Origin of the sequence: Flavobacterium channae (genome assembly GCF_021172165.1) — a bacterium.
Taxonomy (GTDB): Bacteria; Bacteroidota; Bacteroidia; order Flavobacteriales; family Flavobacteriaceae; genus Flavobacterium; species Flavobacterium channae.
The window spans coordinates 115,343-230,685 of sequence record NZ_CP089096.1 but is presented as its reverse complement, the minus strand read 5'-3'; the positions used below and the strand labels follow the sequence as shown (position 1 = coordinate 230,685).

The 115,343-nt window shown below is 32.8% G+C and carries 90 protein-coding genes and 2 tRNA genes (2 of these 92 running past the window's edge); 34 read left to right on the top strand and 58 right to left on the bottom strand.

From position 1 onward, the window contains the following. From LOS89_RS00980 to LOS89_RS00950, 7 genes are all read left to right on the top strand, one after another. On the top strand, positions 1-171 hold the 3' end of the coding sequence (locus LOS89_RS00980; RefSeq protein WP_231835869.1) for a helix-turn-helix transcriptional regulator. It extends 372 nt beyond the left edge of the window; the window shows 171 of its 543 coding nt (coding positions 373-543); its start codon lies off the left edge, out of view; its stop codon occupies positions 169-171. Positions 172-331: 160 nt separating this feature from the next. After that, entirely contained in the window at positions 332-739 is a 408-nt protein-coding gene (locus LOS89_RS00975; RefSeq protein ID WP_026725252.1) for a hypothetical protein, read from the top strand. A gap of 225 nt (positions 740-964) precedes the next feature. Further along, positions 965-1,954: an aspartate-semialdehyde dehydrogenase gene (locus LOS89_RS00970; protein WP_231835868.1), complete on the top strand. Its 990-nt coding sequence runs from the start codon at positions 965-967 to the stop codon at positions 1,952-1,954. 236 nt (positions 1,955-2,190) lie between these two features. Then, positions 2,191-2,502: a hypothetical protein gene (locus LOS89_RS00965; RefSeq protein ID WP_231835867.1), complete on the top strand. Its 312-nt coding sequence runs from the start codon at positions 2,191-2,193 to the stop codon at positions 2,500-2,502. Positions 2,503-2,599: 97 nt separating this feature from the next. Then, a complete protein-coding gene (locus LOS89_RS00960) occupies positions 2,600-4,801 on the top strand; it encodes a TonB-dependent receptor (protein ID WP_231835866.1) in 2,202 nt (733 codons plus the stop codon). 55 nt (positions 4,802-4,856) lie between these two features. Further along, positions 4,857-6,959 (top strand): prolyl oligopeptidase family serine peptidase, encoded by a 2,103-nt coding sequence (locus tag LOS89_RS00955; protein ID WP_231835865.1) that lies wholly within the window; start codon positions 4,857-4,859, stop codon positions 6,957-6,959. 77 nt (positions 6,960-7,036) lie between these two features. Then, positions 7,037-7,492: a hypothetical protein gene (locus LOS89_RS00950; RefSeq protein WP_231835864.1), complete on the top strand. Its 456-nt coding sequence runs from the start codon at positions 7,037-7,039 to the stop codon at positions 7,490-7,492. Here the strand turns inward: LOS89_RS00950 and LOS89_RS00945 are convergent. From LOS89_RS00945 to LOS89_RS00920, 7 genes are all read right to left on the bottom strand, one after another. Continuing rightward, on the bottom strand, positions 7,489-7,932 hold the full coding sequence (locus tag LOS89_RS00945; protein WP_231835863.1) for a hypothetical protein: 444 nt from the start codon (positions 7,930-7,932) through the stop codon (positions 7,489-7,491). The two genes, LOS89_RS00950 and LOS89_RS00945, sit on opposite strands and share 4 nt — an antisense overlap. A 78-nt stretch (positions 7,933-8,010) precedes the next feature. Beyond that, positions 8,011-8,814: a TIGR00266 family protein gene (locus LOS89_RS00940; protein ID WP_231835862.1), complete on the bottom strand. Its 804-nt coding sequence runs from the start codon at positions 8,812-8,814 to the stop codon at positions 8,011-8,013. A gap of 110 nt (positions 8,815-8,924) precedes the next feature. Then, positions 8,925-9,239, bottom strand: a complete 315-nt coding sequence (locus LOS89_RS00935; protein ID WP_231835861.1) for a hypothetical protein — start codon at positions 9,237-9,239, stop codon at positions 8,925-8,927. Positions 9,240-9,250: 11 nt separating this feature from the next. After that, positions 9,251-9,361 (bottom strand): hypothetical protein, encoded by a 111-nt coding sequence (locus tag LOS89_RS13100; protein WP_508349395.1) that lies wholly within the window; start codon positions 9,359-9,361, stop codon positions 9,251-9,253. A gap of 27 nt (positions 9,362-9,388) precedes the next feature. Continuing rightward, on the bottom strand, positions 9,389-10,213 hold the full coding sequence (locus LOS89_RS00930; RefSeq protein WP_231835860.1) for an SDR family NAD(P)-dependent oxidoreductase: 825 nt from the start codon (positions 10,211-10,213) through the stop codon (positions 9,389-9,391). Positions 10,214-10,224: 11 nt separating this feature from the next. Next, positions 10,225-10,965, bottom strand: a complete 741-nt coding sequence (mtgA, locus tag LOS89_RS00925; RefSeq protein WP_231835859.1) for a monofunctional biosynthetic peptidoglycan transglycosylase — start codon at positions 10,963-10,965, stop codon at positions 10,225-10,227. A 1-nt stretch (position 10,966) separates the two neighbouring features. Beyond that, entirely contained in the window at positions 10,967-12,079 is a 1,113-nt protein-coding gene (locus LOS89_RS00920; RefSeq protein WP_231835858.1) for an NAD(P)/FAD-dependent oxidoreductase, read from the bottom strand. A gap of 90 nt (positions 12,080-12,169) precedes the next feature. Between LOS89_RS00920 and LOS89_RS00915 the strand changes: the two genes are divergently transcribed. Further along, positions 12,170-13,624: a TlpA family protein disulfide reductase gene (locus tag LOS89_RS00915; RefSeq protein ID WP_231835857.1), complete on the top strand. Its 1,455-nt coding sequence runs from the start codon at positions 12,170-12,172 to the stop codon at positions 13,622-13,624. Here the strand turns inward: LOS89_RS00915 and LOS89_RS00910 are convergent. After that, entirely contained in the window at positions 13,621-14,304 is a 684-nt protein-coding gene (locus LOS89_RS00910; RefSeq protein WP_231835856.1) for a DedA family protein, read from the bottom strand. The genes LOS89_RS00915 and LOS89_RS00910 overlap by 4 nt on opposite strands. A 1-nt stretch (position 14,305) precedes the next feature. Further along, the gene (locus LOS89_RS00905) at positions 14,306-15,568 is read right to left on the bottom strand and encodes a dicarboxylate/amino acid:cation symporter (RefSeq protein ID WP_231835855.1); all 1,263 of its coding nucleotides are present in this window, start codon (positions 15,566-15,568) and stop codon (positions 14,306-14,308) included. A 270-nt stretch (positions 15,569-15,838) separates the two neighbouring features. Between LOS89_RS00905 and LOS89_RS00900 the strand changes: the two genes are divergently transcribed. The 3 genes from LOS89_RS00900 to LOS89_RS00890 all read left to right on the top strand — a co-directional run bounded on the left by LOS89_RS00900 (position 15,839) and on the right by LOS89_RS00890 (position 22,081). After that, positions 15,839-19,498, top strand: coding sequence for a reprolysin-like metallopeptidase (locus LOS89_RS00900; RefSeq protein WP_231835854.1), 3,660 nt, complete (start codon positions 15,839-15,841; stop codon positions 19,496-19,498). A 93-nt stretch (positions 19,499-19,591) separates the two neighbouring features. Further along, entirely contained in the window at positions 19,592-21,496 is a 1,905-nt protein-coding gene (locus LOS89_RS00895; protein ID WP_231835853.1) for a S9 family peptidase, read from the top strand. 69 nt (positions 21,497-21,565) lie between these two features. After that, positions 21,566-22,081, top strand: a complete 516-nt coding sequence (locus LOS89_RS00890) for a hypothetical protein (RefSeq protein ID WP_231835852.1) — start codon at positions 21,566-21,568, stop codon at positions 22,079-22,081. Positions 22,082-22,117: 36 nt separating this feature from the next. Here LOS89_RS00890 and accC read toward each other — a convergent pair whose 3' ends face one another. From accC to pdxA, 6 genes are all read right to left on the bottom strand, one after another. After that, the gene (accC, locus tag LOS89_RS00885) at positions 22,118-23,467 is read right to left on the bottom strand and encodes an acetyl-CoA carboxylase biotin carboxylase subunit (RefSeq protein WP_231835851.1); all 1,350 of its coding nucleotides are present in this window, start codon (positions 23,465-23,467) and stop codon (positions 22,118-22,120) included. A 91-nt stretch (positions 23,468-23,558) separates the two neighbouring features. Beyond that, positions 23,559-24,047 carry an acetyl-CoA carboxylase biotin carboxyl carrier protein gene (gene accB, locus LOS89_RS00880; protein WP_231835850.1) on the bottom strand — a complete coding sequence of 163 codons (489 nt, stop codon included), beginning with the start codon at positions 24,045-24,047 and terminating at the stop codon, positions 23,559-23,561. A 26-nt stretch (positions 24,048-24,073) separates the two neighbouring features. Then, positions 24,074-25,069, bottom strand: coding sequence for a beta-ketoacyl-ACP synthase III (locus tag LOS89_RS00875; RefSeq protein WP_231835849.1), 996 nt, complete (start codon positions 25,067-25,069; stop codon positions 24,074-24,076). A gap of 165 nt (positions 25,070-25,234) precedes the next feature. After that, positions 25,235-25,429 (bottom strand): 50S ribosomal protein L32, encoded by a 195-nt coding sequence (gene rpmF / locus LOS89_RS00870; protein ID WP_231835848.1) that lies wholly within the window; start codon positions 25,427-25,429, stop codon positions 25,235-25,237. Between the two features lie 9 nt (positions 25,430-25,438). Beyond that, complete coding sequence (locus tag LOS89_RS00865) at positions 25,439-25,978, bottom strand: YceD family protein (RefSeq protein ID WP_231835847.1); 540 nt, start codon at positions 25,976-25,978, stop codon at positions 25,439-25,441. Between the two features lie 81 nt (positions 25,979-26,059). After that, positions 26,060-27,109 (bottom strand): 4-hydroxythreonine-4-phosphate dehydrogenase PdxA, encoded by a 1,050-nt coding sequence (pdxA, locus tag LOS89_RS00860; RefSeq protein ID WP_231835846.1) that lies wholly within the window; start codon positions 27,107-27,109, stop codon positions 26,060-26,062. Positions 27,110-27,167: 58 nt separating this feature from the next. On the opposite strand from pdxA, the gene LOS89_RS00855 reads away from it, so the two are divergent. Beyond that, entirely contained in the window at positions 27,168-27,758 is a 591-nt protein-coding gene (locus tag LOS89_RS00855; protein WP_231835845.1) for a riboflavin synthase, read from the top strand. Between the two features lie 10 nt (positions 27,759-27,768). On the opposite strand, the gene LOS89_RS00850 is transcribed toward LOS89_RS00855, so the two are convergent. The 3 genes from LOS89_RS00850 to mce all read right to left on the bottom strand — a co-directional run bounded on the left by LOS89_RS00850 (position 27,769) and on the right by mce (position 28,723). Further along, positions 27,769-27,984 (bottom strand): Fjoh_0651 family PID-CTERM protein, encoded by a 216-nt coding sequence (locus LOS89_RS00850; protein WP_231835844.1) that lies wholly within the window; start codon positions 27,982-27,984, stop codon positions 27,769-27,771. Positions 27,985-28,188: 204 nt separating this feature from the next. Beyond that, positions 28,189-28,262: transfer RNA gene (locus LOS89_RS00845), tRNA-Ile, on the bottom strand. A 59-nt stretch (positions 28,263-28,321) separates the two neighbouring features. Next, entirely contained in the window at positions 28,322-28,723 is a 402-nt protein-coding gene (gene mce, locus LOS89_RS00840) for a methylmalonyl-CoA epimerase (RefSeq protein WP_231835843.1), read from the bottom strand. Between the two features lie 115 nt (positions 28,724-28,838). On the opposite strand from mce, the gene rbfA reads away from it, so the two are divergent. Next, on the top strand, positions 28,839-29,231 hold the full coding sequence (gene rbfA / locus LOS89_RS00835; RefSeq protein WP_231835842.1) for a 30S ribosome-binding factor RbfA: 393 nt from the start codon (positions 28,839-28,841) through the stop codon (positions 29,229-29,231). A 1-nt stretch (position 29,232) separates the two neighbouring features. Continuing rightward, positions 29,233-30,438 (top strand): ABC transporter permease, encoded by a 1,206-nt coding sequence (locus LOS89_RS00830; RefSeq protein ID WP_231835841.1) that lies wholly within the window; start codon positions 29,233-29,235, stop codon positions 30,436-30,438. Here the strand turns inward: LOS89_RS00830 and LOS89_RS00825 are convergent. Next, a complete protein-coding gene (locus LOS89_RS00825; protein WP_231835840.1) occupies positions 30,428-30,916 on the bottom strand; it encodes a hypothetical protein in 489 nt (162 codons plus the stop codon). The genes LOS89_RS00830 and LOS89_RS00825 overlap by 11 nt on opposite strands. A 104-nt stretch (positions 30,917-31,020) precedes the next feature. Next, positions 31,021-31,100, bottom strand: a tRNA-Leu gene (locus tag LOS89_RS00820). Between the two features lie 166 nt (positions 31,101-31,266). Between LOS89_RS00820 and LOS89_RS00815 the strand changes: the two genes are divergently transcribed. The 3 genes from LOS89_RS00815 to pth all read left to right on the top strand — a co-directional run bounded on the left by LOS89_RS00815 (position 31,267) and on the right by pth (position 33,567). Beyond that, positions 31,267-32,208: a ribose-phosphate pyrophosphokinase gene (locus LOS89_RS00815; RefSeq protein WP_231835839.1), complete on the top strand. Its 942-nt coding sequence runs from the start codon at positions 31,267-31,269 to the stop codon at positions 32,206-32,208. 47 nt (positions 32,209-32,255) lie between these two features. Continuing rightward, positions 32,256-32,858 (top strand): 50S ribosomal protein L25/general stress protein Ctc, encoded by a 603-nt coding sequence (locus LOS89_RS00810; RefSeq protein WP_231835838.1) that lies wholly within the window; start codon positions 32,256-32,258, stop codon positions 32,856-32,858. 142 nt (positions 32,859-33,000) lie between these two features. Continuing rightward, positions 33,001-33,567, top strand: a complete 567-nt coding sequence (pth, locus tag LOS89_RS00805) for an aminoacyl-tRNA hydrolase (RefSeq protein ID WP_231835837.1) — start codon at positions 33,001-33,003, stop codon at positions 33,565-33,567. A 50-nt stretch (positions 33,568-33,617) separates the two neighbouring features. Here the strand turns inward: pth and LOS89_RS00800 are convergent, their stop codons facing one another. The 3 genes from LOS89_RS00800 to LOS89_RS00790 form a co-directional block, all read right to left on the bottom strand. Continuing rightward, entirely contained in the window at positions 33,618-36,338 is a 2,721-nt protein-coding gene (locus LOS89_RS00800) for a zinc-dependent metalloprotease (protein WP_231835836.1), read from the bottom strand. Positions 36,339-36,537: 199 nt separating this feature from the next. After that, on the bottom strand, positions 36,538-39,846 hold the full coding sequence (locus LOS89_RS00795; RefSeq protein ID WP_231835835.1) for a zinc-dependent metalloprotease: 3,309 nt from the start codon (positions 39,844-39,846) through the stop codon (positions 36,538-36,540). Positions 39,847-39,964: 118 nt separating this feature from the next. Beyond that, a complete protein-coding gene (locus tag LOS89_RS00790) occupies positions 39,965-42,682 on the bottom strand; it encodes a zinc-dependent metalloprotease (protein ID WP_231835834.1) in 2,718 nt (905 codons plus the stop codon). Positions 42,683-42,797: 115 nt separating this feature from the next. Here LOS89_RS00790 and LOS89_RS00785 point away from each other — a divergent pair, with 115 nt between their 5' ends. Genes LOS89_RS00785 through LOS89_RS00775 form a run of 3 tightly spaced genes read left to right on the top strand, consistent with a single transcriptional unit; the run spans position 42,798 to position 46,327 of the window. Next, positions 42,798-43,727: a bifunctional riboflavin kinase/FAD synthetase gene (locus tag LOS89_RS00785; RefSeq protein WP_231835833.1), complete on the top strand. Its 930-nt coding sequence runs from the start codon at positions 42,798-42,800 to the stop codon at positions 43,725-43,727. Beyond that, positions 43,724-45,025: an HTTM domain-containing protein gene (locus tag LOS89_RS00780; protein ID WP_231835832.1), complete on the top strand. Its 1,302-nt coding sequence runs from the start codon at positions 43,724-43,726 to the stop codon at positions 45,023-45,025. The genes LOS89_RS00785 and LOS89_RS00780 overlap by 4 nt, the downstream gene beginning before the upstream one ends. A 9-nt stretch (positions 45,026-45,034) precedes the next feature. Continuing rightward, positions 45,035-46,327 (top strand): HTTM domain-containing protein, encoded by a 1,293-nt coding sequence (locus LOS89_RS00775; RefSeq protein ID WP_231835831.1) that lies wholly within the window; start codon positions 45,035-45,037, stop codon positions 46,325-46,327. A 30-nt stretch (positions 46,328-46,357) separates the two neighbouring features. Here LOS89_RS00775 and LOS89_RS00770 read toward each other — a convergent pair whose 3' ends face one another. The 3 genes from LOS89_RS00770 to LOS89_RS00760 all read right to left on the bottom strand — a co-directional run bounded on the left by LOS89_RS00770 (position 46,358) and on the right by LOS89_RS00760 (position 57,826). Beyond that, positions 46,358-47,746, bottom strand: coding sequence for a dipeptidase (locus LOS89_RS00770; protein ID WP_231835830.1), 1,389 nt, complete (start codon positions 47,744-47,746; stop codon positions 46,358-46,360). Between the two features lie 101 nt (positions 47,747-47,847). Further along, entirely contained in the window at positions 47,848-51,981 is a 4,134-nt protein-coding gene (locus LOS89_RS00765) for a RemA C-terminal-like gliding motility protein (protein ID WP_231835829.1), read from the bottom strand. 103 nt (positions 51,982-52,084) lie between these two features. Next, positions 52,085-57,826 (bottom strand): RemA C-terminal-like gliding motility protein, encoded by a 5,742-nt coding sequence (locus tag LOS89_RS00760; protein ID WP_231835828.1) that lies wholly within the window; start codon positions 57,824-57,826, stop codon positions 52,085-52,087. A 171-nt stretch (positions 57,827-57,997) separates the two neighbouring features. Between LOS89_RS00760 and LOS89_RS00755 the strand changes: the two genes are divergently transcribed. Next, complete coding sequence (locus tag LOS89_RS00755) at positions 57,998-58,426, top strand: regulatory protein RecX (RefSeq protein WP_231835827.1); 429 nt, start codon at positions 57,998-58,000, stop codon at positions 58,424-58,426. A gap of 138 nt (positions 58,427-58,564) precedes the next feature. Further along, complete coding sequence (thiL, locus tag LOS89_RS00750; RefSeq protein WP_231835826.1) at positions 58,565-59,611, top strand: thiamine-phosphate kinase; 1,047 nt, start codon at positions 58,565-58,567, stop codon at positions 59,609-59,611. A 277-nt stretch (positions 59,612-59,888) separates the two neighbouring features. Here the strand turns inward: thiL and LOS89_RS00745 are convergent, their stop codons facing one another. Together LOS89_RS00745 and LOS89_RS00740 are read right to left on the bottom strand one after the other, a co-directional pair. Then, positions 59,889-61,430 carry a glycine--tRNA ligase gene (locus LOS89_RS00745; protein WP_231835825.1) on the bottom strand — a complete coding sequence of 514 codons (1,542 nt, stop codon included), beginning with the start codon at positions 61,428-61,430 and terminating at the stop codon, positions 59,889-59,891. 63 nt (positions 61,431-61,493) lie between these two features. Further along, on the bottom strand, positions 61,494-62,273 hold the full coding sequence (locus LOS89_RS00740) for a DUF8428 domain-containing protein (protein ID WP_231835824.1): 780 nt from the start codon (positions 62,271-62,273) through the stop codon (positions 61,494-61,496). 61 nt (positions 62,274-62,334) lie between these two features. Here LOS89_RS00740 and LOS89_RS00735 point away from each other — a divergent pair, with 61 nt between their 5' ends. Next, positions 62,335-63,018, top strand: coding sequence for a ComF family protein (locus tag LOS89_RS00735; protein ID WP_231835823.1), 684 nt, complete (start codon positions 62,335-62,337; stop codon positions 63,016-63,018). A 67-nt stretch (positions 63,019-63,085) separates the two neighbouring features. Then, complete coding sequence (locus tag LOS89_RS00730; RefSeq protein WP_231835822.1) at positions 63,086-64,687, top strand: Ig-like domain-containing domain; 1,602 nt, start codon at positions 63,086-63,088, stop codon at positions 64,685-64,687. Here LOS89_RS00730 and LOS89_RS00725 read toward each other — a convergent pair. The 6 genes from LOS89_RS00725 to LOS89_RS00700 all read right to left on the bottom strand — a co-directional run bounded on the left by LOS89_RS00725 (position 64,684) and on the right by LOS89_RS00700 (position 73,101). After that, the gene (locus LOS89_RS00725) at positions 64,684-65,448 is read right to left on the bottom strand and encodes a nitrilase family protein (protein WP_231835821.1); all 765 of its coding nucleotides are present in this window, start codon (positions 65,446-65,448) and stop codon (positions 64,684-64,686) included. The genes LOS89_RS00730 and LOS89_RS00725 overlap by 4 nt on opposite strands. A gap of 80 nt (positions 65,449-65,528) precedes the next feature. Further along, positions 65,529-66,290 (bottom strand): succinate dehydrogenase/fumarate reductase iron-sulfur subunit, encoded by a 762-nt coding sequence (locus LOS89_RS00720; RefSeq protein WP_231835820.1) that lies wholly within the window; start codon positions 66,288-66,290, stop codon positions 65,529-65,531. Positions 66,291-66,296: 6 nt separating this feature from the next. Beyond that, positions 66,297-68,306 carry a fumarate reductase/succinate dehydrogenase flavoprotein subunit gene (locus LOS89_RS00715; protein ID WP_231835819.1) on the bottom strand — a complete coding sequence of 670 codons (2,010 nt, stop codon included), beginning with the start codon at positions 68,304-68,306 and terminating at the stop codon, positions 66,297-66,299. Positions 68,307-68,324: 18 nt separating this feature from the next. Then, positions 68,325-69,209: a succinate dehydrogenase cytochrome b subunit gene (locus LOS89_RS00710; protein ID WP_231835818.1), complete on the bottom strand. Its 885-nt coding sequence runs from the start codon at positions 69,207-69,209 to the stop codon at positions 68,325-68,327. A 178-nt stretch (positions 69,210-69,387) separates the two neighbouring features. Beyond that, on the bottom strand, positions 69,388-70,260 hold the full coding sequence (locus tag LOS89_RS00705) for a hypothetical protein (RefSeq protein WP_231835817.1): 873 nt from the start codon (positions 70,258-70,260) through the stop codon (positions 69,388-69,390). A 63-nt stretch (positions 70,261-70,323) separates the two neighbouring features. After that, positions 70,324-73,101, bottom strand: a complete 2,778-nt coding sequence (locus LOS89_RS00700) for a VPS10 domain-containing protein (protein ID WP_231835816.1) — start codon at positions 73,099-73,101, stop codon at positions 70,324-70,326. A gap of 115 nt (positions 73,102-73,216) precedes the next feature. On the opposite strand from LOS89_RS00700, the gene LOS89_RS00695 reads away from it, so the two are divergent. Together LOS89_RS00695 and LOS89_RS00690 are read left to right on the top strand one after the other, a co-directional pair. After that, entirely contained in the window at positions 73,217-74,509 is a 1,293-nt protein-coding gene (locus tag LOS89_RS00695) for an aminopeptidase P family protein (protein ID WP_231835815.1), read from the top strand. Between the two features lie 502 nt (positions 74,510-75,011). Beyond that, the gene (locus LOS89_RS00690; protein WP_231835814.1) at positions 75,012-75,794 is read left to right on the top strand and encodes an alpha/beta fold hydrolase; all 783 of its coding nucleotides are present in this window, start codon (positions 75,012-75,014) and stop codon (positions 75,792-75,794) included. On the opposite strand, the gene LOS89_RS00685 is transcribed toward LOS89_RS00690, so the two are convergent. The 5 genes from LOS89_RS00685 to LOS89_RS00665 all read right to left on the bottom strand — a co-directional run bounded on the left by LOS89_RS00685 (position 75,791) and on the right by LOS89_RS00665 (position 86,822). Next, a complete protein-coding gene (locus LOS89_RS00685; RefSeq protein ID WP_231835813.1) occupies positions 75,791-77,971 on the bottom strand; it encodes a S41 family peptidase in 2,181 nt (726 codons plus the stop codon). The two genes, LOS89_RS00690 and LOS89_RS00685, sit on opposite strands and share 4 nt — an antisense overlap. Positions 77,972-78,056: 85 nt before the next feature. After that, a complete protein-coding gene (locus LOS89_RS00680; protein ID WP_231835812.1) occupies positions 78,057-80,834 on the bottom strand; it encodes a PD-(D/E)XK nuclease family protein in 2,778 nt (925 codons plus the stop codon). A gap of 63 nt (positions 80,835-80,897) precedes the next feature. Continuing rightward, entirely contained in the window at positions 80,898-82,301 is a 1,404-nt protein-coding gene (locus tag LOS89_RS00675) for an OmpA family protein (RefSeq protein ID WP_231835811.1), read from the bottom strand. A 103-nt stretch (positions 82,302-82,404) separates the two neighbouring features. Then, positions 82,405-83,601, bottom strand: a complete 1,197-nt coding sequence (gene kbl / locus LOS89_RS00670; protein WP_231835810.1) for a glycine C-acetyltransferase — start codon at positions 83,599-83,601, stop codon at positions 82,405-82,407. A gap of 32 nt (positions 83,602-83,633) precedes the next feature. Further along, on the bottom strand, positions 83,634-86,822 hold the full coding sequence (locus LOS89_RS00665) for a UvrD-helicase domain-containing protein (RefSeq protein WP_231835809.1): 3,189 nt from the start codon (positions 86,820-86,822) through the stop codon (positions 83,634-83,636). Positions 86,823-87,021: 199 nt separating this feature from the next. Between LOS89_RS00665 and LOS89_RS00660 the strand changes: the two genes are divergently transcribed. Beyond that, positions 87,022-87,627: a superoxide dismutase gene (locus LOS89_RS00660; protein ID WP_231835808.1), complete on the top strand. Its 606-nt coding sequence runs from the start codon at positions 87,022-87,024 to the stop codon at positions 87,625-87,627. Positions 87,628-88,252: 625 nt separating this feature from the next. Here LOS89_RS00660 and LOS89_RS00655 read toward each other — a convergent pair. From LOS89_RS00655 to purN, 4 genes are all read right to left on the bottom strand, one after another. Then, a complete protein-coding gene (locus LOS89_RS00655; RefSeq protein ID WP_231835807.1) occupies positions 88,253-90,151 on the bottom strand; it encodes an amidophosphoribosyltransferase in 1,899 nt (632 codons plus the stop codon). 79 nt (positions 90,152-90,230) lie between these two features. After that, positions 90,231-91,160, bottom strand: coding sequence for a PfkB family carbohydrate kinase (locus LOS89_RS00650; RefSeq protein WP_231835806.1), 930 nt, complete (start codon positions 91,158-91,160; stop codon positions 90,231-90,233). 81 nt (positions 91,161-91,241) lie between these two features. Further along, on the bottom strand, positions 91,242-91,721 hold the full coding sequence (gene rnhA / locus LOS89_RS00645; protein WP_231835805.1) for a ribonuclease HI: 480 nt from the start codon (positions 91,719-91,721) through the stop codon (positions 91,242-91,244). Between the two features lie 9 nt (positions 91,722-91,730). Then, on the bottom strand, positions 91,731-92,297 hold the full coding sequence (purN, locus tag LOS89_RS00640) for a phosphoribosylglycinamide formyltransferase (protein WP_231835804.1): 567 nt from the start codon (positions 92,295-92,297) through the stop codon (positions 91,731-91,733). A 173-nt stretch (positions 92,298-92,470) separates the two neighbouring features. Here purN and LOS89_RS00635 point away from each other — a divergent pair, with 173 nt between their 5' ends. From LOS89_RS00635 to pyk, 5 genes are all read left to right on the top strand, one after another. After that, entirely contained in the window at positions 92,471-92,707 is a 237-nt protein-coding gene (locus LOS89_RS00635) for an acyl carrier protein (RefSeq protein ID WP_007137004.1), read from the top strand. 176 nt (positions 92,708-92,883) lie between these two features. Then, positions 92,884-94,137, top strand: a complete 1,254-nt coding sequence (gene fabF / locus LOS89_RS00630; RefSeq protein WP_231835803.1) for a beta-ketoacyl-ACP synthase II — start codon at positions 92,884-92,886, stop codon at positions 94,135-94,137. Between the two features lie 2 nt (positions 94,138-94,139). Then, entirely contained in the window at positions 94,140-94,883 is a 744-nt protein-coding gene (rnc, locus tag LOS89_RS00625) for a ribonuclease III (RefSeq protein ID WP_231835802.1), read from the top strand. Positions 94,884-94,985: 102 nt separating this feature from the next. Beyond that, positions 94,986-95,459 (top strand): IPExxxVDY family protein, encoded by a 474-nt coding sequence (locus LOS89_RS00620; RefSeq protein ID WP_231835801.1) that lies wholly within the window; start codon positions 94,986-94,988, stop codon positions 95,457-95,459. 5 nt (positions 95,460-95,464) lie between these two features. After that, on the top strand, positions 95,465-96,895 hold the full coding sequence (pyk, locus tag LOS89_RS00615) for a pyruvate kinase (protein ID WP_231835800.1): 1,431 nt from the start codon (positions 95,465-95,467) through the stop codon (positions 96,893-96,895). Between the two features lie 93 nt (positions 96,896-96,988). Here the strand turns inward: pyk and LOS89_RS00610 are convergent, their stop codons facing one another. The 4 genes from LOS89_RS00610 to LOS89_RS00595 form a co-directional block, all read right to left on the bottom strand. Continuing rightward, a complete protein-coding gene (locus tag LOS89_RS00610; protein WP_231835799.1) occupies positions 96,989-98,038 on the bottom strand; it encodes a histidine kinase in 1,050 nt (349 codons plus the stop codon). After that, positions 98,035-98,670 (bottom strand): response regulator, encoded by a 636-nt coding sequence (locus LOS89_RS00605; protein WP_231835798.1) that lies wholly within the window; start codon positions 98,668-98,670, stop codon positions 98,035-98,037. Before LOS89_RS00605 ends, LOS89_RS00610 begins: the two co-directional genes overlap by 4 nt. A gap of 118 nt (positions 98,671-98,788) precedes the next feature. Then, positions 98,789-99,886, bottom strand: a complete 1,098-nt coding sequence (gene dinB, locus LOS89_RS00600; protein ID WP_231835797.1) for a DNA polymerase IV — start codon at positions 99,884-99,886, stop codon at positions 98,789-98,791. Positions 99,887-99,889: 3 nt separating this feature from the next. After that, the gene (locus LOS89_RS00595; RefSeq protein ID WP_231835796.1) at positions 99,890-101,920 is read right to left on the bottom strand and encodes a site-specific recombinase; all 2,031 of its coding nucleotides are present in this window, start codon (positions 101,918-101,920) and stop codon (positions 99,890-99,892) included. 78 nt (positions 101,921-101,998) lie between these two features. Here LOS89_RS00595 and LOS89_RS00590 point away from each other — a divergent pair, with 78 nt between their 5' ends. Then, on the top strand, positions 101,999-102,466 hold the full coding sequence (locus tag LOS89_RS00590; protein WP_231835795.1) for a CYTH domain-containing protein: 468 nt from the start codon (positions 101,999-102,001) through the stop codon (positions 102,464-102,466). Position 102,467: 1 nt separating this feature from the next. Further along, positions 102,468-102,899 (top strand): YciI family protein, encoded by a 432-nt coding sequence (locus LOS89_RS00585; RefSeq protein ID WP_231835794.1) that lies wholly within the window; start codon positions 102,468-102,470, stop codon positions 102,897-102,899. Here the strand turns inward: LOS89_RS00585 and LOS89_RS00580 are convergent, their stop codons facing one another. The 11 genes from LOS89_RS00580 to uvrC form a co-directional block, all read right to left on the bottom strand. Next, positions 102,900-103,400 (bottom strand): septal ring lytic transglycosylase RlpA family protein, encoded by a 501-nt coding sequence (locus tag LOS89_RS00580; protein WP_231835793.1) that lies wholly within the window; start codon positions 103,398-103,400, stop codon positions 102,900-102,902. It abuts the gene before it with no gap. 45 nt (positions 103,401-103,445) lie between these two features. Beyond that, on the bottom strand, positions 103,446-103,871 hold the full coding sequence (locus tag LOS89_RS00575; RefSeq protein ID WP_231835792.1) for a hypothetical protein: 426 nt from the start codon (positions 103,869-103,871) through the stop codon (positions 103,446-103,448). Positions 103,872-103,970: 99 nt separating this feature from the next. Continuing rightward, positions 103,971-105,608, bottom strand: coding sequence for a glucose-6-phosphate isomerase (pgi, locus tag LOS89_RS00570; RefSeq protein ID WP_231835791.1), 1,638 nt, complete (start codon positions 105,606-105,608; stop codon positions 103,971-103,973). Further along, positions 105,608-106,846, bottom strand: coding sequence for a M23 family metallopeptidase (locus tag LOS89_RS00565; RefSeq protein ID WP_231835790.1), 1,239 nt, complete (start codon positions 106,844-106,846; stop codon positions 105,608-105,610). Before LOS89_RS00565 ends, pgi begins: the two co-directional genes overlap by 1 nt. Positions 106,847-106,873: 27 nt before the next feature. After that, on the bottom strand, positions 106,874-107,800 hold the full coding sequence (locus LOS89_RS00560) for a tryptophan 2,3-dioxygenase family protein (RefSeq protein WP_231835789.1): 927 nt from the start codon (positions 107,798-107,800) through the stop codon (positions 106,874-106,876). Between the two features lie 4 nt (positions 107,801-107,804). Continuing rightward, a complete protein-coding gene (locus tag LOS89_RS00555; protein WP_231835788.1) occupies positions 107,805-108,581 on the bottom strand; it encodes a DUF3108 domain-containing protein in 777 nt (258 codons plus the stop codon). Positions 108,582-108,869: 288 nt separating this feature from the next. Then, positions 108,870-110,033 (bottom strand): 4-hydroxyphenylpyruvate dioxygenase, encoded by a 1,164-nt coding sequence (gene hppD / locus LOS89_RS00550; RefSeq protein ID WP_231835787.1) that lies wholly within the window; start codon positions 110,031-110,033, stop codon positions 108,870-108,872. Between the two features lie 20 nt (positions 110,034-110,053). Continuing rightward, the gene (locus LOS89_RS00545; RefSeq protein ID WP_231835786.1) at positions 110,054-110,497 is read right to left on the bottom strand and encodes a CCC motif membrane protein; all 444 of its coding nucleotides are present in this window, start codon (positions 110,495-110,497) and stop codon (positions 110,054-110,056) included. After that, on the bottom strand, positions 110,498-111,655 hold the full coding sequence (locus LOS89_RS00540) for a homogentisate 1,2-dioxygenase (protein WP_231835785.1): 1,158 nt from the start codon (positions 111,653-111,655) through the stop codon (positions 110,498-110,500). It lies immediately after the preceding gene. Between the two features lie 165 nt (positions 111,656-111,820). Continuing rightward, positions 111,821-114,019: a patatin-like phospholipase family protein gene (locus LOS89_RS00535; protein ID WP_231835784.1), complete on the bottom strand. Its 2,199-nt coding sequence runs from the start codon at positions 114,017-114,019 to the stop codon at positions 111,821-111,823. Then, on the bottom strand, positions 114,016-115,343 hold the 3' portion of the coding sequence (uvrC, locus tag LOS89_RS00530; RefSeq protein ID WP_231835783.1) for an excinuclease ABC subunit UvrC. 481 nt of this gene lie beyond the right edge of the window; only the last 1,328 of its 1,809 coding nucleotides appear in the window; the start codon falls outside the window, past its right edge — the gene reads right to left on this strand; its stop codon occupies positions 114,016-114,018. The genes LOS89_RS00535 and uvrC overlap by 4 nt, the downstream gene beginning before the upstream one ends.

Below are 115,343 nucleotides of genomic sequence, written 5' to 3'. Positions count from 1 at the left end.
CTAAGTCTTTTAAAATATAGCACTACAAAAAACCAAACACAACCTAATTGTAACACCCTATTAATTGCTCTTCAACTCAAAAAAAAGGTTTTAGAATATGAAGAGCAATTGATAAAAGAACAACTAAAAGAAACCAATTCTCCACTAACTAAAGATAAAAAAACAAAATAAAACTTTGAAAAGGAGTAAAAAAACGTAAGAAAATGTAGGTTATTATATTTTTAATTAAAGTTTAACTATTGTGGTTAAAGTTGTATTAAAATACTAAATAAAAAAATGATCTGGCATTGGAGTTGCTGATGTAAAAACAATAACTATAAATTTTTTTATTATGTACTCAGTAACAAATCTTACAACAATTGCCGACTGCGATGTGTTGTTAACCATGGCAAACAAAGAACAAGGAGATTTAACATTCAAAAAACTTTCCGAAGAACGTTTGGTAACCAACTACAGCACCACCTCGGTAGAGATTGATGCCGTGCTACAAGGAGTATTAGCAGAAATTAGTGCTGTTGATACTATTATAGCTGCTTTACCAGAAGGCCCTACAAAAGAAACGGAAGAAAAACGAAAAGTACGTTTAGAGTACAAAAAGTTTTTATTAGAAAACCGAAAAGAAAGCTATGGAGCTGTTGCGCTTTTAGAAAAGCAATTGGACTTAGAACGTGTTAACAAACAATTAGATGAAGTTAATGCTTTTATTGCCGCAATTACCGCCCACAAGGCCACTTTGTAAAACCAACTATAACCGTCATTAACTTGGCGGTTTTTTTATGATGAAATTTCAAACTTTTGTTATAATTTCATCAATATTTGCTAAGTCGTTTGAATATTCTATATTTTTGCATCAATAAATAGCACACACAATGAAATCGCTACAAAAAACTCGTTTGCGCAAGCAAACAACCATAAATAAAAAGGCGATTCTATATGTTTCCGCTAAAAAATAAAATCAAAACATATGAAAGTAGCCGTAGTAGGCGCTACCGGAATGGTAGGCGAAATAATGCTTCAAGTATTAGCAGAACGTAATTTTCCTGTAACGGAATTAATTCCAGTTGCTTCTGAAAAATCAGTAGGAAAAGAAATCGAATGGAAAGGTAAAACCTATAAAGTAGTAGGTTTACAAACCGCTGTAGATATGAAACCTGAGATTGCTTTATTTTCAGCAGGCGGACAAACATCATTAGATTGGGCACCAAAATTTGCTGAAGTTGGAACTACCGTAATCGACAATTCTTCTGCTTGGCGTATGGATGCTACAAAAAAATTAGTAGTTCCAGAAATCAATGCATCAGTTTTAACAAAAGAAGACAAAATTATTGCTAATCCAAACTGTTCTACGATTCAAATGGTAATGGCTTTAGCACCTTTACATGCTAAATATGACATCAAACGTATTGTAGTTTCAACTTACCAATCGATTACAGGAACTGGAGTAAAAGCAGTGCGTCAGTTAGAAAATGAATATGCAGGAATTGAAGGTGAAATGGCTTATAAATATCAAATTCATCGAAATGCCATTCCACAATGCGATAATTTTGAAGCAAACGGTTACACGAAAGAAGAAATGAAATTGGTACGAGAAACGCAAAAAATCTTAAACGACAATACAATTGCGGTTACTGCAACTGCGATTCGTATTCCAGTTGTTGGTGGACACAGTGAAACAGTTAACGTTCAGTTTGAAAATGACTTTGATGTAAATGAAGTACGTCAAATTTTACAAAATACGCCTGGAGTGACGGTTCAAGACAATTTAGAAACATTTACGTATCCAATGCCTTTATTCGCTCAAGGTAAAGATGATGTTTTTGTTGGAAGAATAAGAAGAGACGAAAGTCAACCGAACACTATTAATATGTGGATTGTTGCTGACAACTTAAGAAAAGGAGCGGCAACAAATACGATTCAAATTGCAGAATATTTAGTAGCGAATGACTTGGTTTAATTTTCTACTTTGTCATTTCGACCAACGGGAGAAATCTCATAAAGTGAGTAACTAATGTGATTTCTCCTACGTCGAAATGACAAAAAACAGAATTGTATAACATAACCACGAACTGGCAAAATAAAGGTTACAAAACCTAAAAATTCGTTAATTCGTGGTTTCTTTTTATCTCTTCTTTTAAAAAACCTATCTTTGTGTTTGTGAAAAAGAGGTTACTCCATATCAATCTAGTTTTGATGCTTGCAGTTTTATTTACTGTTTGCTATCAATCCATTCATACTTTTTCGCATGATCACCACTTAAAATCAGAATGTTGTGATGATTCACATCACTTAACTTTCAAAACTTCAGACAAAAAATTTTCTCAAGAAGATGACTGTCCTATTTGTGATTTCAAATTTGCAGCTTTTCTTTCTCCTGAAATTTTACATTTTGATTTTATACCTTCATTTCACGAAATTCCATATCAGTTTAACAGCAATGAAAACTGTATTACTTTTAAAGGAAATTCGTTTTATCTAAGAGGTCCACCTGCTTTTATTTCATAAATAATTTGACTTTGATGCTTTTCAAAGCAAATCGTTGTAGGTTGTATTTCCTACAATTTTATCTATTACATTATTTATCAAATAAAAAAACAATTAAATGAAATCAATTTTCCATTTAACACTTCTACTTATAACCATTTCTGGGTTTTCCCAAAACAAGATTAGCGGATTTGTGACCGATGTTAATCAACAAAAGTTGTCTGGTGTTATTGTACATGTTGAAGAAAACAACTTAGAAACCACAACTGATGAAAATGGGTATTACCAATTTTTAAATTTTCCGAAAGGAACCAATAAAATTATTTTCCATTTATCTGGATATGAAACCAAAACCGAAACCATTACCAATAATGGAACCGAAATAACTCTTAATATTATTCTAACAGAAAAAGAATTGCACTTAGAGGAAGTCATCATTTCTACTTTATACAACAAAATTCAATCGCAAAATGTAATGAAAGTGGAACATGCTTCTGTTAACAAATTAAAAGAAAACGGAGCTACTACGCTTATCGACGGAATTGCAACATTGCCTGGAGTTTCACAAATTTCTACAGGAAATTCCATCGGAAAACCAGTAATTAGAGGATTAAGCGGAAATCGTGTTTTGGTGTATTCGCAAGGTGTTCGTATGGAAAACCAACAATTTGGCGAAGAACACGGTTTAGGCTTAAATGCAGCTGGAATTGAAAGTGTAGAAGTTATTAAAGGTCCGGCTTCTTTATTATATGGTTCTGATGCATTGGGTGGAGTTGTTTATTTTAACCCTGAAAAATATGCACCTTTTCAAGAAAAATCAGCCGATTTTGAACAACGTTATTTTACCAATACACAAGGAACTAGCACTACATTTGGTTTTAAAGCCTCGCCTTCTAATTTTAAATTTTTAGTTCGTGGAAATTATACTTCGCATGGTGATTATAAAGTTCCGAATGGCGACAGAATTGTAAATACGCGTTTTATTGAGAAAGATTTCAAAACCGGAATTGGTTATTCTAACTCAAAAATGGCAACCGATTTTAGATACAATTACAACAATTTGAATTTGGGTTTACCAGAAGAAGATTTAGAAAACTCTGGATTTAGAAATCCACTATTCCCAAAACAAGAAGTAGCTAATCATGTGTTGAGTTTGAATCAAAAAATCTATTTTAAAAATTCAAAAATAGAAGGCGATTTTGGTTACTCTTTAAATAATAGAAAAGAGCTTGAAGCTGCAGATGAAATTGCATTATCGATGAAGTTGCAAACAACGAGTTATAATTTGAAATATTATTTTCCAAAAATGAATCGCTTTGAAACCATTATCGGAATTCAAGGAATTGACCAAACCAACACCAATTTTGGAGAAGAGTTATTAATTCCGGATGCAACCGTGAAAGATTTTGGTGCTTTTGCCACAACAAATTATAGTTGGAATTCGAGTATTTTACAAGCCGGAATTCGTTACGACAATAGAAAAATAAATACTTCAACTCATGGAACAGAAGGCGAAGAAGGTTATTTTGAAGCAATCGGAAAAGAATTCAATAGCTTTAATGCTTCATTAGGATTCAAGACCGATATTACAAATCATATCGCAACTCGAATAAATGTCGCTTCAGGATTTAGAGCTCCAAATTTATCCGAATTAACATCAAATGGCGTTCACGAAGGAAGTAATCGATATGAAATTGGTGATGGTAATTTAAAAAACGAACAAAATTTACAAGTTGATTTGAATATCGAATATAAAAGCGAACATTTTGAATGGTTTCTAAACGGTTTTTATAACTATGTAGACAATTATATTTACATCACTCCAACAGGAAATGTTATTGATGGAAATGACGTTTATAATTACGTTCAAAACAATGCTGCTTTATTTGGTGGTGAAGCAGGAATTCACTTTCATCCACATCCATATGATTGGTTACATTTTACAAGTAGTTTTGAAAGTGTAACTGGAAAACAAAGCGGAAACAATTTACCTTTAATTCCGGCAAATCAGTGGAAAAATAATGTTCGAGTGGAATTTGAATCATTTAAATATTTCAAAAACGGATATAGTTCGTTTTTCTTTAATTACACATTCATGCAAAATAACATCAGTGAATTTGAAACCAAAACACCAGATTATTTATTAATCAATTTTGCTGTTGGAGGAAAAGTAACATTAGGCAAAATAGCATTTAATTTGAGTTTGAATGCCAACAACCTTTTTGACAAGACTTATGTTAACCATTTATCGAGATTAAAAACTGATGGTATAAACAATATGGGAAGAAATGTAATTATGAGTTTGAATTTTGATTTATAATTAACAAATCTTTATAATTCATTTGAATATCTTTGTTTTAATCAACAAATACAATATGAAAAAAACAATAACAGTATCGGCTATTGTTTGTACACTAGTTATGAACGCGCAAACAAAAATTAATTATCCTGAAACAAAAAAAATCGACCATGTTGATACGTATTTTGGAGAAAAAATTCAAGATCCTTATCGTTGGTTAGAAGATGATAGAAGTTCAGAAACCGAAGCTTGGGTAAAAGATCAAAACGAAGTAACTTACGGTTATTTAGAGCAAATTCCGTATCGAAATCAGTTAAAAGCTCGAATGGAGAAATTATGGAATTACGAAAAAATAAGTGCTCCATTTAAAGAAGGAGATTACACGTATTACTACAAAAACGACGGACTTCAAAATCAATCAGTACTGTATCGAAAAGATAAAAGTGGAAAAGAAGAAGTTTTCTTAGATCCAAATACTTTTTCTAAAGACGGTACAACGTCATTAGGCGGATTGGACTTCAGTAAAGACGGAAGTTTAGTTGCTTATGCGATTTCTGAAGGCGGAAGCGATTGGAGAAAAGTAATTGTAATGGAAACCAAAACTAAAAAAATCATTGGCGATACACTTGTTGATGTGAAATTTAGTGGCATTTCTTGGTACAAAAACGATGGTTTCTATTATTCAAGTTATGATAAACCTGTTGGAAGTGAATTATCAGCAAAAACAGATCAACACAAATTGTATTACCATAAATTAAATACAAATCAAAAAGCCGACAAATTAATTTTTGGTGGTGATATTAAAAGAAGATACGTTGGCGGTGGTGTTTCTGAAGATGAAAAATACTTATTCATAACCGCTGCAAATTCAACTTCTGGAAATGAATTGTACTATTTAGACTTATCAAACCCAAATGCAAAAATTGTTACTTTAATCGATAATTATGAAAATGATAATTATGTTTTAGATAATAAAGGTTCTAAAATCTATTTGGTTACAAACTATAAAGCGCCGAATAAAAGAGTCGTAACATTTGACTTAGATAATTCTGCAAAAGAAGACTGGAAAGACTTTATTGGTGAAACAGAAAACGTATTGTCACCAAACACAGGTGGTGGCTATATTTTTGCAAGTTATATGAAAGATGCAGTTTCTTTTATTAAGCAATACGATTACAATGGTAAATTAGTTCGCGATGTACAATTACCAGGAGTTGGTACTGCTGGAGGATTTGGTGGAAAAGAAAAAGAAACAACTTTGTATTTTTCGTTCACCAATTATGTAACGCCTGGAACTATTTACACTTTTGATCCAAAAACTGGAAAATCGGCTATTTATCAAAAACCAAAAGTTGATTTTAATTCGGCTGATTACGAATCAAAACAAGTGTTTTACACTTCGAAAGATGGCACAAAAATCCCGATGATTATCACATACAAAAAAGGAACGCAATTAAACGGTAAAAACCCAACTATTTTATATGGATACGGTGGTTTTAATGTGAGTTTAACGCCTGCTTTTAGTATTTCAAATGCAGTATGGTTAGAAAATGGTGGTATTTATGCTGTAGCCAATTTAAGAGGTGGTGGTGAATATGGAAAAAAATGGCATGATGCTGGAACTCAAATGAAAAAACAAAACGTTTTTGATGATTTCATTGCAGCTGCAGAATATCTAATCAAAGAAAAATATACTTCATCAGATTACTTAGCAATTAAAGGTGGATCAAACGGAGGATTATTAGTTGGAGCAGTAATGACACAACGTCCTGACTTAGTAAAAGTAGCACTTCCAGCTGTTGGAGTTTTAGACATGTTGCGTTACCACAAATTTACAGCTGGTGCAGGTTGGGCTTATGATTATGGAACATCTGAACAAAGCAAAGAAATGTTTGAATACATCAAAGATTATTCACCAGTTCACAATGTGAAAGCTGGCACAAAATACCCTGCAACTATGGTAACTACTGGAGATCATGATGATCGTGTAGTTCCTGCGCATAGTTTTAAATTTGCTGCAGAATTACAAGCAAAACAATCTGGCAATAATCCAGTTTTAATCAGAATTGATGTTAACGCTGGCCACGGAGCTGGAAAATCTGTAGCTGCAACAATACAAGAAAACGTTGACATGCAAGTATTTACACTTTATAACATGGGTGTTAAAGAAATAAAATAAAAAGTTAAAGTTTTGAAAAAAGAGCCAATTGGCTCTTTTTTTATGCAATAATTTCAACTATTTCAGGTTAGAATAGTATGAAAAAAATTAGTTTACTTGTATTTTTAATAACACTAATGGGATTCATTTCTTGTAATCCTACTCAAAAAAGTGTGTATCGTGACGACTTTAGAAGTGCAAAAGATTCCGAGAGACAAAAAATATTAAATGAAGTTAATGCAAAAAACAGCAACAAAAGTGTTTTAATTTTAACCCAAACGTACAAAGGAGAAAAGATTATCATTTCACAAAATGGTAAAACTATTTTTTCTGAATATCCAATAACCAATTTAAAAAACAGAATTGCTTCTTATTTGAGTTTTAGTAACCAGCAAGATTTAATTGTTAAGGACATTAGTACTAAAGAAGAAATTATTATTCCTGTAAAAAAAGCAACAAAACATAAGTATGTTTACTTAATGAAAAAAGTAAACAAAGGTAAATTTCAATACGTTATAACGTATAGCAATACGCTTAGACCGATGAAAATTTAATACTTATGACTTAACGGAACTTCATTATGTAGTTGCATTAACACAAAGGTTCCTATCAAACTTGAAGCTACTCCTTCAAAGAACAGAACACCACAATATTGTATAATGCTTACTTTGCCTACAAAAAAGAAAGTATCAGATAATGTATTCAAGTAAACTTCTCCTCCTTTTAAATAAATAAAAAATATTAGTCCGATTATACCTAAGAAAACACCTAAAACTCCAGTGACAAATCCTGAAAAAAAGTTTTTAAAGTGATCTGTTTTTCCTTTTAAGTAGTTATCTTTTATAGTTTTATTTATTCCATACAAAACTATAAAGGCATTTAATAAGCGTAAGTAATTTTTACTTGCTAATCCTAATAAATCCATTGCTAGGAAAAACAAGGCAATTCCTAAGAAAATTAGAAATCCATTTTTTAAAACTGTTTTATTTTTCATGATTAACAAAGTTTAGACTAATAAAGTTACAAAAATTAGCCTAAACAATTGATAATCAATATGTAAAATTACGTTAAATTAAAAACGATTGTCGCCATCAAGCATTCTTCCTAAACCACCAAGCAAGCTTCCTTCTTCTCTACCACTACCTCCAGCCTTTGGTGCAGAAGCGATAATTCTATCGGCTAAACGAGAAAATGGTAATGATTGAATATAAACAACACCAGGCCCTCTTAAAGTAGCAAAGAAAACACCTTCACCACCAAAAATTGTATTTCTAATTCCTCCTACAAATTCAATATCGTAATCCACATCCTTAGTAAATCCTACTAAACATCCTGTATCTACTCGCAATAATTCTCCTGGTTGTAATTCTTTACGAGCTAAAGTTCCTCCTGAATGAACAAATGCCATTCCATCACCTTCAATTTTTTGCATGATAAACCCTTCACCACCAAATAAACCTGCTCCAATCTTTTTTGTAAATTCAATTCCAATTGCAACACCTTTTGCTGCACATAAAAAAGAATCTTTTTGGCAGATAAACTTACCTCCGTATTGTTGTAAATCGATAGGAACAATTTTACCTGGATAAGGAGCAGCAAAAGATACCTTACGTTTTCCTGAATCTTGATTCAAATAAGCAGTCATAAAAAGGCTTTCTCCCGTTAAAACACGCTTACCCGCAGAAAGTAATTTACCAAAGATTCCTTGTTGTTGCTCTTGGCTACCATCACCGAAAATGGTTTGCATTTGAATACCGTTTTCCATCATCATGAAACTTCCTGCTTCGGCAACTACAACTTCTTGTGGATCCAATTCAATTTCTACATATTGCATTTCTTCACCATAAATATGGTAATCTATTTCGTGTGCTCTCATAATTTTTAGTTTTGATAATTAGTCGAAAGATTTTGCAAAATGTTACCACTAAAAAAACAAAAACCGAGAATAATAACTACTCCCGGTTTTATCAATATATTTAAATTTTTCTATTTAGTTAACTCAGACAATTTAAAAGTTTTGCCACACATTTCAGAAGTGATTTTAAAAATAACATCACCTTTTTTACCATCATTTGCCCATCGAACTTCTTTACCCACATTACAACCAATACTTGTTTTTGATCCTTTATTTAAAGAAACAAAACCTGTTCCTGTATGTATAGAAATTTTCTCTTTTGAATCGTTAATTAATGAAAAACTTGATTCAATTGTTGTTTCTTTTACAACTTTATCCGATTCGTTGATATTCACAACATTTAATCCAACAACTACAAAGTAGATACTCAATAAAATAGCTTTCATAATTTAGTTTTTTATTTTTTTTTAAAAGAAATTCCTCCATTATTTGATTCCAAAGATAAAATATAAATTCCTGTAGGAAAGTTATCAATTTGCAAATTGCTGTTTTGAGTTTCTAAAAGCAACTTTCCGTCTTATAAAACTCAATAACTTTAAAACTTACCAAAAACTGTTTTTCTGATTACTAAATTAAATAATCGATAACCTAAAATTCTTCTGAACCATTTCATAAAATTAGCATCAAATCCTATTGTATAGCGTTTAAATGAACTTTTAGGACTGTTTGCTATTTGAAATAATTTTTCCACAATCTGATTTGGTAAATTTTGGTTCTTACCCGATTTTTTTTCTAAAACTTTAGAAATTTTATCCATCAATTGATTGTAAGATTCAATATAAGTAGCATCACATTTAGTGACGTTTTTTTGAAAATTTGTTGGAGCATTACCAAATTGAACAGTGGCAACACTAATATTAAAATCTTTTAATTCATATGCCATACATTCCGAAAAACTTTCAACTGCTTGTTTGGTTGAATGATAAAAATTCCCAAGAGGCAAATTTACCAAGCCTGCAACCGAAGTAATGTTTATAAATTGACCAAAATTTTGTTCTCTAAAAATTGGAATAAATGCTCTACAAATTTTAACAATTCCTAACCAGTTTACATCGACAATATTCTTAATCTTTTCATCATCTGAAAGCTCAACAAAACTTCTGTAACCTAATCCTGCATTGTTAATAACAACATCAATAGTTTTATGATTCTTTACAATTTCAGATTTGGCTTTATCTATACTTTCAGAGCAGGCTACGTTTAGCTCGTAACACTCAATATTATCATGATTGATAAGTTCTCCTGCTTCATTTAAATATAACATTGTAGCAATAACATTCCATCCATTTTTCGCAAAAAACAGTGCTGTTTGTTTTCCAATTCCACCAGCTGCGCCAGTTATTAGTACTGTTTTTTTCAAATTTATTCCATTTAATAGTCTAGCTTAACATAGCCAATTTCTTTGCTAATCTTTGCTTTTCTTCGGTTAATGTATGATGACGAATTAGATGCTTTATATTTTCTAGGGTTTGGAAGAATAGCGGCAATTCCAGCTGCTTCATATCGTGTTAATGATTCTGCATCTTTTCGATACCAATATTTTGCTGCCGCTTCAGCGCCATAAACACCATCACCCATTTCAATGCTATTCAAATACACTTCCATGATGCGCTTTTTACCCCAAACAAGTTCAATTAAAACGGTGTAATACGCTTCTAATCCTTTACGAACATAACTTCTACCTTGCCACAAAAAAACATTTTTTGCCGTTTGTTGCGAAATGGTACTTCCTCCTTTTAGTCGTTTCCCTTTGGCGTTGTTTTTATAGGCTTTTTCCATGGCTTTAAAATCAAAACCCCAATGCTCTAAAAATCGACCATCTTCACTAGCAATAACTGCTTTTTGAAGGTTTAAAGATATTTCGTCAATTGGCACCCATTCGTGACTGCAAACCATATCTTTACCTGCTGAATTATGTTCTAGTGCACGTATTCCCATTAATGGAGTAAATGGAACTGGAACGAATTTAAATAATAATACAATTGAAAAACTGATGATATTGAACCATAAAAAAAGCAACCAAAAGAAACGTAGTATCTTTTGACCTGTTGTTCTTTTTTTCGCTGGTTTCTTTGCTGTAGTTTTTTTACTTGAAGTAGTTTTTTTTGCCATTCTAAATTAAATCTGCTAATTCTTGTCCCACTAAACTACCAATTGCAACACCCATTCCTCCCATTCGTACTCCACAATACACATTATTAGAAAGTTGTTCAACTATCGGTTTTTTATGTGTTCCTACTCCCATGGTGCCACTCCATCGGTGTTCGATTTCGAATTCATGATTTGGCAAAATTACCTTTTTTAATAATTCTTCCAAACGATTCTGAATCAATTCCGTTGTATCGTGTGAAGTCGTGGTTTCACCTTCGAAATCTAAGTTTCTTCCACCGCCAAAAAGAATTCTATCGTTGATATTTCTAAAATAAAAATAACCTTTATCTAAATGAAATGTTCCTCGTATGTCTAAATTAGGAATTGGTTTTGTAATTAAAACCTGCGCTCTTGCTGGCTTTACCTGATTATTTGTTAATTCAGAGGCAAAACCATTTGTAGTGAATAACAATTTGTTTGTTTTAAAAACAATACCATTTGTTTCAACTTCAACACCATCATTTAAATCTTGAAATCTTGTAACTGTTTGACTATTTAAAATAAGTATATTGTTTTGATGTGCTTTTTTTAGTAAAGCTTGCATCATATTTCCGGTGTCGATTTGGGCTTCAAACGGATTAAATATTAAATTTTCAAAAATGCCACCAAAATTAAATCGATCTACTTCTTTTGAAAACACATCGGTTTTAAAAAGTGGTTTAATAATATCGTTTATAAATGAAATTCTTTGTAAACATTCCTGGTAAAACGATTCGTCTTCTTTTAAAAATAATTCATATCCGCCGTAAGGTTTCAAATCAATTACCGAGTCGCCAAGATTTTTTCGAAGCAACTGTAATCCGGCATATCTTTTTTGAATCAGTTGAATAACTTCTTCTTCAGTATGTGTTTTTAAATCGTCGATAATTTCAGAGATACTACCAAAGCAAGCAAAACCAGCATTTTTAGTACTCGCACCTTGAGGCAAAATACCTTTTTCAAGAACTAAAATTTTAGATGAAGGAAATCGCTTGCGTAAAGCTAAAGCTGTATGTAAACCTACTATTCCACTACCTACAATAGTAAAATCGACATTTGAAAACCAATTTTTAATTTCCCAATAACTGAGTTGCATTATTCTTACTTTAAAAAAGTAAATGTAATAATTTGTTTTTAGTTACACACTAAATCTCTTTATTTGCGTTATGATATAAAAATCAAAAAAATGAGAATTTATTTACTTTTTGCTTCATTACTTTTCACTTCAATATTTACTGCTCAAAATAACATTACCCTTATATTTAAAAAGAGTAATTATCACTTTGAAGAAACTTCAGGATTTAAAAGAATGAATTCGTTGATAAATTATTCAGAATATAATTCGTACCGAGAAACTTATCTTTCACCAAATAACAAAGAAAAAAACGACACAATACAATTAAACATAGAATCTGACAAGATTTTTTTAATCCATAATTGGAAAGAATTGAATAAAAGTTCAAGAGTAATTTTATTTAAAAACGATATAGTTGAAATAGATTACGAAAAAGGCTTTCCTTTTTTTAAAGTATTAAATCGTGAAGCAAAACCTTTAGACTTCAACTTAGAAAAAGAACTAAATCTTAGTTTTCCGATAGATAATTTTGTCTTTTTTCAAAACAATAAGAGAAGTAGAAATTCAAAAGAAGAAAAAGAATATAAAATTGAATTGAGCAACTTTATCCAGAATTCAAAAACAAAATTAGAAGACGCTTTAAATTCGGGTAAAATTTCAAAGGAAACTTTTGAAGTGCAATTGAATTACATCACTTTTTATACCTTAAACACAGATACAAAAACAAATTTTTCTGATTATAAGATTAATCTTAATAAAGAAGAATTAATTTGGTTAAAATCGTATCGCTATTTCTTAGAATTATATGTGAAAAACGAGTTTAAAATTAAAACCTATAAAAAAGAAATTAAGGATTTTGAACTAAAAACTGCTAATAACAAAACAAAAACCAAAGATATCAGCATGCAATATGATAATCATGAAGATGCTTTTATTCAAGTTGAAGAATCGGATTTGTTTTCTGCAAAAGCGAAAGAATATTTGCTTTATGTTTACTTGAATCGAATTGCAAAAACAGATTCACAAAAACTATCAACTTATATCTCAATTTTTAAAAAATATTCAAACGATAAAAAATTAATTGAAGGTTTTGAAAATGCTTTTTTAGTAAATATTGAAGCTTTAAAACAGAACACTTCTGAAGTAGTTTTATATGATGAAAACAAAAAAGCTACTACTTTATCCGCATTTTTAGAGACCAATAAAGGCAAATTAGTTTATATTGATTTTTGGGCAAGTTGGTGTGCTCCTTGTAGAGCAGCATTTCCAAGTTCAAGAAAACTGCATGAAAAATACAAAGACAAAGAAATCGTGTTTTTATACTTATCAACCGATTCAAATTTTGATGCTTGGAAAAAAGCAAATCAGTTTGAAAAATTATCAGAAAACAGTTATATGATAATTAATCCTAAAACTTCTGAATATTTGAAAAAACTGGCTATAGATTTTATTCCAAGATATGTATTAATTAATGCAAATGGTGAAATTTCAAATCCTAAAGCTCCTTCTCCAGATTCAGAAAAAATAGATTTAGAATTCAACAAATTATTAGAAAACAGTAATTAATTCATAGGTTTTCTTCTCGATTTAATCGCTTTCATTATCAATGGGAATGATGTTACCGCAATTAAAATTAAGATGATAGTTTCGATGTGTTTCTTTAAATCAATTCCGAATTCTTCATTAAAGAATCCATATAAATAGTGTCCAGAAAACACTAAAAGAAACGACCATAATAACGAACTTAAAACATTGTAAAGCATGAATTTGCTCTTTTCCATATGAACAATTCCGGCTATAATTGGCACAAAAGTTCTAACTATTGGAAGAAAACGCGCAAATATGATAGCTTTTCCACCGTGTTTTTCGAAAAAGGCTTGCGATTCGTATAAATATTTCTTTTTGAAAAAGAAACTATCTTGTTTGTTATATAAAAACTGACCACTAGTAGCTCCAAACCAATATCCAAAAATATTACCTAATGTCGCTGCTGAAGCAATTAATAATGATAAAATGGTAACATTAGACAAATCACTTGGAATCATAAAGAACGTTTCTACCAATTCTCTACTGTAAATTCCAGAAAGGAATAACAAGCTATCACCTGGCAAAAAGAAACCAGCAAACAATCCTGTTTCAGCAAAAACAATAAATAGCACCATGTAAATCCCGATAGGAATTCCACCTACTTCCATTGTTATGTAAAACTCCGGATTAAAAAGTTTAGTCCAATGAAAATTATCCATTTTATGCTAATTTATTAACTGACTTTGCTACTATCATAGAAACCGCTGCATCTCCAGTAACATTTACTGTTGTTCTACACATATCTAAAGGTCGGTCGATAGCAAAAATTAATGCCAAACCGGCTTCAGGAATTCCCGCTTGTGCTAATACAATTACTAACATTACCATACCGGCTCCTGGAACAGCAGCACTTCCAATGGAAGCTAAAGTAGCTGTAACAATAATTCCTAACTGTGTTGCAAAAGTTAAATCCATACCAAAAGACTGTGCAATAAACACCGCAGCGACTGCTTGGTACAAACTTGTTCCGTCCATATTAATAGTTGCTCCAATTGGTAATACAAAACTTGCTACCTCATCATCAACACCTAAATTATCAACCGTTCTTTCCATAGTAACTGGTAAAGTTGCAGCACTAGAACTTGTAGAGAAAGCTAACAATTGCGCTGGAGAAATTCCGTTGAAAAAGAACTTAGGGCTTCTATTTGTAAATACTCTAACTATTAATAAATAAACCCCGATCATTAAACACAATCCTATAAGAACGGTTAATCCATACATCCCAAGCGCTTTAAACAAATCTAAACTTGGTGATTCGGCAACAATAGCAGCTAATAAAGCAAAAACCCCAAAAGGAGAAAACAACATAATTAAATCAATCATCTTTAAAATGACTTCATTAAAGCTATCAAAAAAATCTTTAACCGGTTTGGATTTTTCTTCTGGTATCAATATCATAGCAATACCAAATATTACTGCAAAGAAAATTACTTGTAACATATTACCATTATCTGCAGAAGCTTTAATTATATTATCAGGAACAATATCGATTAATGATTGTAAAGGACCAACTTCACTTTGCTTAGCAGCAGCTTCAATTTTCGTATTAGCATCAGCTGTATAATTTGCTACTAACTCTGTTCTTGTTTGTTCCGAAATATAACTTCCTGGCTTAATAATATTCACAATTACCAAACCGATAGAAACCGCTAGAATTGTTGTTAAAACATACAAACCTATAGTTCTACCGCCCATTTTAGACAATTTAGAAATATCTTTTAGATCCGAAATTCCTTTGATTAATGACGCTAAAATCAAAGGTACAGCAATTAATTTTAATAAGTTTATAAAGATAGTTCCGAATGGTTTTACCCAATCAACAATTAAATCTTTACCCCATTCAAATTGTATCAATAAAAAAGCAAATAAGACTCCAAATACCATTCCGAGTAAAATTTGCCAATGTAGCGCCAGTTTTCTCATTTTTTGTAAAAAATTTTAGAATGTGAAAATAGTCATATTTTTTTTAACCTTAAAACATAATAAGAGATTCTTCAATTTCCTTGTAAAAACCATTTAAAAACCCATGAAACATTCATTATTTTTTTATATAAAAATATAACATATACTCAAATTTTTACATTCAAAAATAACAATACTTCATTTTTTGTTATAAATTTTTTATTATTTCGTATTGAAATTTAGAAAACTTAAATATATTTGTCGCAACTAAAAACCCAACTTTCTATTTTTATGAAACAAAAACTTCTCCTTATTGCCATACTAGCAGCGTCTAGTTTTATGCAAGCTCAAGAAAAAGGGACGTTTTGGAAACCTACCCAAAACAGCAACAAAATGGTTTTAGAAAGAAAACTAGAACTTCCTGAAAACCAACTCTTAGATTTAGATGTTAATGCAGCTTCTAATTTTCTAAGAAATGCCCCTAATCGTTTTAGTAATCGAAATTCAGGTGTAATCTTATCATTACCAAATACAGATGGTACTATGGAAAGATTTAGAATTTATGAAAATTCTAACATGGATCCTGCTTTAGCAGCAAGATATCCTGAAATCAAATCATATATTGGAATAGGAATTGACAATCCTACCGCAAGTGCTTATATTAGCACTTCTCCACTTGGTTTTAAATCTATGGTTTTAAATCCTGGAAAGCCTGCAGTTTTTGTTGAGCCTTTTTCACAAGACTTACAAACTTATACTGTTTATACAAAAGCAGACAAAAGAACTGCTTTTACGAAATTTGAATGTAGTGTATTAGACAGAGTGACTCCATCTTTAGACGGAGCTAACTTAAGACCAAATGCTGACGATGGAAGTTTAAGAACATTTAGATTAGCTATGTCGGTTACTGGAGAATATACTGCTTATTTTGGTGGAACAAAAGCACTTGCTTTAGCTGCTATCAATAACACTATGACTCGTGTAAATGGAGTTTTTGAAAAAGACTTTAATGCAAGAATGGTTTTAATTTCAAACACAGATTCTGTGATTTATACAAGTGCTTCTACAGACCCATACTCTGCAGCAAGTTCAATGTCAAATTGGAATCAACAATTACAAACTACATTAACTAATACAATCGGAAACGCAAACTATGATATCGGACACTTATTTGGTGCAACTGGAGGTGGTGGAAATGCAGGATGTATTGGATGTGTTTGTGTTAACCCAACATCAACTGTACCATTAGGAAAAGGAAGTGGTTATACTTCTCCAGCAAATGGTGTGCCTTCTGGCGATGCTTTTGATATTGATTATGTAGCTCATGAAATGGGTCATCAATTTGGAGCTAACCATACTTTTTCCCATAGTAATGAAGGAACTGGCGCTAATATGGAACCAGGATCAGGATCAACTATTATGGGATACGCTGGAATTACAAGTCAAGATGTTCAAATGAACTCTGACCCATATTTCCACGCAATTAGTATTCAACAAGTAACTAATAACATCAAATCTAAAACTTGTCCAACTTTAACTTCTACTGGAAACTCAATTCCTACAGCTAGTGCAGGTTTAGATTATACAATCCCTAAAAGCACACCTTTTATGCTTACTGGATCAGGAACTGATGCAAATGGAGACTCACTTACTTATATCTGGGAACAATTTGACAATGCAAGTTCATCACAAACTGGCGCAAGTTCGGCTGCGAGTGCTACAAAAACATCTGGCCCAACGTTTAGATCGTATAGCCCTACAACTTCTCCAACAAGATATTTCCCTAACATGACAAGAGTATTAGCTGGAGCTACTACAACTTCTGGGTCAGAAATTGTAGTCGAAGCGTTACCTTCGGTTGCTCGAACAATGAATTTTAGATTTACAGTTAGAGACAATAGAGCTGGTGGTTCTGCAAACAACAGTGACGATATGATTGTTACAGTCAACGGGACAGCTGGACCATTCACAGTTACAGCGCCTAACACTGCTGTTTCTTATGTTGGAGGTTCATCTCAAACTATTACTTGGAATGTAGCAGGAACAACTGCTAATGGAGTAAACTGTGCTAATGTAGATATTTTAATCTCAACAAACGGAGGATCAACTTGGTCAACATTATTAGCTGCAACTCCAAATGACGGAACACAAGCAGTTACTATTCCAAACACACCAGGAACACAAAACAGAATTATGATTAAAGGAACAAATCATATTTTCTTTGATGTTTCAAACACAAACTTTACTATTACTGCTGGAACTACTGCTGACACTACAGCTCCATCAACGCCAACTTTATCAGCGTCTGGAACAACTCAGACTACAACTAATTTATCTTGGACAGCTTCAACTGATAACGTAGGAGTAACAGGATACGATGTTTACAGAGGAACAACTTTATTAACAACAGTTACAGGAACAACTTATACAGCAACAGGATTAACAGCTGCAACTGCTTATTCATTTACAGTAAGAGCAAAAGATGCTGCAGATAATATTTCTGCTTCAAGCAACACTGTAAACGTTACAACATTACCAGCAACTACTACATCATACTGTACTGCACAAGGAAATAGTACCGCTGATGAAAAAATTGGAAGAGTACAAGTTGGAACAATTAATAATGCTTCAACTGGAACAGCTGGATACGAAGATTTCACAAGCTTATCTACAAACCTTTCTAAAGGATCAGCTTACACAATCACAATAACACCTTCTTGGACAGGAACCGTTTATTCTGAAGGATATGGTGTATGGATTGACTATAATGGAGATAAAGATTTTGATGATGCTGGAGAATTAGTATGGAGCAATGCTGCTTCAACTACTACACCTGTTAGTGGTTCTTTCACAGTACCAACATCAGCATTAACAGGAGCAACTAGAATGAGAGTTGTAATGAGATACAACACTACTCCTTCTGCTTGTGGAGCATTTGATTATGGTCAAGTAGAAGATTATACGCTTAATTTAACTACAACTACTGTTGACACAACTGCACCATCAACTCCTACATTATCAGCTTCGGGAACTACACAAACAAGTACAAACTTGTCTTGGACAGCTTCAACTGACAACGTAGGTGTAACTGGATATAATGTTTACCAAGGAGCAACACTTCTTACTACTGTAACTGGAACAACTTATAACGTTACTGGACTTACCGCATCGACAGCTTATTCTTTTACGGTAAAAGCTAAAGATGCTGCTGGAAACTTATCAGCTTCAAGCAATACAGTTAATGTAACAACTTTAGCTAACACAACATTAACATATTGTACTTCTCAAGGCAACAGTACTGCTGATGAAAGAATTGGAAGAGTACAATACGGAACAATCAACAATGCGTCAACAGGAACTGCAGGATACGAAAACTTTACTGCAATTTCAACTAACATTGTTAGAGGAACTGCAAACACTATTACAATCACTCCTACATGGACTGGAACTGTTTATAGCGAAGGTTATGCGGTATTTATTGACTACAACAATGATGGTGATTTCTTAGATGCTGGTGAAACTGTTTTAACAATTGCCGCAACTAAAACAACTCCAGTAAGCGGAAGTATTACTATTCCTGCAGGAACTACAACTGGAGCTAAAAGAATGAGAGTTTCTATGAAATATAATGGAGTTCCAACTTCTTGTGAAGCTTTCTCTTACGGACAAGTAGAAGATTACACTATTAATGTAACTTCAAGTGCAAAAGAAAACGAATCAAATCCATTTACTATTAGTTTATATCCTAACCCTGTTAAAGGAGAAATCTTAAATATTTCAGGATTTGAAGGCGAAGCTTCTTACAGAATTTTCAGCGCTATGGGTCAAGATTTAGGTAATGGAAAAGTAGAAAATAACACGATTAGTGTTGGCCACTTAGCGACAGGAACTTACATGATTGAAGTTACTACTGCTAATGGAACAAACATGAAACGTTTCATCAAACAATAATTCCAATAAATGGAAATCTAAAAACCGCTCAACTATTGGGCGGTTTTTTTATGGCTATATTTTTGTATTTTTATGCCATTAATATTTACAACCATGAAAAAATTAGCCTTACTAATTACTTATATTATGAGTATAACTGCTGCAAGCGCACAAAACGTAATGACTCCCGAAACCTTATGGCAATTAGGAAGAGTTACACCTTTAGGAATTTCGAAAGATGGAAAACTTTTAGTTTACAAAGTGGGAACACCTTCTATTGAAGAAAATAAAATCAATTCAAAATATTATACAATTCCTGTTCAAGGCGGAACTGCCACTTTGGTGGAAGATTACAAATCGTTATTAGCTGATAAAAATGTTTCTCCTGACGGAAAATTTCTGTTATTTTCAAAAGAAGTTAAGGTAGAAAAATTATTAGGAAAAGACCTTTATCCAGAATTATCAAAAACTACGGCACAAGTTTACACAGGCTTAGATTATCGCCATTGGGACACTTGGAATGATGGAACACACAACCACGTTTTCTACTCGGAAAATAAAAAAGATGCTACTGGAATAGATATCATGCCAAACGAACCTTACGATGCACCTCAAAAACCTTTTGGTGGTGATGAAGATTTTATTTGGTCACCAGATGGAACTAAAATCATCTATGTTTGTAAAAAGAAAGCTGGAACAGCTTATGCTACAAGTACAAATACTGATTTATATGAGTTCGATTTAGCAACTAAAACAACTAAAAACCTAACTGAAAAGAATTTAGGTTACGACACTGCTCCTCAGTTTTCTCCAAAAGGTGATTTAACTTGGCTGCAAATGAAACGTGATGGTTATGAAGCAGATAAAAACGATATTATTGTTCGTCATAGAGGCGTAGATATCAATCTAACTGCAGGTTGGGATGGCACAGTAGATAGTTACACTTGGAGTAAAGACGGAAAGAAAGTGTATTTCATTGCGCCAATTGAAGGTACAAAACAATTATTTGAAGTCAATTTTCCAGGATTAACTAGAATTGCTGTTCGAGTAACACAATTAACAAATGGTGATTTTGATGTGAATGCTATTGTAGGTTTTTCGGGAACTGCTGTTTTAGTAACAAGAAACGATATGAACCATGCTCCAGAAGTATATTCATACGATTTAGCAAAGAAAACTTGGAATCAAATAACTAATGTAAACCAAGATACTTATGCGAAAATCAACACTTGTAAAACAGAAAGACGTTGGATAACAACAACCGATGGCAAAAAAATGTTGGTATGGGTAATTTTACCACCAAATTTTGATAAAACTAAAAAATACCCTACACTTTTATACTGTCAAGGTGGCCCACAAAGTGCATTAACACAATCGTATTCTTTCCGTTGGAATTTCCAATTAATGGCTTCACAAGGCTATGTAATTGTAGCGCCAAACCGAAGAGGAATGCCAGGACACGGAACGGCTTGGAACGAACAAATTTCTGGAGATTGGGGTGGACAAGTTATGGATGATTACTTAGCAGCAATTGATGATGTAGCAAAAGAATCGTATGTAGATAAAAACCGTTTAGGTGCTGTAGGAGCTAGTTATGGTGGTTATTCTGTTTTCTATTTAGCAGGAATTCACAAAAATCGTTTCAAAACATTCATTTCACACTGTGGAATTTTCAACACAGAAAGCATGTATGGAACTACAGAAGAAGTTTTCTTTACCAATTGGGATTCAGGTGGTGCTTATTGGGAAAAAGACAATGCAACTGCTCAAAAAACGTATAACGAATTCAATCCAATTAAGTTAATCAACAACTGGAATACACCAATTTTAATTATCCAAGGGGGAAAAGATTACCGTGTGCCAATTGGACAAGGACAAGAAGCATTTCAAGCAGCACAACTAAAAGGAATTAAAAGTAAATTCTTGTTGTTTCCAGATGAAAACCATTGGGTACTAAAACCACAAAATGCATTGGTTTGGCAAAGAGAATTTTTTGGTTGGTTGAAAGAAACATTGTAAAAATTCAAATTCAAAGGCAAGTTCAAATTTCAAATTGTTCTTGCCTTTAATAATTAATACGCAATATAAATGTTATCTTACGAAGACATAGAACTCACCATAAAAACCTTTCATAAGCACGGCTTAACGAAAGAAGCAGCACTATGGCTTTTAAATGTGTACCAATTAGAACATCCAAATTTTATAGGATTTGAATTTAGAGAAGCCGCAAAACCGGATTTTATTTTAATGACAGCTGAAGGTGAAATAGGCGGACCACAAATTATTCGAATTCCAGAAAACACGTTTGAATTCCCATTGGTTTTGATGTTGAATTTACTAGCTCATGAAATGATGCATGTAAAACAGAAAGCACCAGAAGTAGCCATGCAAGACAAAAATGAACGTGAATGGCAAGCGTATTACGAAATGTTATTTCATAAAGAGTTTCCATTAATACCAAAAGCTTCTGCTTTTCATCAAAAGTTTTTTGCTGAAAAAGCGATGGTATATTACGATCGTTCAGAAAAAGAAGCCAAACCGTTGCGATTGAAATATGAAAATCAGAAGTTAGAAATTGAGGAATTAATCAAAAGTTTAGGATAAAAAAAGCGATTTCAAATTGAAATCGCTTTTTTGTTTTTATTCTTGAGGCTCATTCATTACAAATGATTCCATGAATTTTGTAGTATAATTTCCAGCCACATAATCTGGTTCATCCATTAATTGTCTGTGGAATGGGATTGTGGTTTTGATTCCTTCAATTACGAACTCATCTAAAGCACGCTTCATTTTATTGATAGCCTCTTCTCTTGTTTGAGCAGTTGTAATCAACTTAGCAATCATAGAGTCATAATTTGGCGGGATTGTATATCCAGCGTAAACGTGAGTATCTAAACGCACTCCGTGTCCTCCTGGCGCATGTAAAACCGTAATTTTACCTGGCGAAGGGCGGAAATCGTTATAAGGATCCTCAGCATTAATACGACACTCAATTGAATGTAATTGTGGATAGTAGTTTTTACCAGAAATTGGAATTCCAGCCGCTACCATAATTTGCTCACGAATTAAATCGTAATCTACAACTTGTTCGGTAATTGGGTGTTCTACTTGGATACGAGTATTCATTTCCATGAAGTAGAAGTTACGGTGTTTGTCAACTAAAAACTCTACTGTTCCAGCACCTTCATATTTAATATATTCTGCTGCTTTAACAGCCGCTGTTCCCATTTTCTCACGTAATTCATCCGTCATAAATGGAGATGGCGTTTCTTCCGTTAATTTTTGGTGACGACGTTGAACCGAACAATCTCTTTCAGAAAGGTGACATGCTTTTCCATAAGAATCTCCCACAACCTGAATCTCGATATGACGAGGCTCTTCGATAAGTTTTTCCATGTACATACCATCGTTACCGAAAGCAGCAGCAGCTTCCATACGTGCACTTTCCCAAGCTTTTTCAAGCTCTTCTTCTTTCCAAATTGCACGCATTCCTTTTCCACCACCACCAGCAGTAGCTTTCATCATAACTGGATAACCAATTTCTTTAGCTACTTTTTTAGCTTGTTCAAAGTCTTCTAAAATTCCTTCAGAACCTGGTACACAAGGAACTCCTGCTTCTAACATAGTAGATTTTGCAGTCGCCTTATCTCCCATTTTCTCAATCATTTCAGGAGAAGCTCCAATAAATTTGATCCCGTGTTCTTGACAAATTTTAGAAAATTTAGCATTTTCAGATAAGAATCCGTATCCTGGGTGAATAGCATCTGCATTAGTAATTTCTGCAGCAGCTATAATATTTGACATTTTTAAGTAAGATAAGTTACTTGGAGGTGGCCCAATACAAACTGCTTCATCAGCAAATTTTACATGCAAACTATCTGCGTCTGCTGTAGAATAAACTGCTACAGTTTTAATTCCCATTTCTCTACAAGTTCTAATTACACGAAGTGCAATTTCTCCTCTATTGGCAATTAATATTTTTTTAAACATGTTTCTTTAATTAGATAATTAGACAATGTGTCAATTAGACAATTATGAAGTAAGAAAAATTTCTAACTTTTAACTTCTAACTTCTAACTTATTATGACGGATCAACTAAGAATAATGGTTGATCGAATTCAACTGGAGATGAATCATCTACTAAAACTTTTACAATTTTACCAGAAACTTCAGATTCGATTTCGTTGAATAATTTCATTGCTTCAATCACACAAAGAACATCTCCTTTTCCAATAGTTGAACCTACTTCAACAAACATAGGTTTGTCTGGAGCTGGTTTTCTATAGAAAGTTCCAATAATTGGAGATTTTACAGTGATATATTTAGAATTATCATCCGCAGCAGGAGTTGCAGCAGGAGCATCTGCAATAGCAGGAGCCGCTACTACTTGTGGAGCTGCCATTTGTGGTGCAGCTGCCATAGGCATTTGCTGAACATAAGTTGTAGTACTTTCTGTACCTTCAGCAGTTGTTTTTATGGTGATTTTAAAATCGTCCATTTCTAATTTTACTTCTGTAGCACCTGATTTTGCTACAAATTTGATTAGGTTTTGAATCTCTCTAATATCCATAATATTTGATTTAGTTTAGTTTGTTTTTATTTAGTATAAGCCCATTTTAAATAGATAGCACCCCAAGTGAATCCTCCTCCAAATGCTGCAAAGATAATATTATCTCCTTTTTTCAATTGATTTTCGAAATCAGACAACAAAAGTGGTAAGGTAGCTGAAGTGGTATTACCATATTTTTGAATGTTTATTAAGACTTTTGATTCGTCTACACCCATTCTATTAGCAGTTGCATCAATAATTCTTCGATTAGCTTGATGTGCTACTAACCAATTAACATCGTCGTGAGATAAATTATTACGTTCCATAATTTTCTCACTTACATCTGCCATTCCTGAAACAGCGTATTTGAAAACCGTTTTTCCGTCTTGGAAAACAAAATGTTGTTTATTTTTAACTGTTTCTTCTGTTGGAGGCAAAATTGAACCACCTGCTTCGATTTTTAAAAATTCTCTTCCGATTCCATCACTTCTAAGTAATTCATCTTGAAGACCTAATCCATCAGTATTTGGTTCAAACAAAACAGCCCCTGCACCATCGCCAAAAATGATACAAGTGGCTCTATCTGTATAATCTATAATTGAAGACATTTTGTCTGCTCCAATTAATAAAACTTTTTTATATTTTCCTGAAGCAATGTAAGCTGAAGCAGTTGACATTCCGTAAAGAAAGCTTGAACATGCAGCTTGTAAATCGTATGCAAATGCATTTGTTGCACCAATTTGTGTAGCAACATAAACTCCTGTTGAAGCTACAGGCATATCTGGTGTTGCTGTTGCCATAATCACTAAATCAATTTCTTTAGGATCTAAATTGGCTTTTTCTAATAAGTTTTGAGCGGCTTTAATTGCCATATAAGAAGTTCCTTGACCTTCTTCTTTTAACAATCTTCTTTCTTTAATTCCGGTACGAGTAGTAATCCATTCGTCATTAGTATCAACTAACGTTTCCAAAACTTGATTCGACAGAACATATTCGGGAACATAAGAACCTACTGCCGTAATTGCTGCTGTTATTTTATTCATCTTTGATTAATTTTTCCTTCAGAACTTCTAAAGTTCAAAAAGTGGTGGAAATTACAAAAAAAAAATTAAACGAGTCCTATTCGTTTTTGTTAATTATAAAAACGAATGGGTACTTAACAAAAAAACTCTCACAATGTGAGAGTTTTCTCTATTTTTTTGACGCAATTAAGCTACTGCTTCATTTTTATCAATTACAACTTGACCTCTGTAGTACATTTTACCTTCATGCCAGTAAGCTCTGTGGTATAAATGTGCTTCACCAGTAGTTGGACATGTTGCAATTTGAGCAACTGTCGCTTTGTAATGTGTTCTTCTCTTATCTCTTCTTGTAGACGACTGTCTTCTCTTAGGATGTGCCATTGTTCTATTTTATTTATCCGTTAATAGTTTTTTTAAATTCTCCCATCTAGGGTCAATATCATTACTTTGTTGTTCTTCTTTTTTATTTTCTTTTGGTGAAAGCGATTCCAATTTTTCGATAACATCTGTTAAAGAACCGTCTTTAACTCCTGGATGTATTCTTCTTAAAGGAACTGACAACACAATTGATTCATAAATGTATTGTGCAACATTTACTTGATATTCACCATGTGGCAATATGAGCAACTCCTCATTGTCATCATTAAAAGTATCACCAAACTTTACTAAAAGTTTTAGTTTTCCTTTAATTGGTAAATCAAACTCTTCTCCAGAAACATCGCAAGGCACATTTACAGTTCCTTTGTGTTTAAAATTGAGTTCAAGCATTGTGCTTTTCTTTTCCAAAACAATATCAACTTTAACCGAAACGCTATTAAATTCGTCGTAATCAAAGTTTTTAAAGAACGTATTATCTATTTGATAATCAAACTGATGCTTCCCTATTTTTAACCCCACGAATGGAATTAAATATTCTTTTAAATTGTTCATAACAACAGTTTTACCTTTTTAAAAGGTGTGCAAAGATATAAAATATTTGTAAATTAAAACTAGTTGTAAACATTTTTTTGTTTATAACTGCTTTTCTTTTGTTTTTAAAGGGTTTTTCACAAGCTCTTGATAATCATTTCTTTTCTTAAAAATATCAATTGCTAAATAAACTGCCTCTTTAAATGACTCGTGATTAGCAACTTTCTTACCTGCAATTTCGTAAGCCGTTCCATGATCAGGCGAAGTTCTAATTTTATTTAACCCAGCAGTATAATTTACTCCATTACCAAAAGATAACGTTTTAAACGGAATTAATCCTTGGTCGTGGTAAGTTGCAATAACCGCATCGTATTTTTCATATTGCGCCGAACCAAAAAAACCATCTGCAGGAAATGGTCCAAAAACCATATTCCCGGCTTCAAATAATTTTTTCAATGCAGGCTTAATAATCTTTTCTTCTTCTTGTCCTATAACTCCATTATCTCCAGAATGTGGATTTAAACCCAAAACAGCAACTTTAGGTTTCTCAATTTCAAAATCCTGAATTAAAGTTTGGATTATGGTTTTTATTTTACTTGTAATTAATTTTTCATTTAAATGTTTTGCAACTTCGTTTACAGGAACATGATCAGTTAATAATCCCACACGTAAATCATCATGAACCATTAGCATTAAAGCATCGCCTTCTAATTCTTTATCCAAATAATCGGTATGACCTGGAAATTTGAATTCTTCTGATTGAATATTATACTTATTAATAGGTGCTGTTACTAAAACATCAACCAAACCTTCTTTTAAAGCTTTTGTTGCAGCAACGAAAGATTTAATTGCATAACTTCCTACTACATCATCATTTTTACCTAATTCAAGATTTACTCCTTCACGCCAAACATTTAGTACGTTGATTTTTCCAACAACCAATTGCTCTATTTTATCAATTCCGTGAATGGCAATATCAATATTTAATTCTTTTCTCAAAAAAGAAACAATCTTAGCATTTGCAAAAATTACTGGCGTACACAATTCTAACATTCGAGTATCTTCAAATGTTTTTAAAATTACTTCGCTTCCAATACCATTTAAATCTCCAATCGAAATTCCAACAATTATATTTTCTGCTTTTTTAACCATGACAAGTGTGATTTATTGCTTACTTTTGAAGTGCAAATTTAGTAAAATTAAATCAGTTATGTTTACCGGAATCATAGAAACCCTTGGAATTATAAAAGAAATTGAAAAAGATCAGGAAAACCTGCATGTTACGGTAGAATCTGACATTACACATGAATTAAAAATTGACCAAAGCGTAGCCCACAATGGAATTTGTTTAACAGTGGTAAAAATTGAAAATAAGAATTACACTGTAACTGCAATTAAAGAAACTATCGACAAAACTTCGATTGAAACTTGGAAAGTAGGTGATATTGTAAACTTAGAACGCGCTATGAAATTAGGAGATCGTTTAGACGGTCACATTGTTCAAGGCCATGTTGATCAAACTGGAGTTTGTACCAATATAAAAGAAGCAAACGGAAGTTGGGTTTTTACCTTTAAATATGATACTTCTCTAAATAATATAACAATCGAAAAAGGATCAATAACAGTTAACGGAACAAGTTTAACAGTTGTTAATTCTGAATTAGACTCTTTTAGTGTTGCTATAATTCCTTACACATTTGAACACACAAATTTCAATACTTTCAAAATTGGAACAGAAGTAAATTTAGAATTTGATGTAATTGGAAAATACGTTAGCAGACTTAACGAATTAAGAAAATAAAAAAAGGCTCTTATAAAGAGCCTTTTTTTATAGATATATATTTCTTTGAAAGATAATAACCAGTAAATAATGCCACAAAGAACAGCACAACTAACCCGCCATCAATTGGCAAACCAGGTGGTGGTGGTGGTGTTGGCGGCGGCGGAGTAGGATCTGCAGCTAAAACACCTTGAATACTAAATAATACTACTAAAATCGTTATAATTTTATTCATAATTGTTCTCATTGGGCGCAAAAGTATAATTTATATCGCTCTCTTACTAGTAAAAGAAAATATTTAATAATAAGTTAATATTGATTATTAACATATTAGGAAATACGAAAATATAAATATTTTTATACTTTACAAGTTATTTTTAAAAAAAAACTTAAAAAAAACTTAAAATAAGCTTTTCGTAAGAAATTACTCCTTAATTTAAAACAATAAAAGTGGTCCCACCTGGGCTCGAACCAGGGACCACCTGATTATGAGTCAGGTGCTCTAACCAACTGAGCTATAGGACCAGTATTGAGTTTGCAATATTAAGACTAATTTTTATGGCAAACAAATCTTTTTTTAAACTTTATTTTATTTCTTGACAAAGCTCTACAAGAACCCCGTTAGTCCCTTTAGGATGAAGGAATGCAACTAATTTATTATCAGCTCCTTTTTTAGGAATTTCATTCAAAACTACAAATCCTTCATTTTTTAAACGCTCAATTTCCGCCAAAATATCTTCAACATCAAATGCAATGTGATGAATTCCTTCACCTTTTTTCTCGATAAATTTTGCAATTGGACTTTCAGGATTTGTTGCTTCTAATAATTCTATCTTATTTGGACCATTCATAAAAAAAGAAGTTTTAACACCTTCGCTTAACACTTCTTCCTCTTTATAAGCTGGTTGACCGAATAATTTTGCAAACAACAAGTTTGATTCTTCTAAACTTTTAACGGCAATACCAATATGCTCTATTTTTCTCATTATTTTAAACTTTTAAGCGTCAAAGTTAATGAAAATAGCACAATCAGTATTCATTCATATATTCTTCAAGCAACAAAAGAATACGTCTTGATGATTTTTTATGTATTTTTGCATCATGGAAACAAATAGACAAAAAAAAATAGGAGCGCTTTTACAAAACGATTTAGTTTCGATTTTGCAGGGAGAAATTCGTAAAAACAACATCAATAATTTAGTTATATCAGTATCAAAAGTAAATGTAACTTCCGATTTATCTATTGCAAAAGTCCATTTGAGTGTTTTCCCAACAGATAAAGCTCCGGAAATACTAGCTGCTGTAAAAAGCAATTCACCTTTAATCAAACACGATTTAGCGCAACGTGTAAAAAACCAATTGCGTAAAGTGCCAAATTTAATTTTCTATATTGATGATAGTTTAGACTACATTGAAAAAATTGATAAAGCATTAACAGGGGAAGAAAATCCAATTGAAAATCCAGATTTATTAGATAAAAGAAAGAAATCATAATTTGAACCTTTCCTTTTACATAGCTAAACGATATGCTGTAAGTTTTAGTAAAAACAAAGCAATTAATATTATCACAGGAATTGCTTCTGTGGGAATTATTGCTAGCACTATGGCATTATTTGTTTTTCTATCTGTTTTTAGTGGTTTGAAAGAATTTAGTTTGAATTTTGCTAACGCTACAGATCCTGATTTAAGAATTGAAACTTCTACTGGTAAGACCTTCAAGATAAATTCTAAACAAGAAGCACTACTTAAAAACAACAGCGAAATTGTTTCATACAGCAAAATCATTGAAGAAAGAGTGTATTTTATGTATGACAACAAAGAATTGGTTGCTCACATAAAGGGTGTTGATGATAACTTTATAAAAGTTACTGATTTTAAAAATCATTTATATGCTGGTGATTGGTTTAAAACCAATTCAGAAAGTGTTGTAATAGGCTCAGATATTAGTCGGAAATTAGGATTAGGTCTATTTGATTACAATAATGCTTTAGAGGCATATGTACCAAAACCTGGAAAAGGTGATATTGAAAATCCTGATGAAGCTTTTAATAAAATTTTACTATTCCCTTCTGGAATCTATTCTATTAATGAAGAATTAGATGGAAAATATGTATTTTGTTCTATAGACTTAGCTCAAAACTTTTTAGGAATAAAAAATAATCAAATTACCAATATTGAAATCAAGTTAAAAAGTGATGCAAACGAAAGTTTGGTTAGAAACCAATTAAATTCAATATTTGGAAATTCGATTAAAATTAAAAATAGAGCCCAGTTAAACGACTCGCTTTACAAAATGCTACAATCCGAAAATCTATTCATTTACTTGTTTAGTACTTTAGTTGTAATACTAACTCTATTTTGTTTGGCTGGAGCTATCGTAATGATTATTATCGACAAAAAAGATAATTTAAAAACTCTGTACAACATAGGAGTTACTCAAAAATCTATACGAAACATCTTTTTTACTCAAGGTATAATCATTACCTTATTTGGACTTATTATAGGATTGGCTTTAGCAAGCATCCTAATCTTATTACAACAACACTTTTCTTTCGTAATGATTACACCAACCATGCCTTACCCAATACTTTTTGAATGGGAAAACATGGTTATAGTAATTACAACTATTGTTATTCTAGGAATTGTTTCTTCTTGGATTGCTTCTGGAACAGTAAATAAGAAGTTGTTTACTACTCTTTAGGCAAAGGTGCTCCAACAGCAATATCACAACGATGTCCTTCTTGACCATGAGGTGGATTCATACCTGGAGGTGTAGCCGTACCTACTATTGTAGCAGCGCCATCTTTTGAATTAACATTCAAAACAGGTTGTTGTACAGGCTTTGAGTTTACAACTTGTGTAGTTTGTTGTTGCGGTTGAGTATTTGGTTTTGAGTTTAAAGGAGCTCCAACAGGAATTTCACATCTATGACCAGGTTGCCCATGAGGAGGATTCATTCCTGGGGCAGTTTGTGTTTGAGACTGTGTTTGTACTTGTTGTTGAACTGGCTGCTGAACAGGTTGCCCTTGTCCACCAACTCTTTGTTTTAACCATTCTTCACCTGAAAAAGGTTGGGCAGTTTGTTGTGCTTCTTCAGTAGGTTTAACTTCTTCATCTTTTTTACAAGACACAAAAAACATTGAAACTATTACACTTGCTAAAATTATTCTCTTTTTCATTTCTTCTTTATTAATTCTCAAATATATAACTTTAAGTTATGTTATTAAAAGCATTACTGAATTTTAACGGAAATAAAAAAACCTCTCATTTTTGAGAGGTTTAGTACCCGGAGTGGGAATCGAACCCACACACCTAAGTACACGAGTTTGAGTCGTGCGCGTCTACCAATTCCGCCATCCGGGCAATGGAAAATGATATCTGTATCATTAAGTGGGTGCAAATGTAAAAAATATTTCTGCATTTCATAAAAAAATAGTTAAAAATATACTTTCAGAGTTCGAATTTATTTCTAAATTTGCACCTCGTTTACACAACACAACACTAACTAACTACTAAACAATTAATTAACATGCTGTATCAAGAACCAGAAGCAAAAATTTTTGCATGTTCTCAGAGTGTGTATTTAGCTGAACAAATTGCTGAGAAGTACGGCGTTCCGCTAGGTAAGATTACGTTCTCTAAATATAGTGATGGCGAATTTCAGCCTTCTTTTGAAGAATCAATAAGAGGATTACGCGTATTCCTAGTTTGTTCTACTTTTCCAAGTTCGGACAATTTAATGGAATTATTATTAATGATAGATGCCGCAAAAAGAGCATCTGCCAGACATATAACAGCGGTTATTCCTTATTTCGGTTGGGCAAGACAAGACAGAAAAGACAAGCCAAGAGTACCAATAGGAGCAAAATTAGTTGCAAAACTTTTAGAGACTGCTGGAGCAACAAGAATAATGACGATGGATTTACATGCAGATCAAATCCAAGGATTCTTTGAAAAACCAGTAGACCATTTATTTGCTTCTACTATCTTTTTACCTTATGTGAGAAGTTTAAATTTAGAAAATTTAACTATCGCGTCACCAGATATGGGAGGTTCAAAAAGAGCTTATGCATATTCTAAATTTTTAGAATCTGACGTTGTAGTTTGTTACAAGCAAAGAAAAAAAGCAAATGTAATTGACACAATGGAGCTAATTGGAGATGTAAAAGGAAGAAATGTTATCCTAGTTGATGACATGATTGATACCGGAGGAACATTAGCAAAAGCTGCAGATGTTATGATGGAAAAAGGAGCTTTAAGTGTAAGAGCGATTTGTACACATCCTATTTTATCAGGAAAAGCTTACGAAAAAATAGAAAATTCTAAATTATTAGAATTAATTGTTACCGATTCAATTCCATTAAGAAAAGAATCAAAGAAAATTAAAGTTGTAAGTTGCGCACCATTATTTGCAGAAGTAATGCATATGGTACAAAACAACAACTCTATCAGTGGTAAATTTTTGATGTAATCAAACAGCCACTTTAATAAGTATTTATTAATTATATATATTTTACAATGAAATCAATTACGATTAAAGGATCAGAAAGAGAAAGCGTAGGTAAAAAGGCAACTAAAGCCGTACGTGATGCTGGAATGGTTCCTTGCGTTATCTACGGAGGAAATCAACCAGTTCATTTTGTTGCAGACGAAAGAGCATTTAAAGATTTGGTTTACACTCCAAACGCACACACTGTTGTAGTTGAGTTAAACGGAACGTCTTACAATGTTATCATGCAAGACATTCAATTTCACCCAGTTTCTGACAAAATTTTACACATTGACTTCTTCCAATTAAGCGATGATAAAGAAATCATTATGGAAGTACCAGTTAAAATTACAGGAACTTCTCCAGGGGTATTATTAGGAGGTGTTTTACGTTTAAACCAACGTCGTTTAAAAGTAAAAGCTTTACCTAAATTCTTACCTGACTTTGTTGAAGCTAATATTTCAGAATTACAAATGGGTAACAAATTATACGTTACTAAAATTGAAACTAACAATTTCAAATTAATGCACCCAGATAACACTGTAGTTTGTCAAGTGAGAATTTCTCGTGCGGCAATGAAAGCAGCTCAAGAGGCAGCAAAAGCAGAAAAAGGAGCAAAAAAGAAAAAATAATTTCTTTTCAATGTATACAAAAGAAGCATCAGTTTTTACTGGTGCTTTTTTTATGCTTTTCAGTATCTAAACTTTGCATTACTTTTGCAATATGAATTGGTTATCAAATCTGTTTAATAAACAAATAAAAGAGAGTTTACCCATGAAGAAATTCTTAATCGTTGGGCTTGGAAATATTGGCTCAGAATATGCAAATACAAGACACAATATCGGATTTAAAGTTTTGGACTATCTAGCACATAAGGAAGGAATTTCATTTCAAACCGTAAAATTGGGTGAACTAGCTGAACTAAAAATTAAAGGAAGAACCTTATTATTACTTAAGCCGAACACCTATATGAATTTGAGTGGAAAAGCAATTAAGTATTGGTTAGAAAAGGAAAACATCGAAAAAGAAAACATGTTGGTTATTACCGATGATTTGAATTTGGCTTTTGGAACCATCCGAATTAAAACAAAAGGAAGTGACGGTGGTCATAATGGACTTAAAAATATCCAATTATTATTAAACTCTACAGAATATCCTCGGTACAGATTTGGAATTAGTGATGCCTTTAAAAAAGGACAACAAGTAGATTACGTACTAGGCGAATGGAGCGATGAAGAAAAAGAAAAATTAAAAGAGCGTTTGGAAATAAGTTCAGAGATAATAAAATCTTTTGCTTTAGCAGGTTTAAACAATACGATGAATACATATAATGGGAAATAAAAAAAGGGAAGCTTAAAACTTCCCTTTTTATGTTTATAAATATTATTCAATTATTGAACTACAATTTTCTTAACTTCTTTTCTAGCACCATCTTGAACAGTTACAAGATAAACTCCAGATTGAATATTATTCAATTGTAAGGATTCATTAAACAACCCATTGTTGTTATATGATTTAGCAAAAATCTCTCTTCCTCTCACATCATGAACATTTACTTTAATTTCATTACCTGAATTTGATGTAAATTGAATATTAAAGTTTCCATTGTTAGGGTTTGGATATAATGTAAAATTATCTAAACCAACATCCTCTGTTGATAGAGTTACTTGTTCCGAACAAACTGTTAATGTATAAGAAACTACATTTCCTGTATCTGCAGCTGCCACATCTCTAATACCAACTAACCAATTCCCATTTGGATTTAAAGTATTAAATACACTTAATGGAGAAGATGGAATAACATTTCCTGTAATTGTTGTAGCACAAACTATCCCTGAACCTTGATCATCGAAAGTAGCATTTATATTATCATTACTCGTACATGCTTGATTAAAAATCGTTGACTGAGTTGTTGGCGTCATAGGCCCTTGTAGAACGATTTGTAAATCTGAAACGTAAGTATGAGTCAAGTTAACAGCTAAATTAACATCAGAGATATTAGCTGTTGTAGGCACATTAATAGATCTAACCGTAAAAGTCGTATTATTATCTGGAATTGCAAAACCTGTATTCATTGTATAACTATTACAAGTTGTTGTAATTGTATAACCCACTGAAAAAGGAGCAGAAATATTGAAGAAAACGTTTGCACTAGCCTTCACCATAAATCTACAATATGGCGCTGCAACACCTGCTGGTAAAGTTACCGCCTGAGTTCCATCATTTGGCGTCCCAGCTAATAAAGTAGTCCAAGTAACACCATTATCAGACGAAAACGAAATATCTACATTTGTTGCACCAGCAATTGTATTGTGGCCATTAGCACCAGTTGCACCTGTCCAAACAACAGTTTGAGTTGAACCAACTGGATAACTAGTATTTGGCGCCATTGTTATTGTCAATGCAGTTTTATTAGCAACTGTTACCACAGCATCAGCAAAATTAGTTTGTCCCTGGCCCAATACATTATCACGGGCAGTTAATCTAAAGTTCAATGTTCTTGCAACCGAACTCAATGCTTCAGAAGTAACACCAACGCCTTGAGTTGTAGTACTTCCTGCCAAAATAGAAGACATAATAGGAAAGTATCGTGTTGGGCTAGTTGAAGCTGGGTAACACACGAAATTTGGCCCAGTTGTTTTAGTTGGGCTAGCCGGACTATTAGCTCCAGTATTAGAACCAGCATCATCATTTTGTTCCCAAGTATATGTTAATCCACTAGCACCACCAGCATCAGTAGCTGAACCTGTTAAAACAAAAGGGGTGCTCAATGGAATAGTCCAGTTACCTCCCGAATTTACAACTGGTGCAGAATGCGTTATCGCTGTTGAAGTAGGACAAGTTTTACCTACCATATTTGCTTGAACTTGAGCAATACTAGCAGAATGAAAAATATCAATAGAATTCATATGAGTATTATATGAAGTAATGCCAGCATATCCCATAACTGTTACACCTCCACCCACTTCTTTATTTACACCTGTTCCTTCAGATGAATGCGAAAAAGTATGATTAGCACCAAATTGATGTCCTAATTCATGTGTAACATAATCAATATCAAATGTATCACCTGCCGGAACTCCATCTGCAGGAGAAGTAATTCCTCTACCTTTTGTACTACCTGTTCCAGAAGCAACACCATTTACACAAACACAACCAATACACCCTGCATTACCTCCTCCTCCATCGGCACCAAACATGTGACCAACATCGTATGCTGCATTGTTTGCCGCTAAAGAAGTTGAAGGGCCTGTTAGTGTTGTATTTAATGTTTGCTGTAATTGGGTATTCCAGTTTGCCAAAGTTGTATAAGGATCAGTAGCAGGATTATAAAAAATCACATTTGTGGTTGAAGCAACAATATTCATACGAATAGCAAAGTCTTTTTCAAAAACACCATTAACTCTTGTCATTGTAGCATTAAAAGCCGCCAAGACGTTCGCTACTTGAGCTGAACTCGTTGCTCCAAAATAATTAGCATATTCACCATTACATGACAAAGCTAATCTAAAAGTTAACAATGTAGTAGTACTAGCGCGAGATACAATTTCAGGAGTAGTAATATCATTAACAAAAGTTTGTTCAGGAGTAGAACATGTAAAAGGTAACTTACCTTTTTTTCTAGAAGATTTATAAACCGCATACACACTACCATCTTGAGAATATGGTTCCATGAACTCTGTTTGTTTGTCTGCTCTAAAAACCATAGTTTGAATTCCTCTGGGATCAAGACTCATTCTTAATACAGCGTATTTATCATCAATACCCTGACCTACATAAGCTCTAATTTCAGGAAATCTTGCTTGCAACTCAAAATCAAAATTAGAGGATTCATAAATTCTAAAACGCTCTAATTTTCCATCTGAATTTGGTATAGAAATGATTACATTTGATTGGATTTCTGAAAATCTATCTGGAGCAGAAATAACAACTTGCTTTAGACTATTAAAATCTAATTCTAATAAAGAAAAGTTCTCAGGAAAAGATTCTCTTTGAGCTATTTTAGAAACTATAATACTTTGACCCTTGTAGGACGACCAAGCTTTATTTGTTTGTGAGAAAGCCACATTTAAAACAAATAAAGATAAAATTAACTGTAAAGTTTTTTTCATTTTATTGGGAATTTATTATTAAAAACAAAACTATTAAAAAAAAAAATAAAAACCTACTTATTTTTTTAAGCAATTTAAATTATTAAAAAGCTCTATGTATTTTAAAAAAAGTACGTTTTTATGTCTTTTGATATAAAAATCAAAACAGCAGAAAAATTCAAAGAGAAGCTAATGAAACTTCTCTTTGAATTTTAGTCAGTTATTTTACTACTATTTTTTTTACTTCTTTTCTGTCACCATCTTGAACAGTTACAAGATAAACTCCAGATTGAATATTATTCAATTGCAAAGATTCATTAAACAACCCATTGCTGTTATATGATTTAGCAAAAATCGCTCTACCTCTAATATCATGAACATTTACTTTAATTTCATTACCCGATGTAGAAGTAAATTGAACATTAAAGTTACCGTTATTTGGATTTGGATAAATAGCCAAATCATTAATAGTATTACTTTCTAAACTCAATGGTTGAGTAGAACAAATATTTATCCCCCAACTATCTAAAGAACCACCATCTCCATTATATCCATCAATTACAGTAAGAGTCCAAGTTCCTGTAGAATTTTGACCATTAAAAGCCGATAATACTTGGAAAGGCACAACAACTCCAGTTAAAGAAGGATTTCCTGTTCCACATACAACTGCAGATCCAGAATCATCTATAACAACATTCATATTATCATTATTCCCACATGGCTCCCTTAATAAATCAACAATTGTTCCTGACGGACTAGTAAGTCTAATTGTTAAATCTTGAATATAGGTGTGAGTAATAGCTAAATTCACATTTAAATCAGTAATAATTGAACCAGAAGCTATATTTATTGTTGAAGTTACAGTATTTGGCACATTTGCTCTAATTGTCTTAGGTATATCTCCACTTGAAACCGACACACCACAATCTGTTTGTCCAGTTCTAAAATTATATGTCGTACTAAATATGCCATCGCATCCAGCATTTTTAGGTTTCACTCTCCAATAATATGTTGTTGCATCCGATAATCCACCAATTGAATAAGAATTTGTATTAACGTTTCCATTAAAAAAATAACTTGAAAAGCCTGAATCTGAAGAAATTTGCAAATCATAAGATGATGCCGAAGCGTTAACTGGCCAAGAAAGTGTTATAAAAGTGCTTTGATTAATAGCATTATTTGCTGGTGAAGTTAGAGTTTGAGTTCCAAAATTTGAGCTTAATAACTCTAAATAAAATGGAGCTGTTTTAGTTATTGCTCCAGAAGTAGCTGTAACAACTATGTTATAAAAACCTGGAGCTGCACCAGCTGTATTTGTTATAGACATAGTTACTGTACCGTTAGCACTTATTGATGTTGGTGAGAATGAAACTGTCGCTCCTGCAGGTGTTCCTGTTGCAGCAAACGTTGTACTTCCAGAAAACCCACCTAAAGCTTTATAATCTATAGAATAAGTTGCAGTAGCTCCTTGACAAAACGGCTTGTTTTGTTGGCCTTCAACTCCATTAAATGCAATAGCCATAGTACTAGATGGTGCTGTTATTGTAAAGTTAGCATTAGAAACATCAAAAAAGATATTATCCCAACCTTTAACCATAATTCTGTTTGTTGTACCAACATTATTAGGAACAGTAATTGTTTCAGAACCATCGTTTGGAACTTTACTAGCTAATAAAATTGGAAAAGATGTTCCACCATTTGTTGACAAATAAATATCAACAAATTTTGCATTAATTCCGTTCAAATCAGTACCAGCAACATTCCAAGTAACACTTTGATTAGTGCCCGCTTGCCAAGAAACTGCTGTATTAGGAGCATTAACAATAAATGGTCCAGCCACTCCGTTGACAGTAACCTTCATTAAATCAGTAGCTGTTTGCCCAATTCCATTATTATTATCTCTAACTGTTAATGAAAAATTTAAATCTCTAGCCACTGAAGGACAAACCTCCCAAGTATTAGAAGTTGCGCCAGTTAAAACAGTTGTCATATTTGGCATAATCCTAGTATTAGAAGTAGTACCCCAAACGGATCTAAACATCGGTCCAGACGCTCTTGTTGCTGTTGGAGCAGCAGTTGAACCAGGATCCTCGGGATCATTTTGTTCCCAAGTATAGGTAATTGGATCGTTTTCAGGATCAGATCCTTGACCAACTAACATGAAAGCTGTAGATTTTGGTATCACATAATCTCTTCCTGCGTTTGCAGTAGGTGGATTATTCGAAAAACTTGTTATTGGCAATGTTGGTTGGCTAACACCAAACTTTACATTCTCCATAATATCTCTAATATTTACATAAGCAAAATAAGCGTCACTATTACTTTGTACATTAGATGCACAAATACCTGCATAACCCATTATAGTTGAACCCGAACCAGGCTCTACCTCAGTTGCTCCACTTCCAGATCTGCAATTAGAACTACTTTGCGTATGGTACCCTCCAAATTGATGCCCCATTTCATGTGCTACATAATCGATATCAAAGGCATCACCAGTTGGATTTGAACGACCTGTCATACCTGTTCCTTTGTGAAACCCTCCGCTTGGATTTGTACTTGTACTACACACACAACCTATACATCCTGCATTACCTCCTCCAGAAGTATTAAAATTGTGTCCAATATCATAACTATTAAAACCCACATTTGCATCGATAGTTACACCTGTTTGAGTATTATATTCTCCATTCCAAGGATCAGAAGTAGTAGTACCTAAATAAATTAACGCATCATTATTAGCGATAAAAATCATTGTAATTGCTAAATCATTCTCATAAACTCCGTTTACACGAGTCATTGTAATTGCCATTTGAGCCTGAATTCTACCTTTTTGCGTTGCTATAGGATCAGCCGTATTACCCCTAAATATATTGCCATATTCCGCTGTACAAGACTGTGCTAATCGATAAGTTCTTAAAATCTTGTCATCGGTATCAGCTCTAAACATAGCATTTGCTCTTCTATCATGTTCTATTGAAGGTAAATGAACATCATTTTTGGTTAAACATTCAAATGTTTGACCATCACCTATTAAGCTTGCTCTATTGTAAACAATATAATTTTGAGTATTTTCAGTGTAAGGATCAATAAAAGCGGTGCTTTTACCCGCAGACAATGTCATACTATGTAAACCGAACTCAGTTATTGAAAATCTTGCAACAGCTGTAACATCATCAATACCTTTACCAACATAAGATTTAATTGTAGGGAATTTTGCGGCCAACCCTTCTTCCATTATAGGAGTCTCTAAAATCCTAAAACTTTCTAGCTGTCCAGAAGCATTAGGCAATTGAATAACGACATTTGAAACACCCTGAAATTGTCCTCTAACAGGAGCATTTCTTAATTGATGTTTTAAACTTTGAAGATCTAATTTCCACAATTGATATTCTTGAGGAAATGAAGCTCTTCTAACTTTTGGTAAGTCTTTTAAAGAATTTTCTTCAACTTGATGCCAATTAGATTTAATTTGAGCATTCAATACAACAGAAGAAAACACTAATACTAAAGCTAGTAATAGTTTTTTCATAATAGGTTAAGTTTTTGGTTAATAGCCAAATATAAATATTTTTTTAACATAAAATTAATTTTATGTTAAAAAAAAGAGAAGGCGTGTGCCTTCTCTTAAAATTATAATATCTAGTTGTTTATTGAACCACAATTTTTTTAACTTCTTTTCTAGAGCCATCTTGAACAGTTACAAGATAAATACCAGATTGAACATTGTTTAATTGTAAATTTTCATTAAATAACCCATTATTTTGATATGATTTATTAAATATTTCTCTACCTCTAATATCGTGTACGTTTATTTTAATTTCATTTCCAGTTGTTGAATTAAACTGAATATTAAAATTACCATTATTAGGATTTGGAGATAATATAAAATTTTCTAAACCGAAACTTTCAGATGTCAAAGTGGCAACTTGAGAGCAAATTTGAACTGTAAAATTATTTAAAGAACCCGAATCTCCAGCCCACCAATCAAAAGCAGAAAGCGTCCATGTTCCATTAGCAGGTTTACCATTAAATACACTTAGTGGGTTGCTAGGCATATATGTTCCAGTTACCGGATTCCCTGAACAAACAATAGGAGTACCATTATCGTCAAAAACAATATTAAATCCACTTGCCAATCCATTACATAAATGATTAGACAATTTCATAGATGTACCATCTGGGTGAGTTAATGAAATTTCCATATCCCAAAAATAAGTATGGTTAGATGCCAAAGTAACATTCACATCAGTTATGCTATTGGCAATTCCTGAAACCACAACTGTTTTAGAAACCGTACCACCAGAAATATTATTTCCTAATCCATCTGGAACTGCTAAAGGAGTGTTATTTGAAAAATTATTACAAACATTTGAAATCGTATAACCCACAGCAAAAGTAGCAGAGTTTACAGCAAAGAAAATATTTCCACTTGCTTTAACCATTAATCTACAAAATGGAGATGCAGTTGTTGGCATTGTTACATTTGCAGAACCATTATTTGGTGTATTTGCCAACAATGTAGTCCAAGTAACACCATTATCATTAGTAATTAAAATATCAACATTTGCCCCACCTGTAGAAGTATCTGTATTATTTACATTCCAAGTAACATTTTGAACTGAACCTGTAGCATAAGAAATTCCAGCTGTATTTTGTGAAGTTACAACTAATGGCCCTCTTGTATCATCAATAGTTACTGTCATATTAGCACGTGCTGTTTGGCCACCCGTAGGGGTTTGATTATCTCTAACAGTAAGAGCAAAAGCTAATGTTCTAGCAACATTTGGTGTAACTTCCCAAGTCGGTGTTAAATTTCCAGCAAAAATATCAGACATTTGTGGCATATAACGTGTTGGTGAAGTACTTGGGTTTCTAGATCTATAAACAGGTCCTGTTGTTTGAGTAGCTGAAGGATAGTTCGTTCCAGCAACTGCATTAGTTTGTTCCCAGCAATATGTTAAAGAAGCACCTGCATTAGCATCAGTAGCACTTCCTGTTAGCATAAATGCAGTACCTTTTGGAATTGTATAATTTGATAAAGCCGAAATAACAGGAGCGTTATTGCCATTAGCAGTTGGAGTAATACAATTATCTCCTGAACCTGTCATAAAAGTGGTCATAAGTTCAATACTCCTAGCATGAAAATAAGCATCTGAATTTGTCTGAACATTTTCTTCACAAATACCAGCATAAGCCATAATTGTAGAACCACTACCAGGCTCGACAGAATTTAAAGGACTATTATTCCCAGAATTACAATTACCAGCTGTATCATCATTAGAACTAAAAGTGTGAGGACCTCCAAATTGATGTCCCATTTCGTGCGCTACATAATCAATATCATAAGGGTCTCCAACTGGCGAAGGCGAACCTGTAATACCTCTTGCTTTATTAGATGCATTACACACAACTCCTAAACCTGCTAAACCACCACCACCAGTACTAACAGTATGACCAATATCATAATTTGCATTACCAATTGTTCCATCTATAACTGTTTGACTTTCATTTATCAAATTATTAGCATTACTATTTGAAAAAGAATCTGATGTAATAAAAATAATTTGATCATTATTAGCAACTAAATTCATTCTTAACGACATATCCCTTTCATAAACACCATTTACACGTGTCATGGTTACATTCATAGCAGCAAGTACAGCAGCTTTCTTTTGAATTGTAGTACCAGCATTCAAACCAGCTGCATTTACATGAAAAGCAGCATATTCAATAGTACAAGCCATAGCCAATCTGTATTGTCTAAACATACCATCAGTAGCCATTACTTGGTTTTCTACAGCACTTCTATTTTGTTCAGCAATTTCCTCATGATTGTCTTGAAAATGACAAGCAAATGTTCTTACCGTAGAAAGATCTTTTCTATTATATACAATATAATTATTTAAATCTTTTGTATAAGTATCAATATAGTAAGTACCTTCATCTCCTGAAGTAGACATTACATGTAATCCAAACAAAGTAACACTAAACCTCAATCTTACTGTTGGATTATCAATACCAATAGCAGAGTACGATTTAATATCAGGATATCTATCAGCCAATCCCTTTTCCATAATTGGTGATTCATAAACTCTAAATTTAGAAAGTTCTCCTTTTGAGTTAGGAAACTCAACAATAGTGTTAGAAAAAACTCCATCTAAATCTACAGGAGCTCCCACTAAATTTTGTTTAAATGCATTTAAATCTAAATGCATAATTTGATATGCAGATGGAACCGAAACTCTTTCCATCTTTTCTTGACTTCCAAGTTTCTCAATAGAAACTTTAGTCCAAAGTTTATTTTGTCCGTAAGATAAACTAGCAAACAAAACAAATGTTAATAATAATTGTAATTTTTTCATCATTTTCTATTAGTTAATAGTTTTAGCTAACAAATTTAATAAAAAAAAACAAAAAAAATAATTTTATTACTTTTTAATCTTATTAGAAATTATCTTTGCTATTTTAATTATATAAATCTTGAAAACCTATAATTCAATACATAATTTCGTTACTAACAAAAAAACCTTAATCACACTTGGAACTTTTGATGGCGTCCACATAGGACATCAATCTATTCTTAAGAAACTTGTTGATTTTAAAGAAAAAGAAACTGAAAGTGTTGTTTTAACATTTTTTCCTCACCCTAGAATGGTTTTAAAACAAGACTCCACTATAAAACTATTATCAACTATTGATGAAAAAGCTGAATTATTAGAAAAATCAGGAATTGACAATTTAATTATACATCCCTTTGATACTACTTTTTCAAATTTATCTGCTGAAGAATTTGTAAAAGAGATTTTAGTAGACAAACTACATGTAAAAAAAATTATAATTGGTTACGACCATCGTTTTGGAAAAAACAGAACTGCCGATATAAATGACTTAATTGCTTTTGGTAAAAAATACAATTTTGAAGTTGAACAAATTGGAGTAAAAGAAATTGATGAGATTTCAATAAGCTCTACTAAAATCAGAAATGCTTTATTAGAGGGAAATATCATATTAGCCAATCAATATTTAGGACATTCGTATTCTATAGTTGGAACAGTAGTAGACGGAAAAAAAATAGGAAGAACTATTGGGTTTCCAACAGCCAATATAAGAATTACTGAAGATTATAAACTATTGCCTAAAAACGGTGTTTATATTGTTTCGAGTGAAATAAATAACAAATTGTTTTACGGCATGATGAACATTGGCAATAAACCAACATTAGGCGAGAACGAACAATCAATAGAAGTTCATTTTTTTGATTTAAATGAAGATATTTACAATCAGAAATTAAAAATTGTATTTTTAGAACATATTCGAGATGAAAAAAAATTCAATTCTATTGACGAATTACAATCACAACTCGAAAACGATAAAAAATTCTCATTAGATTACATTAAAAAAATTCAATGAAAATACTTTTCAAAGCAATTGACAATAGTCCGCTAATTGTTTTCCGAATCTTTTTCGGATTTTTAATTGCTTGTGAAAGTTTTGGAGCCATACTAACTGGTTGGGTTAAAGAAGTTCTTATTGAACCTCAATTTACATTTTCATTCATTGGATTTGAATGGTTACAACCTTTACATGGTTTAGGCATGTATTTCTATTTTATTACAATGGGAATTTTGGGTTTAGCCATAATGTCAGGCTATCGCTATAGAATTACGATTATTTGCTTTACTATTTTATGGACAGCTGTTTATTTAATGCAAAAAACAGCCTACAACAATCATTACTACTTATTAGTTCTTATAAGTTTTCTAATGATTTTTTTACCTGCAAATCAATTTGCATCGCTAGATGTGAAACAAAAAAGAATAAAAGAAAATTTAACAATGCCTTATTGGGTAAGTCTTTTATTTATTATTCAAGTCGGAATAGTTTATTTTTTTGCTTCTGTTGCTAAAATTTATCCCGATTGGCTAGACGGAACTTTTACAAAAAATCTATTATCCAAAACGAGTGCAAATCATAAGATTTTAGAACTATTTTCGCAAAAATGGTTTTACCTGTTTATTGCCTATGCTGGTATTTTATTTGACCTATTGATTGTCCCTCTACTTCTTTTCAAGAAAACCAGAACAATCGCATTGATTGCTTCCGTAATTTTCCACATTTTTAATGCAATTACTTTACAAATTGGAATCTTCCCTTTTTTCGCACTAACATTTGCTTTGTTTTTTTACGAACCTGAAACTATCCGAAAGCTATTTCTAAGAAAAAAACCAAGTGTAGAAAACGAGAATTCAGACCATAACTTCTACGGAAAGAAAATAGTTTACTTTTTGATAATTCCATACTTCGTAATTCAATTATTATTACCAATTCGCCACCATTTCATCAAAGGCGATGTATTGTGGACAGAAGAAGGACATCGACTTAGTTGGCGCATGATGCTTAGAGAAAGAAGTGGCTACATAATAATCAGAATAAAGGATTTAAAATCTGGAAAAGAGTCTATTTATAATTTGAACAATCATCTAACGCAAAAACAAGCAATGTCGCTTGCTACAAAACCCGATTTTATTTGGCAAATGTGCCAAAGAATTAAACAAGAATACAAAGGAAAACCTATTGCAATATATATTGATTGTAAAAACAGCATCAATAGAAAAGAACTTAAAACCCTTATTGATCCAAAATTTGATATGGCTAAAGCTGAATGGGATTATTTTGGGCATAATGAGTGGATTTTACTCCATAATTAATTCGTAAAAATGAATAAAATTCTATTCAAAAATATTGATGGTATTGCCTTAATAGTATTTCGAATATTACTTGGGTTTTTAATCGTTTGCGAAAGTTTACTAGCTATTTTTCATGGTTGGATTGACGCCATCTTAATTCAACCAAAATTCACATTTAATTTCATTGGATTTGATTGGCTCCAACCGCTTCCCGGTAATGGCATGTATTATTATTTTGGATTAATTGGATTAACCGGAATAGGTATAATACTAGGTTTTAGATATCGATTGAACATCATTCTTTTTACCATTTTATTAAGTGGAGTTTACTTTATGCAAAAAGAAGTGTATTACAATCATTATTACCTACTATTGGTGATTAGTCTAATCATGATTTTTTTGCCCGCTAATCAAGAAAAATCACTGGATGTTAAATTTGGCTATGTCAAGAAAGAAACTACAATTCCACAATGGATAATACTAACATTTATTTTATTAATTGGTATTGTTTACACTTACGCTGCAATTGCAAAATTTTATCCTGATTGGCTTGACGGAAGTTTTACCAAAATTTTACTGCAAAGAATTACAGCAAGACCCTATCTTTTAGAATTGTTTTCGCAAAAATGGTTTTATATCTCTTTTGCTTATGCAGGAATTTTATTTGATTTATTTTTAGTTCCATTATTGTTATATAAACGAACAAGAAACTTTGCTTTAATAATATCAATTCTTTTTCACTTATTTAATTCTTACACATTACGAATTGGCATATTCCCTTATATGGCTTTAAGTTTTTCAGTATTTTTTTATGAACCCGAAAGAATTAGACAGCTTTTCTTTAAAGAAAAAATCGAAACCAACACCAACCTTAATTACTTTGGTAAAAAATTAGTTCATTTCTTAATTATTCCATTCCTGATAATACAACTTTTATTACCATTAAGACATTATTTAATAAAAGGCGATGTTTTGTGGACAGAAGAAGGTCATAGATTGAGTTGGCGTGTGATGCTTCGCGAAAGAACCGGTAAACTCAACATAAAAATTGTAGACAATACCACGAAAAAAGAATCAGTTTACGATTATCATAAAAACTTGACTTACATTCAATCTAAACAATTAGCTGTTTGTCCTGATTTAATTTGGCAATATTGCCAAAGAATTAAAAAAGAATACAAAGGAAAAGACATCTCCATTTATATCGATTGCAAAAACTCCATAAACGGCAAACCCTATCAAACTTTAATTGATCCTAGTATTGATATGGCAAAAGCCGAATGGAATTATTTTTGGCATAACCAATGGATACTTTTAAACTAAAAAAAGTCCCAAATAATTTGGGACTTTTTATTATTTGCTCATTTCAGTAAAATACTTGTAGAATAATGGAATAGTTTCAATTCCTTTTAAATAATTGAAAACCCCAAAATGTTCGTTTGGAGAGTGAATTGCATCGCTATCCAACCCAAATCCCATTAAAATAGTTTTACTCTTTAATTCCTTCTCGAATAAAGCTACAATTGGAATACTTCCGCCAGAACGAACTGGAATTGCAGGCACACCAAAAGTTTCTGTATAGGCTTTATTAGCTGCTTGGTATCCAATGCTATCAATTGGTGTAACATAACCTTGTCCACCATGATGAGGCGTTACTTTTACTTTTACAGCTTTTGGCGCAATACTTTCAAAATGATTTTTGAATAACTCTGTGATTTCTTCCCAATCTTGATTAGGAACTAAACGCATCGAAATTTTAGCATATGCTTTACTTGTGATAACTGTTTTTGCTCCTTCACCTGTATAGCCACCCCAAATTCCGTTTACATCTAAAGTTGGACGAATAGAATTTCTTTCGTTGGTTACATAACCAGTTTCGCCATAAATATCATCTATATCTAAAGCTTGTTTGTATTTTTCTAAAGAGAATGGTGCCTTTGCCATTTCTGCTCTTTCTTCTGCAGATAACTCCTCTACTTTATCGTAAAATCCTGGAATAGTAATATGATTGTTTTCATCGTGAAGTGAAGCAATCATTTTTGTTAATACATTAATTGGGTTTGCTACTGCTCCACCATACAAACCAGAGTGTAAATCGCGATTTGGCCCAGTTACTTCAACTTCTACATAACTTAAACCGCGCAAACCAGTTGTAATTGATGGTTGCTGATTAGAAATCATTCCAGTATCAGAAATTAAAATAACATCATTTGCTAATTTTTCTTGATTTCTTTCTACGAACCAACCTAAGCTTTTAGAACCAACTTCTTCTTCTCCTTCAATCATGAATTTCACATTACATGGTAAGCAATTGTTTTGAATCATATATTCAAATGCTTTTACATGCATGTACATTTGTCCTTTATCATCACAAGCACCACGAGCAAAAATTGCTCCTTCCGGATGAATTTCAGTTGCTTTAATTACAGGCTCAAAAGGTGGTGAAGTCCATAAATCCATTGGATCTGGTGGTTGCACATCATAATGTCCGTAAACTAAAACTGTAGGTAAATTTCTATCGATGATTTTTTCTCCATAAACAATTGGATATCCTGGAGTTTCGCAAAGTTCTACAAAATCACACCCTGCTTTTTCTAAACTTGCTTTAACCGCTTCAGCAGTTAATACCACATCATGTGCATAAGCACTATCTGCACTTACAGAAGGAATTTTTAAAAGTTCTATTAACTCGTTTAAAAAACGTTCTTTATTTTCCTGAACGTAATGTTTTATATTGTCCATTGTGTTTGTTTGATAATGTTCAAAAATACAAAATTGATTTCAAATGAAATAAAAAAAGCCCAATCTTTAACGATTGGGCTTTTTTAGCTTGGAATTGTATCTTAAAAAATAATCTTTTTAGTAATTACTTGACCGTTTGAAAGTGTTGTTTTAACTAATAATGCTTGATTTGATTTAACTATTTTAGAAATGACAACTTCAGAGTTATCTAAGCCATTTTGATAATGTAGTTTTCTTCCTAAAACATCAAAAACTACAACTTCAGAAATTTTTTCTGTTGTATTAATTACAATACCATTTTGATTGGAATAAACTGTCAAGACATTTTCATTAATAAAATCATCATTACCTAAAACCGAATTATTATAAACAACTGAAAAACGATTTTCAAATGTACCATCTTGAGTAGTAAAAGAATAAGCACTCTGTTTAATATCATGAATAGTATTTGTAAAATTATCTTTTAAATAAACATTTTGGTCTACAAATAATCCGTCAAGATTTTCAAGTGAAATTGTATATGATCCAGGAGCTAAAACTTTTAATCCTAATGGAACAACATCATCATTAGTGAATGGCATTCCTTTACCTTGAATTACTAATTTATCGTCATTAGAAATCGAATACAACATTGTTTTAGAATCATCTAAAATTCTAGCATCAATTATATTATCAAAACCAGCTGAAGCACCATCCATATATCCAATTAAAGTTTGACTATACGAAACATTCGAATCATTTAAATTTAACCAAACTCTATGTTTTTCAACAACAGGTTCTTCTTCGTTTGATGTTCTATAAAATTGTGTTGAAACAGAAGCATTAACACGTTGATTATTAGAAAATAATGCAGAACCAAAATCATATGCTCTAACATAGAAACCTTGACCTGTTTGAATTGTACCATTAGGAACAGGTCCGCCAGCAGCTGCCGCAGTTCCTCCTAATGTTGTATAACTTGCATAATTATTAACAGGATATACACCACCCACAGCTGCGGCTTGGTGTGTCCAGAAATACAGAGCTCCAACAATTGTTTCATTATCTCTTAAAAATCTATCAGCACTAATTGGAGACGCATAAGGATTTCCTAATAAATTATAGCCAATACCTAAACTGATAGAAGCATTTCCATTATGAGGTACTCCATAGAACTGACCATTAAACGTTGCAGGTGTTGCAGGCCAATCATTTGCCGCTCTAATCATATAACCTTTAGCTTTTGCAAAGTTTGTACTAGCAACATTTGCAACTGATTGATAAGCAGTCGGTGTTGTTGTACCTGTATATAGATATTCATAAAATCTATTATCCAATGTATTTGGTGAAAAAGCTTTTAAATTTTGTCCTGAAACCGGAGAAGACCAAGCTGTATAATCCAATCTTATCATTGGAGTTGAATTTCTTTTTACGGTAATATTTCCAACGTTAACAGCTTGATCATTAATTTGGCGTAAAGCTGCATTATTTTCAATTGTTAAAGTACCTGTCCCATTTACCGTAACTTCATTCCCAACAATTAATGTATGACCCGGATTAAATACTACATTAAATCCTGAATTAACCACAACAGAACATGCTTCTAAATCAGCAGTTGATGAATAATTTCCATTGAAAATAGCCACAACATTTTTCAATGGAACTCCGTTTGACCAAGTAGAACCATTCCACGTAGTAGTAATCACCCCACAAGCATTTGGAGCTTCTGTAATAGTTGTATCACTAGTACATACTTCTAAAACTAGAGAATTTAATGTTCCTGTATCACCTTGAAAATAATCAGCAGCTAAAAATTGCCAAGTTCCATTTGCTTGTTTCCCATTAAAAATATTAAAAGAAGATGAAGGTTGAAATGGTCCTGCTCCAATTACACTATTTGTATTTGTACCACAATTTATAGTGTTTGTTGCTTGTGAGTCTAAATCAGTATTATTAAAACCATTTCTATTCGAACAAACATCATCTATATATAATAATTGAGTTCCATCAGGATGATTTAAAATCAAAGTAATGTCTGACATATAAGTATGAGTCAAATTTAAATCTAAAATATTTACATCTGAAATAGTACCTGTCATTGGAATATTTGCATTAAAACCAACAACCGTTCCATAACCACCGCTTGCTTGACCATCAGGAATTGCTAAATTTGGAGTAAATGAATATTGGTTACATGTAGTATTTGTAGTAACTGTATAGCCAATTGCAAAATCATTTGTATTAATTGCATAAAAATCGTTTCCTGTAGGTTCAATCAAAATCCTACAATATGGCGCAGAAACATTAGGGATTGTAATCACTTGATTCCCATCATTTGGCGTGTTTCCAGCTAATACAATTGGAAAAGTTTGTCCTCCATCTGTGGAAAGCTTAATATTAACATTTGAGGCGCCAGTCATTGTGTTAGTATTATTAACTGACCATGTAATCGTTTGTGTAGAACCTTGAGTATAACTAATTCCTGCAGTGTTTTGAGAAGTAATTAAAAATGGCCCTTTTGTTCTATCGAAAGTAACCGCTGTGTTTACGCTTTCATTGTTCCCACCACCTGGTTTATTATCACGAACTGTCATTCTAAAATTTAAAGTTCTATTTGCACTTGGATTATTTGGTATTATTTCCCACTGATTTCCTGTAACACCATTCTTTACATGATCTTCTAATCTAGGAAAATATCTTGTTCCATTATTTTTTGGCATAAAAGAGCGAAAGTTTGCCCCATTAGTTTTAGTTTCAGTAGGATATGATGCTGCAGCTCCAACTGTTGTAGCATCATCGACTTGTTCCCAACAATATGACAACACATCTCCAGCATTTGCATCAGTTGCCGTACCAGTTAATTTAAATGCAGTACCTCGAGGCAAAGTTTTAGTCGCTGGTGCTGAAGGTACCGGAACCGCGTTACCAGTATTTATCAAAGTAGGACAACTTTTCCCTTTAATATTATTTGTAATCTGTTGAATAGAACCAGCATGAAAAATAGGAATTGAATGTGCTGCAACATCTGTAGCGCCAGTGATACCTGCATAACCCATAATAGTTACCCCAGAACCAGGCTCCATGTTAACCGCGTTGTTTTCAGTACTCATCGAAAAAGTATGATTACCTCCCAACTGATGACCAATTTCGTGTGCTACATAATCAACATCAAAATCATCACCCATAGGAATTCCATTTGCAGGAGAAGTATACCCACTACCTTTATACGCAACAGGATACACCTGCGGATCCCCAGCATATGTTGTTGTAGTTTGATCATTACTACATACACACCCTATACATCCAGCATTTCCACCACCACCTGATGCACCAAACAAATGACCAATGTCAAAATTTGCATTACCTATTTCAGAACTTAACGTATTCATTAATTGCAAATTCCATGGATCCATATTTGTTGAAGCCGAATAAGGATCAGTACTTGGATTGTAATAAATCACATTCGTAGTATTAGCAATCAAAACCATCGTTGCATTGAAATCCATTTCAAAAATAGCATTAACCCTAGTATAAGTTGCGTTAAATGCAGCCAAAACTAAATTTACTTGAGCCGCACTAGTAGCTCCAAAATAATTAGCATACTCACCAGTACATGACTGAGCCATTCTAAATCTTCTTAGTGTACTATCATCTGCATTTAAAACAGTATTATTATCTGCATTTCTATCAAACACTTGTCCAAATTGCTGAACAGCATCTTCAGTTGTACATATAAAATCCCCACTCTTCTTAGTATGAACACGATCAAAAACAATAACTGTTTTGTAATCCATAGAAATTGGATCAATTATAAACGTTGTTCCTTCTGAACCAGAACGAATTAAAGCACTTACACCATTATAAGGCGAAACACTGAAACGAATCACATTTGAAGGATTTGTAACTCCTTGTCCTGCAAATGATCTAATTTCAGGAAATTGATTTTGTAGACTTTTTTCAAATGTAGATGCTTCAATAATTCTAAATTCTTCTATTGCACCATTTGGCATAGGAAAAGAAACTACAACATTTGAAACACCAGTAAACTCTTCCCTAACAGGAACATTTACTAATTGCGCTTTAAACTTTTCATAATCGAACGAGTACAATTTATATTGCACTGGTAAAACTTCTCTTCTAAGTTTTGTTTGAGTAAATTCAAAAGAATTTTCAACTTCTTTCCAAGCTCCGCTTTTTTGAGCAGAAGCTAAAAGATTAATAAGTAAAAATGAAAAAATAAGTATTCTTCTTTTCATAACATGATAGATTGGGGTTCAACAAACAAACTTATAAAAAATAAAATTTTAAACAAAAAAACCAGCATATTTCTGCTGGTTTTTTTAAAATCTTAAGAATGTATTAATAAATAACTTTTTTAATTATTTGCGCACCATTTTCTAAAGTAACATAAATAATTAAAGCACTGTTCGTTTTATTTATATTATTTAAAGTAACCTCAAAAGAATTTACGTTTTGCTTTTTAGAAATTAATCTTCCTAAAACGTCATACAGCAAAACATCTTTGATAGATTCTTTTGTTGATGTAATAGTTAAATCATTTCCACTTGTTATAAAAATAGCATCATCTGAAGTAATAAAATCATCATTTCCTAAAGTTTCATTTGTATATCTTAAAATAAATCTTCCATTAATGATTCCAGACACACCTGTAAAAGAATATGGACTTTGTCTTAAATCATGAATAACACCTAACAATTTATCTTCTACATAAATATTTTGATTGGTAGTTTCAAAAAGACCATCAATAGCTCCAATCGCAATTTTATAAATCCCATTTGATGGTAATTTTACACCTAATGGAACAGTATCTTCCTGAACAAACGGCAATCCTTTTCCTTGAATTGTCATTACTTGATCACCAATTAAAGAATAGAAATTCTGAGCACTTTTATAATCTGTTAATGCATCAAACATTCTATCTTTATCTGAAGTCGCACCATCAACATATGCAACCAAAGTTCTTGTTGTTACATTTGTAGGACTAATTAAATCCAACCAAATTCTGTGTCTTTCAATATCACCACCAACTCCTGCATTTGTAACATTTGCACTTCTATAAAATTGACTATTTGAATAGCCTATATTACGCATAGCATTATTAAATGTAGCAGTAGATGTGGTTGCAGTTCCAGGATTCATCAAAACAAAGAATCCTTGCCCTCCCCCTATTACACTTAATGTACCAGGACCACTTGTTGCACCAGCTCCGTTAATAGCTATATAATCATCCGCTGTATAATTATAAACAAAGTTGTTATAGAATGGATCAACTGTCGAAGTTGGTAAAGTACCATGTGTCCACAATCTTACAAAACCATCCAAGTCAGGATTAGCCGTTAAAAATGAATTAATACTAATTGCAGATGGATAAGGATTTCCAAGTAAATTCCAGTTATCATCTGTTACTGTTCTCATTATACCATTTGGACCAGGAGTTCCCGCATTTAAATCGTTTCCACGAGCAATTGAAGGTGAATAAACACCATTATTAGCAACTCCATTGTTAAAGGTAGCCGTCCAGTTTTGATTAGCAGTATTACTAAATCCGTTTGGCGCTCTTACGATATAACCTTTACCTCCTAACATTGTTGTAGACGCATTTACCCAATTCCCTTCTCCTCCGTTTGGATTAACAATGGTTGGATTCCATTCCCAATGATAATATGCAGGAGTTGCAGGTGAAATACTATTTACATCAAAACCACTAACTGGTGAAGACCAATAAACATAATCCTGAAGTTTTGCTGACGCAATACGTTGGTAAGAAATATTTCCTGTATTAATTCCCGCATCACTTATTTGAACTAATGAACCATTATTTAAAACATTCAAAGTTCCATTAACCGTTAAATCATTTTGAATTTCAACGTAATCATTAGCTCTAATATCTAAAACAAAAGAAGCATTTACAATCAAACTACAACAAGAGAAATTTCCGTTTGCAGTTGTATCATAATTTCCATTAATAATAGCCAATTTAGTTAATGTTGGAACTCCATTTGACCAACTAGTTCCATCCCAAATTGTTGCTCCTTCTTTTACAATTGCCGCTTCTGTTGCGGTATAGCAAGTAGCATCGTTTTCTCTAATTTGACAATAGTATTGATAATTGTTTAACCCTCCTGTTGAAGAAATATTTAAAGTAGTAGTAGTTGCACCGCTGTAAACTCCTCCATTTGCAACTGCTGTCCAACCTGCATTCCCAGGTACATTTACATACCATTGATAAGCTAAAGTGGCACCACCAGCTACACCTTCAGTTCCTGCTACACTTAACGTAGCCGTTGATGAAGAACAACTAGCATTTACATCTACAGGGTTAAGCGTAACTGCAGGGCTATCTCCAGTTCCTGAAGGCGGTACTAATCCAGCGCTTGGGATACATTGACCAGCAACTAATGGTGTTGTACTCCAATCTGTGGCCACGAATGTTGTTCTTGCGCTTAAAGCTCCCGCATTTCTAACCATATAATATCCAGGACCCGGAATGTATGCTTGCACATCGTCAATTACAACTGTACCCGCAGCATTTCTTAATTGAATTTGATCATTTTCATTAAATCCAGCATTTAAATCACCATTAGTTGCATTTCCACAACTAGCAGCATCAACTGTAACTACTCCTAAAGCTCCTGGAGCAATCGACCCAGTTAAAGTAGCATAATTAGACATCGCAGCGCCATAATCCCCAGCTCTATAAATTCTATAATTTGATAGATTTACTGTGGCTGCTGTACCATTATATAAAGTTATAAATCCACCATCACCAGTAAACTCATCATGTAATTCATATATTATTAAATCAGTTGTTATTGGTGCACCCTCACAAGAAGAAATATCTTTAGTAATTACAGTAAATGAAGAATAGGATAGATTACAACTTCCAGCATCTTGTATGACAATATTACCTGTTGTTGCTCCAGTTGGAACAGTAACTTCAATTACAGTATTCGAAATAATATTAAAACTTGCAACTACGCTTTCAAAAGAAACCGATGTTGCTGTTGTAAAACCAGAACCATTAATAGTTACAACAGCTCCAACTGGACCTGAAGTTGGAAAAATTGAACTCACAGAAGTTGTAGGTGTACAAGCATTTATTACCTCAATTGTATAATCTTCAGTAGAACCCCATGAAAAAGTTCCACAAGGAGATATAGTTCCAAGTGTCCCTCCTTCTGTTTGTACAATTCTCATTCTATAATTTCCAATTGGCTGACCTGCTGGAACATTAATTGTAAAGTTTTGAATTACATTGGTATCTGTTAACGTCATTGCTAAATCAACAGTTCCGATTGTTTCATTCGCATCAAGAAAATCGCCATCGTTATTCCAATCAATCCAAACACCACCAGCTCCATCATATTGATTTCCACCATTACAATCTCCAAACTCAACTGTTAGCGTATAAGAACCTCCTACTGCTAAGTCGGCTCTCATAGCCGTATAATTATTTACTCCTGTAGTACAAGCATTTGTTGTATTATTTGAAATCGTACTAGAATATCCTACTAACGTTACATTTTCAATTTCAGAATCAGTTGAGTTTGTTGCTCCAGAAGCACAATATACTAAATTAGGTGTTTGACAAACTTCTATACCATCACTCCATTCTGTACCTCTTCTTACAAAAACTTTATAACAATAAGACAATCCATTTGTTAAGCCAGTAACAGTAACTCCTGTCCCAGTACCTTTATAAACTACCTGATTAGAACTCGAATAAACTGTATTCGGCGCATAAGAAGACCCATCTCCAGAAGGCGTAAATACAACACCACCTTGATTTGCCACCACTAAATATTCATCATAACATGATAAAGGTGTAGGTCTGTTCCAAGTAAGTGCCGATTGCCCACTTGCTACAGAAGCTGACAAACTACTTACTTCTGGCATATCTGCCACAATATTTGTTGTAGGTGTACTCCAAGTACCATTAGTATCAATACCACTTGACCAACCTGTACTTGTATTCCCTCTGTAAGCAACTACTTTAAAAGAGTAATTTGCCGAATTTGTCAATCCTGTAACTAAAACAGATGTCCCTGTTCCTTTATAAACACATTTTCCTAAAGACGCTGTTACTACGGTTGCTAAAGAAAAATCTGAATTTGCTGTATATAAACTTGCATTTCCTGCCACTGCAGCTGTTGCCGCTGGAGAAGTTCCTCCTACCAAAGCAAAAACCATATATCCATCTGGAGCTGAACCTCCTGAAGAAGCTGTCCAAGACAAATCGATAGAATTGTTTCTATAACAAGGAACAATATTCGTTGGATTATTTGGTGCTGTATAATTTACCGTTAAAGTTCCTGGATTTGAAATTACACTCCCACAAGGCGCAGCTCCTGAAACAACACAACGGTAAACATAACCAGTCATTGCAGCTGTTGCTGAAGTGATGTTCAATGCGCTTGTTGTAACATTTGAATAAGGTGCTCCGTTTACTAAGTCAACGAATCCACTTCCTGTATTTACCTGCCATTGATATGTAGGAGTAGTTCCAGTTGCAGTAACTGTAAATGTAGTATTGTTCCCATCAGTTATTGTTCTATTTGGCGGCTGAACTGTAATATTAACCGGTTCAACAACTGTAAAAGACACTGATGCAGTTGCCGGAGACCAACAAGTTCCATTTAACTCTCTTACATATCTAATATAAGTTCCTGCTGTTGCCAATGATGAATAAGAAGATGTAGTAGGATTTGCTGTTGACATCCCACCAGGTGTATTTTGCCAATATATATTTGCATTAGGAGCCGAATAGGTTAAAGTAGCAGCACCACAAGATGGATCAGCAGACACCGTAATTGTACCTGAAGGAGCACTTGGCACCGAATTTACATTTATTGCACCAGAAACATTACTAGTTGCTGAACTACCACAAGCAGCCGTAACCACACAATAGTAATATAATGTCCCAGCTGTTGCCGTACTAGGGGTATAACTAGCACTATTTGTACCAACTGGCGTTCCACCAGAATTTGTTGCCGTTGTATTACTATACCATTGATAAGACAATGTTGTACCTGTAGCTGTCACCGACAAAGCAGTCGCACCAACTCCCTGACACATGGTCTGAGTAGAAGTTGAAGGTTGCGCTGTAATTGTTGCAGAATTCTGAACCGTTAAGTCAACCGTATTATTTGCACCAAAAACCGTAGGATTATTAGAAACTACTCTAATTCTGTAACCTGTTCCTGCAGCAGTTCCTGCCGGAATTGTTGCCGAAATTGTACCTGAAGGATCAACACCAGAAGCTGATAAAGTTCCTATGGCTGTGCCCGGAAAAGCTCCTGATGCATTTGACAACTCTGCTGTAAAAACATTACCCGCATTAAATATTCCTACACTTGTGAAAGGTACTGAAACAGAAGCACCAGTTGAACTGTTTACACAAAATGGACTACCACTTAAACCTGTACCTGTTGTGATCGTGTTTGAGGAAGCTGGAGTTCCAATAATCTCTACATCATCAATACACCAAACTTCTGTTGTATCATTATTCAAAGAATTAATCCTTAAGCCTACCAAAGAAGTTCCGTTTGGGATATTTATAATTAAAGTTGAATAAATTGTTCCATTATTTGTACCTGAAGTACCCGCAACAACTGAATTTGTCCCTGCATTTGTTGTATTTCCAGTTGTATTGTAACCCCATCTTGAATTAGAATTACCATTTACAGCAATATCAGCATTTGCCTGTGTATTGGTTAAAAAAGTTCCTGCATCTAACTTAACAAATGTTCTAATATAATCAGTGGCATCCGCACCATTGGTTGTATTGGTTGAAATACTTGAAACTCTAATTATAACACTAACAGAATTATACCCAGAAACATTTATATCATCAAAGGTTAAAGTACTTGTAGCATTATTGATTTGAAATGATCTCAAACCATTTCTAATTCTTTGATTATTTGGAGTTCCTGTGTTTGTTGTAGAAACTCCACCACCTGTGTTAGTGTAACTCCATGTTGGTGTTGCAGGAGAAGTTTCAAAATCTTGAATAGCGATAGTAGTCTGTCCCCATCCTAAAACCGAGCAAAATAACGCAACAATAAGTAATTTTAATTTCATAACTTTGAATAAAAATATTAGATTTGGTTAAGTTTTACTTCTTTGATTAAAAAAAAGCCTACAAAGGTAAAACATAATTTTTTGTTTACGAAATATTTACTACATTATTAAATTGTTAACGAATTGAAAACTAATAAATCCGCTTTTTCCTTGAAAGAAATCTATGCCAAGATGGAATATTACTGTGCGTATCAAGAGCGTTGTTACAAGGAAGTGGAGGAGAAATTGTATTCGTTTTCGCTAACAATTTCCGAGAAAGAAGCACTCTTAACCCATCTCATCGAAAATAATTTTATCAACGAAGAACGTTTTGCACAAAGTTTTGTTCGAGGTAAGCACAATTATAAATTTTGGGGTAAAAACCGCATTGTGAACGAATTGAAATTTCGAAATATCTCCTCTAGAAATATTCAAACGGCTTTAAAAGAAATTCCAGAAGAAACTTATCAAGAAAATTTTCATCGTTTAGCCGAAAAACATTGGAACAACATCACTGAAAGAAAAGGGCAAAAAAAGAACAAGAAATTTGTGGATTTTTTACTCCGAAAAGGCTATGAAACGAGTTTGATTTATGAAAAGCTGAAGGAATTAGACAATTAGCCAATGAGGCAATGTGCCAATAAAATAATTGACTCATTGGCATTTCGTCTAATTGACACATTGCCTCATTGGCATATCGTCTTATTGACACATTGTCTTATTGACACATTAACCCTATCTTTGCAAAAAAAATAATTCATGTTAGAAGATAAAAATCAAAGCAGAACTAGTTTGGCACAATTAGGCGAATTTGGCTTAATTGAACATTTAACCAAAAACTTTACCATTACTCACGAATCTACTTTAAAAAGTATTGGAGATGACGCTGCTGTTTTAGATTTCAAAGATAAAAAAGCGGTTGTTTCTACTGATTTATTAGTCGAAGGTGTTCATTTTGATTTGGCTTACATGCCGTTAAAACACTTAGGATACAAAGCCGTTGTTGCAAACGTATCGGATATTTGCGCTATGAATGCTACACCAAAACAGATAACCGTTTCGATTGCTGTTTCAAATCGTTTTCCGCTAGAAGCTCTAGAAGAATTATTTGAAGGAATTACATTAGCTTCTAAAATTTACAATGTAGATGTTATTGGTGGCGATACGACTTCATCGCAAAAAGGATTAATTATCAGCATCACTGCTATTGGTGAAGCGAATTTAGAAGATATCGTTTACAGAAACGGCGCAAAAGAAAACGATTTATTAGTAGTTTCGGGAGATATTGGTGCGGCTTATATGGGATTACAAGTTTTGGAACGCGAAAAACAAGTGTTTCAAGTAAATCCTAACAACCAACCCGTTTTAGACGATTACACGTATTTAATTGAACGTCAATTAAAACCAGAAGCCAGAAATGACATTAAAGAATTATTAGAAAAATTAGAAATTAAACCAACTGCCATGATTGATGTTTCTGATGGTTTATCTTCAGAGATTTTACATTTGTGTAAACAAAGTGGCGTTGGTTGTAATTTATACGAAGAAAAAATACCTGTTGACCCACAATTAATCAACGTTTGCGAAGAGTTCAACCTAGATATTACCACAATAGCTTTAAGCGGTGGTGAAGATTATGAATTACTTTTCACTATTAAAATGGAAGATTTTGATAAGATTAAAGGAAATCCAAATTTCACAGTTATTGGCCACATGGTTGAAGCAACCGAAGGTACTCACTTAATCACTAGAGCAAACACAAAAATCGAATTAAAAGCTCGTGGCTGGAATGCTTTGAGTGAATAAAAAACAGAACCGAATTAACTCAAACGTCACTTCGAGTGATTTTATAAAGGAAAAATACTAATTTTTGCTTTGTAAAATTGTATCGAGAACTGCAGCTACGATTCGTTTTCATTAGTTCTCGATACATTTTTCAAAAAATAGCTAAGGCAATTTTATGAAAAACACTCGAAATGACGCTGGTGAAAAACCGAGAGTTCAGAAAATATAAAAACCCCGAATTTCAAATGAAATTCGGGGTTTACTTTTTACTTTGAGCTTTTTACTTTTTACTTCTCAACTACATTTTCATCAACCAGTTTCTCATAGAAACTTCGTTATTGATAATTCCTCTTAATTCAGAAATCTTAACTCTATCTTGTTGCATAGAATCTCTATGACGAATTGTTACCGTTTCGTCTTCTAATGTTTGATGATCTACTGTGATACAAAATGGTGTTCCTAAAGCGTCTTGACGACGGTAACGACGACCTACAGCATCTTTTTCGTCATACGTTACATTGAAATCCCATTTTAAATCCTCGATGATTTTATTAGCTACTTCTGGCAAACCATCTTTTTTAACTAATGGTAAAACCGCAGCTTTTGTTGGCGCTAAAACCGAAGGTAAACGTAAAACTGTTCTTGTTGAACCGTCTTCTAAAGTTTCTTCTTGTAATGATTTTGAGAAAACAGCCAAGAACATTCTATCTAATCCAACAGAAGTTTCTACTACGTAAGGCACATAGTTTTTGTTTTCTTCAGTATCAAAATATTGTAATTTTTTACCAGAATATTGTTCGTGCGCTTTTAAATCGAAATCGGTTCTTGAATGAATTCCTTCTAATTCTTTAAATCCGAATGGGAAATTGAATTCAATATCAGCAGCGGCATTTGCATAATGTGCTAATTTCTCATGGTCGTGGAAACGGTAATTTTCAGCACCTAAACCAAGCGATTTATGCCAAGCTAAACGAGTTGTTTTCCAGTATTCATACCATTTCATTTCTTCTCCTGGCTTCACAAAGAATTGCATTTCCATTTGTTCAAATTCACGCATACGGAAAATAAACTGTCTTGCAACGATTTCATTACGGAACGCTTTTCCTGTTTGTGCAATTCCAAAAGGAATTTTCATTCTTCCTGTTTTTTGCACATTTAAGAAGTTAACAAAAATACCTTGAGCTGTTTCAGGGCGAAGATATAAATCCATTGCATTTTCAGCAGAAGCACCTAATTTAGTACCAAACATCAAGTTAAATTGCTTAACATCCGTCCAGTTTTTAGAACCACTTTCAGGACAAGCAATTTCTAATTCTTCGATTAATGCTTTTACATCAGCTAAATCTCCAGAATCTAAACCTTTTGCCATTCTTTGTAAAATAGCCGATTTTTGATCTAAATATCCTTTTACTCTTTCGTTTGTAGTTACAAATTGAGATTCGTCAAAAGCTTCACCGAAACGAGCTTTTGCTTTTTCAATTTCTTTTTGCGCTTTTTGATTTAATTTTTCGGCATAATCCTCAATTAAAACATCAGCACGATATCTTTTTTTAGAATCTTTATTATCAATTAATGGATCATTAAAAGCGTCAACGTGACCTGATGCTTTCCATGTTGTTGGATGCATTAAAATTGCAGCGTCTAAACCTACAATATTTTCATGCATTTGCACCATTGATTTCCACCAATATTCACGGATGTTTTTCTTTAATTCAACACCATTTTGTGCGTAATCATAAACCGCACTTAAACCATCGTATATTTCGCTTGACGGAAAAATAAATCCGTACTCTTTTGCATGCGAAACTACATTTTTAAAAATATCATCTTGTTTTGCCATACTGCAAAAGTAAAAATAGGAATGAAATAACGAAAAGAAATTGTAGAATAAAAATAAGAATTATTAATATTCGAAAATTGTAGTACCAATTTTAACAAAATTGTGATAAATATTGATTTTGTATTTACCTCTTATTGTCTTTTTTTGTTCCAAATCAACATAAGTACAAACATCCGTATCTTGTCTTTGGTAATTAGCATTTACTGAAGCACTATATTGTAATTTAACATTAGTGTCAGACTCTACAGAAGTATTGCCAACTGAAATGATTTGATTTTTTGGATTAACCACCTGAATGTAAACTGTCTTATTACCGGTGTGAACCAATTGATTCTCTTCTAAAGTAAAACAAACTCTCAATTGTTGAATTTTGGCTTCACTCATATTGTATGCATCAGAATAGATTTTAACTCCTTTTGCATTTACATTCATTGCTGATAATTGAGCAATTTTTGACGAAGCTTTTGCAGTTGGTAAATTTGAATTAACCGTATTTAATTTAGCTACAAAACTTTTTGCATTTTGTTGTTGTTTAGCATAAAAAACGATTGAATCTTCAATGGTGTTGAACTTAGAATTACTCTTTTCATTTTTGCCTGATTGAGCAAAACGAATCTGATCATTAAATCTAAGACTATCAATTTTAGTTTTGATACTTAACGAATCGTATTTGTGAAGAATTTCTGTAAGCTGACTTTCTAATACTTTATTCTCTAATTCAGAGTTTTCTACGTATTTGTTAAAATCATCAGAAATTTTGTAATACTTAACACTTAAGAACAACGACAAAAGCATCAAAACTAAGATGCTGATTTTTGTTATTTTGTTCTTTCTAAGTGCCATTTTGTTAACTTTTTTATAAATTTATTCAAAAATGTTAATGTTAATATAATTAATCGATAAAATGCTAAAAAATCTGATAAACTTACTTTTCCCAAAACTCTGTATGGGTTGTAGCGCTTTATTACTAAATAATGAAAAAATTATCTGCACAGAATGTAACCACGGTTTACCATACACCAATCATCATATTTTAGAGAACAATGATACAACAAAAAAATTTTATGGCATAATTCCTATAGAATTTAGCGCTTCAATGTTGTATTTTCATCATAATGGAATAGTTCAAAACTTGATTCACAATTTAAAATATAGAAAACATCAAGAAATTGGCTCTTTACTTGGAAAATGGTATGCAAAAGATTTAAAATCGGTTTCAAAAATCAAAACTATAACCGAAATTATCCCAGTTCCGCTTCATGAAAAAAGACTGAAAGAAAGAGGTTATAATCAAATTACCACTTTTTGTGAAACATTATCAGAGGAATTAAAAATTCCATACAATCCATCACTTCTTTATCGAAACAAATATTCCAAAACTCAAACCAAAAAAGACAAAGAACATCGCAAGGAAGTTACAAATGAAATTTTTGATGTTAATTATAACGAAACCAATCATAACAAGCACTTTTTACTTGTAGATGACGTTATGACTTCGGGAGCTACTTTAGAAGCTTGCGCAAAAGCTTTACTAAAAATCCCGAATAGCAAAGTAAGTATTGTAACAATTGCGTACACCTTATCTTAAAAATTACTAAAAATCGTATGTTTGCACTAATTATAGTTGTTATTTTGTAACACCATTATTTGAAAGAATGACAAAATTTAAAAAAATAGCTTTTTTACTAGCAAGTCTTTTATTATTAACAAATTGTGCTAAAAGGGGAACCATTACTGGTGGTGCTAAAGATACTATTGCTCCAAAAATAGTTAATAGCAGTCCTAATAATTTTTCAACTAATTTTAAAGGAAACGAAATTAAAATCAATTTTGATGAGTTAATTAAAATTAAAGACATCAACAAACAATTGATTATTTCTCCGCCAATGAAAAAACAGCCTATTGTTGTACCTCAAGGAAGCGCTAGCAGATTTATTTCCATTAAAATTTTAGACACTTTACAACCAAATACTACGTATAGCTTTAATTTTGGCCAAAGTATAACCGATAATAATGAAGGAAATCCGTATTCGCAGTACAAATATGTATTTTCTACTGGAAGTTATGTAGACTCACTAACTGTTGTTGGAAAAGTTAAAGATGCTTTTGAACAAAATCCTGACAATTTTGTGAGCATAATGTTATACGATGCTCAAACGTTTACTGATTCTACCGTTTACAAGCAAACTCCACTTTACGTTACAAACACTTTAGATAGCTTAAAAGTGTTTTCACTAGAGAATCTTAAAGAAGGAAGTTATAGAATTGTTGCCATGAAAGACAAAGCAAGCAACAATTTATACAATCCAGCAGTTGATAAAATAGGCTTTTTAGACTTCCCAATTACAATTCCAACTTCAGATATGTTTGAACTAGAATTGTTTCAGGAAAAAAAGCCTTTTAAAGCAGACAAACCTACACAAGAAAGCAACAACAAATTATATTTAGGTTACGAAGGCGATTTCAAGAATACAAAAGTTACCGCAACATATCAAAACAAAGAAGTTCCGATAAAAATCACCAAATTCCCAGAAAAGAACAAAGACTCTGTACAAATTTTTTATCCAAATGTAAAAATGGATTCACTACAAATTACAGTTTCAAATGGTGATTATTCAAAATCCTTTAACTCTAAACTTAAAGATCTTAAAGAAGGTGATACGTTAAAAATTGAAAAAAAATCGGCAAGTCTTTTAGCTTTTAGAGATCCGTTGGTTTTAAAATCTTCTACGCCAATTGTCAGTATTGATAATTCCAAAATCAATTTAAGAAATAAAGATTCTGTAGACGTTAAATTTACATCGCGATATAACGAATTCGATCAAGAAATTATTTTCGATTTTGACAAAGGTGAAGACGAAAAATATAAAATGGAAATACTTCCAGGGGCTTTTGTTGATTTTTATGAAAAACCGAATGATTCTTTGAAATTTAATGTTACAACTAAACAACTTGCTGATTACGGAAATCTGAAAATAAATCTGGAAAATGTAAAACGCTTTCCGGTTATAATTGAATTATTAGACAAAAAAGAAGTTTTATACAAAGCCATCACAACTAAAGAATCTAGTGTAAGTTTTGATATTATAGAACCTAAACTTTACACTATTAGAATCATCTATGATGACAATGCAAATGGTGAATGGGATACTGGAAATTACTTAGCCAAAAAACAAGCTGAGGAAATCATTTATTTTCCAAAACTAATAGATGTCAGGGCAAACTGGGATGTAGAACAGGATTTTATCTTGAATTAGCGGATTTCAAAAGCATCCATATCGTTTAAGAAGTTAAATCTTGCTCTTGCATCATTTTGAGAAGTTTTATCCAATTCAACGATGAAAACACCTAATTCTTGTTCGCAATCTACAAGTGTATTGCCTAAAAAATCAAATGTTTTTGAATGGCCAGGATATTCGAGTTGATTCGCATCTTCTCCTACTCTATTAACGCCAATAGTGTAACACATGTTTTCTATTGCACGAGCTTTTAAAAGTGCATCCCAAGCAGCAATTCTAGGCTTTGGCCAGTTAGCAACATAAAGTAGTAAATCATACTTTTCAACATTTCGAACAAAAACAGGAAAACGCAAATCATAACAAACTTGTAAGCAAATATTCCAATTGTTATAATTTACAATTACTTTTTCTGTTCCTTTTGCATATACTTTTTCTTCACCAGCTAAGGTAAAAAGATGTCTTTTGTTATAAAATTGCACTTCTCCAGAAGGAAAAACAAAAACCATTCGGTTATAAAAATTATCATTTTCTTTTATAACCAAACTTCCGGTAATGGCACAAGTTTTCTTTTTAGCCAATTCTTTCAACCAAGTCATTGTTTCACCGTCCATAGTTTCAGCAACTGCGTATGGATTCATGGTAAAACCAGAAGTGAACATTTCGGGCAACACAAACAAATCAAATGATTCGTCCTCGTTTAAGAAATACTCCTCAATGAATTTTCTATTTACCATTGGGTTTTCCCAAGCTAATTTGGTTTGAAAAAGTGCGATTTTCATGACTATTAATTTGGTTTAAAAGTACAAAAAAACGCATCCAAATAAATGAATGCGTTTTATTATTATGAAGCTTTACTGAATTATTTCAAAGAAGCTTTTAAGTATTCTCTGTTCATACGAGCAATGTTTTCTAATGAAATTCCTTTTGGACATTCGATTTCACATGCTCCAGTATTTGTACAATTTCCGAATCCTTCTTCGTCCATTTGACGTACCATGTTTAAAACACGTTGCGTTGCTTCTACTTTACCTTGTGGCAATAAAGCATATTGTGATACTTTAGCTCCAACAAATAACATTGCAGAACCATTTTTACAAGTCGCAACACAAGCTCCACAACCAATACAAGCTGCTGCTTCAAAAGCTTTATCAGCATCGACTTTAGGGACTGGAATTGAATTTGCATCAATTGTATTACCAGAAGTATTTACCGATACGAAACCTCCTGCTTGTTGAATTCTATCAAAAGCACTTCTATCAACCACTAAATCTTTGATTACTGGGAAAGCTTTACTTCTCCATGGCTCAATATAGATAGTATCTCCATCTTTGAACATTCTCATGTGTAACTGACAAGTTGTAATTCCAGTATCAGGTCCGTGAGCACGTCCATTGATATATAAAGAACACATTCCACAAATTCCCTCACGACAATCGTGATCAAATGCTACTGGTTCTTTCTTTTCATTAATTAATTGCTCGTTTAATTGGTCTAACATTTCCAAAAACGAACTTGCAGTAGAAACATTATCTAATTTATAAGTTTCCATGCTTCCTTTAGAATTTGCGTTTTTCTGACGCCAAATTTTAAGGTTTATATTGATGTTTTTTGCTGCACTCATAATATATTATTTGTAATTTCTAGCTGCAATTTTAATTTCTTCGTATTTCAATTCTTCTTTATGAAGTTCTTCTTTGCTGATATCATCTCCTTTATATTCCCAAGCACCAACAAATTTGAAGTTTTCATCATCACGTAATGTTTCACCTTCAGCATCTTGATATTCTTCACGGAAGTGACCTCCACAAGACTCTTTACGCTGTAAAGCATCCATTGCCATTAATTGTCCTAATTCGATGAAATCTGCAACTCTTAAAGCTTTTTCTAATTCAGGGTTTAATTCATCTGCACTTCCAGGAACATAGACATCTTTATAGAAATCTTCTTTTAATTGAGCAATTTCTGCAACTGCTTCAGTTAAACCTTTCTCATTACGTCCCATTCCAACTTTATTCCACATGATATTTCCTAATTTTTTGTGGAAATAATCTACAGATTTTGTACCGTTGTTATTTAAGAATTTGCTGATTGAATCTTTAACTCTTGATTCAGCTTCAACGAATTCTGGAGACTCAGTAGAAATTTTACCTGTTCTGATTTCGTCTGCTAAGTAGTTAGAAATTGTATAAGGTAATACAAAATATCCATCAGCTAAACCTTGCATTAAAGCAGAAGCTCCTAAACGGTTAGCTCCGTGATCAGAGAAATTAGCTTCACCTGCAACGAAACAACCTGGAATAGTAGATTGAAGGTTATAATCAACCCAAACACCACCCATTGTATAGTGAACTGCTGGATAAATTTTCATTGGAGTTTCATAAGGATTCTCGTCAGTGATTTTTTGATACATAGTAAACAAGTTACCATATTTCTCTTCTAACCATTGTTTTCCTAAAGCAGTAATTTCTTCTGCCGTAGGATTGTGATTTCCTTTTGCATAAGCCGTTTGACGACCTTTTGTTTGAATCTCAGTAGAGAAATCTAAATAAACTCCTTCGTTAGTATCATTTGCTTCAATACCGTAACCAGCGTCACAACGCTCTTTAGCAGCTCTAGAAGCTACGTCACGTGGAACTAAGTTACCAAAAGCAGGATATCTTCTTTCTAAGTAGTAATCTCTATCTTCTTCAGCAATTTGAGTTGGTTTTAATTTACCAGCTCTGATAGCTTCAGCATCTTCTTTTTTCTTTGGAACCCAAATACGTCCAGAGTTACGTAACGATTCAGACATCAACGTTAATTTTGACTGATTTGTTCCGTGAACTGGAATACATGTTGGGTGAATTTGTACATAACAAGGATTTGCGAATAATGCACCTTGTTTGTGAATTTTCCATCCAGCCGTTACGTTACTTCCCATCGCGTTAGTAGATAAGAAATAAACATTTCCGTAACCTCCAGAAGCGATAACAACTGCATGAGCAGAATGTCTTTCGATTTCACCTGTAATTAAGTTACGTGCAATAATACCACGTGCTTTTCCATCAACTTTAACCAATTCTAACATTTCGTGACGGTTGTACATTTGTACACGACCTAATCCGATTTGTCTAGATAAAGCTGAATAAGCACCTAATAACAATTGTTGGCCTGTTTGCCCAGCAGCATAAAACGTACGTTGAACTTGTGTTCCACCGAATGAACGGTTGTCTAACATTCCACCATATTCACGAGCAAAAGGAACTCCTTGAGCCACACATTGGTCAATAATGTTACCCGAAACTTCAGCTAAACGGTGAACGTTTGCTTCCCGAGCACGGTAGTCACCACCTTTAATTGTATCATAGAAAAGACGGTAAACACTATCACCATCATTTTGATAATTTTTCGCTGCATTAATACCTCCTTGCGCTGCAATTGAGTGCGCACGACGTGGAGAATCTTGAAAACAAAATGCTTTTACATTATATCCCATTTCTCCAAGAGAAGCAGCAGCAGAAGCTCCTGCTAAACCAGTTCCTACAACAATAATATCAATTTTTGGTCTATTGTTTGGAGCAACTAATTTTAAATGGTTTTTATGATTGGTCCATTTGTCTTTTAACGGACCAGCTGGTATTTTAGAATCTAACTTCATAATATATACTGATGTTGATTATTTTTTTAAGTGTAAGAAAACTGGAATGATTGCAAACAATAATGGAACTATGATTGCGAATGCTTTTCCGAAGAACTTAATTGCTGGAGTAAATTTAGAACTATTAGCTCCTAACGATTGGAAAGCGCTTTGGAAACCATGCCATAAATGGAAAGCTAAAGCTAACATTGCTAACACATATCCAATTGTGAAAAACAATCCATATTTAGCATCTCTAAAGAAATCCACAGTTAATTTATGTAAATCTTTGTAACCAATAAAAACAACTTCACCATCCACTTTATTGATTAATGTAGTTCCGTTTTTAAGTTCTAAATCGTATTTACCTTGCGTTTGCTCTTTAACTTCTTTTAAGAATTCTAATGAAATAGTTTTTTCTCCTTTAGCAGCTAAATAAGGCATTGGAGATTCTTTTGTACCTACTAATTGTACTTGCTTAATACCAATTCCATTATCCATTTCTTTAGTAACTAAAGGCATTTTTTTGTCAAAATGCATTTTAGCCCAAAAGTTTACCATGTGAGTAGCAATAAAAACTAAAATAACTGTTCCTAAAACCGCCATATTTCTTGAAGCAAAACTACTAGAAGAACCATCAGTTTTAGCATAAGCAACTGGTCTTGCTTTTTTGTTTTGGATAGTCAACATAATTCCATCAATAGCGTGGAATATAATTGAAATGTAAGTAAGATAAGAAAGTAACTTAACTGCTGGATTGGTGGTCATGAATAATGCATATTCATTAAAGTCTTTACTTGATCCAAAAATCAATTGAAGATTTCCTGCCAAGTGTCCCGCCAAAAACAAGCATAAGAATAAACCTGTAAGAGCCATCCAGTATTTTTTTGCTAGAGATGACTTCAATAGTGCCGATTTTGCCATAATTTTTATTTGATTGTACTAGTTTAATAAAAAATCAAACAAAAATAAGGCTATTTGAAATTAACTACAACCTTTTAGCGCTAATTTATAATCATTTTAAAATGAATTTAACTACTGTTGAATATCAGATAGTTAGCCTTCGAAAAAACAAGAAAAAATAAAATATCACAAAAAAAACTTATCTTGTATATGTGGGTATTAATCCTCTTAACCCCATATCAACAACATTTTCTCCAATTGAAGGCTCATATTTACCATCTGCAGTTATTTCTTCCCACTCAAAACTATTGTTACAAGAAAGTGATAATGTAACTACAATATCTCGAGTTTCATTTCCAGTAATAATTAAATTTTGAGGAAATTTACCTGTAACCACACAAGATCCTGAAGGAATTGGCGATGTTGCCGCAATAGGATTTGGTACAGTTGTAGCTCCGGCTGGCGCTTGACCAGAAGTTGCGTATGGAAAATCATTCAATGCAAAAGCCCAATAACCTTGCAAGCGGTTCCCGTTTACTGGAAAAGCATTATTACCTATTGAATGTGTAGTGATATAAGTGTTGTAACCAACAAAACTTGCTAATTTTCCTAAATAATCATTTCCTGCATTTCGAACTGAAATGGTATATTCTTGATAAGCTAATGAAACACGAACATATTCGTAATTACCTTGAGTAATTTGACTTAGTGGAATTTTCAAAAAAGCCTCTCCTTCTCCAACAATTGTTGCTTTACTAAAATCAATGGCTACAGAACCACCTTGAGTTGTTTCATCGGCATGAAATAAAACAGCACCATCTCCTAATTGCGTATTTGCATTTGGAGCCAACTCAAAATAATGGGCACTTATTTTACTAAAATCTGGTGTTTGCGCCGCGTGACCAGCAGGAATAGAAGCTGGTTGACCTAAATTATTTAAGCGTACTTGATTAGGATCAAACTGAAATTTGATAACTAATGAAGGTTCTTCGATGGTATCATCTAAATCTTCACATGAGAAAAACAGTGGTATAGACAGCAACACAACTAGTAAAAAAATCCATTTCTTCATAGTATCAAAATAGGTTATTTCATTTGGTAAAACGACAAAACCACCTTGTTTAGTATAACTCTTTTATTTTTTTGGCACATTTAATTCAAAAGTCTTACTATCTGAATCTTTATCTTTAGCTATTACCATTTTGTATTTACCTGTTTGCAAATAATATTTTTTATTCTCAGCTGGTTTCAATTGGTTTTTCTTGTTCTTTTTATTCCAATTTTCAACTGCTTTGTTTGAAATCGAATAATCGTAAGCAAATGTATTCAAGCCTTGTTTAGCCGTAACTTGTTTTTCATAAACCACAAATCCAGATTCGTTTGTGATAGTGACTTTTACATCTCCATCAGTTTTTGCATAAAACCAAATGTCCTGACTTGGCTCAATTGCTTTACCCCAAGCATAATTTTGCGTTCCCCAGCGTTCTGATTTTGATCTGTCGTTTACTTTAAACAATTGAAGATTTTTTGCTAAAAGTTCATTAGTTAATCCTTGAACTTTAGAAATATCAAACTTATAAATAGAACGACCATGAGTTCCTACTACCAATTCTTTCGCTTTAGATTGAATTACCAAATCATGAACCGCTACTTTTGGCATTCCGTTAGAGAAATCTTGCCAAGTTGCACCTTTGTCTAACGATATAAACAAACCATTATCTGTTCCTACGTATAAAATATTTTCATTTTCAGAATCTTCAGCAATTACATTTACCGCTTGCGTTAGTCCAGATGAAATTGAAGTCCAATTAGCTCCAAAATCTTCAGAAACATAAACATGACTATTGAAATTATCGTTTCGGTAACCATTTAAAGTGATATAAACGCGTTCTTTTTTAAATTTTGAAGCGACAACTCTTGAAACCCATAAATTTTGAGGCAAATTATTCAAAATCAATTTCCATGAAGCGCCTCCGTCTTTGGAAATGTGAATTTTTCCATCATCAGAACCGGTATAAAGCAATCCAAATTGGAATTTACTTTCGGCAATAGTAGTAATTGTTCCAAAAGCAACATTTCCTTCTTTAGCGCCATGGGTTAAATCGTCTGAAATTCTTTCCCAAGATTCTCCTTGATTCATAGAACGATGTAAAAACTCAGAACCCATGTATAAAATATCTTGATTGTGAGAAGACAACAAAATTGGTGTTTGCCAATTAAAACGGTATGGTTTTTCTCCTTTTGGCGCTTTTGGTGTTATGTAATCAAACTTATTTTCTTTTTGATTGATTTTGTAGTAATTCCCAAATTGAAATCCTGCAAAAACTACATTAGGGTTTCTGCCATCAACCTGAATTTGCATGCCATCTCCACCAATTAATTCCTGATATGGATATTTTCCTTCTTGATGCCAAGCCACATTATGTGAATAGTTATTTGGTCCAAACCAAACTCCGTTATCTTGCAAACCACCATAAACATTATAATTTTCCTGATAATCTACATTTACTGCATACAATTGCCCAAGTGCTTCATTGTTACATTTTATCCAATGTTCGCCATTGTCATACGATATATTAATTCCACCATCATTTCCATTAATAATATGATTTGGATTTGAAGGATTTATCCAAGTCAAATGATGATCTGCATGCACATTTTCTTTACTAATCATTGTAAAGTTTTTTCCGCCATCTTCAGAAAACAATAACGGAACACCACCTATGTAAACACGATTTTGATTTTTTTCATCAACAGAAATATTCGCAAAATAATAACCATACGTATAATACATGTCGTCGATGTAGTTTTCATGAGTTCGTTTCCACGTTTTTCCGCCATCTTCCGATTTGTAAACTTCGCAACCTATAACTTCTGTTTCAAACAATGCCTTATTTGCATCTGCAAGTATTGCCAAAGCTTCAACAGGTTGCATATTGTTTTCAATTATCCAACTTTTAATGTTCTCCGCTCTATATTTTTCTCTAAAACCACTTTCTTTTAGAGCTACATTCAATTCTTTATTTGAAATTTCCATAAAGTCAGCTCCAGGAGTTGACAACATTGCAGTTAATTTACTTTTCGATTCTTTTTTTGGTCTATTGTTTTGATTATCAACAACGGCATAAATTACATTTTCGTTGAACATTGCCAAACCAATTCTACCTACTCCTGCATTAGCAGGAAAACCGCTTTCATTTGATGATACTAATTTCCAAGTAGTTCCACCATCTTCACTTTTATAAATTCCCGATTTTTCTCCATCGCCATCAAAATGCCACGCTTTTCTGTCTTTTTGCCAAGAAGTCGCAAACATGATTTTTGGATTATTTTTCGAAACGGCTAAATCAATAATTCCTGCGTCATCCGCTACAAACAACGTTTGTTTCCAAGTTTTACCACCATCTATCGATTTATAAATGCCGCGTTCTTTGTTAGTTGTATACAAGTGACCTAGAGAAGCAACCACAATTTCGTTTAAATTACTTGGGTTAACCCAAATTCTACTAATATGGTGTGATTCTTTTAATCCTAAATTTTCCCAAGTTTTTCCTTTATCCGAAGATTTTAAAACTCCAACTCCAGCATAAGAAGAACGCGAAGCATTTACTTCTCCTGTTCCTACCCAAATAGTTCCTGAATTCCAATCCACCGTAACCGAACCACAATTTACCGTTTCGGCTGAATCCATTACCGGAGTAAAAGAAGTCCCATTATTATTAGTATACCAAAGTCCACCAGTAGCATACGCCACATAAAATTCAGTTGGGTTATTTGGATTTACAGCCAAATCAGCTACACGACCACTCATAACTGTTGGTCCAATATTTTTAGCTTCGACTTGATGAAATAAAGAATTTTGTGCGGTTACAGATTGCACAATTAATAAAAACAATACGATAAGTTGTTTCATCTTGAGAAATTTTTCTGAAAATTAGCCAAAATATTACAAGTGTTCAAATTTTTTAATTCATTTAACAGCTTTTAGGCTTAATCTTTTTTAACTTTGGAATTCAAAATAAATAATCATGAAATACCATCAAATAGACCGAAACTTATATGTGAAAAACAGAGCTAAGTTTACGGCACAAATGAAACCTAACAGTGTTGCAGTTTTTAATTCAAATGATATTTATCCTGTAAGTGCTGATAGTACATTACCTTTTGCACAACATAGAGATATTTTATATTTATCTGGAGTAGATCAAGAAGAAAGTATTTTGTTACTTTTTCCAGATGCGCCTTACGAACATTTAAAAGAAATTTTATTCTTAAAAGAAACGAATGAGCACATTGCTATTTGGGAAGGTGAAAAACTAACTAAAGAACGTGCTTTTGAAGTTTCAGGAATCAAAACAGTAATTTGGTTACAAGATTTCCACAAGACTTTAAAAGAAATCATGGCCTATGCCGATACGATTTACATCAACACAAACGAACATTACAGAGCGGTTATTGAAACAGAAACCCGTGAAGCACGTTTTGTAAAATGGTGGAAAGAAAATTATCCTGCTCACAAAGTAGAAAAATCAAATCCTATTCTTCAAAAACTACGTTCTATTAAAGAACAAGAAGAATTGGATTTAATTCAAAATGCATGTAATATTACTGAAAAAGGTTTCCGTAGAGTTTTAAACTTTGTGAAACCTGGCGTAATGGAATATGAAATTGAAGCAGAATTTGCACACGAATTTTTAAGAAATCGTTCAAAAGGATTTGCTTACACACCAATTATTGCTTCTGGTAACAACGCGAATGTGTTACATTATATCGAAAACAACCAACAATGTAAAGCGGGTGATTTGATTTTATTAGACGTTGGTGCCGAGTACGCCAATTATTCAAGTGATATGAGTAGAACTATTCCTGTTTCGGGTCGTTTTACAGATAGACAAAAAACAGTTTATCAAGCGGTTTTGAATGTGAAAAACGAAGCTACCAAAATGTTGGTACCAGGAACATTATGGAAACAATATCATGTGGAAGTGGGAAAAATCATGACTTCAGAATTGTTAGGTTTAAGATTAATCGATAAAGCCGATGTACAAAACGAAAATCCAGATTGGCCAGCGTATAAAAAATATTTCATGCACGGAACAAGTCACCACATGGGATTAGATACTCACGATTATGGATTATTACACGAACCCATGCAAGCCAACATGGTTTTTACCGTTGAACCAGGAATTTACATTCCGAAAGAAGGTTTTGGTATTCGTTTAGAAGATGATGTTGTGATTCAAAAACAAGGCGAACCTTTCAATTTAATGCGAAACATTCCAATTGAAATTGAGGAAATTGAAGCGATAATGAATAGTTAATAAAGAATAAATACTTTTAAAAACTTTAAAATGCTAATCGGTTATTTTGACTATTTAATTATTGGTATTCTAGTCTTCCTAAACATTAAATTCTGGGATAAGAATTTTAATTTTAAAGAAGGTTGTTTAATTTCAATTGGTCTATTTGGGTTTGTTTTGCCAATAATTTCGATTATTATTGAACTACAAAGAGTAAAATTAAATGGCGGTTGGATGGATGGATTCGAAGTTATATATACATTCATAAGATTTCCGACATATTGGATAATAGGTTTTTTACAACTAATTATTTTAAAGATAAAGAATTTACAATAAAAACTTCGGCTTACAGGAATGTGAGCTGTTTTTTTTATGTTCAAACTTAGCTCAACGCAAACTTGTCATGCTGTAAAGCATCTCTTTATGAGATTCCTACGGAATGACAATTTTGTGGTGAAACAATCCTTGCGTACTTCGCGAAAAAACCTTGCGCCCTTTGCGTTTAAACTATACCTTTGCCCACATGAAAACCACGAACTTCAAAAACACTAAAATTGCTTTCACCGACCAAGGAAAAGGAACGGCTATTGTATTATTGCACGGTTTTTTGGAAAATCAATTGATGTGGAAAGCGTTTGTTCCTGAACTAGCAAAAAAACATCGTGTTATTACTATCGATTTGTTAGGGCATGGTGAAACGGAATGTTTGGGTTATGTTCATACTATGGAAGACCAAGCCGATATGGTGCATCATGTTTTGCATGAATTAAAAATCAGAAAGATAGTTTTAATTGGTCATTCAATGGGTGGTTATGTAGCATTAGCGTTTGGTGAGTTGTATCCTGACAATGTAAAAGGAATTATTTTACAGAACTCTACTTCAAGAGCCGATAGCGATGAACGTAAAACAAATCGCGATCGTGCTATAATTGCTGTAAAACAAAACTATACCGCTTTTATAAGAATGAGTATTGCCAATTTATTTAGTGAAGACAATCGCGAACGTTTGGCAACTGTAATCGAAGAAGTAAAACTAGATGCTTTAAAAACACCGCTTCAAGGTATTGTTGCCGCTTTAGAAGGCATGAAAATACGTAAAGACCGTGAAGTTCTTATGCATTTAGCTCCTTACCCTATTCACTTAGTCTTAGGAAAAAAAGATCCGGTTTTACCATACGAAGAAAATCTTACTCAAATTGAAGACACTACTATTGAACTGACCACCTTTGAAGATGGTCATATGAGTCACATTGAAAACGGAACCGATTTACTTGCTGTTTTTCAAAAGTTTTTGAAGAAGGTTTAATTGTTGTTTATCAACTCAATTGCTTTATCTAACAATTCATCTTTTCCATCACGAATTCCATTAACAGTTGGTTCCATTTTTACATCTGGAATTATTCCTACACGTTGTGTTTCTGATCGATCAGGATTCAAAACTCCTATTCCAGAAATGTAGGTGAAAATGCTTCCTGGCAAATAAATAGCTGATACATTTCCATCAGCACCAGCTGTAGTACTTCCTACAACTGTTGCATTTGGAGTAACTCGTAATGCCATTGTAGTATACTCAGCATTACTCTGTGTATCTTCGTTAATAAGTATCACCACTTTTCCTTTGTAATAATCTCGGTTACTACCTCCAGCAGCTTCTTCGTCGCCCCTCATAGTAAATAGCCCTGGAGTTTTAACACTTCCGGTTGTGAATTTTACAAAGTCTTTTTTCTCATTTAAAAGATAATTACTCAAACTAAAAACGATAAAATCAGAAGGATAACATCTCATGTCTACAATCAATCCTTTTTTGCTTAAAAACTTGTCCATAATTTCTTTTATCTCGCCTTTCTTCAATGTTCCTGGATAGATATAACCAATATTGTCATTAATCTCTTTGTGCGATAATGGTTCGTCTTTATAATATTTGTACTTGACTGTATTAACCGCTACATTTTTAGTTCCAGTTCTATTTTCAATTGTAAGCTGAATAGATTTTTCATTTGAACGCAACAATTTTCTAGCAACATCTCGCAATTGTGTAGGATAATTGGAAGCCGGGAAATATTTTAAATTGTTCTTTAACCAATCTTCTACTTTAATTCCGTTAACCGATAAAATTTCATCACCAACAGCAACATTTCCATCTTTAAAGTCTTCTTCTAATTTTACAACTATGGCTTTATTTTCAATAAATTTCATTTTTATCGGGGCAATATTTTCTCCGAAATACGTATCTAAAACCGCATTATATCGCCAAATGTTAGCATGTGTGTCTTGAATTTTTCCTATAAGTTCTAATAATGTTAAAGTGTATTCTTTTTTATCTTTTGTTTCAGTCATTCTTGGAATAAACTCAGCAAGAACGGTATCCCAATTTTCATCCATTAAATGGCGATTAGGGAAAAAGTATTCGATCATGTTCCAATATCTAAAAACAGCTAAAAGCTTGATACCTGTATCGGCATAATCCATTTTTTCATACACTTTTTCATTAGTGAAATCTGGATTTCCTACTCTATTATGTAATTTGATGTAATAACTTTTGTCTTTTCTATCTGCATTATTTACTTTTTGAAGTAATGCAGATAATTCTGCCGAAATGAAATTTGTATCTGAAATCCATTTTGTGTTGGGAAGCAATTTGATTTGGTCTTCTTTTGGAAGTTTTTGTGTTGTAGTTTTAAAAGTTCTTAACTTGTTAATCCATTTAACCAAATCATCATCAAAATTTTTGTTGTCGATTTTTGGTAAGATTCTGAAAAGCTCATAGTCCCAACTAATAGTTCCTTCAGCAATTACTGGGTGATGGTATTTTACAAAACCCCAAACCTTTCCTAATACAAATAAATTTCGTTTCTGAATTTCATTCAATTGGTTCAATTCAAACTTTGAACCCGAGTCAAATTCATTGTCTTTTTCTACTATTGAAAGTTCTCTTTCTACAAATTTTAATTTTTCAATAGGTTTACCATCAATTGAAACTTTAAAATTATCAAACCAAGCTTTTCCTTTTCCAACTAAAATTCCGGCAACATAAATTCTATCCGCATTTTCTTTAAAATCTAACGTAATTGAATATTTTTTCCAGTCGGATGTTCCTTGAAGTTTTTGCTTTTGCATGTTGTCAAATGCAACAGATTGTCCATCCTTATCAATTCTCATAAGTAATCCTACAAATCCATCAGTAGCATTTTCCATCTTAATATAACCTTCTAAAGTTATTTTCTTTCCTTTAAAATTTGCAGGTAATTCATAAGCAACACAGCCAAAAGCATCTCCTACTTTGGAATCAATTAGTAATGCTCTTTTTCCAGAATAAAAATTTGTGGAATCAATTTCTAGGCTATAATCTCCCCACTTTTGCCATCCGGTAGGCAAATCATTATCAACTGTTTTTTCAAAATCAAGATTATAAAATACTTCTTGAGCTTGAGAAAAAACAACATTAATTAATAAGATTAAAACAAAAAGAAAGGATTTTTTCATAGGATTCATTTTCGATTACTAAACGTATTAAATTACAGTTCGGTAAAGAAAACGAAAAACCATGTAAGAAAATTGTAACAAAACGTTAAACCTTTTCTTTAAAAGCAACTTCTGTGTTAAAAATTTCTAATATTAACTTTTGTAACTCCTTTTTAAAATCCTCTAAAATTTCACCAGAAATAACAAGTTCGGAATCTTTTCCTTTTCCTAATCCGAAAGGTAAAAAACCGTTTTTCATGTTTTTAAACGAAACAATTCCGGCTGAAACTTCTCGATTCTGCTTTAATTCGTGATTATCAAACATCAACGCATAACACAGTAATTGGATAATTTTTTCATTCTTAATATCCGAAGTTAAATCTTGAAAATCGGAAATTTTAAGTGAATTGCCATCTACTTTCCCAGTTTTATAATCGATAATTCGAATACTTCCGTTTCGTTCTTCAATACGGTCGACTTTCCCTGCTATTTTTATTGGAAAAGGTAAATTTGGTACTTCTATATCACAGGACAAACTTGCTTCTAGCATCAATACTTTTATAGCTTGACCTTCTTCGATATCTTTCTTTTCTAATTGTAGAAAATTATAAACATTTCGTTTTGCTACTTCAAAAGCCAATAGGTTTTTCCCTTTGGTAATTTCACCTTCTTTGTAAATCTCTTTGAAATGTTTCAGAATCACATCGCCAATTTGATTTTCCATAGCTTCAATGTGATGCAATGCCAAAAACTGATTCAAATAAGGCGTATACAATTCTTCCAACGCATTGTGAATGATGGTTCCTAAAGTGTTAACTGCAATATTTTCTTCTACTTCATCCGCCTCGTTAATGCGCAAAATACGTTGCATGTAAAACTGTAACGGATTTCGAATATAATTCGTTAAAGACGATGGCGAAAATCCTTTTACAGTTGCAATTTCGTTTAAACGCTCAATTATTTTATCCGTTTTAGGAATAGTTACAGGTTCATACGCTTTTTCTGGTAGAACCGCATTATAAATAGTGCTTGTAATGTTATGCTTTGGTTGTTTTTCAATTTCTAATTGCGTAATAAAACGGCTTTTTTCTCCAGCATCGATTCCTTCGTTATCGGTATTGTAAAGCAACCAAATATTTTTTGCACGTAATAATAAATGATAAAAGTGATAACAATAAATAGCATCTTTCTCCTTGTACGTTGGCAAACCTAATTCTTTTTTCACATCATATGGAATGAATGAATTTTGGGATTTTCCAGCCGGGAATTTACCTTCATTTACTGAAGTAATAATTACATTTTCAAAATCTAATACTCGGCTTTCTAAAACACCCATTACCTGAAGACCAGACAAAGGTTCACCTTCAAAAGAAACTTCCGCTAAATCGATTATTTGCTTATAAATAGAATGAAGTGATTGTAAATTATCAATCTGATGATATGCTTCGTGATAATTGGTTAATTTATTAATGGTTTTGAATACGGAATACACAAAGGCTTTTGTTACTTTTTCTTCGGCATCATCATTGCTTAAACTCGATTTTATGATAAGTAATATTTCTTTTAATCGATCTAAAACAACATCGATGGAATCTTCCCAACGACTAAACAACAATTCGAAAAATCTATTTTCTGAATTTGGGTATTTCTCTACGTATAAACTAAACAGTTTTTGATTTGAAAAGAACGTAAAATTGTTGTTATTGATTACTTTAACCACTTCTTCAACCTTGCAATAAGGCTCAACTAGAGGATGATTTAAAATATCTAAAACTTCTTTATAGTAAAATGTATAGCTTTTTTCGTTTCGTTGATTCGCATTGATATGCAATTTAAACAACTTACTAATTAGCAATTGTGCTGGATTATTCTTACTCGGATAACCCATTGTTATATTCAATGCGTCAATAGATTCAGGCAATCCATACAAAACAGGCAATAATAAATTCTCATCACCAAGAACAACAGCTGTTTTTTCTAAACTAGAATTTTCAGAATGAATTTTTTCTACAATAGTTCCAACAATTTTGGCTTGACCAATACTTTTTGGTGTACCAATAATTTCAATATTTTTTTCTTCGCTGAAATGATTTACAACCCATTCAAAATCTTGATTTACAAATGGTTTCCATTCCTTCTTAAACTTTCTGACAAACAAACCAGCATCATGGTATGCATCATTTAAAAACACTTCATCGATATCCCAATAAATTTTGGCTTTGTTTTCAGTTGCCAAATGTTTGAAAATTCTTTCTTCTGCCTGATTAAGTGCATTAAATCCTGCAAAGTAGATTTGATTAGAAATTGTATTGGTAAAAGCTTCTAAATTTTTAATTGCTTCTCTATACAACAAACCTTGGTAACCTATATTTTTCTTAAACAAATGTTTATAAAAAGACTCATAATATAAAGGCAATTTTGACCAAAACTCAAAATGAGCATCAATCAATTTAGTTGTGTCTTGAGGCTCTAATTTCCATCTTTTTAAAGCTTCAATATCTTTTAAATAAGAAAATATATGATTTGGGTCTAATAGGTAACGATCTATTTCATTAAAGTCCTGAATAGCCGTTTTAGCCCAAGTTGCAAATTCTTCAAATGTTTGTTGTTTCCCTTTCTCAGTTACAGAAAGGTATACTTCGTAGAATTCAAACAACAACTCAATTGGATCTATGGAACGAATCCCTGAAATATCTTGAATAAACTCCTCAATACTTATAATGCTAGGAGCAAATGAAGTAGATTCAAGTTGCCTTTTTAAACTTTCTAAAAGAAAAACCTTTGCTCTTTTATTAGGCAATACAATCAAACAATTGGATAATTCAATATCGGATTGCGATAAAATGGCAGCACTTAACTTGTCTAAAAAAGTAATTGTTTTCATTTTATAAAAATAAAAAAACGCCCCGATAAATCGAGGCGTTTCCTATTATATTTTAGAAAGAAATTATTTTACTAATTTCACTTCTACTCTTCTGTTGTTAGCTTTACCTTTAGCAGTTTTGTTAGAGTCAATTGGATATTTTTCTCCAAATCCTGTTGCAGATAATCTATCAGCTGAAATACCGTTTTCAATTAAGTAAGCTTTAACAGCGTCAGCTCTTGAAGCAGATAATTTTTGGTTCATTTCTTCAGCACCATCAGAATCAGTATGTCCTTCAATTGAGAACTTAGCTGTTGGATACTCTTTTAAGATAGCAACAATAGCTTGTAAAACTGGGTATGTTTGTTTTTGGAAAGAAGATTTTCCAGAGTTAAACAAGATAGTTTTAGCATAATCATTTAATTTTTTGATAGCATCATCAGATACTTCAGGACAACCATTGTTAGCAACAGTACCGGCTACAGTAGGACATTTGTCATCTTTATCAGCAACACCGTCACCATCAGTATCAGGCCAAGGACAACCAGCGTTATCTTTTGCACCAGCTACAGTAGGACAGTTGTCATCTTTATCAGCAACACCGTCACCGTCAGCATCTGGACATCCATTCATCATTTTAGTTCCTTTGTCATCTGGACAAGCATCTTCTGAATTGATGATTCCGTCACCGTCGTTATCAGGACAACCGTTTAATTCTTTAGAACCAGCTTCTTCTGGACAAGCGTCTTCTGAATCTTGGATTCCGTCTTTATCTGTATCTGGACATCCTTTGAATTCTGGTAAACCAGCTACTTCTGGACATGCGTCATCTTTGTCATAAATTCCATCACCGTCTGTATCTTTACCTCCAAATTTGAAAGTTAAACCAGCCATATGTTGGATATGAGTAGGAACATCTAAGTCAGCAACTCTAGTGTCATCAAATGAATGTTTGTAAGTAGATTGTAATTGTAAACCAACTTGTTCAGTGAACCAAAATGTTAAACCTACACCTCCATTAACAGTACCTGCAGAAGCATCACCGAAGAAGTTGTAACCTCCACCAATGTTAAGAGATGGATCAAACCATTTTGTACCAATCATTTCCATGAAACTATACTTGATAGTTGCATCGAATGCATAGTAAGCTAAATCTCCAGGATTAGATACCACATCAGTATATTCCGTTGTACGATCTCTTTCAACCCATTTATCAATTTTATTAACAGAACCTGTTAAACCAAAAGAAAAACCATCACCTACGTATCTAGATACAGTTAAATAAGATACTGAAGGAATAAAATTCCAGTTTTCTCTTGCGTTTCCTAATTGAATCCATTTTGGACTATCATTACCAACAGCACTCACTTTAGTGTCTACTGCGTTTGCCCCAAAAGACACTGCCCATGGGTTGTTGCTGTCCTGTGCTTGAGTTGTTAAACCTGCAAACAATAAAGCGGCAGCAAATAATTTGTTAAGATGTTTCATACTTGTTTTATTTAATTACAATGCGTTATAATTAGAACAAAAGTAATACGTTTTTTTAAACTACAAAAAGTTTTGTTAAAAAAAATTACTTTTTTGTCTGATTTTACTTGATTATTTCTAATTTTTTAGCAACTTCTGTGAAAGCGCTGATTGCTTTATCCAAATGTTCTTGCGTGTGAGCAGCAGATAATTGTACGCGAATACGCGCTTTATCTTTAGGAACAACTGGAAAGAAAAACCCTATAACATAGATTCCTTTTTTTAACAATTCTTCTGCCATTATTTGCGATAATTTGGCATCGTACAACATTACAGGTACAATTGCAGAGTCGCCATCGATAAAATCAATACCTGCTTTTCTTAAACCTGCTTTGAAATAATTGGTGTTCCACTCTAATTTATCTCTTAATATGGTATCTTTCTCTAATAATTCAAAAACTTTTAACGAAGCTCCTACAATTGAAGGCGCTAAGGAATTTGAAAACAAATATGGGCGTGAGCGTTGGCGTAATATTTCAATAATTTCCTTTTTTGCTGTAGTATAACCACCCATTGCTCCACCTAAAGCTTTTCCAAGTGTTCCTGTAATGATATCTACTCTTCCCATTACACCTTTAGCCTCCAATGTTCCTTTTCCTGTAGCACCGATGAACCCTGCAGCATGACATTCGTCAACCATAACCATGGCATCATATTTATCTGCTAAATCACAAATTTTATCTAAAGGCGCTACTAATCCATCCATTGAGAAAACACCGTCAGTTACAATTAGTTTAAAGCGATGTCCTTTTTCAGCAGCAGCAATCAATTGCGTCTCTAAATCTTCCATATTGTTATTTTCATAACGGTAACGAGCTGATTTGCATAAACGAACTCCATCAATAATAGAAGCATGATTCAAAGAATCGGAAATGATACAATCTTCTTCTCCTAATAAAGGTTCAAAAACACCACCATTAGCATCAAAAGCGGCCGCATATAAAATAGTGTCTTCTGTTCCGTAGAAATTGGCGATTTTTTGCTCTAATTCTTTATGAATATCTTGAGTCCCACAAATAAAACGCACTGATGACATTCCAAAACCATGAGAATCCAAAGCATCTTTTGCGGCTTGAACAACTTCTGGATGAGATGATAATCCTAAATAATTGTTTGCGCAAAAATTTAAAACCGTTTCTCCTGTTGAAATTGTAATTTCAGCTCCTTGTGGCGATGTAATAACGCGCTCTTTTTTAAATAATCCGTTTTCTTGAATCGTATTCAATTCGTTTTGTAAGTGTTGTTGGATTTTTCCGTACATATATATTGTTGTTTGTTGTTATTAGTTTGCGGCTACAAAGTTACTATTTCTATGTTTTCGCTTATATAGATTAATGCTTTTTTTACAACCTGAAAGTTCATTTCCTGTAAAGCCAATTCGTATTCTTGTAATTGCACAATGTGTTTTTTTTGTTTTTCTCCTGTTTTATAATCTAACAAATATGCTTGATTAGCTTTTATAACTACTCTATCGGGCTTGATTGTTTTTGTCGCTTTTTTTATAATAGTTTGCTCATTAAAAACTTTGGCTTCAGCATCAAAGAATTCAAGTAATTCAGGATGGTTTACAATATTTTGGATTTTATCCTTGAAAACACTTTGTTGAGAAAACGTAATCAAACCTGATTCTGTTGCTTTTTGGATAGCCAAATCCGCATCTTCTTTTGTTTGAACAAACGCCATAATTTCATGCAAAATATTTCCAAAAGTAATAGCATCTTGTTGAATTGTTCCCCACATCAAGGCTTCGCGTTGCGCAATTTTAATGTTTTTTGGATTTAATTTTCGAGCAACTATTCCTATTTGATTGTTCTTTTCTTTATGTGATTTATTAGTTGAAATTCGGATTGGATTTCCAAAATCGTATTCCAATTGCGTTTCTTCAAACTTTCCTGAATTTTGTAAAAATTCGATAAAATAATACGATAAATTATTGGTAACCAATTCTCCTTTTTTGGTTTTCAGTTTATTCGAAATCACATACAATTGTTCCTCTGCACGCGTTAATGCAACATATAAAACATTAATTGTATCTAAAACTTCTTCTTGATTTTTAGTCTGAAAAATAGTTTTCGCCTCGTTTCCATAGGTTTCAACTTCTTTTTTATTGTTGATTAAAGCCTTTGGGAAATCTACATTAGAGTCTTCAATCGGAATCCATAGTTTATCTTTTGGTTTACTCGAAAAATTTTCCTCTGCAAACGGAAAAATCACCACCGGAAATTCCAATCCTTTTGATTTATGGATCGTCATGATGCGAACCGCGTTTGTTCCTTCTGGTGACGGAATACTTTTTTGATAACCAATTTTGTCCCAATACTCTAAAAAATCGGCAATACTCGATTGCGATTTTACATCTTTTTCCAACACCAAATCCAAGAAATACTGCAAATACGAAGTATTCACTTTATCATTTAAAAATGTTGCAATTAAAATTTCAACTGCTTCATAAAGCGACTTTTTCTTGCAATTTTTAAACGAAATTTCAATTCCGATAGTTTTCAAAAACGCTTCTAATTCTTCAGAACTTTTGTCTTTAGTAGCAACTATAAAATCGTGTATTTCTAATTCGTTTTGTAAATATTTTGCAATGAAATAAAGGAAATATACTTTTGATTCGTCGTCTTTTGGATTTTTCAAATAACGAAGCAAAGCAATCAACAACTTTACTTCTGTTGCATTTTGAATCAATAAGGTTTCCGATGATAAAATCGGAACGCTGTTTTCGGTTAAGAAATTCGCCAACTTTATTCCGGGCGCTTTAGTTCTGGTTAGCAAAACAATATCCTTGTATTCAAAACCATTTGCAACACATTTTTCAATGGTTCGCAACGTTTGATTTAAATAAAATTTATCTTTTATTGATATCGAATCATTATCGGAATCAAAACCTTCGACTTCGGTTTCGTCTTCTGGCACTTCAATAAACGAGAGATTTACATAACCTCCTTTTTTAGAATTGACTTCTTGATGCGAAAGATTTTCATATAAATTTTTATAATCTGAATTTTCAAATTTATCTGATAATTGCTTGAAAAAGGCATTATTAAACTGAATCACTTCACTAAAACTGCGATAATTAGTTCCTAAACGAAGCGTTTCTTTGTCTTTATTGGAAAAGGGATTGTATTTTTTATCTTCTTTTGCTAAATCGATAAATTGCTCCGCTTTTCCTCCTCGCCAACGATAAATTGCTTGTTTAGGATCGCCAACCAACATTAATGTTCCAGGATTTCCAAAATCGTCTTCACCTGACAAAGCATTATCTATTAAGGGTATTAAATTTTGCCATTGCATTACCGATGTATCCTGAAATTCGTCTATAAAATAATGACGGTATTTTTCACCCAAACGTTCATAAATAAAAGGTGCTGGCTGATTTTGGATTTCGTTGTGAATAATGCGATTAAAATCTGAAATAGAAACCAAATTTTGTTCTTCCTGAATTTGCTTGAATTCCTGATAAATAGTATTTAATAACGAAAGAGGATTTAAGTTTTGTAAAAAAGCTTCGTACATGGCAATTTTACCAACTTTTGAATTAATTTCTAAAATTGAAGCTAAAATTTCAGAAGCATTTTCATCAATAAAATCTTTATCGGATTGAGGGATTTTTGCACCATAAGATGATTTTTCACCATCCAAATATTTTATAATAGTTTCATTAATCGCAATTTTATCTGAAGCAACTTTCTCTAAATGATTTGTAACATAACTTGAATAAAACGATTTTCGAGAAACACTATTCGCATCAATTAAATCCAAAACACTTTGAGCAATTGCCTTACATTCCGATTTCAGTTGTTTGATTTTTTCTTGTAATTTCTTTTTTACGATTCCAAAATCATCCAAACTCTTATCTGCCATTTCTTTGATTTCTTCCGAATTGTTTTCATTCGTAATCAATTGAGAGACCTTTAATAATTCGGCCGAAATATCCCAGTTTTTATCATCGTCAGTTCTGTCTTTTGAAAACTCAATCAATAATTTGGTTAATCCAACATCATCACCTGCTTTAGAAATCACCAAATCTATTGCTTCTTGCAAAAGCGAATCAGTTTCTAATGAAACTTCAAAATTGGGTGGTAAATTTAAATCTTGAGCAAAAGTTCGAATTACTTTATGTGTGAATTTATCTATCGTTGAAATATCAAAAGCTGCATAATTATGAATGATATTCTTGATGATCGCTTTTGATTTATCTTTTAGCGTAGCAATGCTTAATTTGGTTTCATTTGAAACATCTTTTAGCAATTCCATGGCTTTTTCAGAAGTCGTATCAATAGAAAACTCATATAAACTAGATACGATTCTATTTTTCATCTCTTCAACCGCTTTGTTGGTAAAAGTAATAGCCAAAATTTTGCGATATGAATCGTCGTTTGAAGCTAAGAAAAGAATTTTTAAATACTCTTTTGTTAAGGTATAGGTTTTTCCTGAACCAGCCGAAGCATCATATATGGTAAAAGCAGCTGTTTTCATATATGTAAATTACATTTTTTTTGTTGTCATATATGGAATCACCTGTTTATTGATTTGTTTTTGTATAGCAATTTTATTGCTGGTGATTTCAAATGTTATATTTATCTTAATAATAGTGGTATAGAAACTATCTATTTTTGATTCCGAAGTTTAATTTGTAAATTTGGTGAAAATATTACTAATCTAAAAATAAAATATTATGGCTTTTGAATTACCACAATTACCTTATGCATATGATGCATTAGAACCACATATTGATGCTAGAACAATGGAAATCCACCATTCTAAGCACCACAATGCATATGTTACTAACTTAAACAATGCAATTGCTGGAACAGATTTAGATGGAAAATCTATTGAAGATATTATGAAAAATCTTGATATGAACAATATGGCTGTTCGTAACAACGGAGGTGGACACTACAATCACACTATGTTTTGGGAAATTATGTCGCCAAACGGTGGAGGTTTACCAACAGGTGAATTAGCTGCTGCAATTGATAGTGCTTTTGGTTCTTTTGAAAACTTTAAAGCTGAATTTGCTAAAGCTGGTGCTACACGTTTTGGGTCTGGATGGGCTTGGTTATGTGTAAAAGATGGAAAATTAGAAGTTTGTTCTACTCCTAACCAAGACAACCCAATTATGCCAGGTGTTGCTTGTGGAGGACAACCAATTTTAGGAATGGATGTATGGGAACATGCTTACTATTTAAACTATCAAAACCGTCGTCCTGACTATATTGAAGCTTTTTTCAATGTTATCAATTGGGCTGAAGTTGCAAAACGTTTTTCAGCTAACAAATAAGAAAAAGAAAAACTAAAAAAAGGCGAAGAATTAATTCTTCGCCTTTTTTTTAACCCAATTTATTAAAATAAAAAAGGCACGCATTGCGTACCCTTTTTGCCCCAAATCTACCATAAAACTTAACCTACTAATTTTCTGGTAGTGCTAAAGTAGAACAAGAAACTATGCGTGCACAAAAAAATTGTTGAATAACACAAAAACTCGATGAAATGCGTTTTTAAAAAAATACAGTTCTTTTTTTTTATTTTTCATAACAATTACACTCCTTTTTTGTCAAAAAAAAAGGCACGCATTGCGTACCCTTTTTGCCCCAAATCTACCATAAAACTTAACCTACTAATTTTCTGGTAGTACTAAAGTAATACAACGTACTATGCTTGCATAAAAAAATTGTTAAACGAAATAAAAAATCGATGAAATGCATTTTCAACAATTAAAAAAGACATTTTTAAGTTAAAATGTGATTTTTTGTCAAAAAAAAAGGCACGCATTGCGTACCCTTTTTGCCCCAAATCTACCATAAAACTTAACCTACTAATTTTCTGGTAGTGCTAAAGTATGGCGAGATTTTGTATTACTATAAAAAAATTGTTAAACGAAATAAAAAGTCGATAAAGTGCATTTTTTAGTATGCTCTTGCGTCTTTTCCTTCATAAAAATTCATAAATGCTCTGTTTACCACTCGATTACCTCCATCAGTTGGATAATCTCCTGTGAAATACCAATCTCCTAAATTCTTAGGACAAGCAATATGTAAATCGGCTACCGTTTGATAGATAATTTTCACTTCAGCTTTTGTTCCTTCTGGAGTTAACATCTCAGCAATTTTATCTGATATTTCTTGATCTGTAAATGGAGCATAAATTTCTTTTACATAATTTATCACATCAGCATCAACAAAATCTTCTTGTGCTTTTGATTTTTTATAAACTTCTTCTACAATATGATATAAGTTACGCTCTTTTAACAACTCAAGAGCCGCTCTAAACGCAACTAATCCTTCCAATTTTGCCATATCAATACCATAACAATCGGGATAACGAATTTGAGGTGCAGAAGAAACAACCACTATTTTCTTAGGACTTAATCTGTCCATCATTTTAATGATGCTTTGTTTTAAAGTTGTTCCTCTTACAATACTATCATCAATAATTACCAAATTATCAGTTGGTTTTACCACACCATACGTTACATCGTAAACGTGCGCAACTAAATCGTCACGACTACTATCTTCTGTAATGAATGTTCTTAATTTTGCGTCTTTAATGGCAATTTTTTCAGTTCTAATCTTAACCGAAAGCAATTCTTTTAAAGTTTCTTCAGTTAATGTGTCTTTTTGCTCAATGATTGTTCGAGCTTTTCGCTGATTTAAGAAATCTTGAGCAGCTTCAGACATTCCGTAAAAAGAAGTTTCAGCTGTATTTGGAATATAGGAGAAAACTGTATTATCGGTATCGTTATCAATTGCTTCTAAAACACTTGGGAAGATTAATTTACCCAATTCTTTTCTTTCTCTATAAATTTCGGCATCGCTACCACGCGAGAAATAAATGCGTTCAAACGAACATGCTTTTTTGATTAACGGAGTTCTTACTTCTTCTACAGAAACATTTCCGTTTTTCTTAATGATAATTGCACTTCCTGGATTTAGTTCTTGTACTTTTTCGAAAGGCACATTGAAAACCGTTTGAATAACTGGACGTTCTGATGCTACTACTACAATTTCATCATCCTCGTAAAAGAAAGCTGGACGAATTCCTGCAGGATCACGCATTACAAAAGAATCTCCATGACCAAATAAACCAGCCATTGCATAACCTCCATCCCAATTGCGAGATGCACGCTCTAAAATTCTTTGAATGTTTAATCGTTCACCAATTACCGGAGAAGCTTCTTGCTTAGAATAGCCTTCGTTTTTACATTCTTTATACAAATGAGTTACCTCGTCATCTAAAAAATGTCCGATTTTTTCCATTACCGTTACAGTATCTGCCATTTGTTTCGGATGTTGACCCAAATCGATTAGATTTTGAAACAACTCCTTAACATTGGTCATATTAAAGTTCCCGGCAACAATTAAATTACGGTGCATCCAATTGTTTTGACGTAAAAATGGATGTACACTCTCAATACTATTTTTACCAAAAGTTCCGTAACGAACGTGTCCTAAAAACACTTCGCCAACATAAGGTATGTTTTGTTTTTGAAGCGCTACATTATTCTGATATTCAGGATTTGCCTCTAATTCACGACTTATTCTGTCGTTAATTTGGGCAAAAATATCTTTAATAGGTTGTGGATCATTAGATCGAATTCGGCTAATATAGCGTTCACCAGGATTTACATCCAATTTGATACTTGCCAATCCTGCACCGTCTTGACCGCGATTGTGTTGCTTTTCCATAAGTAAGTACATTTTTTGTACTCCATAAAAAGCTGATCCGTATTTTTCTTTATAAAACTCTAACGGTTTTTTTAATCGAAGAAGGGCAATTCCACACTCGTGTTTGATTGCGTCACTCATAAGTAGTTGTGTTGTTGTAGGTTGTTGTAATTCTTATTATTTATAAAACAAAAAATGCCCCGAAAATCGAGGCACGTTTTTATTCTTCTAATTCTATTTCAAATTGCGTTAATGACTTAAATTGTTGTAAACGAGCATTAACTTCTTTTCTATCTAAATTTTCCATTCTTTCTGTACCAAATTTCTCTACACAGAAAGACGCTAAATTAGAACCATAAATAATGGCATTTTTCATATTGTCAAAAGAGATGTTTTCAGATTGTGCAATGTAACCTGCAAAACCTCCTGCGAACGTATCTCCAGCACCAGTTGGATCAAACACTTCTTCTAATGGTAATGCTGGGGCAAAGAAAACCTCTTTATTGTGGAACAATAATGCTCCGTGTTCTCCTTTTTTAATTACCACATATTTTGGTCCCATTGTATGGATTTTAGCAGCTGCTTTAACTAAAGAATATTCTCCAGATAACTGACGTGCTTCTTCGTCATTAATTGTAATTACATCTACACGTTTAATAACGTCTAATAATTCTGGTAATGCGCAGTCCATCCAAAAGTTCATTGTATCTAATACTACTAACTTTGGTCTTTCGGTCATTTGGTTTAAAACACCAGATTGTACAATTGGGTGCAAGTTTCCTAATAAAACTACATCTGAATTTTTATATGCTTGCGGAACAACTGGATTAAAATCAGCCAAAACGTTTAATTCAGTAACTAAAGTGTCGCGAGAATTTAAATCGTTGTGGTATTTTCCACTCCAAAAGAACGTTTTTCCACCTTTTACGATTTCAATTCCTTCTATATTTACTCCTTTGTTTTCTAATAAATCTAAATATTCCTTTGGAAAATCTTCTCCAACAACAGAAACTACTGCTGCATCAACATTAAAAAAATTAGAGGATAAACCAATGTAAGTTGCTGCTCCACCTAAGATTTTATCCGTTTTTCCGAAAGGTGTTTCAATAGCATCAAAAGCTACTGTTCCTACTATTAATAGTTTGTTCATTAAATTGAATTTGAAATAAGGTGCAAAGATAATCTTTTAGTTGCAGAGTTGCAAAAGGTTATATATCTAAAAATTAATCTTTTACAACAACCTCCCTTCTTCACGCTCATAAAACTCGTCAATAGATAATTTTTCTTGTTGCGAAGCCATAACTGCCAATTCATCACAACGTTCGTTTTGCGGATGACTGTTATGTCCTTTTACCCATTGAAAATCGACTTGGTGTTTGCGATACACTTTTAAGAAACGCATCCATAAATCAGGGTTTTTCTTGGCTTTGAAATTGATTTTTTCCCACTGAAACACCCAGCGTTTTTCTACCGCATCCACCACATATTTCGAATCGGAAACGACTAAGACTTTGGTTTTTGGATTTTTTAATTTCTCTAAACCTACAATTACCGCTAACAATTCCATTCTATTATTGGTCGACAATCGGAAACCTTCGTAAAATTCTTTTTTATAGGGTGTCCCTACCATTTCCATCACCACGCCATAGCCAGCCGGCCCAGGGTTTCCCTTGGCAGCGCCGTCTGTGTATATGTGGACTTCGTGTGACAAATTATGAATTTAGAATTTAGAATTTAGAACTTCAGAAATAACCGTTGGAAAATATTGATGTTCTAATTCATGGATTTTATGCGCAATTTCTTCCGCAGTTTTGCAATCCTCGATGTTGACTGATTTTTGAAAAATAAATTCGCCTTCATCGTAATGTTCGTTTACATAATGAATGGTGATTCCGGTTTCTTTTTCTTTATTTTCCAAAACAGCTTGATGTACATTCATGCCGTACATTCCTTTTCCGCCGTATTTTGGCAATAATGCAGGATGAATGTTAATCACTTTTGGATATTCTTTTAATATAGACTCTGGAAATTTCAGTAGAAATCCGGCTAAAACGATTAAATCGGGTTGAAATTGATGCAATTGTTCCAACACAAAACCTTCATTTAACTGCGTTTTATTAAAAACTACTGAAGGGATATCATGATTTTTTGCTCTATCTAACACTTTGGCATCTGGTTTGTTAGAAAAGATAGCGACTACAGTTCCTTGGTTATTTTTTTTAAAATAGCGAATAATTTCTTCCGCATTTGAGCCATTTCCGGAAGCAAAAAGCACAATATTCTTCATTTCAGTATGGATTTCTTCCCACAAAAAAAAGAATAATTATTGGTAAAAAATAAAAAAAAGAAGCCTTTGTGAATATTTTTTTTTATTTTCGTAGTCACATTTAGTAACAAAAAGGTGGTTTTAAAATAAAGTTTTTTATTTTTGCCAACAAATTAAATTAAAAATTAAAGATTATGTCAGACATTGCATCAAGAGTAAAAGCGATTATCGTAGACAAATTAGGAGTTGACGAAAACGAAGTTGTAACAGAAGCAAGCTTCACAAATGATTTAGGAGCTGATTCATTAGACACTGTTGAGCTTATTATGGAGTTCGAAAAAGAATTTGATATCCAAATTCCAGACGACCAAGCTGAAAACATTGCTACTGTAGGTCAAGCTATTTCTTACATCGAAGAAGCTAAAAAATAATAAATAAAACGCCCGTGTGCAATTTTGCATGCGGGTTTTTATTATTTTAAAGAAAATTAGACTATTTTTGATTGAATTTCAATCACATTATATTGAAATACCCTTGTCTCTTTATCCCTAATAACTAAAGAAAACACGGGTATTATTTGTTTAAACGATTTTTTAAATATTAGAATATGCAATTAAAGCGTGTTGTTGTAACAGGTCTTGGAGCGTTAACTCCTATTGGAAATACTCTTCAAGAATATTGGGACGGTCTTGTGAACGGAAAAAGTGGCGCTGCCCCTATTACTTATTACGATACTGAAAAGCATAAAACCAAATTTGCTTGTGAAATTAAAAACTTCAATGTAGAAGATTTTATCGACAAAAAAGAGGTTCGCAGAATGGATAAGTTTGCTCAATATGCTATTGTTGCGAGTGACGAAGCCATTAAAGATTCAGGAATTACATTAGAAAATGTAAACAAACATAGAGTTGGAGTTATTTGGGGAGCGGGTATTGGAGGTTTACAAACTTTCCAAGACGAAGTAATGAGTTATGCCGCTGGTGATGGAACACCGCGTTTTAATCCATTCTTTATCCCTAAAATGATTGCAGATATTGCTCCTGGACACATTTCAATGCGAAATGGTTTCATGGGACCTAACTATACTACGGTTTCTGCATGTGCTTCTTCGGCAAATGCTTTAGTAGATGCGTTCAACTACATTCGTTTAGGAATGTGTGATGTTGTTGTTTCAGGTGGTTCTGAAGCAGCTGTAACCATTGCAGGTATGGGCGGATTTAACTCTATGCAAGCTTTATCAACTAGAAACGAAAGTCCAGAAACCGCTTCAAGACCCTTTGATGCTACTCGTGATGGATTTGTTTTAGGTGAAGGTGCTGGTGCTTTAGTATTAGAAGAGTACGAACATGCGATTGCTCGTGGTGCTAAAATCTACTGTGAAGTAGGTGGGGGTGGTTTATCTTCTGATGCGTATCACTTAACGGCTCCACACCCAGAAGGAATTGGAGTAATTGCCGTGATGGAAAACTGTTTACGTGACGCTGGCTTAAAACCAGAAGATGTAGACCACATTAACACTCACGGAACTTCAACACCGCTTGGAGACGTTGCTGAGTTAAAAGCAATTAGCCATGTTTTTGGTGATCACGCTAAAAACATCAACATTAACTCGACAAAATCGATGACAGGTCACTTACTTGGTGCTGCTGGTGCTATTGAAGCAATTGCTTCTATATTAGCGATGCAAAACGGTATTGTGCCACCAACGATTAATCATACAACAGTAGACGAAAACATTGATCCATCATTAAACTTAACTTTAAACAAAGCGCAAAAACGCGAAATTAAAGTGGCTATGAGTAATACTTTTGGTTTTGGTGGACATAACGCTTGTGTTTTATTCAAAAAATTTGAGAACTAAACATGCGTCGTTTATTTAATAAAATACGAAAAAATTCCCGTTCTCCAGAAGACGGGATTTTTTTTGAAAAAATTACGAAAATCCTTGGTTTTCAGCCCAATGAATTAAAATATTACAAAAAAGCATTTACTCATCGCTCAGCTAATAAAGTAGACGAAAAAGGAAATCCTTTTAATTATGAGCGCTTAGAATTCCTTGGCGATGCTATGTTAGGAAGTGTTATAGCTGCTCATTTATATAGTGAAGTTCCTTCGGGAGATGAAGGTTATTTGACAAAAATGCGCTCTAAAATTGTAAGTAGAGAACATTTGAATGAACTAGGTCGTGATTTCAACTTAGTCCAATTTGTAGAAAGTAAAGTCAATTCGAGTCAATTTGGAGAAAACATTCATGGTAATTTGTTTGAAGCATTTATTGGCGCCATTTATTTAGATAAAGGGTTTACTTATTGCGAAAAATTTATTCAAAATAAAATTATTAAACAATATGTTGATATTGCTAAATTAGAAGGTAAAGTCATCAGTTACAAAAGTTTAATTATCGAATGGTGTCAAAAAGAAAAAGCTCCTTTCGCTTTTGATTTTATTGAAGATAATGGTCAAGAAGGACAAAAATATTTCAGCGTAAAATTGTCAATTAACAACAAAATTATTGCTAAAGCTCGAGCTACTTCAAAGAAAAAAGCGGAAGAAAAAGCAGCTCAAAGAGCCTATTTTGCATTACAAGAAAAAATTTCAAAAAAATAATTCTCTACTCAAACGTTTTCGTTTATAAATTATCGTTAAGAACTACTCAATGGGTAGTTTTTAACGTATTTTAACCTTATCTTTACGACTTAATTTTGGAAAATGGCCATTCATAAAATTCAAATAAACGATTTTATTTCAGATGATTATGAGTTAATCGCCATTCATACATCTTTAGAAGATTACAAATTAGCGTATTGCTTAAACAAAGAATTGGGATTGCAGTTACAAAAAAATGATAACTACGTAGAAATTGCCATTTCAGAAGGAAAAAGCGCTTTTGAGAATTTTACTTTTGATGATGAAAAAAACGATGTAATTTGGACCTTAATCGAAAATAAAACCACGATTATCAATTCGAACAAACAAACGAGTTCACTTTTTGAACAAGTTGACATCACCGTTTTTTTACTTCCAGAATATAAAAAAGCAGATTATTTAATTAAAATTGAAAATATCGATTATGGCTTTGATGCCGATGTAATTATCGATAGCATATTGAAAATTAAAAACATAACTACTGCTTATTCCGTTGATACAACAAACTTAAAATCAAAAAATAATTTAATTTTTTAATTAAAATGCCAACAAACAAAAAAACTAAAATTGTAGCTACACTAGGTCCTGCCTGTAGTACAAAAGAAGTGCTTAAAAATATGGTGGATGCTGGAGTTAATGTCTTCCGAATTAACTTTTCGCACGCTGATTATACCGATGTTAGTGCCAGAATTGATATGATTAGAGAACTGAACGATGAGTTTGGTTATACTACTTCCATCTTAGCCGATTTACAAGGTCCGAAATTACGTGTAGGTGTAATGAAAGAAGACGTGGTAGTAAGTAAAGGCGACAAAATTACTTTTACCACAGCAGAAGACATCTTAGGAACATCTGAACGTGTTTATATGAACTACAAAGAGTTTCCAAAAGACGTAAATCCAGGAGAAAGAATCTTATTAGACGACGGAAAATTAATTTTCGAAGTAACAAAAACCGATAAAAACACTGAAGTTGAAGCGGTGGTAGTTCAAGGTGGCCCATTAAAATCGAAAAAAGGGGTGAATTTACCAAACACAAAAGTTTCGCTTCCTGCTTTAACCGAAAAAGATATTCGCGATGCTAAATTTGCTATCGAAAACAAAGTAGATTGGATTGCATTATCGTTTGTGAGAACCCCAAATGACTTAGAAGATTTACAAGATTTAATTGCGGAACATTCGGATCATAAAATTCCGATTATTGCTAAAATTGAAAAGCCAGAAGCAGTTGAGAACATTGATAAAATCGTAGCATTTTGCGATGGTTTGATGGTAGCTCGTGGTGATTTAGGTGTGGAAGTTCCTGCAGAAGAAGTGCCATTGATTCAGAAAAAATTGATTCACAGAGCAAAAACAGCTCGTATTCCAGTAATCGTGGCAACACAAATGATGGAAACGATGATTACGTCATTAACCCCAACACGTGCCGAAGTAAACGACGTAGCAAACTCAGTAATGGACGGAGCTGATGCGGTAATGTTATCAGGGGAAACTTCAGTAGGAAATTATCCTGTGGAAGTAATTCAAACCATGACACGTATTATTGAAAGTGTGGAAGATTCGCCATTAATTAAAGTGCCGTTATCGCAGCCACAAGTAAAAAACCAACGTTATATTACCAAATCGATTTGTTACCACGCTTCTCAAATGGCAGATACCATTAATGCGAAAGCGATTACAACGTTAACCAACTCGGGTTATACGGCGTTCCAAATTTCGGCTTGGCGACCAAAATCGCATATTTTGGTATTTACGTCTAACAAACGTATTTTAACGCAATTGAACTTGTTATGGGGAGTTAGAGCGTATTTCTATGACAAGTTAGTAAGTACAGACGACACCATCGACGATATCAACACGATTTGTAAAGAAAAGAAATACGTAAAAAAAGGCGATATGGTAGTAAACTTAGCCGCAATGCCTATCGTAGCAAAAGGAATGGTAAACACGATGCGTGTTTCTGAAATAGAATAAGCTTAGCTTTAAATTATATAAAAAATCCGTTTTGAATTTCAGAACGGATTTTTTTTACATGACTAATAAAAAAATAGAGTCGAATAAAATAAATTAACCTATTTTTCCGTATTGTTGAAGTGTATAATTTTTAAATTTTATTGTAAAAACATTCTCTTCATATTCAATGCCTTTTTCTTTATAGGCTTTTTGAGGATCTACATTATTATCAATAATTAATTCTGCATTATTTAATTCTAAAATTTTAGCTGTTGTACCCAAACCAAGGCCCTTACCAGATTTACCTAATTTTATTGCCATCAATCCAGAAACTCCTTCTTGAAAAATGTTACGCTTCTCTTCATTACTAATTTTCAAAGAAGACATTTCCAATTTTAGATAAAAATTATTTTCATCTTTCTGAAACCTAACATTGAATATTGAATTAGGCCTAATGTATTTTGTTGCATTATCAATTAGATGATAAAGTGCAACATGTAAAATTTCATAGTCAAAAATCAAATAATCATCGTTCTCTTCAAAATTAACATAAACACTAATGTCTTTAAAATCTTGAAAGAAAATGTGAAATAAATTCAATGTAACTTTTCTAATTTGATGCCTTCTGTTTCTTATAGTACTTTCTCCTTCCATTAACTTATTAATAACAGAAAATTCAGCTTTCATCGCGGCATTATTTTTTGCAATTCTTAAAAAAGTTCTCGCTGCCTCTTCAGGATTCTCTAAAATCTTTTTTTGAATCGAATCAAGTTGTTGATTTAAATTCTGTGTCAACAAATCTTGTGGGACAACGGCATATAATTCTTGAATATTATGACCATTTGTTTTGGTTAGATTATGAATCAATTTTTGAGAATCAAGATTAAGTTGTTCCTTAATAATTTCAATCTCTTTTAATCCAAAAAGAATTGATTCTAATTTATTAATAAAGGTTTTTGAACTTAAACAATAATCCTTTGAAGATGAACAACAAAAAACCTCTCCAAACTCATTAGTTTTAAAACCAATTCTTCTCTGATCTTCATAGACAGGGCATTTAACTTTTAGTGTTAAACTTGAGCAATTATTAATACACGAATTACACTCAGCCGAAAAATCAGAGTACAAATTTATTCTATTCTTATTTTTTAATTGAATTCTCATTTCAAATCAACTTCTGCACTAAATTGTTCAATAATTTCCTGGAATTCTGAAGGTTCTGCATTTTTATGAAGAAAATCATCAACTTTTCTCAATGCCTCATGAAATCTATTTCCGCCTTGTTCAGTTGAATAAATAATTACTTTTTTTTCGGGATATTTTTTCTTTAAATAATTAGCCAGACCCAAACCTTCATCTTTAAATCCCATTTTTATACCAACACCATTAATATCGACAAAAAGTATGTGTGAATTTTTCACTAAATCAGAATCTGGATTATCAATATCTTTAATTATTTTCGTGTTAATCCATCCAGATACATTAAGAATTTTTATAATTTTAAATTTAGTATCATCATCAACAAAAAGAATATTTGTTAACTTTTTTCTAGTTTCAAGTTCGTCTTTTGAAGATAACGCACTCTTTGGTGCAAGATTACCAGAATTTTTTCCTTCAAGAATATTGTTAATAACAACTTCATTTTTAACTTCAACACTAGACTCAGAAGAATTATCTAATATTCCGAGTTTATCATTTTGTTTGTTTCTATCAATAAAATAATTAATAATAATTCCTATAATTAAAACACCTATTCCACTAAATATCCAATCTTTATTCTCAATAATCCAATCCATTTATTTATACAATTTGGTTAAAAAAATTAAAATTTATCACATCATTATGCAATATAACAAAAATCCTACAACACCATTGTTATAGTTTTTCTATACTTTTAGTTAAAATTTCAACTTTTTAAAACTCAAACTTCAATTGTACCGAAACACTTTTTTGAGGTAAAGCGGTTTTAGTTTTTTCTTCGTTGTTTAAATTATTCACCGAAATACCTAACAATCGCACCGAATTTCTCAAACGTTCTTGGTAAAGTAAATCTTTAGCAACATCTAAAATAATGTGTTTATCGCTTATAAAATAAGGCAATGTTTTACTTCGCGTTTGTAATGTAAAATCGGAATATTTTATTTTTAAGGTGATGGTTTTTCCTGATATTTTGCTTTTTTGCAAGCGTTTTTCTAATTCTTTAGCAATGCTTTGCAAACGTTCTTCCATAAAAATTTCGGAAGATAAATTTTCGCCAAATGTTCGTTCCGCTCCAACGGATTTTATCTTACGATTAGGTTTTACTGCGCTGTTGTGAATGCCACGACAAATTTGATAGTAATGCAAACCGCTGTTTCCAAAGTGTTTTTCTAAATATTCCAGCGATTTTTGTTTCAAATCGTAACCCGTAAAAATTCCCAATTGGTACATTTTTTCGGCAGTGACTTTGCCTACACCATAGAACTTTTTAATGTCTAATTTCTCTAAAAAAATTTCCACCTCATCAGGATTTACCGTTTTTTGTCCATTAGGTTTGTTATAATCCGAAGCTATTTTAGCCACAAATTTATTTACGGAAATTCCAGCTGAAGCGGTTAACCCAACTTCTTCAAAAATACGTTTTCTGATTTCTTGCGCTATTAATGTCGCACTCGGATTGCCTTTTTTGTTTTCGGTAACGTCTAAATAGGCTTCATCGAGCGATAACGGTTCCACTAAATCGGTATATTCATGAAAAATCTTGCGAATTTTCTTCGAAATCTCTTTGTATCGGTCAAATCGTGGTCGTACAAAAATTAAATCCGGACACAATCGTTTTGCCTGGATGCCGCTAATAGCACTTCGAACTCCAAATTTCCTTGCCTCATAACTTGCTGCAGAAACCACTCCACGAACTTCGCTTCCACCAACAGCCAAAGGCTTTCCTTTCAGCTCCGGATTGTCCATTTGCTCTACCGATGCATAAAACGCATCCATGTCAACGTGAATTATTTTTCGGTAGTGTTCGCTCATAACTTATTCGGTAGGAAAAAAGAAACTCATCGGTTTTCTATAAAAATGCTGTTTTATAGAGGTAATAATTGGTCGTAATTCGGTAATTGGAATATTACGAGAGCGGAAAGCCAATCCTAAAGACAACCCAAAACTCACTAAAAAGTTGACAATTCCAATCATGAAAACCCCAATAATTCCCCAAATCATCATGCTTTGCTCAACATGAAATTTTGCGCCATATAAGGCTAATGCTAAATTTCCACTCGCAAAGGTAATGTGACGAATATCTAAAGCTAATCCAAGAAATTTACCAACAGATGATGTACTTCCTAGGAAAATTCCAAACCAAAAATTGGAAATTAAACCTGCCCATTTTTTATCGTACCACTTGGCAAAACGTTTTGTTTTTTCTTTTCCAAAAGTCATTTTTAACCAAGGATGTTCTTCTATGCGGTATTTTACATTGTAATGTTTGTCTTTGTTGGCAACACTTCCTGAGATAATTCCAGATAAAAACAAGAAAAATCCAGCAATAGCGGCATGAAAAAGCAACAACGATTTTATTGGATTTAAATCGGTGATGAATTTGAACCATTTTACTTCGGCAATATTATTTCCAAACGTCGTATCGATTAACCAAATTCCTAATAAAGCAACAGGAAACGCCATGATAACATTTCCAAGAAACGCCACAAACTGCGAACGGAATAATCTGGCAAACAAAACCGCAAAACTTTTGTGTTTTTCACCATCGCCATTGGCTTGTTTTTTCAAACCATCTTCAAGCGCACTAATTAATGCAGCAGCCGTCATTGCAGGTTGCTTAGTTGCTAGCGTAAATCCGAGAAGGTAAATAACAATAAATCCTAAAGAATAATTTAAACTGTATAAAAAGGCGTGACCAAAATCACTAGTTTCAATTTTAGAAAACAACAGTTTAATAATACATAAAAATCCAACGATTAAACCACCGCCCATAGCCGCATAAAGCATTTTAAAATACTCGGTTTTAGAAACGGTTATATAGTGTTCGCCTGTTTTTGCGGTGTGTTGCGTGATTTCGTACGATAACAATTGCGTGCTTTCGTTAAATAACTTTCTAACGTTGGTTTTTAAGCAATTGTATTTAATGAGTTTAATCGCTAATTCAATTGATTTTGCTTTTTTGTCTTCGGGTTTATCGATTACCAAAAGTGGCATCAAAACACCTACGCGATACAACTGTTGTTTGATGCGCAACAAGTTTTGATTCACACGTAGCGAAATTCCGTATTTAGAGGAGTTTTGAAAGGCTTTCTCAACAAATTCGTTACATTGTTTATACAACACCAACAATTGCTTGTAATTGATATCAGATGAAGTGGTGTAAAATTCCGATTCTTTATTGCGAATCGTATTTTCAATGGCATACAATTCTTTTTCAAAAGCAGCAAATGGACTTTCCAAACCAGCATATTCGGGCACCATTTTCATTACGTCAGATTCTAGGGCTTTCCCGCTGGTTCTTTGCGAAAGCAGATTGATAGCTTGCATCACTTCATACAAAGGCGAATTGACCGCAACGTTTTCATAAATCGTCTCAAATTGAAACAATTCAAAAAGCGTTTCTAACTCAGATTTTGGAATTTTATTAATCCAAACCGGATCAGAATCCACATAAAAAACCTGATTTAAAACATATTGTAAGGTGTCTTTTGGCGCTTGATAGGGTAAAACTTTTGCAAAAACACGCTTTTTAACTTCGTAGAAGAAATCGGTATCTTGAAGAATTCCGGCATCAGTTAAAATGGCGTCGAAATTTTTGCTTTGTAAAACCGTTTGCAAATACGCTACAAAGTTGATTCGTTCCTCATCGTTATTTGTAAAAAATTCGATAATAGGAAAAAGAGTTATTTGTTCTGGTTTTTTTGGATTTCTTGGACGGACGGCGTTAACCAATTGAACTAAAATATCAATTTCGTTTTCTTCATTACGCCAGAGCTGTAATTCGTTAAAGTATTTCTTAAGAATTACATCGGGAGAAAGATGATTTTTGCTTGTAAATAAATTCATAATTTTGGTCATAGATTCGTAAAGATACAAAGAGAAAGTATTTTTTAGTAATTTAGAAGCCTAAATAAATATTAAATTTTGACAGAAATAGAGCGCAAATTTTTAGTCACGTCAACCGATTTTATTTCGGAAAGTAGGACTCAGTTTAGAATTGTACAAGGCTATTTGAATTCGAATCCCGAACGAACCGTTAGAGTTAGAATCAAAGGTGACAAAGGTTTTTTAACCATAAAAGGCAAAGGAAACGAATCGGGCATGAGTCGTTTTGAGTGGGAAAAAGAAATCTCCATTTCAGAAGCTGAAGCCTTGTTACTACTTTGTGAAAAAGGCGCTATTGATAAAATTCGTTACGAAGTTCCTATGGGGAAACATACGTATGAAGTTGATGTTTTTGCAGGTGAAAACGAAGGTTTAATCGTAGCGGAAATAGAACTACAATCGGAAACTGAATCTTTTGAAAAACCGAATTGGTTAGGGAAAGAAGTCACTTCTGACGAACGTTATTACAATGCTTACTTGAGTAATAATCCTTTTAAATCTTGGTAAAATGAAAGCACTTTTTGGAATATTGGCAACAATTTTATTGTTTTCTTGCGGTTCAAATACCGTAATTTATCCTGACAAACCGAAAACCAATCACGAAACCGTTAGCTACAAAGAAGGCGATACTACGTATGTGATGCAGAAATATTTTTTGGTCATGCTTAAAAAAGGTCCTAACCGTGAACATTCGAAAGAAGAAGCGGCGGAAATTCAGAAAAAGCATATGGAACATATCAATTGGTTAGCGAAAACGAATAAAATTAGTGTCGCTGGTCCATCTGATAAACATGAAACGATTTCAGGATTCTTACTTTTCAATACCGAAACTATGAAAGAAGCGGATAGTTTAGCTAATCTTGATCCAGCAGTAAAAGCAGGAAGATTAGTTGTGGAAACGGTGCCTTGGTGGGCTTCAAAAGGAAGTAAATTGAAATAATTACTCTACGATTTCTAAACTCACACGTAAAAGTGAGCGTCCATTATTATGAGAAATATCTAAAAAGGGACGTTTTGCCAAATCGATTTCTCTTCCTCTAGTGTGCGGACCTCTATCGTTGATAGTTACGATAACGCTTTTGTTATTGGCTAAATTGGTTACTTTTACTTTCGTTCCAAATTTTAGCGTTTTATGTGCCGCCGTATATTTTTTGTTGCTAAAAACTTGTCCGCTTGCGGTTCGTCTTCCATTTAATTTATCGGAATAATGCGAAGCTTCTACGTTTTTCTTGTATAGTTTGGTTTTTAGATTAGCTATAGAATCGGCCACTCGAATAGAGTCTGATTTTTTTATCGAATCTAAAAGTTGGAGGGAATCTTTTTTCTTAACGGTATCATATAAAGAAGCTTTTCTAACGAAACCAGATTTAGTTCCATTAGAAAAGCCTACTAATGCGGCAATAAGTAATACAAATGCTATTATTAAGATGTTTTTCTTCATAATTTATTGATTTTCTTGACTTATTACCAAAGACTGTACCAAAGACTAGTTGAACCAGTTAGCCCAAGGAAGTCTCGATAAGATTAATATTAAACCTAATGTATAGAAAACGGCAATCTTTTTGAATTTTCCGTTGTTACTTTCTTCTTTTTTGTGTTTTGACCATCCGATTGTGATTAATACTAAAGCAATAATATTAATTAATGGATGCTCTAACGAAGTTAAACGCACAGCAGCGTCTTTCATGTTACCTAATTGTTCTAATCCTAATGGAGAAACAAAATACAAAATCAAACCTACTAACAATTGAATATGGCAGATGATTAAAGTGAATAAAGACAAACGTAAGTCTTTATCGGTAAATAATTTTTTAGAGGTTAATCCAAAAATGGCATTAATTGAAGCTAATACTAAAAGCCCTAAAGCGGCATAAGCTAAGATAGAGTGAACGGATTGAATAGTTTCGTACATACCTAATTTTTTTTAAAGTGAATTACAAATATAGGAAATTAAAAAACCTCTTACCCAAAAAAATGAATAAGAGGTTTTTATATCATGTATTTCAAAAACTTATTTCAAATACGCTTTTAACAAAAACGAAGTAGAACTATCGTGATTTTTCACTTCTTTCGACTCGATTTCGTCTAAGATGGAATTAGCTAATTGTTTTCCTAATTCCACGCCCCATTGGTCATAACTGAAGATGTTCCAAATGATACCTTGCACAAAAATCTTGTGTTCGTACATTGCCACTAAAGCACCTAATGACTCTGGCGTTAATTTATCGATTAGAATCGTATTTGTTGGTTTATTTCCTGAAAACACTTTGAAAGGCAATAGAAAATCGGCTTTTTCACCTGAAATTCCTTGTTTCTCGAATTCTGCTTTTACTTGCGCTTCGGTTTTACCCATCAATAAAGCTTCGGTTTGCGCAAAGAAATTCGACATCAATTTGTCATGATGGTCTTTGTTTTCGTAAAGTGATTGTTTGAATCCGATGAAATCTGTTGGAATTAATTTGGTTCCTTGATGAATCAACTGGAAAAACGCGTGTTGCGAATTTGTTCCAGGTTCGCCCCAAATAATTGTTCCAGTTTGATAATTTACAGGTTTTCCGTCTCTTCCAATACTTTTTCCGTTACTCTCCATAATACCTTGTTGTAGATAAGGAGCTAACTTTTGTAAATATTGAGTGTACGGAATTAAAGCTTCGCTTTCGGCACCAAAAAAGTTGTTGTACCAAATGCTTAGTATAGCTAAAATTACCGGAATATTTTTGTCGAAAGATTCGTTTTTGAAATGTTCGTCCATTTCGTTGGCACCTTTCAATAACTTATCGAAATTATCAAATCCAACAGCTAAACTTATAGATAAACCTACCGCGCTCCATAACGAAAAACGACCTCCAACCCAATCCCACATTGGGAAAACGTTGTCGGGATTAATTCCGAATTCGGTTACCTTTTGGATATTAGTTGAAACCGCTACGAAATGCTTCGCCACATCGTCTTGTGAAGCGGATTGTAAAAACCAGCTTCTGATGGTTTCGGCATTGGATAAGGTTTCTTGCGTAGTGAACGTTTTAGAAACGACTACAAATAAAGTAGTTTCTGGATTTAATTTCTTGATTACTTCGTTAACGTGATCGCCATCTACATTGGAAACAAAATGAACGTTTAAATGATTTTTATAGAATTGTAAGGCTTCTACAATCATCGCTGGACCCAAATCAGAACCGCCAATTCCAATATTTACAATATCCGTGAATGGTTTTCCTGTAAATCCTTTTCTATTTCCTGAGATAACTTCGTTTGAGAAGTTTTTAATTTTATTTTTTACCGAATATACTTCTGGCATTACGTTAACGCCATCAACCAAAATATTGGCTGATTCTTTTGCACGAAGCGCCGTGTGTAAAACCGCTCTGTTTTCGGTTTGATTGATTAAATCGCCTTGGAAATAACTTGAAATCGCTTTTTTTAATTGCACTTCATTAGCTAAATTCAATAATAAATCTAACGTTTCTTGATTGGCAATATTTTTAGAATAATCAACTAAAAAATCATTCCATTGTATGTGAAATTTCTCAGCTCTATTTGTATCAGAAGCAAACAAATCTTTCATAGAAGTTGCTTGCATTTTCTCAAAGTGTGATTGTATTTGCTGCCATGCAGCTGTTTGTGACGGATTTACTTTTGGTAGTGTCATTATTCTTTAAATTTTACTGCAGTTATACTATCCAATTCTTTCTTTAAAGGAGCAATATGCGCTAAATATTTTTGTTTATGTGATTCATTCATCGGTTCGGCATTTGGCAATTTCAGCCTAAGCGGATCTACTTGAACGCCATTTTTCCAAAAACGATAACAAACGTGTGGACCAGTGGCCAAACCAGTACTTCCTACTTTACCAATTACTTGTCCTTGCGTAACGCGTTGTCCGTTGCGAACTAAAATCTTGGACATGTGTAAATATTGCGTAGAATATGTTGAACTATGACGAACTTTTACGAAATTTCCATTTCCAGCAGTATAACCTGTTCTTTCAACAACTCCAGAAGCAGTTGTTTTAATAGGAGTTCCATGTGGCGCAGCATAATCAGTTCCGTTATGTGCTTTAAAACGCATTTGAACCGGATGGAAACGTCTACCCGAAAAACGTGAAGAGATTCTAAAATAATCCAATGGCGCCTTTAAAAACATACTCTTTAAACCTTTTCCGTTTTCATCATAATAGTCTTCATATTTTTGATTTTCGGACAATTTATAAGGAAACGCGAAAATTTTCTTGCCTTTATGTTCAAAGTAAGAAGCTTCGATACTTTCTACACCAACATAAATGGAATCGTCGATATAGCGTTCGTTTATGGTAACCGCAAATTTATCACCTTTTTGAATTTTAAAGAAATCGACAGTATAAGCGTAAATATTCGCTAACTTATTGGCTAAACCAGCACTGACTCCAGCATTGCTAAGCGTTTCGGATAATGAACCTTCGATTTCTGCTGCTACTACTCTTCTCTTTAAAGTAGTGGGTTTCTTTTTATTGAAAACTGCTATTGAATCTCTAAAATCAACAACAGTATAGCTAATTCTATCTTCGATATAAACTAAAGCTTGAAGCGTGTTAGGCTTTTTCTTATCGAGAAACATGATGTAAGGTTTACCTGCTTTAATTCTTCTTACATTGAAAGAATCTTTTACTTTTTCGGTAACATCATGAACTCGTAAACTATCTTTTAATGGATATTTTTCTAAAAGTTTACCAAAAGTATCGCCTGAACGAATTGTATCTCTAACTACTTTGAAGTCGTTAAAGGTAAATCCGTATTCTTTTATGATAGGTTCTTTTTTTACTACTGCTTTTTTTGTTTTTTCTGATTCTTCTTTTGAATTACAAGCGGTAAAAAAAGTAACAAATAAAATGGCTATTACTAAATATCTCAATGTTTTTTGTTTTATGCACTATGGCGGTTATTCTCCCCAGTTATCTAATTCTTCTTTCGTCCATAATTCAGGGAAGAATATTCTTTTTTGGTATTTTGGTAACATGTATTTTTTCCAGTCACTTCCACCTGTAGCTTCGTGATTTCCTGGTACACTTTCGATGTATTTTTTTGCTGCATTAAAGTGACCCATTACCCATGTTATGTTTACGGTTTTATCGTAATGACGCATCGCTGCTACTAATTCTGGATTTTGTTGATCGGCTTCTGGTAACTGTTTAAATTTTCTCCACAAATTAATGGTGTTGTATTCTTCCATATAATCTAAGAAAACCTTTTTGTATTTCTTTTCGAATTCTAAAATCAAATACGATTTTTCTCCAGTGTGATAATCTTTACCAGCAGCTTGCCAATACAAATGTTCGAAAGCGTGCTCGTATGGTGTATTTCTATCAATTGTAGCTCTAAAACGATTATCTATTAAGTTGATTAAATCGGTTGAACTAAACTCAATTAATCGATATTGTGCCGATTGAAAACCACTAGCCGGCGTAAGTGTATTTCTGAATTTTAAATATTGCTCAGGTTCCATACCATCTTTCATGATATCGAAAGAAGTAGTTAACATATCAAAATAACGACTAATTCTACCTAATTTTTCAGTAAAATAATCTGTTGTTGGTTGCTCATTATGGCATAATTGGTCCATTTCCCATAAAATCATTTTGAACAACAATTCGTTTACTTGATGATACATTACAAAAACCATTTCGTCTGGCAAAGTGGTTCTTTGTGTTTGAAGACTTAAAAGTGCGTCGGTTTGAATATAATCCCAATAGGTAATTGGTTTTGCCCAAATTAATCCTTCAAGATGCGTAGACGTATTTTGATTTATTGCTTCAAACTTATCGTTTAGTTGATTTAATTGTTCCTGAATTTTAGGAGTTACTTCCATTATTTTATTTTTCTACTTTAACTACAAATGAATTTTTTAATCCTTTAAAAGCTTCTAAATCGGCTTTTAAAGAACCTACTGCTAAGCTTGCTTTTAAACGAATAGGAATTTTATTATCATCATCTGATATCCAAACAGTTAAGCTTTCTTCTTCTTTAAAGACTCTTCCAGCCTGAACATAAGGTTTGAATATCATACAAGAAACTTTTCCAAATTTAGTTTTTATATCTTCTCGACCAACAAATTTTAACTTAAACTTTGTGGTTTCATCATCAAAAAACATATCTATTGCAATTGATTCGCCTACTTTAAGTTTATCAATTTTAGGATGATTTCTCAAATAGTAAAATGAAGACACAATATCCTGAACGTTTTCAGGAACCGAAAATGTTTTTTCTGTTTTCTTTTTGTAATCTTTTACTAATACTGTGTTTTTATCTTGATCAAAAAAACCTTCTTGATTTTTAGTATAACCACCTTCATCAATTTTTCTAACAAATTGATACGGCTTCATGGTTTGCTTGTCAAAATAACTTTCGTAATTATCTTCAACTTTAAAGAAAAACTTAGTCATACCTACAGTCCAACCTTTTCCTACTACATGATGTACTCTTTTGTTGTTTTTAACGGCATCTTTAATTTCTAATGTGGCATAACCAGCATTAACCAATCCGTAGTGAATTCGAAGTTTAAACCATTCTCCAGTAGTGTATGCATTTTCTTGTTCAACGAAAGAATTCGTAGTCACGAAAAGAACCAATAATAAGATAACTTTTTTCATAATTTATTCCTTTTAGAAATGAAAATGCAATTTCTGTTCCAAAAATACTAAAACAAAAAAACCCAGTCAAAAATATGACTGAGTTTTTATGCTATTAACCAACCAAAAAACTATAAATTATGAAAATTTATTGTCAAAACAAGGCAAACTACCTCCCTGTTTTGCGAGTGCAAATGTAGAAATGTTTTTTGAATTATTCTTAGTTAAATTTCAACTTTAACATATTTTTATCAAAAATCATGTTACTACAACGTTGTAATTTGATGATTTGTTAATAAAAAGCTATTTTTATAATGTACCTCGCAATTCCTGTTCACGTTCAATTGACTCAAAAAGGGCTTTAAAGTTACCTGCACCGAATCCACGAGCACCCATTCTTTGAATAATTTCGAAGAAAAGCGTTGGACGATCTTCAACTGGCTTAGTAAAAATTTGCAACAAATATCCTTCTTCATCTGCATCAATCATGATACCTAATTTTTGAAGTTCATTAATATCTTCTTTGAATTTAGACATATGATCTTTCAATCTTTCAGGAATTGCATCATAATAAGCTTGAGGTGGCGTGCTTAAAAACTCAATTCCTCTTGCTCTCATATCAGCAACTGTTTTAATAATGTCATCTGTTGCCACAGCAATGTGCTGAACACCTTCGTCTTCGTAGAAGTCTAAATATTCTTCAATTTGAGAACGTTTTTTACCATTTGCAGGTTCGTTAATTGGGAATTTAATTCTTCCGTTTCCGTTACTCATAACTTTAGACATTAAAGCAGAATACTCTGTAGTAATTTGTTTGTCATCAAAAGAAAGGAAGTTTACAAATCCCATAACGTCTTCAAACCATTTAACAGCTTCGTTCATTCTGTTCCAACCTGTATTCCCAACCATGTGGTCGATATATTTTAAGCCAACTGGTTCTGGATTATAATCAGATTTCCACTCGCTGTAACCAGGCATAAAAATTCCGTTATAGTTTTTACGCTCAACGAAAACAAATACTGTTTCTCCATAAGCTCCATAAATTCCTGCGCGAACTACCTCTCCATTTTCATCTTTTTCAACAACTGGTTCAAAATACGATTTTGCACCGCGACTTGTAGTTTCTTGATATGATTTACGAGCATCTTCAACCCAAAGCGCAATCACTTTAACGCCATCACCATGTTTTTTCACATGTTCACCAATTGGCGAGTTACTGTTTAAAGCTGTTGTTAAAACTAAACGGATTTTATCTTGTTTTAAAACATAAGAAGCTCTGTCTTTAACACCAGTTTCTAATCCCGCATAAGCCAAAGATTGAAAACCAAAAGCGGTTTTGTAAAAATGAGCCGCTTGTTTTGCATTACCTACATAAAACTCAACATAATCTGTTCCTAATAAAGGTAAAAAGTCTTGAGCTCCTTCAAATATTTTCTCTAATCCGTATTCTACCGATTTTATTTCTTGTGCCATAATTCTTAATTTTTAATTATCTATTTAATAGAATCCACAAAAGTAGAATCTATATAAACAGAATCGTTATTATAAATTTCTTCTATTTCCTCTTCCATATAAATGGAATCGTTGATTTGTGTATTGTTTAATTTTTCTAATTTGTTTTTAAAAACATCGGATATTCCAACTTGATAAAACACAACCGCAACCACAATAACTATAAAATATAATGATGACAAAATAGTCGTAATCAAACAAATAATCTTTGCAACATAAACATTCTGTTTGCTTTGAGGCGAATATATTGACGGATCTGCATCGTAATCTTTTAAACTTTTTATAGAAAGAACTAGTCCTACAATTCCTAAAATTAATGATAGAAACACTACTAGTCCACAACAAAAACCTAAAACCATAATTACAAATGCAATGATTCCAAGTATTAAAGCTGTTGGGTCGGCTGATAATTTATTATAATTCATTTAGTCTAACCAAGATTGATAATATTTTTCATCAGCAATCTTCATAGCATCTTCTGTAACCATTAAAGGTTTAAAAGTATCTACCATTACTGCTAATTCTTGTGTATCTACTTTACCGATACTTCTTTCAGTAGCTCCTGGGTGTGGTCCATGAGGAATACCAGCTGGATGTAAAGAAATATGTCCAGCTTCGATATCATTTCTACTCATAAAATCGCCATCAACATAGTACAACACCTCATCACTATCAATATTACTATGATTATAAGGTGCTGGAATAGATTCAGGATGATAATCGTACAAACGAGGCACAAATGAACAAATTACAAACGCATCTGTTTCAAAAGTTTGGTGCACTGGAGGCGGTTGATGAATTCTTCCTGTAATAGGCTCAAAATCGTGAATTGAAAAAGCATAAGGATAATTGTATCCGTCATATCCAATTACATCGAATGGATGCGAAGCATATACCATTTCAAAGATTTCATCTTTCTTTTTAACTTTAATTACAAACTCACCTTTTTCAGCATACGTTTCTAATTCTTCTGGACGACGAATATCACGCTCACAAAATGGTGAATGTTCTAATAATTGCCCGAACCAGTTTCTGTATCTTTTTGGAGTATAAATTGGACGGTGTGATTCAACAATAAACAAACGATTATCATCGGTATCAAAATCCATTTTATAAATCATTCCACGAGGAATAACTAAGTAATCTCCATATTTAAAATCAAGATTACCATACATTGTACGAAGTTTTCCTATTCCTTTATGGATAAAAATTACTTCATCAGAATCGGTATTCTTATAAAAATAATCTGAAGTTAAATTCTTTGGAGCAGCTAATACAATATGACAATCAGAGTTCGTTAAAACTATTTTTCTACTTTCTAGAAAATCATTTTGAGGCTCAACTTGAAATCCTCTTAATCGATACGATTGAATATTGTTTGATTTTGCAATTTTAGGTGCAACAGAATATTGCTTACGAATTTCTTTAACCATTGTTGGTCTAAATTCGTGGTAAGAATTGGTTGACATTCCGTCGAATCCAATTGTTCCAAATAACTGCTCATAATACAAATCTCCGTTTGGTTTTCGGAATTGAATATGACGCTTTGGAGGGATGTTCCCTAATTTATGATATATTGGCATTTTTTTCTTTATTAAAAGTTCTAATTAAAGCTTAAAGCAAGAATAAATTCTCGCTTATAATCAAAAAAAAATATGCGCTCATTCAGGATTTCTCTTGATGAGGAACTTTAAATGTGAAAGTAAGCCTGCCCAATTTTTCATCAATACAAATATCGTAAAAAAAAATTAAAACCAAAACCCTACAGAAAACCACGTATAATGGTCTCTAGTTTCTGGCGACCAAGAATGTTTGATTTCGACTGGACCAATTACTGTTTCCATTCCGTAACCTACCGAATAACCTGAATAATTTGGTTTTACAAACCAAGTATCTACGGTGTCAAAGATATTATCTCCAACATTAGCAAAGTTAGCAATAAAATTCAAATGATGTTTCTTAAATATCTCGTAATCTGCTGTTAATAACAACTTTACATAGCTATTTCCTGCAATACTTAAATAATCATAACCAAAAAATGGTTTTATATTATTTACTTGTTGAAACCCATAACCACCTAATATAAAATCAAAATAAGAAACACTTTTTTCTCCAAAAGCAAATCCGCCTTCTGTTTGCAATTTAAAAACCAAGTTTTTGTAAACGGGTTGAGCAAAACCAAAATCGGCTTTAGCAATAGAAAAACGCTCAAAATTATTTTTATAATCTGATGAATAAACATAAGAACGAATCTCAGAATTGAAATTCCAACCCGTTTTTGGAAAATATTTTTTATTGAACGAATCGTATTTCATAAAACCAAATAGAGATAGATAAGTGCTATTTTCAAAAACCGAATTAGTATTTCCTAAAGTTTCCGATTCAAGTTTTAAAACTTTGAATTCAACACCACCACCTAAAGAAAACTTTTGCGCAAAAATAGTTTGCATATAAGCTTGATTGCTAAAATCTAAAAAATCAACATTTATTGCACTTGCGTTTGTATTTAAAGCAACATCCTCAGCAATAGTACTCGTAACATTTCTATTAAAAGTGGTTAATTTAGAATTGAATCCAAAACTCCAATAAAATCCATTATCTATATAATAATCAAAATTATAACGAATGTTATCACCTAAAACCAAATCTAAAGAAGCAACATCATTTTTTGCAATTAAACGCTTCTTGGTGTAATTTAATAAAATACCGCTTTTAAATAAATCATCATAATGCAATCCAAACTTTAAAAATGCCGTACTTTCATTTTCTTTCAATTGCAAAATCAACTTTTCTCCATCTTGCATTTTTTCAAAAGAATAATTTATGGCACTAAAGTTTTGAGTAGCATTTAAATTCAGAATTCCTTTTTTTAATTGCTTGTTTGATATTTTAGTGTTCTTTTTAAACTTGAGTTTTCCGATTATATAAGCTCTTGTAAAATTATCAAGTTTATTAAACATAATATCTTTTATAAAAAGAGAATCTTGTAACACAACACGTTCTTTTATCTCCTTATCGGTATTGGCATACAATACTAATTTCTGAATATGTTCTAAAGCTTTTTCTTTTCCCTTTTCAATGATTACTTTTCCTTTTTCAAAATCAACAACTGTAAATCCTTTTATATCAGGCTTTATATAAATGTCTGTTGCTTTTTGTTTCCCTTCCATTTTCTCAATCATAGAAAAATTATTGATTTGAGACAAAACAGAAGTAACACCTTTTAATTCTTCCCGAGTTTTTAAACCATCTTGTACATCAACTCCAATAATAATATCCAAACCTCTATCCTTAAGTTCTTCTATTGGGTAATTATCAATAACACCTCCATCAATCAATATTTTTCCATTTATTTCTACCGGATTATATAACGTTGGCAAAGCACCACTAGCAATCATATTTTGAGCTAAAACACCCGAATCCAACACTACTTTTTCACCTGTTTCGGCATTGGTTGCAATACAAAGAAAAGGAATTGGAAGTTCGTCAAAGTCTCTAACATGTCGCACGTGTTGTGTTAAAGTTGACAATAAATTGAAATTATAAAGTCCTTTTGATAATCCAGAAGGTAATCCGAGTCTAAATTTATTGAAGGGTAAGGTTAACGCATAAATTTCATCGTTTCGCTTTTCATAAAAAGATTTGGCTTCTCTTGGAGTGTAATCCTGAAGTAAAGCATCAACATCTACATGAGAAAAAATAGAATCCAATTCTTCGGCACTATATCCTGAGGCATACAAACCACCAACAATTGCTCCCATACTAGTTCCTGCCACATAATCAATTTTAATTCCTAACGAATCGATTACTTTAAGCACACCAATATGGGCCAATCCCTTAGCGCCTCCGCCACTAAGAACTAGTCCTACTTTTGGTCTTGGATTTTCTTGTCCTAAGCTGATTTGGGTAAAAATTAGTAGGCTTACAAACAAGAAGAATTTTTTCATGAATTTTTATCAGATTGAATTGTCTTGTAAAAGTCGGAAATTTTTTTGGCTTTTGAAACCCCTACAACCTCAGAAATTGCTTTTTCATCGGCATTTTGCAATCTTTTAACACTTTTAAAATGTTTCATTAAAGTAATCATCGTTTTTTCTCCAATTCCTGGTATACTTTCCAAACTATTTGTTAGTGCTGATTTACTTCTTTTATCGCGATGATGTGTAATCCCAAAACGATGTGCTTCGTTTCGTAAATACTGAATTACTTTTAACGTTTCCGATTTTTTATCCAAATACAAGGGCACTGAATCTCCTGGATAGAACAACTCTTCCAAACGTTTTGCAATTCCTATTATAGCTATTTTACCACGTAAACCTAAATCATCCAAACTTTTTAATGCGGAAGACAATTGGCCTTTTCCACCATCAATAATAATCAATTGTGGTAAAGATTCGTTTTCATCTAACATGCGTTTATATCTACGATAAACCACTTCTTCCATTGAAGCAAAATCATTAGGACCTTCAACCGTTTTAATATTGAAATGACGATAATCTTTCTTACTTGGTTTTCCATCTTTAAAAACCACACAAGCCGAAACTGGATTTGTTCCTTGAATATTAGAATTATCAAAACATTCAATATGGCGTGGTTCAACTGATAAACGCAAATCTTTTTGCATTTGCGCCATAATACGATTCGTATGACGTTCTGGATCTACAATTTGGATTTGCTTCAATTGATCCAATCGGTAATATTTAGCATTACGTTCTGATAAATCTAAAATTTGTTTTTTATCGCCCAATTGAGGAATGGTAACTTTTACATTTTCTCCTAAATCAATTGCAAAAGGAACCACAATTTCTTTAGCATTCAAATGAAAACGTTCGCGAAGCTCAACAACAGCTAATTCTAATAATTCTTCGTTGGTTTCATCAAGCTTTTTCTTTAATTCCAAAGTATGGGAACGAACAATTGCACCATGCGAAATTTGTAAAAAGTTTACATAAGCCATTGTTTCATCGGAAACAATTGAAAACACATCTAAATTGGTAATTTTCGGATTCAGAACCGTAGAACGCGATTGGTAGTTTTCTAAAACTTCGATTTTTTCTTTGATTTTTTGTGCTTCTTCAAACTTCATATCCATCGCCAAATCAGTCATCAATTTTTTAAAATCTTTCAAACTTTCTTTGAAATTTCCTTTTAAAATTTGACGTATTTTTTCAATTTGTGCTTGATAATGTTCCAAAGATTCATACCCTTCACAAGGTCCTTTACAATTTCCGATATGATATTCCAAACACACTTTAAATTTTCCAGAATCAA

Excerpts from the sequence above, each read along its gene's own strand:
- pth (WP_231835837.1), top strand. The coding sequence starts at position 33,001 with ATGAAGAAATTCTTAATCGTTGGGCTTGGAAATATTGGCTCAGAATAT.
- LOS89_RS00730 (WP_231835822.1), top strand. The coding sequence starts at position 63,086 with ATGACAAAATTTAAAAAAATAGCTTTTTTACTAGCAAGTCTTTTATTA.
- LOS89_RS00560 (WP_231835789.1), bottom strand. The coding sequence starts at position 107,800 with ATGGAAGTAACTCCTAAAATTCAGGAACAATTAAATCAACTAAACGAT.
- LOS89_RS00725 (WP_231835821.1), bottom strand. The coding sequence starts at position 65,448 with ATGAAAATCGCACTTTTTCAAACCAAATTAGCTTGGGAAAACCCAATG.
- LOS89_RS00970 (WP_231835868.1), top strand. The coding sequence starts at position 965 with ATGAAAGTAGCCGTAGTAGGCGCTACCGGAATGGTAGGCGAAATAATG.
- LOS89_RS00940 (WP_231835862.1), bottom strand. The coding sequence starts at position 8,814 with ATGAGAGCACACGAAATAGATTACCATATTTATGGTGAAGAAATGCAA.
- LOS89_RS00540 (WP_231835785.1), bottom strand. The coding sequence starts at position 111,655 with ATGCCAATATATCATAAATTAGGGAACATCCCTCCAAAGCGTCATATT.
- LOS89_RS00825 (WP_231835840.1), bottom strand. The coding sequence starts at position 30,916 with ATGAAAAAGAGAATAATTTTAGCAAGTGTAATAGTTTCAATGTTTTTT.
- LOS89_RS00895 (WP_231835853.1), top strand. The coding sequence starts at position 19,592 with ATGAAAAAATTAGCCTTACTAATTACTTATATTATGAGTATAACTGCT.
- LOS89_RS00610 (WP_231835799.1), bottom strand. The coding sequence starts at position 98,038 with ATGAGAATTCAATTAAAAAATAAGAATAGAATAAATTTGTACTCTGAT.
- LOS89_RS00865 (WP_231835847.1), bottom strand. The coding sequence starts at position 25,978 with ATGAACAATTTAAAAGAATATTTAATTCCATTCGTGGGGTTAAAAATA.
- LOS89_RS00900 (WP_231835854.1), top strand. The coding sequence starts at position 15,839 with ATGAAACAAAAACTTCTCCTTATTGCCATACTAGCAGCGTCTAGTTTT.
- LOS89_RS00620 (WP_231835801.1), top strand. The coding sequence starts at position 94,986 with ATGGCCATTCATAAAATTCAAATAAACGATTTTATTTCAGATGATTAT.
- LOS89_RS00905 (WP_231835855.1), bottom strand. The coding sequence starts at position 15,568 with ATGAGAAAACTGGCGCTACATTGGCAAATTTTACTCGGAATGGTATTT.
- pyk (WP_231835800.1), top strand. The coding sequence starts at position 95,465 with ATGCCAACAAACAAAAAAACTAAAATTGTAGCTACACTAGGTCCTGCC.
- LOS89_RS00605 (WP_231835798.1), bottom strand. The coding sequence starts at position 98,670 with ATGGATTGGATTATTGAGAATAAAGATTGGATATTTAGTGGAATAGGT.
- LOS89_RS00890 (WP_231835852.1), top strand. The coding sequence starts at position 21,566 with ATGTTATCTTACGAAGACATAGAACTCACCATAAAAACCTTTCATAAG.
- LOS89_RS00745 (WP_231835825.1), bottom strand. The coding sequence starts at position 61,430 with ATGGCAAAACAAGATGATATTTTTAAAAATGTAGTTTCGCATGCAAAA.
- accB (WP_231835850.1), bottom strand. The coding sequence starts at position 24,047 with ATGGATATTAGAGAGATTCAAAACCTAATCAAATTTGTAGCAAAATCA.
- LOS89_RS00755 (WP_231835827.1), top strand. The coding sequence starts at position 57,998 with ATGGAATATTACTGTGCGTATCAAGAGCGTTGTTACAAGGAAGTGGAG.
- LOS89_RS00935 (WP_231835861.1), bottom strand. The coding sequence starts at position 9,239 with ATGAAAGCTATTTTATTGAGTATCTACTTTGTAGTTGTTGGATTAAAT.
- LOS89_RS00810 (WP_231835838.1), top strand. The coding sequence starts at position 32,256 with ATGAAATCAATTACGATTAAAGGATCAGAAAGAGAAAGCGTAGGTAAA.
- LOS89_RS00780 (WP_231835832.1), top strand. The coding sequence starts at position 43,724 with ATGAAAATACTTTTCAAAGCAATTGACAATAGTCCGCTAATTGTTTTC.
- LOS89_RS00675 (WP_231835811.1), bottom strand. The coding sequence starts at position 82,301 with ATGAAACATCTTAACAAATTATTTGCTGCCGCTTTATTGTTTGCAGGT.
- LOS89_RS00875 (WP_231835849.1), bottom strand. The coding sequence starts at position 25,069 with ATGAATAAAATAACAGCAGCAATTACGGCAGTAGGTTCTTATGTTCCC.
- kbl (WP_231835810.1), bottom strand. The coding sequence starts at position 83,601 with ATGTACGGAAAAATCCAACAACACTTACAAAACGAATTGAATACGATT.
- mtgA (WP_231835859.1), bottom strand. The coding sequence starts at position 10,965 with ATGGCAAAAAAAACTACTTCAAGTAAAAAAACTACAGCAAAGAAACCA.
- LOS89_RS00855 (WP_231835845.1), top strand. The coding sequence starts at position 27,168 with ATGTTTACCGGAATCATAGAAACCCTTGGAATTATAAAAGAAATTGAA.
- LOS89_RS00535 (WP_231835784.1), bottom strand. The coding sequence starts at position 114,019 with ATGAAAAAATTCTTCTTGTTTGTAAGCCTACTAATTTTTACCCAAATC.
- LOS89_RS00650 (WP_231835806.1), bottom strand. The coding sequence starts at position 91,160 with ATGAACAAACTATTAATAGTAGGAACAGTAGCTTTTGATGCTATTGAA.
- thiL (WP_231835826.1), top strand. The coding sequence starts at position 58,565 with ATGTTAGAAGATAAAAATCAAAGCAGAACTAGTTTGGCACAATTAGGC.
- LOS89_RS00705 (WP_231835817.1), bottom strand. The coding sequence starts at position 70,260 with ATGAAGAAATGGATTTTTTTACTAGTTGTGTTGCTGTCTATACCACTG.
- LOS89_RS00695 (WP_231835815.1), top strand. The coding sequence starts at position 73,217 with ATGAAATACCATCAAATAGACCGAAACTTATATGTGAAAAACAGAGCT.
- LOS89_RS00740 (WP_231835824.1), bottom strand. The coding sequence starts at position 62,273 with ATGGCACTTAGAAAGAACAAAATAACAAAAATCAGCATCTTAGTTTTG.
- LOS89_RS00635 (WP_007137004.1), top strand. The coding sequence starts at position 92,471 with ATGTCAGACATTGCATCAAGAGTAAAAGCGATTATCGTAGACAAATTA.
- fabF (WP_231835803.1), top strand. The coding sequence starts at position 92,884 with ATGCAATTAAAGCGTGTTGTTGTAACAGGTCTTGGAGCGTTAACTCCT.
- LOS89_RS00760 (WP_231835828.1), bottom strand. The coding sequence starts at position 57,826 with ATGAAATTAAAATTACTTATTGTTGCGTTATTTTGCTCGGTTTTAGGA.
- LOS89_RS00580 (WP_231835793.1), bottom strand. The coding sequence starts at position 103,400 with ATGAAGAAAAACATCTTAATAATAGCATTTGTATTACTTATTGCCGCA.
- pgi (WP_231835791.1), bottom strand. The coding sequence starts at position 105,608 with ATGACACTACCAAAAGTAAATCCGTCACAAACAGCTGCATGGCAGCAA.
- hppD (WP_231835787.1), bottom strand. The coding sequence starts at position 110,033 with ATGGCACAAGAAATAAAATCGGTAGAATACGGATTAGAGAAAATATTT.
- LOS89_RS00975 (WP_026725252.1), top strand. The coding sequence starts at position 332 with ATGTACTCAGTAACAAATCTTACAACAATTGCCGACTGCGATGTGTTG.
- LOS89_RS00575 (WP_231835792.1), bottom strand. The coding sequence starts at position 103,871 with ATGTACGAAACTATTCAATCCGTTCACTCTATCTTAGCTTATGCCGCT.
- LOS89_RS00715 (WP_231835819.1), bottom strand. The coding sequence starts at position 68,306 with ATGAAGTTAGATTCTAAAATACCAGCTGGTCCGTTAAAAGACAAATGG.
- LOS89_RS00685 (WP_231835813.1), bottom strand. The coding sequence starts at position 77,971 with ATGAAAAAATCCTTTCTTTTTGTTTTAATCTTATTAATTAATGTTGTT.
- LOS89_RS00660 (WP_231835808.1), top strand. The coding sequence starts at position 87,022 with ATGGCTTTTGAATTACCACAATTACCTTATGCATATGATGCATTAGAA.
- accC (WP_231835851.1), bottom strand. The coding sequence starts at position 23,467 with ATGTTTAAAAAAATATTAATTGCCAATAGAGGAGAAATTGCACTTCGT.
- LOS89_RS00965 (WP_231835867.1), top strand. The coding sequence starts at position 2,191 with ATGCTTGCAGTTTTATTTACTGTTTGCTATCAATCCATTCATACTTTT.
- LOS89_RS00850 (WP_231835844.1), bottom strand. The coding sequence starts at position 27,984 with ATGAGAACAATTATGAATAAAATTATAACGATTTTAGTAGTATTATTT.
- mce (WP_231835843.1), bottom strand. The coding sequence starts at position 28,723 with ATGAGAAAAATAGAGCATATTGGTATTGCCGTTAAAAGTTTAGAAGAA.
- LOS89_RS00920 (WP_231835858.1), bottom strand. The coding sequence starts at position 12,079 with ATGCAACTCAGTTATTGGGAAATTAAAAATTGGTTTTCAAATGTCGAT.
- LOS89_RS00595 (WP_231835796.1), bottom strand. The coding sequence starts at position 101,920 with ATGAATTTATTTACAAGCAAAAATCATCTTTCTCCCGATGTAATTCTT.
- LOS89_RS00960 (WP_231835866.1), top strand. The coding sequence starts at position 2,600 with ATGAAATCAATTTTCCATTTAACACTTCTACTTATAACCATTTCTGGG.
- LOS89_RS00735 (WP_231835823.1), top strand. The coding sequence starts at position 62,335 with ATGCTAAAAAATCTGATAAACTTACTTTTCCCAAAACTCTGTATGGGT.
- rbfA (WP_231835842.1), top strand. The coding sequence starts at position 28,839 with ATGGAAACAAATAGACAAAAAAAAATAGGAGCGCTTTTACAAAACGAT.
- LOS89_RS00765 (WP_231835829.1), bottom strand. The coding sequence starts at position 51,981 with ATGAAAAGAAGAATACTTATTTTTTCATTTTTACTTATTAATCTTTTA.
- LOS89_RS00710 (WP_231835818.1), bottom strand. The coding sequence starts at position 69,209 with ATGGCAAAATCGGCACTATTGAAGTCATCTCTAGCAAAAAAATACTGG.
- LOS89_RS00950 (WP_231835864.1), top strand. The coding sequence starts at position 7,037 with ATGAAAAAAATTAGTTTACTTGTATTTTTAATAACACTAATGGGATTC.
- LOS89_RS00700 (WP_231835816.1), bottom strand. The coding sequence starts at position 73,101 with ATGAAACAACTTATCGTATTGTTTTTATTAATTGTGCAATCTGTAACC.
- LOS89_RS00770 (WP_231835830.1), bottom strand. The coding sequence starts at position 47,746 with ATGGACAATATAAAACATTACGTTCAGGAAAATAAAGAACGTTTTTTA.
- rnc (WP_231835802.1), top strand. The coding sequence starts at position 94,140 with ATGCGTCGTTTATTTAATAAAATACGAAAAAATTCCCGTTCTCCAGAA.
- LOS89_RS00795 (WP_231835835.1), bottom strand. The coding sequence starts at position 39,846 with ATGAAAAAACTATTACTAGCTTTAGTATTAGTGTTTTCTTCTGTTGTA.
- pdxA (WP_231835846.1), bottom strand. The coding sequence starts at position 27,109 with ATGGTTAAAAAAGCAGAAAATATAATTGTTGGAATTTCGATTGGAGAT.
- LOS89_RS00775 (WP_231835831.1), top strand. The coding sequence starts at position 45,035 with ATGAATAAAATTCTATTCAAAAATATTGATGGTATTGCCTTAATAGTA.
- LOS89_RS00690 (WP_231835814.1), top strand. The coding sequence starts at position 75,012 with ATGAAAACCACGAACTTCAAAAACACTAAAATTGCTTTCACCGACCAA.
- LOS89_RS00680 (WP_231835812.1), bottom strand. The coding sequence starts at position 80,834 with ATGAAAACAATTACTTTTTTAGACAAGTTAAGTGCTGCCATTTTATCG.
- LOS89_RS00945 (WP_231835863.1), bottom strand. The coding sequence starts at position 7,932 with ATGAAAAATAAAACAGTTTTAAAAAATGGATTTCTAATTTTCTTAGGA.
- LOS89_RS00720 (WP_231835820.1), bottom strand. The coding sequence starts at position 66,290 with ATGAGTGCAGCAAAAAACATCAATATAAACCTTAAAATTTGGCGTCAG.
- LOS89_RS00910 (WP_231835856.1), bottom strand. The coding sequence starts at position 14,304 with ATGGATAATTTTCATTGGACTAAACTTTTTAATCCGGAGTTTTACATA.
- LOS89_RS00915 (WP_231835857.1), top strand. The coding sequence starts at position 12,170 with ATGAGAATTTATTTACTTTTTGCTTCATTACTTTTCACTTCAATATTT.
- LOS89_RS00800 (WP_231835836.1), bottom strand. The coding sequence starts at position 36,338 with ATGAAAAAAACTTTACAGTTAATTTTATCTTTATTTGTTTTAAATGTG.
- purN (WP_231835804.1), bottom strand. The coding sequence starts at position 92,297 with ATGAAGAATATTGTGCTTTTTGCTTCCGGAAATGGCTCAAATGCGGAA.
- LOS89_RS00790 (WP_231835834.1), bottom strand. The coding sequence starts at position 42,682 with ATGATGAAAAAATTACAATTATTATTAACATTTGTTTTGTTTGCTAGT.
- rpmF (WP_231835848.1), bottom strand. The coding sequence starts at position 25,429 with ATGGCACATCCTAAGAGAAGACAGTCGTCTACAAGAAGAGATAAGAGA.
- dinB (WP_231835797.1), bottom strand. The coding sequence starts at position 99,886 with ATGAGCGAACACTACCGAAAAATAATTCACGTTGACATGGATGCGTTT.
- LOS89_RS00655 (WP_231835807.1), bottom strand. The coding sequence starts at position 90,151 with ATGAGTGACGCAATCAAACACGAGTGTGGAATTGCCCTTCTTCGATTA.
- LOS89_RS00815 (WP_231835839.1), top strand. The coding sequence starts at position 31,267 with ATGCTGTATCAAGAACCAGAAGCAAAAATTTTTGCATGTTCTCAGAGT.
- LOS89_RS00555 (WP_231835788.1), bottom strand. The coding sequence starts at position 108,581 with ATGAAAAAAGTTATCTTATTATTGGTTCTTTTCGTGACTACGAATTCT.
- LOS89_RS00665 (WP_231835809.1), bottom strand. The coding sequence starts at position 86,822 with ATGAAAACAGCTGCTTTTACCATATATGATGCTTCGGCTGGTTCAGGA.
- LOS89_RS00545 (WP_231835786.1), bottom strand. The coding sequence starts at position 110,497 with ATGAATTATAATAAATTATCAGCCGACCCAACAGCTTTAATACTTGGA.
- LOS89_RS00955 (WP_231835865.1), top strand. The coding sequence starts at position 4,857 with ATGAAAAAAACAATAACAGTATCGGCTATTGTTTGTACACTAGTTATG.
- LOS89_RS00585 (WP_231835794.1), top strand. The coding sequence starts at position 102,468 with ATGAAAGCACTTTTTGGAATATTGGCAACAATTTTATTGTTTTCTTGC.